The 88,668-nt window shown below is 35.8% G+C and carries 72 protein-coding genes, 1 other RNA gene, 1 riboswitch and 1 other annotated feature; of the genes, 6 read left to right on the top strand and 67 right to left on the bottom strand.

Translation table 11 applies throughout. The annotated features are described in order from the left end of the window. From Q5O86_RS07330 to Q5O86_RS07255, 16 genes are all read right to left on the bottom strand, one after another. On the bottom strand, positions 1-1,094 hold a 1,094-nt coding region (locus Q5O86_RS07330; RefSeq protein ID WP_302626489.1), incomplete at its 3' end, for a discoidin domain-containing protein. Between the two features lie 378 nt (positions 1,095-1,472). Further along, complete coding sequence (locus tag Q5O86_RS07325) at positions 1,473-2,375, bottom strand: glycosyl hydrolase family 17 protein (RefSeq protein WP_302626488.1); 903 nt, start codon at positions 2,373-2,375, stop codon at positions 1,473-1,475. Positions 2,376-2,431: 56 nt separating this feature from the next. After that, a complete protein-coding gene (locus Q5O86_RS07320; RefSeq protein WP_302626487.1) occupies positions 2,432-5,128 on the bottom strand; it encodes a cellobiose phosphorylase in 2,697 nt (898 codons plus the stop codon). Positions 5,129-5,288: 160 nt separating this feature from the next. Next, positions 5,289-8,468, bottom strand: a complete 3,180-nt coding sequence (locus Q5O86_RS07315) for a cellobiose phosphorylase (protein WP_302626486.1) — start codon at positions 8,466-8,468, stop codon at positions 5,289-5,291. Positions 8,469-8,500: 32 nt separating this feature from the next. After that, entirely contained in the window at positions 8,501-9,502 is a 1,002-nt protein-coding gene (locus tag Q5O86_RS07310; protein ID WP_302626485.1) for a LacI family DNA-binding transcriptional regulator, read from the bottom strand. Positions 9,503-9,605: 103 nt separating this feature from the next. Continuing rightward, a complete protein-coding gene (locus Q5O86_RS07305; RefSeq protein WP_302626484.1) occupies positions 9,606-11,012 on the bottom strand; it encodes a family 16 glycosylhydrolase in 1,407 nt (468 codons plus the stop codon). 94 nt (positions 11,013-11,106) lie between these two features. Then, the gene (locus Q5O86_RS07300) at positions 11,107-12,495 is read right to left on the bottom strand and encodes a family 16 glycosylhydrolase (protein WP_302626483.1); all 1,389 of its coding nucleotides are present in this window, start codon (positions 12,493-12,495) and stop codon (positions 11,107-11,109) included. 71 nt (positions 12,496-12,566) lie between these two features. Next, positions 12,567-13,523 carry a carbohydrate ABC transporter permease gene (locus Q5O86_RS07295; protein ID WP_302626482.1) on the bottom strand — a complete coding sequence of 319 codons (957 nt, stop codon included), beginning with the start codon at positions 13,521-13,523 and terminating at the stop codon, positions 12,567-12,569. Next, positions 13,513-14,616, bottom strand: a complete 1,104-nt coding sequence (locus Q5O86_RS07290) for a carbohydrate ABC transporter permease (protein ID WP_302626481.1) — start codon at positions 14,614-14,616, stop codon at positions 13,513-13,515. The genes Q5O86_RS07295 and Q5O86_RS07290 overlap by 11 nt, the downstream gene beginning before the upstream one ends. Further along, entirely contained in the window at positions 14,616-17,135 is a 2,520-nt protein-coding gene (locus Q5O86_RS07285; protein WP_302626480.1) for a DUF5696 domain-containing protein, read from the bottom strand. The genes Q5O86_RS07290 and Q5O86_RS07285 overlap by 1 nt, the downstream gene beginning before the upstream one ends. Beyond that, complete coding sequence (locus Q5O86_RS07280; RefSeq protein WP_302626479.1) at positions 17,119-19,185, bottom strand: YIP1 family protein; 2,067 nt, start codon at positions 19,183-19,185, stop codon at positions 17,119-17,121. The genes Q5O86_RS07285 and Q5O86_RS07280 overlap by 17 nt, the downstream gene beginning before the upstream one ends. A 12-nt stretch (positions 19,186-19,197) precedes the next feature. Then, positions 19,198-20,067, bottom strand: coding sequence for a carbohydrate ABC transporter permease (locus Q5O86_RS07275; protein WP_302626478.1), 870 nt, complete (start codon positions 20,065-20,067; stop codon positions 19,198-19,200). A 16-nt stretch (positions 20,068-20,083) separates the two neighbouring features. Continuing rightward, positions 20,084-21,031: a carbohydrate ABC transporter permease gene (locus tag Q5O86_RS07270; RefSeq protein WP_302626477.1), complete on the bottom strand. Its 948-nt coding sequence runs from the start codon at positions 21,029-21,031 to the stop codon at positions 20,084-20,086. After that, positions 21,024-24,152, bottom strand: coding sequence for an extracellular solute-binding protein (locus Q5O86_RS07265; RefSeq protein WP_302626476.1), 3,129 nt, complete (start codon positions 24,150-24,152; stop codon positions 21,024-21,026). Before Q5O86_RS07265 ends, Q5O86_RS07270 begins: the two co-directional genes overlap by 8 nt. Before the next feature lie 83 nt (positions 24,153-24,235). After that, on the bottom strand, positions 24,236-25,912 hold the full coding sequence (locus Q5O86_RS07260; protein ID WP_302626475.1) for an ABC transporter substrate-binding protein: 1,677 nt from the start codon (positions 25,910-25,912) through the stop codon (positions 24,236-24,238). A gap of 333 nt (positions 25,913-26,245) precedes the next feature. Then, on the bottom strand, positions 26,246-27,010 hold the full coding sequence (locus Q5O86_RS07255) for a hypothetical protein (protein ID WP_302626474.1): 765 nt from the start codon (positions 27,008-27,010) through the stop codon (positions 26,246-26,248). Positions 27,011-27,348: 338 nt separating this feature from the next. On the opposite strand from Q5O86_RS07255, the gene Q5O86_RS07250 reads away from it, so the two are divergent. Together Q5O86_RS07250 and Q5O86_RS07245 are read left to right on the top strand one after the other, a co-directional pair. Next, entirely contained in the window at positions 27,349-28,059 is a 711-nt protein-coding gene (locus Q5O86_RS07250; RefSeq protein WP_302626473.1) for a 1-acyl-sn-glycerol-3-phosphate acyltransferase, read from the top strand. Between the two features lie 93 nt (positions 28,060-28,152). Further along, positions 28,153-28,620: a hypothetical protein gene (locus Q5O86_RS07245; protein ID WP_302626472.1), complete on the top strand. Its 468-nt coding sequence runs from the start codon at positions 28,153-28,155 to the stop codon at positions 28,618-28,620. An 89-nt stretch (positions 28,621-28,709) separates the two neighbouring features. Here Q5O86_RS07245 and Q5O86_RS07240 read toward each other — a convergent pair whose 3' ends face one another. The 9 genes from Q5O86_RS07240 to murI form a co-directional block, all read right to left on the bottom strand. Further along, entirely contained in the window at positions 28,710-29,798 is a 1,089-nt protein-coding gene (locus Q5O86_RS07240) for a hypothetical protein (RefSeq protein WP_302626471.1), read from the bottom strand. 5 nt (positions 29,799-29,803) lie between these two features. Next, positions 29,804-30,571 (bottom strand): InlB B-repeat-containing protein, encoded by a 768-nt coding sequence (locus Q5O86_RS07235; protein WP_302626470.1) that lies wholly within the window; start codon positions 30,569-30,571, stop codon positions 29,804-29,806. A 9-nt stretch (positions 30,572-30,580) separates the two neighbouring features. Further along, positions 30,581-30,997 carry a hypothetical protein gene (locus tag Q5O86_RS07230; RefSeq protein WP_302626469.1) on the bottom strand — a complete coding sequence of 139 codons (417 nt, stop codon included), beginning with the start codon at positions 30,995-30,997 and terminating at the stop codon, positions 30,581-30,583. Between the two features lie 54 nt (positions 30,998-31,051). Continuing rightward, a complete protein-coding gene (locus tag Q5O86_RS07225) occupies positions 31,052-31,582 on the bottom strand; it encodes an accessory gene regulator B family protein (RefSeq protein WP_302626468.1) in 531 nt (176 codons plus the stop codon). 28 nt (positions 31,583-31,610) lie between these two features. Further along, entirely contained in the window at positions 31,611-31,766 is a 156-nt protein-coding gene (locus tag Q5O86_RS07220; RefSeq protein WP_302626467.1) for a cyclic lactone autoinducer peptide, read from the bottom strand. Between the two features lie 196 nt (positions 31,767-31,962). Then, positions 31,963-33,237: a sensor histidine kinase gene (locus tag Q5O86_RS07215; RefSeq protein ID WP_302626466.1), complete on the bottom strand. Its 1,275-nt coding sequence runs from the start codon at positions 33,235-33,237 to the stop codon at positions 31,963-31,965. Further along, positions 33,230-33,952, bottom strand: a complete 723-nt coding sequence (locus Q5O86_RS07210; protein WP_302626465.1) for a LytTR family DNA-binding domain-containing protein — start codon at positions 33,950-33,952, stop codon at positions 33,230-33,232. Before Q5O86_RS07210 ends, Q5O86_RS07215 begins: the two co-directional genes overlap by 8 nt. Before the next feature lie 14 nt (positions 33,953-33,966). Then, the gene (locus tag Q5O86_RS07205) at positions 33,967-34,395 is read right to left on the bottom strand and encodes a DUF1934 domain-containing protein (RefSeq protein WP_302626464.1); all 429 of its coding nucleotides are present in this window, start codon (positions 34,393-34,395) and stop codon (positions 33,967-33,969) included. 1 nt (position 34,396) lies between these two features. Then, positions 34,397-35,215, bottom strand: a complete 819-nt coding sequence (gene murI / locus Q5O86_RS07200; RefSeq protein WP_302626463.1) for a glutamate racemase — start codon at positions 35,213-35,215, stop codon at positions 34,397-34,399. Positions 35,216-35,340: 125 nt separating this feature from the next. On the opposite strand from murI, the gene spoIIR reads away from it, so the two are divergent. Continuing rightward, entirely contained in the window at positions 35,341-35,949 is a 609-nt protein-coding gene (gene spoIIR / locus Q5O86_RS07195; protein WP_302626462.1) for a stage II sporulation protein R, read from the top strand. Between the two features lie 6 nt (positions 35,950-35,955). Here the strand turns inward: spoIIR and ispE are convergent, their stop codons facing one another. From ispE to Q5O86_RS07160, 7 genes are all read right to left on the bottom strand, one after another. Further along, complete coding sequence (gene ispE / locus Q5O86_RS07190) at positions 35,956-36,825, bottom strand: 4-(cytidine 5'-diphospho)-2-C-methyl-D-erythritol kinase (RefSeq protein WP_302626461.1); 870 nt, start codon at positions 36,823-36,825, stop codon at positions 35,956-35,958. 52 nt (positions 36,826-36,877) lie between these two features. Further along, positions 36,878-38,431 (bottom strand): SPOCS domain-containing protein, encoded by a 1,554-nt coding sequence (locus tag Q5O86_RS07185; RefSeq protein ID WP_302626460.1) that lies wholly within the window; start codon positions 38,429-38,431, stop codon positions 36,878-36,880. A gap of 77 nt (positions 38,432-38,508) precedes the next feature. Then, a complete protein-coding gene (locus tag Q5O86_RS07180; RefSeq protein WP_302626459.1) occupies positions 38,509-38,922 on the bottom strand; it encodes a protease complex subunit PrcB family protein in 414 nt (137 codons plus the stop codon). A 63-nt stretch (positions 38,923-38,985) separates the two neighbouring features. After that, on the bottom strand, positions 38,986-40,719 hold the full coding sequence (locus tag Q5O86_RS07175; RefSeq protein WP_302626458.1) for a phospho-sugar mutase: 1,734 nt from the start codon (positions 40,717-40,719) through the stop codon (positions 38,986-38,988). An 88-nt stretch (positions 40,720-40,807) separates the two neighbouring features. After that, entirely contained in the window at positions 40,808-41,791 is a 984-nt protein-coding gene (locus Q5O86_RS07170) for a hypothetical protein (protein WP_302626457.1), read from the bottom strand. Between the two features lie 112 nt (positions 41,792-41,903). After that, complete coding sequence (locus Q5O86_RS07165; RefSeq protein WP_302626456.1) at positions 41,904-43,274, bottom strand: CCA tRNA nucleotidyltransferase; 1,371 nt, start codon at positions 43,272-43,274, stop codon at positions 41,904-41,906. A gap of 15 nt (positions 43,275-43,289) precedes the next feature. After that, positions 43,290-44,681 carry a PLP-dependent aminotransferase family protein gene (locus Q5O86_RS07160; RefSeq protein WP_302626455.1) on the bottom strand — a complete coding sequence of 464 codons (1,392 nt, stop codon included), beginning with the start codon at positions 44,679-44,681 and terminating at the stop codon, positions 43,290-43,292. 157 nt (positions 44,682-44,838) lie between these two features. Between Q5O86_RS07160 and Q5O86_RS07155 the strand changes: the two genes are divergently transcribed. Continuing rightward, entirely contained in the window at positions 44,839-45,684 is an 846-nt protein-coding gene (locus Q5O86_RS07155; RefSeq protein ID WP_302626454.1) for a pyridoxamine kinase, read from the top strand. 524 nt (positions 45,685-46,208) lie between these two features. Here Q5O86_RS07155 and metK read toward each other — a convergent pair. The 10 genes from metK to Q5O86_RS07105 all read right to left on the bottom strand — a co-directional run bounded on the left by metK (position 46,209) and on the right by Q5O86_RS07105 (position 57,979). After that, positions 46,209-47,399, bottom strand: a complete 1,191-nt coding sequence (gene metK, locus Q5O86_RS07150) for a methionine adenosyltransferase (protein WP_302626453.1) — start codon at positions 47,397-47,399, stop codon at positions 46,209-46,211. Between the two features lie 199 nt (positions 47,400-47,598). Further along, positions 47,599-47,704, bottom strand: a riboswitch (SAM riboswitch). A gap of 102 nt (positions 47,705-47,806) precedes the next feature. Next, positions 47,807-48,727 carry a hypothetical protein gene (locus Q5O86_RS07145; protein ID WP_302626452.1) on the bottom strand — a complete coding sequence of 307 codons (921 nt, stop codon included), beginning with the start codon at positions 48,725-48,727 and terminating at the stop codon, positions 47,807-47,809. Positions 48,728-48,827: 100 nt separating this feature from the next. Beyond that, complete coding sequence (locus Q5O86_RS07140; protein WP_302626451.1) at positions 48,828-50,822, bottom strand: 2-isopropylmalate synthase; 1,995 nt, start codon at positions 50,820-50,822, stop codon at positions 48,828-48,830. Positions 50,823-50,928: 106 nt separating this feature from the next. After that, positions 50,929-51,163, bottom strand: a binding site (T-box leader). 87 nt (positions 51,164-51,250) lie between these two features. After that, entirely contained in the window at positions 51,251-52,543 is a 1,293-nt protein-coding gene (locus Q5O86_RS07135; protein WP_302626450.1) for a UDP-N-acetylglucosamine 1-carboxyvinyltransferase, read from the bottom strand. 251 nt (positions 52,544-52,794) lie between these two features. Continuing rightward, positions 52,795-53,367, bottom strand: a complete 573-nt coding sequence (locus Q5O86_RS07130; protein ID WP_302626449.1) for a M23 family metallopeptidase — start codon at positions 53,365-53,367, stop codon at positions 52,795-52,797. 64 nt (positions 53,368-53,431) lie between these two features. Next, the gene (locus Q5O86_RS07125) at positions 53,432-53,950 is read right to left on the bottom strand and encodes a shikimate kinase (RefSeq protein WP_302626448.1); all 519 of its coding nucleotides are present in this window, start codon (positions 53,948-53,950) and stop codon (positions 53,432-53,434) included. 29 nt (positions 53,951-53,979) lie between these two features. After that, a complete protein-coding gene (locus Q5O86_RS07120; RefSeq protein WP_302626447.1) occupies positions 53,980-55,230 on the bottom strand; it encodes a DNA polymerase IV in 1,251 nt (416 codons plus the stop codon). 1 nt (position 55,231) lies between these two features. Beyond that, complete coding sequence (locus Q5O86_RS07115) at positions 55,232-56,206, bottom strand: Gfo/Idh/MocA family protein (protein WP_302626446.1); 975 nt, start codon at positions 56,204-56,206, stop codon at positions 55,232-55,234. A 28-nt stretch (positions 56,207-56,234) separates the two neighbouring features. After that, positions 56,235-56,810, bottom strand: a complete 576-nt coding sequence (locus tag Q5O86_RS07110) for a flavin reductase family protein (protein ID WP_302626445.1) — start codon at positions 56,808-56,810, stop codon at positions 56,235-56,237. A 20-nt stretch (positions 56,811-56,830) separates the two neighbouring features. Then, positions 56,831-57,979, bottom strand: coding sequence for a hypothetical protein (locus tag Q5O86_RS07105; protein WP_302626444.1), 1,149 nt, complete (start codon positions 57,977-57,979; stop codon positions 56,831-56,833). 134 nt (positions 57,980-58,113) lie between these two features. Between Q5O86_RS07105 and Q5O86_RS07100 the strand changes: the two genes are divergently transcribed. Further along, positions 58,114-59,052, top strand: a complete 939-nt coding sequence (locus Q5O86_RS07100; RefSeq protein ID WP_302626443.1) for a sigma-70 family RNA polymerase sigma factor — start codon at positions 58,114-58,116, stop codon at positions 59,050-59,052. A 76-nt stretch (positions 59,053-59,128) separates the two neighbouring features. Here Q5O86_RS07100 and Q5O86_RS07095 read toward each other — a convergent pair whose 3' ends face one another. The 16 genes from Q5O86_RS07095 to Q5O86_RS07020 all read right to left on the bottom strand — a co-directional run bounded on the left by Q5O86_RS07095 (position 59,129) and on the right by Q5O86_RS07020 (position 75,801). Beyond that, positions 59,129-59,734, bottom strand: a complete 606-nt coding sequence (locus tag Q5O86_RS07095) for a hypothetical protein (RefSeq protein WP_302626442.1) — start codon at positions 59,732-59,734, stop codon at positions 59,129-59,131. A 51-nt stretch (positions 59,735-59,785) separates the two neighbouring features. Beyond that, entirely contained in the window at positions 59,786-61,162 is a 1,377-nt protein-coding gene (locus tag Q5O86_RS07090) for an MATE family efflux transporter (protein WP_368074754.1), read from the bottom strand. A gap of 183 nt (positions 61,163-61,345) precedes the next feature. Continuing rightward, positions 61,346-63,076, bottom strand: a complete 1,731-nt coding sequence (locus Q5O86_RS07085) for an ammonium transporter (RefSeq protein WP_302626441.1) — start codon at positions 63,074-63,076, stop codon at positions 61,346-61,348. 254 nt (positions 63,077-63,330) lie between these two features. Continuing rightward, entirely contained in the window at positions 63,331-64,269 is a 939-nt protein-coding gene (locus tag Q5O86_RS07080) for a transketolase family protein (protein ID WP_302626440.1), read from the bottom strand. Next, a complete protein-coding gene (locus Q5O86_RS07075; RefSeq protein ID WP_302626439.1) occupies positions 64,257-65,093 on the bottom strand; it encodes a transketolase in 837 nt (278 codons plus the stop codon). The genes Q5O86_RS07080 and Q5O86_RS07075 overlap by 13 nt, the downstream gene beginning before the upstream one ends. A gap of 17 nt (positions 65,094-65,110) precedes the next feature. After that, the gene (locus Q5O86_RS07070) at positions 65,111-67,648 is read right to left on the bottom strand and encodes a lipopolysaccharide assembly protein LapB (RefSeq protein ID WP_302626438.1); all 2,538 of its coding nucleotides are present in this window, start codon (positions 67,646-67,648) and stop codon (positions 65,111-65,113) included. 68 nt (positions 67,649-67,716) lie between these two features. Beyond that, entirely contained in the window at positions 67,717-68,313 is a 597-nt protein-coding gene (gene recR / locus Q5O86_RS07065) for a recombination mediator RecR (protein WP_302626437.1), read from the bottom strand. Between the two features lie 33 nt (positions 68,314-68,346). After that, the gene (locus Q5O86_RS07060; RefSeq protein WP_302626436.1) at positions 68,347-68,685 is read right to left on the bottom strand and encodes a YbaB/EbfC family nucleoid-associated protein; all 339 of its coding nucleotides are present in this window, start codon (positions 68,683-68,685) and stop codon (positions 68,347-68,349) included. Position 68,686: 1 nt separating this feature from the next. Continuing rightward, positions 68,687-70,249, bottom strand: coding sequence for a DNA polymerase III subunit gamma/tau (gene dnaX / locus Q5O86_RS07055; protein ID WP_302626435.1), 1,563 nt, complete (start codon positions 70,247-70,249; stop codon positions 68,687-68,689). A 208-nt stretch (positions 70,250-70,457) separates the two neighbouring features. Further along, complete coding sequence (locus Q5O86_RS07050) at positions 70,458-71,030, bottom strand: hypothetical protein (RefSeq protein WP_302626434.1); 573 nt, start codon at positions 71,028-71,030, stop codon at positions 70,458-70,460. A 15-nt stretch (positions 71,031-71,045) separates the two neighbouring features. Further along, a complete protein-coding gene (locus tag Q5O86_RS07045; RefSeq protein ID WP_302626433.1) occupies positions 71,046-71,384 on the bottom strand; it encodes a hypothetical protein in 339 nt (112 codons plus the stop codon). Between the two features lie 437 nt (positions 71,385-71,821). After that, the gene (locus Q5O86_RS07040) at positions 71,822-72,241 is read right to left on the bottom strand and encodes an immunoglobulin-like domain-containing protein (protein ID WP_302626432.1); all 420 of its coding nucleotides are present in this window, start codon (positions 72,239-72,241) and stop codon (positions 71,822-71,824) included. 451 nt (positions 72,242-72,692) lie between these two features. Beyond that, positions 72,693-72,953, bottom strand: an RNA gene (gene ffs / locus Q5O86_RS07035) — signal recognition particle sRNA large type. 59 nt (positions 72,954-73,012) lie between these two features. Beyond that, entirely contained in the window at positions 73,013-73,465 is a 453-nt protein-coding gene (gene tadA / locus Q5O86_RS07030) for a tRNA adenosine(34) deaminase TadA (RefSeq protein WP_302626431.1), read from the bottom strand. Between the two features lie 39 nt (positions 73,466-73,504). Then, a complete protein-coding gene (locus Q5O86_RS07025) occupies positions 73,505-73,891 on the bottom strand; it encodes a hypothetical protein (RefSeq protein ID WP_302626430.1) in 387 nt (128 codons plus the stop codon). Positions 73,892-74,025: 134 nt separating this feature from the next. Next, the gene (locus Q5O86_RS07020; RefSeq protein ID WP_302626429.1) at positions 74,026-75,801 is read right to left on the bottom strand and encodes a glycosyl hydrolase family 18 protein; all 1,776 of its coding nucleotides are present in this window, start codon (positions 75,799-75,801) and stop codon (positions 74,026-74,028) included. 471 nt (positions 75,802-76,272) lie between these two features. Here Q5O86_RS07020 and Q5O86_RS07015 point away from each other — a divergent pair, with 471 nt between their 5' ends. After that, positions 76,273-77,010 (top strand): adaptor protein MecA, encoded by a 738-nt coding sequence (locus Q5O86_RS07015; protein ID WP_302626428.1) that lies wholly within the window; start codon positions 76,273-76,275, stop codon positions 77,008-77,010. Positions 77,011-77,094: 84 nt separating this feature from the next. On the opposite strand, the gene rlmB is transcribed toward Q5O86_RS07015, so the two are convergent. The 9 genes from rlmB to uvrC all read right to left on the bottom strand — a co-directional run. After that, a complete protein-coding gene (rlmB, locus tag Q5O86_RS07010; RefSeq protein ID WP_368074753.1) occupies positions 77,095-77,865 on the bottom strand; it encodes a 23S rRNA (guanosine(2251)-2'-O)-methyltransferase RlmB in 771 nt (256 codons plus the stop codon). Between the two features lie 46 nt (positions 77,866-77,911). Next, positions 77,912-81,397 carry a DNA polymerase III subunit alpha gene (locus tag Q5O86_RS07005; protein ID WP_302626427.1) on the bottom strand — a complete coding sequence of 1,162 codons (3,486 nt, stop codon included), beginning with the start codon at positions 81,395-81,397 and terminating at the stop codon, positions 77,912-77,914. A gap of 519 nt (positions 81,398-81,916) precedes the next feature. Beyond that, positions 81,917-82,171: an HPr family phosphocarrier protein gene (locus Q5O86_RS07000; RefSeq protein ID WP_302626426.1), complete on the bottom strand. Its 255-nt coding sequence runs from the start codon at positions 82,169-82,171 to the stop codon at positions 81,917-81,919. A gap of 22 nt (positions 82,172-82,193) precedes the next feature. Then, complete coding sequence (gene whiA / locus Q5O86_RS06995; RefSeq protein ID WP_302626425.1) at positions 82,194-83,138, bottom strand: DNA-binding protein WhiA; 945 nt, start codon at positions 83,136-83,138, stop codon at positions 82,194-82,196. Between the two features lie 28 nt (positions 83,139-83,166). Then, the gene (gene rapZ, locus Q5O86_RS06990; protein WP_302626424.1) at positions 83,167-84,027 is read right to left on the bottom strand and encodes an RNase adapter RapZ; all 861 of its coding nucleotides are present in this window, start codon (positions 84,025-84,027) and stop codon (positions 83,167-83,169) included. 31 nt (positions 84,028-84,058) lie between these two features. Beyond that, positions 84,059-84,949 carry a UDP-N-acetylmuramate dehydrogenase gene (gene murB, locus Q5O86_RS06985; protein WP_302626423.1) on the bottom strand — a complete coding sequence of 297 codons (891 nt, stop codon included), beginning with the start codon at positions 84,947-84,949 and terminating at the stop codon, positions 84,059-84,061. 42 nt (positions 84,950-84,991) lie between these two features. Further along, positions 84,992-85,936 (bottom strand): ROK family glucokinase, encoded by a 945-nt coding sequence (locus Q5O86_RS06980; RefSeq protein WP_302626422.1) that lies wholly within the window; start codon positions 85,934-85,936, stop codon positions 84,992-84,994. Positions 85,937-85,963: 27 nt separating this feature from the next. Further along, entirely contained in the window at positions 85,964-86,905 is a 942-nt protein-coding gene (hprK, locus tag Q5O86_RS06975; protein WP_302626421.1) for an HPr(Ser) kinase/phosphatase, read from the bottom strand. A gap of 85 nt (positions 86,906-86,990) precedes the next feature. Continuing rightward, positions 86,991-88,668, bottom strand: a 1,678-nt coding sequence (uvrC, locus tag Q5O86_RS06970; RefSeq protein ID WP_302626420.1) for an excinuclease ABC subunit UvrC, incomplete at its 5' end; no start/stop codon positions are given.

Below are 88,668 nucleotides of genomic sequence, written 5' to 3'. Positions count from 1 at the left end.
TCCCAGTTTCCATTTGTATACCACTTACTGTCTGCAACCGCATCTGTCCATACCAATTCAGATGTAGCTGCTGTCGTTGTATCTTCTGTCGATGGCTCCGGTGTTGTCGTCTCATCTTCGATTGTTCCTTCATATACACCCATTTCAAAAGGTGATACCCCATAACCCTTTGAATTTCCTGATGCCTTTGTCTGAACGACTTTTACATATCTTGCCTCAACTGCCTTAAATGACGTTTTAATAATAAGGTTCTTTGTATCATTCATTACAGCGGAAGCTGCTTTTGTGTATTCTTCTCCGTCTGTTGATGTATAAATATCATATTCTTCTGCGTAGGAAGCTTCCCATTTAATCACAACTCTTCGAATTGTTTTTACTTCACCTAAGTCAACACCAAAATAATCATCATCGCCCTTCACTGTCGACTGTGCTCTGGTTCCTAGATTTCCATCCGTCAACTCTGGAATTGCATCTGCCCAGTTACAGAAAGTATCTTTGCCTAATGCTAAATTGCTGTCTGTTGTAAGTGAGTTTTCCATATCTTTAATTGCCAGTTCCTCATCTGTGAATGTAGGAAGTTCAGACGGAATTGTTACCTCTGTCTCAATAGAATCTACTTTTGTAAATGTATCTTCCTCGAGAGTTGCGCCCGGTGTTCTCTCATATGCAACAACAATAATTTTATGTGTTTCACCTAAGCCAAGAACCTGCCCATTTGCTGTCTTACAAACATTGTCAAATATATGGCGTCCTGCAACCATTCCATACTTTGGTGTTCCATCTTCATTCGTTCCCGGATATGAATATTTTTCTGCCCACCAGTTCCAATCATTTGACGCTATGCCCAAATGCTCATCATCCACCTGGTCAATATAAACCGCATACCAATAATTATCTGGTTCTGCTTCATTACATGCGTTATATTCAACAGTTACTAAATACTGTGTCTTGGCCTCATTTGCAACAACCTGTGTCGATGTAAATGTCCAATCTGCTGCCTTTGTTGGTTTTGTGCTGATTGTAATGGATGTTATTACAAGTGCCAAACTTAAAACGCAAGCTAAAACTTTTTTAATTGATTTGTTGAGTTCCATAAATTATATCCTCCTTTTAATTTTTCTACTCGATGTATGATTTTCTCATCAATCAATGATATTCTTATATTATCATACTGCATTGTGCATTTCAACTAATTCTATAATATAAAAACCTTTTTATTTATGCAATTTTTACAAAGTTTTCTCTGTTTTTTTACCATAAAAACAACACTTTTTTCTCAAATAAATTTAAAATTTTGAAATAATTTTATTAAAATATGTGTAAACAATATATTATTTGACCTGTTTCCGCCTAATTTATCGATTACAATAAAAACAGTTCAAATACATTACCAGCTATGATAAAAATGGTCCAATGACTATTTTGTCATCAGACCATTTTCATTCAAAAATATAAATATTTAATAACTTATCTTACTGCAGTACCAGTTTCGGTGTCCTATCCACCTTGAATATTCCCCAGTTTTTTTCAGCTTCCTGCGGATTGTTTCCGCCTTTCCATGGCTCATCAAATGCCTCAAACATGTACGCAATAATCTTTTCTTCATCTGCCCATGCCCAGAACTCATCATAATACTGCTTTTGCTTTTCTTCTGTAGTTTCACCCTCTTTCATATTGGTAAAATCCACACAACTTGTAGCCCAGCCTACTTCTGAAAATACAACTTCTTTATCCGGATACATTTCTTTCACTTTTTGGTACCACTCTTTATTTTCATCTAATGCCTCTTCTATAGACTGTCCATGCCATAATGGATACGAATGGACGCTAATCACATCAAGGTACTGCGCTAACTCCTGAAGATGCATCCACTCATAAGCTCCCTCATTAAAGGTCACAGGTTTACCCGTTTCTTTTTTTAATTTTTTCGCAAAACCAATTAATCTGTCTATCGGAACATTGTTTGCTCCCCAGTCAGGCGTATGCTCATTCCCAATAGAGACAACATTAATAACTTCCGGATGCTTATTGGCAATTTTAATTAAATTTTCAACTCTCTGGTCATTAAATTTTGCGCGTTCTTTCAATTCCTTCTCTGAGAAATTTGTCTTAAGCCATGGACATCCCGGATTGTTTACCTCTGATTGAAGTCCCGGTCCTAACATAAGTTTCATATCCAATCCCAAATCTTTAATTACCTGACATGTCATTTCAGCGTAACTTACCGCATCGTACATTCTAATATACTTAATACCCAAATCACTTAATATTTTTAAATCCTCTACAATCTGCTCATAGGTAGGATATACACATGTAAGCGGACTCTGATTCTCTCTATATCCCGAATAACAAATTGCTCTGCCCCATTCAAACATAAATTTATCTCCCTTCATCTTCGTAAAATATTTTTTATATGAAAACACTTCCTCGTTTATCCAAGTATTGCCGTAATCTGACTTTTATCTCCTAATTTATCGACATCTTCTTTTGCAATCACATCTCCATCACAATACTTCTGACCGTCTATATAAATTTCCTTTACTGTATATGCGCCTGCTTCCATCCCGAAAGGATTTTGATATGTAACGGTAATATTCACCCCTCTAAACATACAGGTTGCACTTGCCATTCCATTAGAAAACTGCTTAGCAAGAAGTTTTGGCTGTAATCTGAGCGCTCCAAACTCACCTTTAATTCCGTACATTTCATTCAATACTGTCAGTAAAAGCCAGCTGGCTGAACCTGTAAGATAGTGATACATTCCCTGCCCTCTCTGATTTACATACTCAGGTACGCCAGGATAAATACTGCTCAAATTATAATCTTTACAATGTTTGTATAACGTATTGATTACCTTAAATCCTTCTTTTGCAAATCCTCTCGTGTAAAGGGAGTTTGCATACATCACTGCCATATGTGCAAATACCGCACCATTCTCTTTATGTCCAAACGCAAATCCAAACATTCTTCCAAGGTCTGTCTTAACTTCATTAAAGTTTGTATTTAATCTGTAACCGCCAATTGCCTCATCATAAAGGTATTTATCCGCTGCTTTAACAATTTCCTGAACCTGCTTATCCGTAGCCACTTCTGACATAATAGAGAAAACCTGACCTGTAAGCATCATTCTCACACCACTCTCAAAATCTCCCTCTACAGCCTTTCCACTATTATCATAATAACCATTAAACCAGGAATAGCCTTCTTTATCCGTCGTCCACTCAGTCTCTCTGATATGTTTTGAAATCCAATCAGACATTGTATTTAATACGGAACATAACTTATCACATTCCACTTCAACCTTTTCACCGCTGATAATATGGCGAACCGCCTGACAATATTCATCTAAAATACCATTCTTTCCACCAACATTGTCATACACTGAACTATCCGCATCCAGTAGGATAAGTAATTCCTTTGCTAGGGTAACTGTATCTTTTCCGGTTTTATCTGAATATGCCTTAATATCCTTTGCAAGATTTTTTAAATTTCCACCATACAGCGCTGTAAACGCAACACTCTCTCCGCGCTCATCTGCCATATCCAATCCATCATTCCAATCAGCGCCACGAAGCCTGATATGATTATGCTCACCCACATCAAAGAATGATGTAAGATGCTGTACTAACAAATGCTCTAAAACAGTACCCCTGTAAGGCTCTGCATCTGTAGTCATTTGTTTATTTCCCCTTGCATCATTCCATCTTGTATCTTTATCCTCTCCCCTACAGATTTGTGAATCTTTAAAGTATGTATTTTCTTCCCTCAAAAATTCAATATCGCCTGTCTGCTGTATATAAAGACTTGTAGTAAGATACGGCCACGCACCATGGTCCATCCATACACGCACGATATTGTTTCTATCAGCTATAAATTCGCCCTGTTTAGAACCGATAATCGTAGCATTTGTTCCGTCAAATCTCACACCACCGAAATTGTCAATCAACATCTGTCTCACCTGCTCAGGTTCCATGATTAAGAGTGCAAGACAATCCTGCCATAAATCTCTCCATCCTCTTCCGCCTTTTCCGTAATCATGATGAGGAAGGAATGAACATCCATATATACGGCGAAGCATTGGCTGAAAATTAACCCAATGCATCCAGTTATCAAAGTCATTATCCGCTGAATTGTAACTAACGTTTATTTTATTCTGCCAATACTCTTTTGTTTCTTCCAAACTCTTGTCAAAATGCTTTGTGATAAGATATTTTTTTCCTATTTCTGTAATATCCGCCTCAGACTCTCCATATCCGAGCGCCACAATATACGTCTTTGTTTCACCAGGCGCTAAAATAACATCCCGAAATCTGATTGCAGCAATTGTCTCAAATCCATCTACCTGTTCCCCGGCTTTATATGGCAATGGTACATTTTTCATAATCATATATGGATTCTCAAAACTTCCACCGTGTCCGATAAATTCCTCTGATACAGGACAAAAACTAATAGGTGAAACCATTTCTCCGTTTTCTTCTTCCTTTGCAAGGGCACCATAAAAAACAGTATTTTTATTATGTCCCCTCTCATCAAATGTCAGTGTTGGATAAATGATAATTCCATTTTTCACTGTATATGTTCTGTGAAGAAGCGATGTAACATGTCGATGGTCTCTTATATTCGAAGCCGAACGGGCATATAACGGAATTGCCACTGTAGATGTAATTTCCAATGGCTCGTCTGTGGTATTTGTTATTTCAAACTTTGTGAGTTCCACTTTATCTTCTGATTGCGGTACAAATGTGGTAATCGCAGACTTTAAACCCATTTCCTCCGATTCTCTCTCCACTTTATGCCACATAATACCTGCTGTAAGCTTCACCTGCTCTTTGTCTTCTTCAAACAACTTTGCCTGTTGCTTTGCAGAGCGGCCTGTAGCAGACCACGCACCCCTTCCTTTTACATAAACCCAAAAATTTCTGCTGGATTTATTATTATGTAAATTTTCACTACTCACAGGCTCCAGTAAAAATGTGTTCTGGTCCAGCTTAATATCACCACCCAAATCCGGTGTGATAGAACTCATCATTCCTGCCTCATTTGCCAACGGAAAATACAAATAACTGGTAAGGTCAGGATTATCGAGTGTAAAAGTCCCCCTCTTATCTAAGTATTTTAAATCGCCCATTTTTATCTCCTTTTATTGCAATAAAATCTTAATTTCATTCTGCTATAAAATCGTTTCATTGTCAATAAATAAAAGCATTTTTATTGCACATACAAAAAGGTGACATGTTTTAAAACAAGTCACCTTATCAGACATTTACAAATGTCAATGAAATTTTATTTTATTCAAAGAAAACAGTTATCTTATCGATTTCTCCGTTTCTTACTGCCTCAGCCAAATCTCCTACAAGTTTTCCTTCTGTTGCAACTGTCTCTCCATTAATTTCAATCTTAGAAACCTTTGCTCCATCTTCACCATATGTGTTCTTTCCTGTATTGTTTACATATGTGACATCACATGTAGAAAGTAATCTGAATGTTGCCTTTCCATCTTCAAAAAGCCAATTAGCAAGTTTTGGTTCAAAATTAAGAACTAGCTTTCCATCTTCATATGTAAATACTTTTGAACCTACGAACATTTCAATCCACATGGAAATCATTTCTGTAGTTGAACCGGAAAGTCTTGCCACAAATCCTCTTCCATGAATATCTTCATTTGGATTTACACTGGAAGCAAGGAACGATGAATTTTCAAGCGTACTTCTTCCATACATATTTGGGTCTAAGAATGGTATTAACGCTCTTGTAATTGTCTCATAATATTCATCATAAAGTCCTGCTTTCAACATTGCAAGAATATATTTATATTCCATATGAAGGAATACATTTTCTCTCTCCTGCCAGCCAGGTGTAAATGCACGACAACGTCCATTTTCCATAGAACATTCTTCAATCGATGCGGATGTTTTATACATAGCCAATTTCTGGTCATAAAGTCCTGTTTCTTTTACTTTATTGAACATTTCTCTTGCTGTGTCTGTATCCACATAGCCCATCATTCTCGCCGGTCCTTCCAGGAAGTATGGAAGTGGAACTGTCTTGAATGCCTTTACTTTTACTTTCTGTAATCCATAATGGCTGATAACCGGCTCACCATTTTCATCCACTACAGGCTCAAAATCTGTCGCCTCATGTGTAAGATATGTTGGAACCAATCCATTTCCAAGCTCAATTGCCTTTTCGATACCTTTTTCAATCTTCGTTTCAAATGCACTAAAGATTTCATTTACATGTGCTTTTGATACAGAAATCTCATCACCACTAATGCTCAGCTTAACTGTTTCCCTATAAGCTTCTCTAATGGATGCAACCTTATCCCAGTATGCAAAATCATTTAACTTTCCTGCATTATATTCGTCCAGTGCTGCCTTAACATCTTCCATGTATTTTGCAATCTCAACAGGAATGGCAATCTCTTCTTCTCCATTGAAATTGTCTGTAATAAATTTAACAAGTCTCTTTAACTCAAATGTTTCCGGTACTCCTGAACCGAACAATCCTGGCAAACCGTTCATAGCATCATTCCATCCCGGCTTTCCACCTTCCATTTCGACACCAATACCGTCCACATCTAACTGGGCAAATTTGCTCAGCGCTAAAATAATCATTTTCACAGCGAGAGATGTATGATAAATCTTTTCCTCTGTAGTCTTTAACCAGTTTGTTGCCCACTTGTTAAATCCTTCCCTTGCAAGTTTATCTTCATCTTCCACTTCCATGCCATACTGACGTACAGCTCCTTTATTGTTAATTACATACTTCTCATCTCTTGGCACTACAAATGCGACACTGTCATAGAATTTGTATGTTTTATCCTCAAATAAAAATTCATTGATTTTATCAGGGAATACAGATAAATAATTATCCACTAAATCCATATTGTAATCCCAGTGGTCACTCCAATATCCCTCGCCAAAACCAGCCTCAATATTCTGGTCACAATTATCAAGAATGTGAGCAATAAAATCTCCATCGTCTACTTTTAAGTCTAGCTGTAATCTGGCAATTGTGTTTGAAATCTGTCCCGGTGTAAACTTACCGTCTACAATTTTTTGAATTGCAGATGCATCACCGTTAATACTTTCCTGTACATATGTCTTTACGTCTTCCTCTCTGCCTGACTTAACATTAAAAAGACTTGGTCTTACTTCTAACGGATTATAACCATCTGCCTGCACAAGACTAAAGAATGTCTTTACATTAAAATCTCCTACATCTTTGTTAAAGAACACGTCATTTCTTCTATTCTGAGATACATCACGGAAGTTACCATTACCCTGTGAATAATACTCAGCTGCGATGGAAAAGAAATTATAATCTCTCTCAGGGTCTCCATGCTTACGGCTAAATAAGTGGATAATTGACTTATTTCCATCTTTGTTCAGAACATATGGATAACCACCTCTCAGGAAATTGTCCAAATAACACTGCTCAATATACTGGTCAAACTTTCCTGCTGATGTATGTGTCTTGACATCTGAGGTAAAGCTGTCTGCCAATTCTTCTGCCTCAACAAACTTATCCTCAAGATATCCCGGCTTGCAGAATGTATCTAATTTGGCATTAATCTGTTCCACGGAACCGGCAAACCCCATCATCGTATTAAAGGAAATTTCTGCTCCGGCAGCTACTGTTTCCTTGAACGGAGTAAATCCACAAGGAACTTTATTTGCAAAGCACTGTTTTTTCGCCAGTACGTTTTCTATGCCACCTTCAATAAATCTCGCCGGTGTCATTAATGATAAATCATATCCAAAAACAGTATCTACATCATAAATTACATCCTGTAACTTACCATCTCTTATTGTAAGGTAATAATAACCACCCTCAATATCAGACACTTCCGCTGAGTCATTTTTAGAAGCTCTCAATGTATAATATGGAACCTTATGCTCAATATTTTTTATATACGCCCAACTCTTAAATAAGTTTGACATCTCCTTAAATTCACCATTGGCAATGCCATATGTAATAATTTTTGGAAGTCCGTCAATTACTTCTATCTCTTTCGCTTTTCCACTTATGTTTTTTACAGTAACTTGTCTCACAAGAGCTCCGATACTCTCATTTGGCAATACATAATAATTCACTGTAACTTCTATTCCATATTTTTCATTCTTTTCAATAACTTTAAAGCTATTTTTGTTCATTCTAATTTGACGTTTTGCCTCATCCTCATATTTGAAAAATGGCTCGTAATACTCACCGTCAATTTTTAAGAATGTTCTAAAGCCCTTGACTGTTGTATTTTCAAAAGCTGTATTTGCTGAATTAAACTCCATAATGGCATTTCCTTTATTGTCAATACCAAAACTGTTCATTCCCTGACCTCTGTTCGTGTAAAAAGTCCACATCGGAATACCCTTCACACCTGCGAGACCCGGAAGGAAACTGGAGAAAGCCGGCAACCTGTCATAATCATCTATTACAAACGTTTTCCCCTCAAGTCTATAATTTTCCATTGTCATCTCCTTTTATGAATATTATAAATTCGTTAATTTTTTCTTTTTCCACAAGAACTTCTATAAACCATTTTCGGAGAAAGCTTTGTAACTGTACCACTCTTATCTCCTTCATCATTTAGCAGTCTAAAAAGCTCATTTGCGCTGGCGCTGCCCATCTCTGTAATTGGGTTGTGTACTGTTGTAAGCGGCACGCCATAATATGCACTCAATGTACTGTCATCATATCCGATAACACTTACCTGTTCCGGTACTTTAATTCCAACATCCTGTAATGCCTGAATACATCCCCAGGCCATTTCATCATTTGCACAGAACATAGCATCCGGAATCTCTACTCCACCGGAAAGCATCGAACGCATTTCACTATATGCCAATGATTCTTCATAATAACCTCTTAAAACAATGTCCTCATCGATAGGAAGATTATTCTTCTGCATCATATCCACAAATCCCTGAAAACGATGCTTGTCATCTCCGGAATCATTTCCATGCATATAACCAATTCTCTTATGTCCAAGTTTTATCAGATGGTCTACTGCCATAGTCGCACCTAACTTGTCATCTGCCAATACACCTGAAATGTTTTTTCCTTTGCTATTTCTATCAAGAAATACCATTGGAATATTAACTGTGGCTATTCGTTTTACATAATCACCTGTCAAATCTTCATGATAAATAATGGCTCCCGCCACGCCTGATGCAATAATCATTCTGTATATTTCATCAGGTGAATTATCATTACTGACATATATATTTAAGAGATAATTATTTAATTTGCATTGCAAATGAATCGCCTGTGTTAATACTTTATAAAAGTCTCCCTGTAAACTTGTTAAAAAGAGGCCTATTGTATTTTTTCTGTTTGACTTCAATAATTTCGCATTCATATTCGGAATATAATGAAGCTTTTCTACTGCAGCTAAAACTCTCTGTTTTGTTTCTTCACTTACAATATCAGCATTATTAAAAACGTTTGATACTGTTGAAATTGCCACTCCTGCCTCTCTGGCAACATCCTTGATTGTAACCATACAATAACCTCCCAATTGTATGTACAAAGAATGAAAGGCGAATCAAAAACAGGTTACTTCTCTTCATAATTCACTTTTCATCTTTCACTATTTGTTCTTTACCCTACTGATATACTCTTACATAATCCACATACATGTAATCCTGGTAAATCTCACTGATTACACCTGTATCACTTAACTTTTCATCAATCTTAGTCCAGTATGTCGGTGTGACGTCTCCTCCAAGTGTTCCGCCTACTGCACAGTTCAGAATCAAGTAAAATGGCTTATTAAACGGCCAGATATTTACATTACTTGTTCCCTTTCCTGTTGCCACATACTTATTCGGGTCATATGTCCATGTCTCTTTTCCATCGATTGTAAAAGTGATGGATGTGGACGTCCAGATAATACCATATGTATGATACTCACTTGTGGCTGTATTTACAGTCGTGTGCTTATATTTATTTCCAGGACTTGTAGGCATTCCGTTGAACTTATTACAGTGAATTGACTGTGGGATAATTGTCTTTGTTAAATCACTTGTTGTCTCTAACACATCAATCTCACCGCACATAGGCCATTTACCATGATTGGAATCATTTCCCAACATCCATGCTGCCGCCCATGTCCCCTGACCTTTTGGTAATTTTGCTCTAAACTCTACTTTTCCATAGGTAAAAGAAAATTGATTCTTTGTCCAGAGTTTTGTGGAATACACTTTTGTTGTTTCCGGTCTCTTGATACCCACTATTTTCTTAGTCTTCGGATCCCATTCAAATTGCGGTTTGATAATAAGGCTGCCCTCTTTTACTTCACAATAATCTATCTCATAATCCTGTAATTCCTTGTTACCATAGCCGCCCCGGCCCGTCGCACCTTTATTATTCCACTTTTTCATATCTAACTTTGTACCGTTAAACTCATCATTCCATACCATTTTATAAACTCTTACACTCTTTACTGTAGAAAAAGCTGAACCGGTATAGGTTTTCTTTCCTACCTTTGCAAAAGCCTTCACCTTAAAATAATATGTTTGACCCATTGAAAGATTTTTAATTGTTGTACTTTTCGTATTGGCACCATTTACGGCTACCTGTTTGAATCCGGTCTTACTGTTTGTGGAATAATAAACGTAATAGCCTGTAGCGCCTTTTACCTTACCCCAGTTTACTTTTACACTGTTTACAGACGCAAGACTTGCTGATGATAATGTTGTCTTTGCCAAACCAACTTTTACGGGTACCTTCTTTTTGCTCTTTCCAACCTTAACTGTAATCTTACATGTTCCCGGTTTTTTCGCAGTCACTTTGCCTTTTTTACTTACTGTTGCAACTTTTTTATTACTTGATGTAAACTTTGCACCTTTTTCTTTTACCTTAATTGTTTTGCTTTTTCCAACTGTGAGAGTAATCTTTTTTCCAGACTTAATTGTAACCTTTGCACTTGTCTGTGCAGGGTTCACTGTAATAAGTGTGGCTGCCATCGCCAATGCTAAAACAATTGAAGTAACCTTTTTTAACATCTTCATATTCTCTCCCTTTCTTTCATATGTTGTGTCGGGAAACGGTCACCACGCAATGACCATATCCCAGTTACTTTCATTATTTTACCTTTTACGCACTCTATTGATATACTCTTACATAATCCACATACATATAATCCTGGTAAATCTCATTGACTGCACCTGAATCATATTTCTTTTCACCAATCTTAGTCCAATATGTCGGTGTAATATTTCCGCCCAATGTTCCACCTACTGCACAGTTCAGAATCAAATAAAATGGTTTATTAAACGGCCAGATATTTGCATTATTTGTTCCTTTTCCTGTTGCTACATACATATCCGGGTCATATGTCCACGTTACTTTACCATCAATCGTAAAAGTAATGGATGTGGATGTCCAGATAATACCATATGTATGATATGCACTTGTCGCATCACTCACTTTTGTATGCTTATATTTATTTCCCGGACTTGTAGGCATTCCGTTGAACTTATCACAATGAATTGACTGTGGAATAATTGTCTTTGTAATATCACTCGTGGTCTCTAATACATCAATTTCACCACATTTTGGCCATGAACCATAATTGGACTGATTACCTAACATCCATGCTGCAGCCCATGTTCCCTGACCTTTCGGTAATTTTGCTCTAAACTCTACTTTTCCATAGGTAAAGGAATACATATCTTTTGTCCAAAGTTTTGTTGAAAAAATCTGATTATCAATTACTTTTTTTGTTCTTGGATTATATTCAAACTGTGGCTTAATTATAAGGTTTCCATCCTTTACCTCATGGTAATCTATCTGATAATTTTGTTTTTCCTGATTACCATATCCGCCGGCACCGGTAGCACCATTATTATTCCACTTTGTCGTGTCTAACTTTGTACCGCTAAATTCATCATTCCATACCATCTTGTATACTCTAACACTCTTTACTGCCGAGAAAGCTGAACTGGTATAGGTTTTCTTTCCTACCTTTGCAAAAGCTTTCACCTTAAAATAATATGTTTGACCCATTGCAAGATTTTTAATTGTTGTACTTTTCGTATTGGCACCATTTACGGCTACCTGTTTAAATCCGGTCTTACTGTTTGTGGAATAATAAACGTAATAGCCTGTAGCTCCTTTTACCTTACCCCAGTTTACTTTTACACTGTTTACAGATGCAAGACTCGCTGATGATAATGCTGCCTTTGCCAATCCAACCTTTACGGATACTTTCTTTTTGCTCTTTCCAACTTTAACCGTAATCTTACATGTTCCCGGTTTCTTTGCTGTCACTTTGCCTTTTTTGCTTACTGTCGCAACCTTCTTGCTGCTCGAAGTAAACTTAGCGCCTTTTTCTTTTACCTTAATTGTTTTACTCTTTCCAACTGTAAGAGTAATCTTCTTTCCAGACTTGATTGTGACCTTCGCACTTGTCTGTGTAGGGTTCACTGTAGTAAGCGTGGCTGCCATCGCCAATGCTAAAACAATTGAAGCAACTTTCTTTAACATCTTCATATTTTTACCCTTTCATTCATATGCTTTGTCTCAGGAAACAATCATTTTGAAATGACTGTTTCCCAGTTACTTTATTCTCCGGTAATACCGGTGTTCTCAATACCCTCAATAAACTGTTTCTGTACCAGGGCATATAAAACTAACAATGGAGCTATTGCCATCAGAGTGGCGGCCATACGGTTTGCTTCATTTACTACATTTCCTGAGCCGCTGGCAGCACCGTTGTCAAACAATGCCAGTTTACCAGGAAGTAATTCCAAAGCGTCACCTAACATAATATTAGTTGTGTATGTCTCATTCCAGTTAAATACAAATGAGAACAAAAATACAACAAGAATTGTTGAGATTGATAATCTAATTGCTACATGATAGAACACTTTGATAGAACCTGCACCATCAATCATAGCTGCTTCATCTAATGATTTTGGAATCATATTAAAGAAGTTATAGAATATCAATATTAACATTGTTGAATATGTACCCTGTCCCAATAAAGCCATTAAAAACTGTGGTACTACAGAATTAATTAATTTAATTCCAATGATATTTTCTAATGTTCCAAATAACATAATTCTTGGAACTGTCAAAAGAGGAATTGGGAGTATAAATGCCAATATAAGCATTACAAACCATAAATTATGTCCTCTAAACGTATAACGGGATAATGCAAATCCGGTCATAGCAGAAACTGCTGTCTGTGCAATTGCAAGCAATGCTGAAAACCAAATGGAATTTATCAATGATGATGGAATATTCAGTGTTGATGTAGCATTTTTAAAGTTTTCTAATGTCGCATGCTTTGCAATCCATGTAATTGACGGGTCAATCAAATCCTTTGCCGTCATAATGGATTTAGAAATCATTTCAAAAATCGGCTCTAAAAATATAAATCCTATACAAATAAGTACAAAATAAATTGCTATCTTTGAAACAATTGCAACACCTTTTAATTTCTTTAACTTGGCAAAGTTAATTTTCTTTATCGCTGACAAATCAATTTTCTTTGCACTTGTATTTTTATTTGCCATATAACTTTGCCTCCTTTGCCTGATGTCTCTTCTGTGCAGCTAATCTTCTCTTCTGCTGCTTTTCTAATTTCTTTAATTTCTTTTCCTGTTTCTGTCTTGCCTTGATATCCTTCGGTTTTCTGTCTTTGAATAATAGGAATACAAATCCTACAATCAACAATACTATTACCGTATATATCCAGGCATATGTTGCCGCAAATCCAAGTCCGCTTCCGGTCTCACCGGTCTTTTCTTCAATTAATTCGTAAACCGGATTGATTGAGTTAAACATACCTAACTGTATTACTGTAAATACTGTAATAATTAATCCAATCTGCTTCAACATTGGAATCGTAATCTTCCACATAATCTGCCATGCATTTGCAGAATCAATTCTCGCCGCTTCGTAGATGCTTACATTAATTTTCTGTAAACCGTTGATAAACAATACAATCGGAATACCTGTAAACCAGAGAATAATAGACAACTGGTCAAATATTCCCGCAAGCCCTGAAGCAAGTGCCGGCGAATAGCTGTGAATAATCTGCATAATAAAAATATTTGAATATGCATTTGCTTTTTCTGCGGCTGCATTAATTTTATCAGCTGCTGTTTCTGCGGCACTCTGTACCTGCATAATCTGTGTCATAACCGGACCCGACATAATTACTACAGGAAGGAAATAAATTGTTCTTAGGATTCCTTTTCCTGTCTTAATCTTGCAGAGCAGATATGCAATAATAAATGATAATACAACTACAATAAATGTATAAGGTATAATCATCTGTAAATACTTCAAAAGTGCCGGTAAAAACTCTGTACTGCCCACAAATGCTTTCACATAGTTGTTAACGCCTGTAAAATCAATTTGATATCCCAATGTCGTTTTCTTTACATTTGTAAAGCTCAAATATATTGTCGCTACAAAAGGGAATAATGTAAATGCTGCAAAACCAATAATCCAAGGTGCCATAAACATGTAACCTGTTCTATCCTGTCTCTGCTGATATGTACGCATTTTTTTCTGTTTCTTTGGCTTTGCTGTCTTTGTTTCTTTTACAGCCTTCTTCGTTTGTTCAGGAGCTGTTGTCTTTTTAATGTTTTCTTCTGCCATTATTTAACACCTCCCTCTATAACTTTTGCACTCATTGCTGTAACTGTTGTACCGTTTACTGTCACATCTTCGTCTGTATAGTTAATAATAATACTCTTTTGACTTCCGTCTTTCACATATTTGTTTGCAATAACACCATCCTGTAAAACTTTTCTTCCATCCCACTGATATCCGATAACCTGTGACAATGGCTCATTTACAACTTTATATATCTTCTGAACCAATTCCTCATACTGTTCAAACTCTGTTGAATAGTAATCTGAAGAAGTTGTCGAAGCCAATAAATAGGATGGCTCCTGTGTCAATACAAATGATGGCGAAATATTATAGTCTATCATTCTTAACTGGTCCGTCGCTGAGTAGAATGAGAAGTTTGCATACGGTGCGTAAACTTCCATTGTACCATGAAGAACCATCTGTAAAAACGGAACTGTATCTGTCTCATACACATACTGTGATGTTCCGACAGGTGACTGTAAATACCTTCCTGCATATTTCCATAAATAAAGGTTTGGATTTACAAGATTAATCTTTGTTCCATTTTTATTTATTTTTTCGAGTGCATCCTGATATAACTTAATTGCCTGAGTAACTGTTGTATCGGCTCCGTCACTGCTATATGTACTTAATAATACGTTAGATGCTCCATCGATTGTAAATGAAGGGCTTAAACTTCCCAAGTCTTCATATAAATCTTCTATCCACTGCGCTGTCTTCTTTGGTGCAGCATATCCGTATTCCGTTACCGGAACATTTTTCGGAAGTACGCCTGACTTGTCGAGTTCTAAATACTGTGTATTCATATGCTTTGCTGCATTATTATAGTAGCTCACCATATCTTCGTTAATCGTTGTAAAATCCCTTGAAAATGAAATATCAACATTCTTCTTTTTAAAATCGGACATTAAATCTTCAAAATCTCCCTCTTTTCCTATGGAGCCTGAAAAACTTGTGCTGTTTGGTTTTGACAATGTCTGACCACCACTCTGCCATCCAATCAAACCTGAATTAATATTGCTGATTCCATCCTCTAACAATTTGTCAAGAATATTTCTGACATCCTTTGTCGATGTAACTGCAACTTCCTGTGTTGAGAAAACACCCTTTTTCGAATCTGACATAAGGAAATCTATTCTGATAGGAATATCACTTCCCTCTGCCGTCATTTCTGTCAATATACCATTATCAATCAAATGCTGTCTGTAGGCTTTTGCCATTCCGGCATAATCTGCCGATGGTTTTCCATCCTTTCCATCTCCACTCAGGAACTGATATGTCATAGAAATATCAAATTTATTTGGCTCATCCTGAATCTTTCTGTATGATTCGCCTGCCTGATTGATAACCTGATAAAATTCTGAGTTAAATTTGAAAGAAGGATATGCATATGTATATCTTACTTCACCCTCCTCTGTGGATGACGGTGCTGCATTAATTGACATAAACGCATCACCCTTATCTGCATAAGCAACAAATGCCGCCTGAGTTCCGTCACCGTGTGAAATACCAAATACAGGCATTGTTGGATTTTTGACCGGAACAGCATCTCCTAATGAATCATAGTATGTAAGCTGTATCGACGGATCTTCTCCATAAACTTTACCTTTATATTCACTAAACTTAGCCTTATTATCAGAAAATCTTACCAATGCACCACTTCCGTCAGGAATCAATGCATATCCCGGTGTAATTTCTTTTCCCTTTAAAGTAACCCAGTCTTCCTGATTCTTATCATATGCTAAAGTTGCACCACCACTTGTTCCAAGGAAAGGTGTGATAATAATATTAGCAATTTTTGAAACTGCATCACCTGTAATCTCTTCATATGGAATATCATAAGTGATATTTCCATCTTCACCGAATGTAATATGTACATTCACGCCTAATTCTTCTTTTTCAATACCGAACAGGCACTCTAAAACATATTCTCCATTTGCCTTGTTTACTTCTTTCAGACCGGATGTTCCATCATGTCTGTCATATGCAGCTGATGAAACTCTTGTTGTCTTCATTGATTTTCCTTCACCTGTATAATACTCTACGGTAATAAGGGAATTGGCAAACGCAGCATACTGGTCATTTGTAAAAGATGAATCCTTTGGTGTATTGGCAATCTCTTTTACCTGAGCTACCGTCAAATCAAACTCTTCTGCATAATCTTTGATTTCTGAAGGGTCTTTATCTTCCTTCGCACTGTTCACTACATCCAAAGCCTCCTCAATCTGCGTAGGGAGCGCAATGTCAACACCTGTTTTCCAAATGTAACCTGTCTTTGTATTTTCCACTAAGATAATGTCTCTGTCATCTCTGAAATAATATTTGTAATCTCCTCTTTCACATAGGAGTTCATAAGCATTTGTCTTCTCAAGACCTGATGTCACCTTATCCGGCGCCGGTCTTGTATCTCTATTTGTATTCAGGAACGCTGCTGCGACAGCGGCTCCCAGAGAAAGGACACATAAGAGACATACAACAAGTGCTGTTATTTTTAACTTTTTATATTTAGCTGCCTGTAACATTTCTTATAATCTCCTTTCCTACCGTTAATAAGAAGTCATATAACTGTTCCCACATGATAATAACCACCAGAACAACAATGGCTGCAATGAGCATAAATACCACTGTTATAATTAAACTAACTACTGTATTCTTAAAATCATAATCATGTACTGTTGAAAGTCCTTCAAAAATAACTGCAATACTCCAACCTAATCCGATTATCATAATTACTGTAAGAATAAATGACTCATTATATGTCAACACATATGACATTCCTGTTGTGATTAACATACATATCATAACCGGCATTAATCCGTATGCAGGAATCATATAGACCTGTTTTAATGTTCCATCACCATCTGTAATAGATGTCACAAGATAATTACATATGATAAAGAGTATAAGTATTGCAAAGAAACCTACAACAACAGCTCCCATATCCATGTCCTCTACCTTTGTATACTGGTAAATAAATCCTTTTCCTGTCTGATACAACATATATACGCCAAAGAATACAATATAAATAATTGTTGCCGCTGCCACAGAGCCATTCTTATGTACCCTGATATCATAGTATCTGTCAATCGGATGTTTCGCACACTTAAATGCATATCCAATTTCACCAATGACCGGTATATTCTTTAATTTCTGTCCTAATGCACGTTTTTTCTTTTTAATTACCTTATTTTTATCAACAAATCCAATAATAATTCTAATCGCTACAAGTATGATAAGAATAATAAGCACTGTTCCAAGCCATTTCTGTATCGACTTATTTCTTACCTCCCAGAAAGCGTCGGAATAACCGTCTCTATTTCCGGCAATTTCAAAATGTTCCATTGCCTTATCATATTCTTCATCATTATAATAAGCCTTTGCAACACCATTGTGTGCTAACACGGACATCTGATTCAGTCTTAATACATAACTCCAATCTTCCAATGCTTCTTTGTAATCACCGTTCTCGTATTCTTTCAAAGCTCTGAATATTGTTGTCGCATATTCTGTCGGTGTAAACGACTGCAAATAGCCTTTCTTGCCATCCGCTGTCCAGATATTTCCGTTGTTATCAATTGCAATTGTTGTCAATGATGAAAACAAACCGGAAACGTCCGTATCATTTGCCTGCTCACCAAGTGAAAAAATCACTTCTCCGGAACTTGTATATACCCATATATATCCCTTAGAATCACTGGCATAAATAATGCCATTATCATCTGCTGTTACATCTGTAAACGCATCACTGGCAATAACTCCGTTATTAAACATATTTTTACCATTTGTACTATGTTTCTTTAACAAGTCATTACCTGTACCCATACATACAGAGTAAGCTGTACCTTCTCTGTCTACAAACACATTCGAGAATGTAGATGGAAGTGTGTTCAATGCTGCTGATTTCTTTTCCTGTTCTTTAGTGTAAATCAACTTTAAGAACATCTGCTGTGGTGTGAGTTTCGATTTATTGGATGTAAAATAACCTAAAAACTCACCTGTATTGGCCAACTGAATAATTCCGGCATACACACCCTCAGATACAATATATAAGTTGTTTCCACTGTCAACAGCAATTTTGCTCGGCTCATAGTTTGTGCCTGCAAAAATTGGAGCTGTCGGTTCATCATATCTTCTCACATATTCAAAATTTTTCGAAAATCTGAATACCGTCTTTGCTCCACCATCTGCAACATAAATCTCTCCTGCATTGGTTCTAAAAATACCTTTTGGAGTATCAAACCCTGCAAAATCCTTAGAAGCAATTGTTTTCTTATTTAAAATCTTAACGACTTTTTCTGTATTTAAATCATAAATTACAATTCTCTTGTTTCCGGTGTCAACGATATATGCCTGATTATTTTCGTCAATAATCATATCTTCCGGGTCAGAGAGACCTAATTCTGTGATTGTTCTGTCTGGCAAGTACGCATCCTGTGTTCTCACGAGTTCATCCTGGTCATCCATTGTATAGGTATAACTTGTTGCCTGAGATGCCGCAACCGGAAGAACAGTCATTGCAGCGAAAATCAAAGCCAGAAACAGAACCAATGATTTTTTCCATAATCTTCTCATTTTTCTGCCTCCTTACTTGATACCTGAACTTGCCATTGTGTTCATAACCTTTGACTGCATACATATGAATATTATAAGGTTTGGAAGAAACAGAATCAAAGATGATGCTGCCACCATACCTGCCGCTGCCACTGCGTTATTTACACCAATCGAGGTACAATAGTATGTTAAAGTTCTTAAGGTTTCGTTTGTTATATAGTTATTAGATGTCTCTACATTCTGCCATACCTGCTGGAATGTAAGAACAACAGATGTCGCTAATGCCGGTTTTGTAAGAGGGATAATTACCTTTCTAAGAATAGTTATATCACCTGCGCCATCTACTACTGCCGCCTCAATCAAGGCATCCGGTATACCGTCTACGAACTGTTTTACTAAGAACAATCCAACCGGCATTGCAATCAGCGGAAGTATATGTGCAAACCAAGTATTATATGCACCTATATTTACAATAATCAAATATCTTGGAATTGCTACCGCTGTGGCTACGAACATAAGAGCCATCTGGTTTACTTCCCATAAAGCACCTTTTATCTTAAATTTTTTCTTTGAAAATACATAGGCTGCCATAATTGTAATAAGCAAGTTCAATACGACAGTAAGTATTGTGACAATCATCGAATTTAAGAAATATCTTGACATTGGAATACCTGTAGAACCCGCTAAGTTCATAAGGTTTTTAAAGTTATCCAATGTTGGGTTATGTACCAAAATCGTCGGTGGAAATTTGAACAACTCACCAAGCGGTTTAAACGCATTGCATATCGTAAATATTACAGGAATTATCATGATTATTGATAAAGGAAATGCAATAGCGTGGAACTTTAACTGTCCTTTAGAAAATCTTGAAGGATTAATTCTATTACCTTGAAAATTTGCCATTTATTTACACTCCTTTCTAATATTCATCTTTTTCTGTAAACAATACGTTTGCTACCTTACTGCACACCCATACCAGACAGAGAAGAGCAACAGAAACTGCCGCTGCATAACCCATCTCATATCGCACAAATGCGAAATCCTCAATATGGTTCGCAATTAACTGTCCTGAATAACCCGGTGTTGGGTTTGCACCTGCAAGCGCTACACCAATCCAGCCCATGTTAAATGCATTTACGATGGACATAACTGCACCGAATAACATCTGCGGTTTCATGGATGGAACAGTAATATATATTATTTCCTGTGCTCTATTCTTAATTCCATCTACATATGCCGCCTCATACAACTCCTGGTCGATATTCATAATACCCGAAAGCATGGACAAAAATCCAATACCCATAGATGACCACAATGATATAAATATCATAATAACCATAAAGTAATCGGAGGATATCAACCACTGTATCGGTTGATTAATAAATCCCATTCTTTGCAAGAATGAATTTGCAAGACCGGACTGGTCACCCGAAAAGATAGTCTTCCAAACAACCTGAATCATAACCTGGCCTGCCATAGAAGGGGTATACATCGCCAGCGCATATAAGGTTCTCGCTCTCGGTGTCACCTGTGCAAGAATCCACGCCATAATAAATGATAATATATATCCGCCTACACCTACTACCAAAGCGTAGAGAACAGTGTTTGGAAGTACATACTTCATAAACACTTCGTCACCGGTAATAAGCGTAATATAGTTTGTCATTCCCGCAAATGATGGTGTATTAATAACATCAAAATAGGTAAAGGACAATCCTATCGCAATTACAATAGGTAATAAAATAAACGTAAAAAACAACAATCCATACGGAAGTAAAAGCATAAATGAATGAAATCCTTCAGTTTGTGTAAACTTTTTACTGCTTTTATTTTTTGCCGCCTTTGTTGCCACAGCTGCACTACTCATTCGCATTTACCTCCTCTTCCGGATTCGCTTTCGCATTTTCCTGATTTTCTTTAATCCAATCGTATCCTCGAAGCTTGAACTTTTTAACCATCTTTCCATCTTCATCATAATATCCAAGTTCCTGCATTTTACGAACAATTTCTTTATTAACCTCATTCTTCGCTTCATCAACTGCAACCTGACCTACAGTACCATCAAATACCATTGTAGTCCAGATGTTTGAGATTGTTCTCTCAAGCAGATACTGACCAGGTGTTCTTGTGACGTCTGTCACATAATCAATCTGCTCTGTAATAATCTTCTTATCCGCTTCGTCCATAGGATTATTATCTAAAGCTGCCCTGTTTGCTGATAACCAGAAAAATGTCTTTCCATAGGTAGAACGAAGTGTATATGTGTATTCCGTCTGGACTTTTTTACTCGTCCACCATTTCAAAAACTCCCAAGCTTCATCTTTCTTATCGGAATCCTTGAAAATAACTCCACCTGTACCATTGGCTACGAAAGTTCTGTTAACAGTTCCATCTTCCTGCTCCGTTCCGAGGTATTTTGAGATTGCCCACTTACCATCCAATTCTTTTGCACCGTTTTTAATGAGCGTATAATCTTCCATACCGATAATACCAATAGGATTTACTGAATATCTAAAAGAGTTAAAGAAGGTCTGTACGGATGTTTCAAGGGAATATTTTGTAAATAAATCTCCGAGTAATGAGAGTCCTTTTACGGCCTGCTTTGAATCAATACCTGTTTTTACAAGGCCATTTTCATCCTGTACATATAATTCTCCACCATTCTGTAAAGCCATCGGTGATGTCTGATAGAACCACTTGTATCCTGTCTGTCCATTGGCAATATTGTGATAGAAATTCATTCCGTATCTCTGAAGCGTTGGAAGAATATCAATCAAATCCTGCCATGTATCAGGAACTTTTAACCCTAAATTATCAAAAATGTCCGTTCTGTAGACAACTGCATTAAAATCTGTTGTCTCAGGTATCGCATACATTCCTTCATTATATACATACGATACAAAAGAACCTGTCGGGAATCTTCTTGCTACCGTCCAGAAATCGTCGAACTTGCTCAAATCATACAAAGCTCCACGACTTGACAGGTCGAATGGTACATATGACATAAGACCCAACGCAATATCCGGTGTTTCATCTGCCGCAATCGCTAAAGTCAGCTTATTAACATCCGGCATTGTTGAAACTTTTACTTTAATATCTTTTCCTGTCTTTTCTTTATAATAAGGAACAAACTCTGTATCCGCCATCTTCTGAAGTAAATCAACATGTGTGATTGCCCTGTTTACCCAAATCGTAAGTGTACCTTCATCCTGTTGCGCACCTGTCGCATATTTTTCGGATGTAAACGTATTTACCAGGGTTCTGACAGATGTCCACATCGAGCTTGCCAAAGAAGGATTTGCCTTTTGCAACTGCTCCTCATCACCGTAAATATAAATTCTATCTAATATAAACTCATTAGATGTAATTTCTGTAGTAAAATTACTGAGTGATACCAGAATAGAGTTGTCTGCTCCCGTCAAATCCGCTGTGTGAAGTGCGATTTCATCCGGATATTTTTTCATATCCTTAATAAACTGCTGTGCTTCATCAAGATATGCTAAGATAGCGCCTGAATTACCATTCGGTGAATAATCCTGCAATAAAAATCTGATATGCTGAATCATTGTCTCATAAGCTTCTAAATAGTCAGGTATTTCCGGAATATATCTTGTCATTTTCCAGTTTCTTTCCGTATCTACATCACTACCTGTAATCTTAGTAATCTCTAACTGAAAATCTGTTATATGCTGCTGTAAAAGAAGTGCATTTCTGTATGCTTCCATTACAGGCTCGTTTTCCTGCTTAATGGAAATCGTATGCTTACCTTCTGTCAGGTAGAAATTAAAATTATTTCCATCTTTGTCAGCCAGGGTCATGTTTTCATAACCTGATGATACCGGTTCAAACGCATAGTTATATAACTCTGCAAACGGAACCTCTCCATCTATTTTTATAGTTTCAAACGACTGGAACTCTTTTTTTCCGTTATCGTAATGGAATGCTATATTATAATTGCCGGTTTTCTTTACTTCAAATGTATATAAAATCTCAATACCCGCTGCATTCCACTGTAATGTATTTAACTTTTCATGATCTATGTTGAATCTTGTAAGTGAAGTTTTTGTTTCCGTACCATATACGGCATCTGTTGAATTTTTCTGTGTATAATAAACTGCATCTATCTCCAACGCATCCTCTTTATCGGTGACAAGCTTTGCATCTTTATGTTGTGCGGCATATTCTTCATACGACGCTACATTTGTCTTTGCTTCTCTGGCTTCTAATTTTCCAAGTGCCAAACCGCCTGAAGATACATTCTTAACAGATATCGTATTCACACCTTTTTCTAAATAAAAACATAATGGTTTACTCGATACATATGTATTATCAAACAAATATGTATTCGTCCATTCCTGAATCCTGTTCTGACTTGGAGCCATCTCATCTCCATAACTGTCTAACGGAAATTCTTTCTTTTGCTTGCTTCCCACATATGTATTTTTATCCTCATCAGCCCACAAAATAGGAAGTGCAATTGTATTCATCTCTGAATACTGCTGCTTTCCGTTAACCATAAGGCTCACCGTGTAATCCGACAAGGACTCTCCAACGGATATGTAATCAATATTTAGATAATACAATCCTGCTTTTTCTACATTTACTTTATATTCTGCCGATTCTGTATATCCCAACTCAATAATATTTGAATCGTAATCTTTTACAGATTCAGGTGTAGTGTCATTTGCATCCTCTTTTTTCTTCCTGTCAAAATAAGTATTCACATCACCGCCGTTTTTTAAAACTGCCTGATGATTTCCCTCTCCGATATCTGTATTATTTTTAATGAAATCGGTATAATAAGTCTCCGGTTTTTCTCCATCATCGAGATAGGCGTTTGCCAGCAAATCATATGCCTTTTCTAATTTTTGACTATCTGCATCTTTAATATGTGTTACTTCTGTCTTAAAAACAAACTGATTAAGACACACAGCCGCAACAATGACACACACTATAGCGATTACAATAGTAATAATTTTTCTTTTCATTGTTGTCCTTTCCCTTGTTATAAAAGCGGAACTACTATTTGGGTAGTTCCGCAATTACTTATGTGATTGATTATAAGTTACGATTATTTAAAGTCTGCGTCCTTAAATCCATAATATTCTTTTAAAGCGTCTTTCAACTGTGACTGTGCAGTATCGATACGTTTGTTGCATGTCTCATTCCAGTCTGCCAATCTTGACTTAACATTATCTGCCCAGTCCTTATCAGTAAACCATGCGCCTGCAACTTCTTCCTGACCACAGTTAACCCATTCGTAAAGTGTATTGGTTGTATCTCCGTTTTCTGAAATTGTACTCGTCCAGCACTTGTCAATGTAATCCCATGTCTTTCCATCCTGCCAAATCTTAAGCACTTCCTGGAAACCTTCTTTGTCTTTATATACCTTATGAGCGTCAAGGCTGTTCCAGATTTCCATCTGTGCGTCATAATCATCTCCGGATACCACTGGGAATGAATCTCCTGCTGCTGATTTCAACTGTCCATTATCTGACCACTGCTGGTCGAATACTGCCTTTCTTGCAGCTGTACTTGCTGTCCAGAATGAAGCAAATGTGTATGTAACATCGAGTTTAGCCTTTTCTTCATCACTCCACTCAGCATTCTTATCGTCTAATGCATAATTATGAAGACAAATTGGATCCATAATTAATTTAATAGTATTCTCACAGTAATCTGTTGATGGATATGGGTAAATATCCCAATCAGATGATTTGATGTATGCATCGCTATCCTTTGCTGATTCATCAGCACCTGCTGTAAGGAACCAAGGGTCTTCAAAGTTAACCAATGCTCTGTTGTTTGTGAAATAGTACCAGCTATATGCTGAACATTCTTTTACAATATCCTTTGTAATATTTCCTGCGCCTGCTGCTACGTCAATTGATTTTTCAGCCCACTTAGGGAAATATTTCAAAAGTGATTTTACTTCGTCACTGTTCAAATCAACCTTATTATTTTCTGTAATCATTTTGTTAATTGTGTTCGTACCAAGGTTAACAATATTTACAGGAGTACCTTTGGAACCCCAGAATGACTTTCCATCAGCCTTTGATACAAAACGTGTATATTCGTCAATTGTCCAGTCAGCCTTTGGAACGTTAATATTATTGTCCTCAGCTAACGCTTTATTAATCCAGATACCACCCGGAATCGTATATGATGGAAGACCTGCCTGAAATCCATAATAATTAAGATTATTCATGAGTGACTGATTATATTTCTTGTATGTTTCGTCGTCTTTATAAACAGACAAATCGGCAACTAAGCCTTTTTTAATATCGTTTGTCACATTTGTTGAACCCCAGATATCCGGATACTTTCCGTACTTAGCCTGGAAGTTTTCCATTTCCTGCTCCCAAGGTGATGTGTTGTACTGGTCAGGGTCACCGACTTTTGACCAAAGATTAATTTTAATGTTCGGATATGACTCGTGGAATTTCTGTGCCACTGCATAAACCTGTGCTACATTACTTGCAACAATCTTCTTAGGGTCCGATAACTTCTTACCTGCCGCGCTGTCAGGATTTCCGATATCCTCATAATATTCTCCATCACCAGACCATACCATAATAGATACTTCTCCAGTTGTATCTTTTGCTAATCCTGTTGTAATTCCTAAATCGTCTCCGCTCTTCTTATCTGAGCCTTTCTTATCGGAATCACCACATCCTGTTAATACCATTGACGCACCAAGTGTCAATGATAAGGTTAAAGCTAATGCTTTACGGCCTAATTTTTTCATTCTAACATCCTCCTTCATTTTGAAAAAATTTATTCACCTACATTAGAATCCACATAGTGATATTCTTAAAACGATTTTATCACAAGCATATGTACAAATCAACTGTTAAAAACGATTTTAGTCTATTTTTTCTTGTTATATTTTAACAATGTGTAATGCATGGCTGTCATATAATTTTACTATTTTTCACAAGCTTTTTTTGTATACTTATTCATAATCACAATATTTTGTGAAACGTTTTTATTACAAATACATGATATTGGGAATATGATAAAAGGGGACAAAAAAAAGAACCTACAACTAGGTTCTTTTTTTCTACATTTCTATTTAGAATTATTCAGCATCTCTTTTTCTTGCGAAAACAACGATAACTGCACCTGCAATAATTGCTGCTGCTGCACATGCAATTGGTTCAAAATCACCTGTAGCAACTGTAGATGAGTTATTGTTTGCCGGTGTTGTTGTGCTTGTACCTGCATTTGTAGCCGGCTCATTATTCGTTGCACCTGCTGCTGCTAATGAATAATCACTACATGTCACAACTGTAGATTTTCCAGCTGCGTCTCCATCTCCATCACTGATAGATTTCTGTCCGCCTTCAGCCCATTTATAGAGTTCTTTTTCGTCATCTCTATCACCAAAGTCTCCACCTAAACCGAAGTAGATTGAATTTGCGTCGCATTTTGCTGTAAATGTTTCATCTACAGTAACGCTGCTTCCTTTCTTTACTTTAACCCATTTAGCAAAAGCAATGTTATCCTTTGTTGCAATCTTAATAACAACCCATTTATCTAACTTACTTGACTTTAATGTACATTTCAGTGTATACTGCTCACCTTTTTTAATGCTGACCTTTGAGTCGCCATCCTGGAATACCTGATATCCCCAAACGCCGCCCCAGCCGATTGTATCCATCGTAGCTGTCCAGCCTGTTGCTGAGTTTTCTTTAAAGGAACCTTCTGATGCCTCATACCAGACATTTCCTTCAGAGAAACCTATGTAATGTCCCCATGTGCCTGCTGCAAAACAGTTTGCACTCATACCAACTGTAAGTGCTACTGTAGCTGCTAATGCGGCAATTCTTTTTAATACCTTCATTTTATTTCCTCCTCTTATATGCGAACTTTTATCGTTCAATATATAAAATGAGTATAGCACGAAGACTATATTTGTTCAATAAATAAAAACATTTTTATTATCCTTTCTAACAATTTTTACAATATGTTTCGTGACATTCTGTACACTTTTAACAAACATAATATTCAAATATTTACAATAATATGTTAAGATACACCTTATGTAGTTAAATTTTCCAGAAAGTCCGGTAATCCGGTGACTGTGGTAAATTTAACAATCACAGCAATTACCAAAGTAAAACAAACTTGATACTAATTTGTATTTTCTGGGAACAAAAGACTTATTTTAGGGAGGTTATTATGATTCGTCTTATTATTCTTGTTATATTTCTTATTATTTATTTTTTAATTTCATTGCCGATTCAATTAGCAGAACTAATTATAGAAAAGTTTAATATGGATTTAAGAAATAAAAGCAGTCTTTCATTTGTAAATTTTGGTCTCAAATGTGTCTGTATTATATCGGGTGTCAAATTAGAAGTGAATGGATATGATAATATTCCAAAAGACCAGGCTGTCCTGTTTGTGGGAAACCATAACAGCTTATATGATATAATAGTAACTTATCCGCTGATGAAACGCCCTACCGGATTCATTGCAAAGAAAGAAATTAAAAAAATACCATTCCTAAGTTGGTGGATGTATTTTGTAAACTGTATATTTTTAGATAGAGATGACCCGAGAAAAGGACTTAAGTCTGTTTTGGATGCTGCTGATTTGATAAAAAACGGAGTATCTATTTTTCTTTTTCCTGAGGGAACCCGCTCTAAAGATGGAAAGCTACACGAATTTAAAGACGGGGGATTTAAAATTGCCACAAAATCAAAATGTCCGATTATCCCTGTCGGCATAACCGGTTCTTCAGATATCTTCGAAAGACAGTTTCCACGCATAAAATCGGCAAAAGTAACTGTCACTTTCGGAACACCTATATATACCTCCGATTTATCAAGAGATGAACTTAGGAATATTTCTGACCATGTGCATAAAGAAATATCAGATATTATATAAGAAAAAGTGATTTTTACTTCCAATATTTTATTGTAAATTCAACTATTAAATGATAAAATATCACAAGATTACTAAAAAATATGGAGGTACATAATGAATATTTTAAATAATGTTGCACCACTTGTGGCACTTAGTGGATTGACTATCACTCTGATTGTCATTGCCGCAGTTTTATTGATTGCCGTTATTGTTCTTTATTTTTTCGGAAAAAAAGCAGAAAAAAAACAAGCGGAACAAGAGCAGGTCATGAAAGAAAACGCACAGACTATCAGCCTGTTTGTTATTGATAAGAAAAAACTTCGACTGAAAGATTCCGGTCTCCCAAGTATTGTCTTAGAACAGACACCTAAATATGCCAGACGTGCAAAATTACCAATTGTAAAAGTAAAAGCCGGTGCCAGAGTAATGAATCTAATCGCTGATGCCAAAATCTATGAACAGATTCTACCAAAGCAGGAAATTAAGGCTACTGTTAGTGGTATCTACATTACTTCTTTTAAAAGAATCCGTGGTCCTGTATATGAACCACCAAAGAAGAAAAAAAGATTTAGAAGAAAATAAGATGTATATAAAAAATCTCCGATAATAAAACGACTGTTTATCATCGGAGGTTTTTTATATACGACTATTCTGTTAAGTTTATTAAACTTTTATTTTTTCCCAAAAAACTGTTTTGCTATCCAATGTGGTGCTATTTTCAATGGTGAATCTTCACAAGTATCCCATTTTGAATATGTAACTTCACAATATGAATTGCCACTTGCATCATAATTCATTCTAAATCTCACCCCTTGGTCTGAATAGTAGATTTTCATCACCAGCGGAAATTCTGTTAAAAGCTTATCAATATCATCTTTTATTGTTGAAATGTTTTCTATTTGTGGCATTCCATTAATGTTGCCATTTTCTTCACACTTTATTATTCCACTTGTTTTCGCTTTCGCATATTTGGTAAAATACGTTGCAATGTTACAAATCTGCTCTCGATAATTCATAAGTAAATCATTAATATAAACATTATTTCCCTTATAATTCGGAAAACTTTTCGGATTTGCATAATTTATTATATTTATTTTTACTTTTTTCATTTTTCCATTATGTGCTATTACAAAAAGATAGCATTTTCCTTCTTTCCCAAAAGAACTTATTCTACCATCTTTATTTACACGCAATAATGACTTATCGCTGCTTTTCCATCTAACTCTTTTGGAAAAAGGACGTGCCTTTTTATTTTTTACATTTTTATCTGCAAGTATTATAGTTTCTATTTTTGTTGTACTACAAATCCCCACACAAATTGGATTGTTTTCAACAATATCAATCTGTTCCGCATTGACTAATTTACTTTTATCTCCATAAGTTCTAGCGCTTACCCAATAAGACTTTTTACTTATTTTTTTCCTGCCATTATATATTTTAAAAGATGCTACCCTATATTTATAAACCTTATGTAGTTTTAATTTTTTATCTGTCCAATTAGTTTTTCGATTACTATATATTGTTTTTATATTTACATACTTTCTTTTTTTATTATTATACCTATAAACTCTATAACCATCAGCTCCTTTGACCTTACTCCATTTAATTTTTAATTCTCTATTTTGATGCCTAACTACAGTCACATTTCTTGGTGATTCTTTTTTTATAGTTTTAGCAGAAGTGACTATGTTAAAGCTTAGACAAGTTATTGCCATAAATAATATACTAAAACAACACAATATTCCTTTTCTGAAACTCATTTTTCTTACTCCTTTTTCTTAATTTTATAAGTTGCTGTTCCAGTACCACATAACCCTAAAAAGAATATAACTATTACTTTTTTAAAATCATACCCTGTTTTAGGTGAAATATAATAACTTGAATTAGATTTTATTTTTTTCCAGTGTGCATATAAAGTTAATTGACTGTATGCTTCATCTTTTTTGAAATCCCATTTTTTTCCTTCCTTAACCTTTGTATACCATCCAATAAAAATATACCCCCTCTTTTCAGGGTTAACCGGTTCATTAATTTTCTTTGTATCAATCCACAAAGTTAGGGCTGGTTTACCATTTTGAGAATCAAATATTACTTTTTTTTGTGCAATATTTTTCTCTATAGGCTCATCTACAACTGCATAAACAGCATATAATTTTATATCATTTGTTATTAAAAGAGTAAAGTCATACTTTGTTAATTTTCCATCTTTTTTTATCGCCCAATAAACAAATTTCTGCTTTTTCTTTCCTTTATATTTTATTTCATCTTGACTAACACTTAATTTTTCTACCACTCTGTTATGTTGAACATTTACAACATTTGTAGTATTACGCTCTTTATCTATAAACGTTACTTTATGTAAAAGATGCTCAATTGTCTCATCCTCTCGATTCTGTTCATCATTCTGAATCATTGTAGTTTCTTCACTTATTGACACTGCCTCAGTTATATTATCTCCCCCATCAGCTAACACATTTTTTGAACCAAATGGTAAACATGCTATGAAACATAATAAAATAAAATATCTTTTCATTTTTCTTCCCTACTTTTTTCTATCCATATTATTTCCAATTCTCGTATAAACCGATATAAATAATTTCTCTGTGTAAGTTATCCCCTCTTTTGTCTTTACTGTAAGTATAACCAATCCACTGCCTTCTGCCAATGCCTCTACAATACATTTTCCCTCTGTAGTGTTTTTAATTTTAAAACATGACGGATTACTGCTTATATAACTGCTGCTTTTTGCACTTCCCTCTTTTAAAACAAAACGTAACTCTTCCGTCTCCTCCCCCAGAGCAACGGCTTTGTGATGTCTGGCTGTATTACTATCTCCCATACAGATTTTCAAAGTATTATCTGCAGCAAACACTTTAACCCCTGATATTTTATTTCCTGGTACCCCTAACAATATTAACGCCATCAGCACCGCTACTATTTTTTTCAATTTGTTCATCATATTTCCCTTCTCTGTTCGTTTATTCCTGTCCAACCTATTATGTAGATTTAACTCTTATTTTCTCTCTGTCACTTTCCCAACAACAAGCGCGACTGCAATGACTGCATGAGCCATCATAATACATTCACTTAAGTTTTCCGTTCTAATAATTATGCATATGATGGCTGCAATCAATTCGATTCCCCATATAGAAACTACTTTTTTCTTATAAATACGTTTTTCCATGTCATCAAGCGGTTTATTTTTCGCCGCAACAGGCGATAATATCCAAATAATAACCCCCGATAATATAAATAAACCCGATAGAACAGAAAAGCTAAAATTAACATTTCCTATTACTGAAAGCACTATCGTAATCATAAGTAACGTACTTATATAGCATTTTATGGGTGTAGAAGCATGACATCCCCCTGTATATTGTCTTAATGGTATAAACATTAAAATAAAAACCAGACATTCTATCACTTCATTGAAAAGTATCCCTATCAACATCATAGATATAAAATCAATGCATCCTGTCAGCAGTAAATTGATACCGTAGAAATATATTTCCCATTTATCACACTCTACAATTTTTTTATTCACTAACCCTATAATGACTATTTTTGATATTTTATTTAACATCCGTATTTTTAAGTTTTTTCAATTCCCCTGGTAATTCCGGTTGGTGGAAAAACCATGCGCATACTCCGTTTACATTTTTTCTTGCAGTTGTATATGCAACATCTGCTACAAACTTATCAAACATGTTTTTTTCTTTTTTCATCATCATTTCCTCCTTCTCTTAAGTCTTTCAGCAGATAAACAATATCACATTTTATTCTCCAATAATCATACTTGTAATATTTTATATATACTTTTGTAATAACTTACAGTTTCTACTGCAAAAAAATGTCAATTTATTGTTTTTTCCTCGTCGCTTAAACAAAAAGAAGCTCTTGAAAATAATTCAAAAGCTTCCCTAACTAATTATTGTATATTATAATAGTAACATCAAATTTTACATCATTATATGATACATCCATGACACCTTCGTATTTTTCAACAACACTCTCCACACTTTTTAACCCTATACCATGCATTTTCTTGTCTTCTTTTGTGGTTGTCAGTTTCCCTTTCTCTTTATTAAAGTTATTACTATGGCTATTTTCTACATTAATATAAATACTATTTTTATTTAACTTTAACTGAAAACATATATATCCTTTTTCACTCGTTTTGACCGCTGCTTCTATTGCGTTATCCAACAAATTTCCGATAATAATTACGATATCATCATTCTCAATTATAATATCCGGCGGAATTGATATATCTGTTCTTATGTCAATTCCCTTTTCATGGGCAAAACTCAGTTTATAATTCACAATACTGTCTACAGCAACATTTCCACTCTGACAATAGGTATCTGTCTTACCTATTTTCCCTGACAAATCACTTATATATTCATTTAATTCTTCTATTCTATTTTTCTCTAATAACTGCTTTATTACAATAATCTTATTATTTAAATCATGTCTGAATTTTCTTAAATCACCATAGTTCTTCTGTAACAGCTCTGACTGATTATGATAATAAGTTCTCTCCCTCTTAATTAACTCACTTTTCGTTCTCTCGTCAAACAGCCTTGTAATCGAATCATATAGATACACAATTATAAAATTCGATATCAATACACACGATAAGGAAATCATAGAAAATACATAATTAACGTTCTTCTGACGAAAGACCATTGTGAGTAAAATTACAGATGTTAACAAAACCAATACAATAGCTACCGTAAACAATTTTGGTATTTTAATATCCGATGATAGATTAATAAATCTCTCCACAACTAATAACAGAACACCAAATACAATCACATTCATCACAGGTATTGCCACATCAATATTATCCACAGCTTTTTCTGTCACACTATAATTAGATAAACCAACAATAAATGCTACAACTGCCTCCGAAAGAAATAGGAATATATAGCATAAAATTGAGACAATTATTTTCTTAGACACAGTCGCATTATAACACATCGTGATTAGTAAAAACAAAATAAAGCACGATAGCAAATTTATAATCGGATACGATACAAATAACATTACAATAGATGTTAGAAAATATCCCAAACCATATAGTATAACTGCATTTCTTCTCTTAACACATACTTTTCCCCACACCGTTCCCAAAAATTTATATATTATGTATATCTCAAACGCATTTGTCATCAATATAATAAGATTATCAAACACCTTTTTCCTCTCTCTTCCTTAGTATAGCAAATTTCTTTCTTATTTCTTTTCTTCTTGACTGGCTTATGGAAAACTCTTTCCCATCCATCATTATCAGGCTCTCATATTTCATCCGGGAAATATAATTATAATTTACAATAACCGATTTATGAATAAATAGAAATTCTTTACCGTCTAATTGCTCATATACCTTCTCCATACGTCCGTAAAAAATATCCTCTTTATCTTTTGTTGTAATTTTTATCCTTCTCCCGTCCTTTTCAAAATACAATATTTTTGAAAATTCAACCTTATAAAAATCGCAGCCTTTTTTATATGAAAAAGTAAAATGCTTTTGAGAGTTTACAGTTAAACACTTATTTATAACTTTCTCTATGCTTTCTTTTGATATCGGTTTCACCAGAAAATTAATTGGTCTATAATCAAACAATTCCATTGCATATTCCTTTTTAGAAGAAATATAAGCTATTTGAACTGCTTCATTCCTCAAATTCTCTCGAATAAATTTCCCCACTTTCACTCCGTCCAAATCCGGCAATTCAATATCTAAAAAAATCAAATCGTAGTTTGTTTCTTTTAATTCCTTACATAATGCTTTTCCTGAATCAAATATATCAATATCATAAATGATTCCTTTATCTTCTGTATTTTTAGTCAACAAATCTTCAAGCTCTATACAGATATTTTTCTCATCATCACATATAGCTATCTTCATCTGTATCTTTCCCTTTACTCTGTTACTTTGTTTATATCAATTTCAATTTTGCTATCTGACACCTTGCTGTTATTCGCATATAACTCATAATCAATTTTCAGATTTACATTTTCTTCCTCCTCCATAAGATTAATGTCCTTTGTGAGAACCTCCACCAATAAATCCCCAAAAGGCGTACTATATAACGACTGATTGTTTTCCCCTTTAGCAAATTTCAATCTTCCATTTACAATACCTTTTCTGAGAACTTCTGCACATGTATCGTTAAACTTTATTGTATTTTTCGTCTTTGAGCCACTCTCCTCATCAATATCATCATAAATTACATAATGTTTATTATTTCTCATATAATATTTTCCCGGCGCCATCATCTCTACACTATCCCCGGTATTTTCTACAACCTGTAACCCCGAAATTTTTACAATCACATTGTTATTTGTCATTTTAATATTCCTCTATATTTATCTGATTTGTCATATCCACATCAAAAGGCATAATAGAATCTGCAAAACTCTGAAATTTATCCGCCGCATCACTGACAAAAAATTCATAAGTCGGATTTGCGTTAATACTTGCCCTTATATTATTTCGCGTTAATAATTCTCCCAAACTAATTGCCGTCTCATATGCAGGATTCACGAGATTAACATCAGGTCCCATAATTTTACCAATTGTACTCCTAAGCAGCGGGTAATGTGTACACCCAAGAATCAAACTGTCTATGCTCTGTTCCTTTAATTCATCCAGATATCTCCTGGCAATCTCATCTGTCACCTCATCGTGCAGCATACCCTCTTCTACAAGCGGACAAAAAAGCGGACATGCCTTTCCTATCACAATAATTTCCGGGTCTATCCCCCTGATATATTCGGTGTATAATTTACTTTTAATGGTTCCTTCTGTGCCTATAATTCCTATACGCTTATTTTTTGTATTTTCGATAGCAGATTTTGCACCGGGCTTTACAACACCAATCACCGGTATATCAAGCTCCCGCTCTATCGTATCCAAAGCAAACGCACTTGCGGTATTACACGCTACAACAATCGCTTTTACATCTTTCGTTTTCAGGAAGCGTACTATTTGTCTCGCATATCTTATGATTGTATCCTTTGATTTACTGCCATAGGGTACTCTCGCAGTATCTCCAAAATATACAATACTCTCGTTGGGAAGCTGCCTTGTTATCTCTCTCGCAACCGTTAATCCTCCCACACCCGAATCAAAAACTCCCACGGGGGCATTATTATTCACCACATGCATAATACATCTTCCTCCTTTTACTTAGGCTTTATTTTACCTTTATTACCCTCATATTTCAATAGAATTGTATAAAAAGATTTTTAGCGGTAATAATCTAAATACAACACAATCAAAGGAGATTTAAAATGAAATATAAAAAAATGATACTTATTTTGGGAGTTTTTATAACAGGTATTTCCGGATTTATTTCTTATAAAAATTTAGAAAAAACTGCCGCTGTGAATAATTTGTCTAAAAGTGCCATCCGCTTTCATGTATTAGCAAACAGTGATACAAATGAGGACCAAAACTTAAAAATGAAAGTAAAGGAAACAGTCGTTGATTACATATACAAAAGCACAGGCGATTTTGACTCTGTAGAAGAAACCAAAACCTTTATCACAGCAAATGACAGCAAAATAAAAAAGCTGGCTACTGATACCATCCATTCACTCGGATATGATTATTCAGTAAATTCCAGCTTTGGCAAACAAAATTTTCCTGTGAAAAGCTATGGAGATATAGAGTTTCCGAAAGGAGAATATACTTCATATACTCTATCTATCGGAGAAGGTAAGGGACATAATTGGTGGTGTGTACTCTATCCTCCACTCTGTTTTGTAGACGCTTCTACAGGTGTTGTTCCAGACTCTTCCAAAGAATTGCTTAAAGACTCTATGACAAATCAAGAATATGGAACTATCGTAAAATACCGCTTTAAATATTTGACATTTCTAAATAAATATTTAGATTAAGATAAACTAATTTACAAACTCAGTAAGATATAATTGTTCTGTCAATTTATTATCTTCTAATTGTTTTATAACCAATTTTGCACTATGAAAATCATCAAATAGCCCAAATACGGTAGGACCGCTGCCGCTCATAATCGAGTTAAGCGCTCCTCCCTCCAGCATTACATCCTTTATTTCCTGAATAATAGGATACTCCGGAACTGTCACATCCTCCATTACATTATTTAACAGTTGTGACAGTTTCGGTAAATCCTGTTTTCTTATTGATTCCGCCATTTTTTCTATATCAGGTCTTTTCTTTATACTGTCCGGTTTTATACGTCCATATACATAAGCAGTAGACACTGACACCGGTGGCTTTGCAATAATCACATGACATTTCGGCGGTGCCGGCAGAGGTGTAAGCTTTTCTCCTATCCCCCTTGCTATGGCAGTACCTCCCATAACACAATACGGAACATCTGCACCTAACTTCACTCCACGCTCCATTAACTCTTTTTGCGTAAGTCCCAATGCAAACATCTGATTAATTCCTTTTAATGTGGCTGCACAGTCAGCACTGCCTCCTGCCATTCCCCCTGCAATAGGAATGCGTTTGTTTATTCTAATCTCAACTCCCTGTGTAATTGCGAACTCGTCAAACAGCATTTTCGCTGCCATATATGCCAGATTATCTTTTCCGTTTGACAGCACCTCTTTATCTGTTACAACCCTGATTTCATTACTGCTTTCTGTCTTAGTAATTATAATATCATCATAGACATTGACTGTCTGCATAATCATATCAAGGTCATGGTATCCGTCCTCTCTTTTTCTTATAACATCCAACCCCAAATTTATTTTTCCATATGCTTTTAATTGTATTTTATTTTGCACGCTATTTCTCCTCAAATACCAGACTTCCTCTAAAGTATACTTTCTTTCATCTCTATTGACAAGATTTAATCAAAAGAAGTCTGTCTCCCTTTTTAATCTGCTGCGACTGTAGTTCATTTACCTCAACTATTTTATCAATAGTTGTATAATTTTCTTTTGCCAGCTTCCACAGTGTGTCTCCCGACTGTACAACATAACCTTTCAGTACCGGAGCGGCATTGACTTTTTCCATGTCAATTGGTTCCTCGTTGATTTCCGAAATAAACGCACGTTTCTCTTCTTTAAACACAATAACCTCAAGAGCTACAACCGATTTAATCTCCACTTCATCCGTACTTAGCATGTTAGCGCTGACCTGCTCCACACGCCAATTAATGTAATACTTATCATCATTTGTAATTCCCTCTGCATCAATACGATGCTCAAAATCAACCTCTTTGCATTCACAGCATACAGGATTACTATCTTCCGAAGATATATACATAATACATGCCTTTATTTTTCCTACCGCCTTAAGACCATTATCACTGACAATAATATTTTCTATTTTAACGTCCGCACTGCTATTGCAAATCTGTAAAATATGCCCTTTCTCCTGAGCTATATTTAACTTCACAGTATTTTTTGTTCTAGATGCATTTTTTACCAGAAGTTTTTCAAACGTTCTCTCTCCCATAATTGGCACAAGATTCATATCCGGTGCATAAACATCTTCTAACACATCCAGTTGTTTCTCCTCATATGCTTTCATATTTAATTTAAGCAAGGCATTAATATTAATATTACGAATCTCATTATCCTGATTCATCTCTGCGTCAACCGTTACGTTATGAAGCTCCGAACTAATATAGGAAATCAAATCTTCTCTTGCTTCTCCCATCTCTACTGTCCCGCCAAAGTTTATGCTGGTATCCAGCCACTGTAAAGGAGCATTCTCCTCTTCCGGACTATACATAAGAAATACATTCAATTCACCATTTATATGTATTACACCATCTAACATTTTTGTATTAATATTTTTTACTCTGATATCTTTCCATACAATCTTATCGATTGGCGGTTTTCCGGACGGGACAGAAAGCTGTTCATGAATGCGAAATGTATCTGTCTTATCAGCTACAACAGATATTCCTTCCAATTGATTATATCGTGTCATCATATTATCTCTTGTAGCTCCCGTTACAGTTTCCAAATCTTCTAACCTTTCTACTGTAACATAAGCCATAATCTGTATTTTATATATGTAATTTCTTGAATCAATTAATTTCACGGAAGATGACATTACAACAAGTCTCACATCTGCATTACAGTCTTCCTCAAGCCCTGCAATTTTAATACTTTCTTCAAAAGGTATCTCTCCCTCAATACCATTAATCTGCTCCGGATTATCTGTATAATATAACAAACCATACGATACTGTTCCATTCATAATAATCTGATTATTTCTCACAGATACATTGTCCGCAGTTACCGTCTCATTTTGATTAATAATACTGCTTATTTCCGGATTTGCCTCTGTTATCCGTTCCTCATGGTTAACATAAAATGTTTTGACTTCACTTTTAATAATTTTACTCATATGAATATTACTTTTTATTAATTCCATACTAATCCCCCTAAATTCTAATTTCCTTCTAGTAAAACCTAAATATCTATTATAACATATGAACTATGTCCACTGTTTTATTCACCAAAAATAACATTCTTATCATTGTATTCCATTTTTATAACAATTACCGGATATGTTTCAACCTCGGTGTTCGTGTATTCTTTTGGTCCCTGAAATTCAGTTTTTACAAATATCGCATTTTTTGTCTCATACAGATTTTTAACCGTAATACTATATCCGTCGTGTTTTTGTTTTCCATACCCGATAACTATATATGTATACTGCTCATCTGAGTATGTTACTTTAAACTCTCCTTCCTTTCTCTCTTCTATAATCTGCTGTATCTCCTGTGGTATTTCATTTTCTGCCACCACAGTAAAATCTATATCATTTGTTTTTTTATTATTAATCTTTTCAATTCCACACGCAGATGTGATGGCGATACAAACCATTAAAGTTATTATCAGCTTTGTTCTATTTTTCTGCATAAAAAACACCATAATATATCCTTATTAAAATATATTATGGTGTATTATTTTTATTCCACTATTTTATAGCATAGAATTTACCATGTGAATCATATATTCGCCAAGTTCTTTTTCTTTTGTCTCTGCATCTGCAAAATCTTTGCCCTTAACGCCATAGTAAAACTTGAGTTTCGGTTCCGTTCCGGAAGGTCTGATACAAACCCATGCACCATCGCTCAAATCATAATAGAGAACATTTGATTTTGGAAGTCCTGTGGACGTAACCTCTCCTGTCTCCATATTTTTAATTGTATCTAATTTATAATCTCTTGCCGAAAGAACCTTATATCCTGCAACTTCTGTAGGAACATTTTTGCGAAGCTTCTCAATGGTATTCTGTATCTTTTCAATTCCCTCTTTCCCTTTTAATGTAATAGACTGAACACCATCTCTCCAATATCCATATCTCTCATACATTTCAATCATCTTATCCCAGAGAGACATTCCTTTTGTCTTATAGTAGGCAACAGCTTCACAAAGTGCCATTGTAGCAACAACCGCATCCTTATCTCTGGCATGCGTTCCAATCAGGCAGCCATAGCTCTCTTCAAATCCAAAAGCATAATGACCTTTTCCAGTAGTCTCAAAGCCCAAAATTTTCTCGCCAATATATTTAAACCCTGTAAGAACTTCAATCAGTTCTACATTATAATAATCTGCGATATCATTTGCAAGATTTGTTGTAACAATCGTCTTAATCAATGCTGAATCTTCCGGGAGCTGTCCTGCTTCTTTCATTTGACTGATTTCGTATTCCGCCAAAAGACATCCTGACATATTTCCAGTAAGCACATGATAGTCCCCTGTCTTTTCATCCTTCACATATACACCCAATCTATCCGCATCCGGGTCTGTGGCAAGAAGAATATCTGCTTCCACTTCATTTCCAAGCTTCATAGCAAGCGCAAACGCTTCCTCTGCTTCAGGGTTTGGATAGCTGACCGTAGGAAATGCCCCATCAGGAAGTTCCTGCTCTTTTACTACATAAACGTTTTCAAAACCTAATTCTTTTAATACCCTTCTAACCGGAATATTACCTGTTCCGTGAAGAGGTGTATAGACAATTTTTATATCTTTCTGTACTGCGTCAATTGCATCCTGATGCTTTACCTGCGACTTTAAAGCTTCAATATATTTATCATCAATTTCTTTGCCAATCTGAACATATAGTCCTTTTTCCAAAGCCTCTGCTTTATCCATAGTTTTTACTTCACTGTAATCATGAATCGCTGAAACGGCGCTCATAATTCCGGTGTCATGCGGAGGCGTAATCTGTGCGCCATCCTCCCAATATACTTTATATCCGTTATATTCTGCCGGATTATGGCTCGCTGTCACATTAATACCTGCAATACATCCCAATTCTCTTACTGCAAATGACAACTCCGGTGTTGGACGAAGTGAGTCAAAAACATATGTCTTAATTCCATTTGCATTCAAACAAAGTGCTGCCTCATCTGCAAACTCAGGAGACATATGTCTGGAGTCATAAGCTATAGCCACTCCTCTGTCCTGCCCATTCATTTTTACTATATAATTCGCAAGTCCCTGTGTTGCTTTTCTAACAGTATAAATATTCATTCTATTTGTACCTGCTCCTATAACACCACGAAGTCCCGCTGTACCAAATTCTAATTCTGTATAAAATCTGTCTTCGATTTCTTTTTCATCATCTTTAATTGCCCTTAATTCAGTCTTTGTTTCGTCATCGAAATATGAACTTTCAAGCCAGTCATTATATAACTCCTTGTAACTCATAACAAACCTCCATTCAATTTTTATGCTATTGGTATTTTAATACAAACCAAAGGCAATGAAAAGACTAAAAACAAATTTTTGTAATTTTTTACAAGTTTTTTATAAAATTCCATCTGAGATTTTCCTGTTTACTAAACTTAATCAGTTTGTCTTCGTTCTTCTCAGAGTACCATGCCTTATTAGAATTATAATAATAATTAATTATTTTCCAAAACTTTTCCGGATAACTCAACATAATCTTTAAGATATTATATTCACTGTCTGTTATACTTCTACAGCCATCATATGCCTCTATAATCTTCTTACCAAGCTCTACATCCCAATCATTTTTCTCCATTGCCTTTCTCAGCCAATCATATAAATCCTGTATTTGTGGAGCATAATTTACTTTTAACATATTAATCATAATAACTTTTTCCCTATCGAATAAAATATTATGATAATTATAATAACCATGATTCAGTGTTTTGCTTTCTACTGCTCCGGCATACTTCTGAGCATAATCTGACTTTTTCAATTTATTGGCTGCCTCTTGTGCCTGTAGGTCATATTGTTCAATAATATTATGCAATGACATTTCAAAATAATTCTTATTTTTTCTCTTTTTTATATAATTTCTAATTGTAATTATTTCCTTATTGTGCCGCTCGAATACATCCTGCATATTTTTTCCCGGATGAAATGCCCTGTATTCTTCCAGCAATTCCCTATTGTTTTCCAAACAACAATGAAACCTTCCAAGATTTTTTGCTCCGGCTAACAAATGACTTTCATTTCCCACATTACATTCCTCTGCGTGAAACCACCTTTTTAATATGTAGGTATAGCCATCCTCGCTCACGGAAACAAAATTTCCATCCTTATTGGGAACAACATAATCTGTAGTAAATCCATTCTTTTTTAAATGATTATACAACACTTTCATTGCAGCCATTTTTTCATTACTGTTATTGTATTCCTGTAAGATATACCTCCCACTATCCGTGTCACATCCATAGTTCCCTTTAATTCTGTATGTTCCATTTATCTTTAAATCATACTGCTCTAATACTGTTAACGATTTTTCATTCATTAGAAAAGCCCCCTATCTCTTGCCAGAGTCCTAATGGCAATTTTAATTCTTTATGCGTAACTATGCGAAATATTTCGCTTAATCATTTAAAGATATGAGGCTTTTTTATTGATTAGAACATGTTTCTTGCAATCTCAATCAGTCTTTGTCTCTCGTTTAACTCGGGATTCTGTATCACACGTTTCAACAGTTCATCTAATATATCTCCAATTATCTGTCCTTTCGGTACACCAATCTCAATCAAATCCTTTCCTGAAATTTCCATCTCTTTCTTTGAGGTACATATGTTATTATCCAAAATATATTGAAACTGTTCACATGTATAGAGATATCTGTCAAACCCTTTCTGCTTTCCATATTCACTTTTTCCTTGAAAATCGGCATATGCCAATTGAAGATACTCTTTATAAATATCTTTTCCGATACGATTTACACTTTTCCTAACGGAAACAGGCTTCATTTCCCCTGAAGCAGTTCTATCATCGTGACACTCGACAAGACGCTTTACAAACTTAATCGTTTTATTGTCCATTTTTAGTCGTTTCATAATCCCGGGAACCATTTCGCTTCCTTTTTTAGCATGTCCATAAAAATGCATTCTCTCCGGTTCGCTCTTATCGTAAGTAATAGAATCCGGTTTCCCAACATCATGAAAAAGTGCCGCCCATCTCATATCCTTTGTATTTGGTACATTCTCCATTACCTTTATAGTATGCTCTCCCACATTATATTTATGATAGGGAGTGTTTTGCGGACATTCCATCATCCTGTCGAACTCAGGCAGAATTACCTTCGTTATTCCGGCATAATAAGCTGTAATCAGCTTGTCAGGGTGATTTGATATGATTAGCTTTTCCAATTCCACTCTGATACGCTCTGCACTAATATTCTCCAGCGTATTTGCTAATTTTCTAATTGCTTTCATTGTCCATTCTTCAATTTCAAAACCAAGCTGAGCGGAAAATCTGACAGCTCTCAAAATCCTAAGAGCATCTTCACCAAAACGCTCCTCCGGCTTTCCCACACATCTTATTATTTTTCTTTCAATATCTCCAAGCCCGTCAAATGCATCCACCAAACCAACAGTAGGATTATATGCCATTGCATTAATCGTAAAATCTCTTCTTCTCAAATCTTCAATAAGGTTTGAAGTAAACTCCACGCTGTCAGGATGACGGCTGTCATTATATTCCCCGTCAATTCTATATGTGGTTACTTCATATCCCACACGGCTCATCATTACAGTTACAGTTCCATGTTCTATCCCTGTATCTATTGTTTTATGAAATAACTCCTTCACCTGACATGGCAGTGCAGACGTGGTAATATCCCAATCCTGCGGCTTACGTCCAAGTATTGTATCCCGGATACACCCACCAACCGCAAATGCCTCATGACCATTTTTCTCCAATATACTAATTATCATCTTTACATTTTTGGGAATACTTATGTGAAATTCTTTATTACCTTTATAATCATTCATATGAACCCTCTAACTCTATAATGCTTTATTCATTATATCCAATGCTTTTTTTAATTTGTCTTCTGCCACCGCAGAATAATTAATAATAAATTTGTGATAAAATTCTTCTAACTCATTATAACAATAATCCGAAACACTTGATATATTTATATTATTATCCCTCAATATTTTTATAAACTTTTCATCATCTATCTCTTTCTTTATTCCCAAAATAAAATGTAAACCAGCATTTTCTTCCTCAATTGTCACTTTAGAGTAAATTTCTGACTGTTTAATTGCTCCGATAATTCTATTTCTGTAATCTCTATAATAATTTCTCATCCTATTGATATGTCTCTCATAATACCCTCTTGCAATAAAATTTGCTAAAGTATATTGTTCAAAACTGGATACCGTCCCAGAATAAAACCCCAATTTTTTATGATATATCTCCATCAATACATCCGGCAAAACCATATAGGCTATCCTTATAGATGGGGCAAGCGTTTTTGAAAATGTATTTGTATAAATTACATGCCTGTTATCCATTCCCATCATTGTCGGAATTGGTTTTCCTGAAAATCGAAATTCACTGTCATAATCATCTTCAATAATAAAAGCATTATTTTCCGCTGCCCATTTCAACAAAAACTGTCTTCTTGGTACCGGCATTACCCGGCCTGTCGGAAAATGATGTGATGGAGAGATATGTACTGCCCTTGCGTTACTGCCCACTAAATCTTTAGGGTGAATCCCCATTTTATCTATTTTTAAATGAAGACACTTTACACCATTACTTTCATAAACCTTTCCAATTTTCTTGTAACCCGGGTCTTCCAGCGCAATAATGCTATCCCGCCCTAATAACTGTACAATAATACTATAAAGATATTCTGTTCCGGCACCGACAATAATATTATCAGGATTTACTTCTATTCCCCGAAAATGTTCTAAATGGTCTGCAATTGCATGTCGCAATTCATAAACACCATTCGGCGCAGGACTCGTCAAAAACGAATTTTCTCTGTCTAATAATGTTTGTCGCATAATTTTTGACCATGTAGCAAATGGAAAACTGTCATACATAATATGATTTGAATTAAAATTTACCAGCCACTTTTCTGTTTCTTTTCTTTTTGGCACTTTCTCTTTTTTTTGTCTCTTTTCTTCACCGGAATAACCGACACTAATTTCACTGGCAAAATAGCCTTTTTTCTCTAATGTATAAATATACCCCTCAACAATCAACTGTGCGTACGCATTTTCTACAGTAATTACACTGATATTATGATTTTTTGCCATTTCGCGTTTAGATGGCAATTTCTCTCCTGCTTTTATTTTTCCCAATAAAATATCATTTTTAATACACTTATATAAGTATTCATAAAGAGAAGTTTTCCCTCTGTTTTCAAAATTGTATGTAAGCATCTTTACTTCCATCTCCTATACATTTCTGGTATTATAAAATAAATGTGATATGATAATAGTAATAATACCATGAAAAATTATACTGGAAATAAATTTAATTGTAAATAACAACTAAGATTATAAATGTCACAATTCTTGTGACGGAATGGAGTTTATAATGAAACGAATTATGAGTATTCAGGATATTTCCTGTCTTGGAAAATGTTCGCTAACTGCTGCACTTCCTATTATATCTGCAATGGGTATTGAGACATCTATTGTTCCCACTGCCGTTTTATCCACACATACCCAATTTAATAATTTTACTTTTCATGATTTAACGGATGACTTAATTCCAATCAAAGAACATTGGGTCAGGGAAAATTTTTCGTTTGATGCAATATATACCGGATATCTTGGCTCCGAAAGACAAATAAATATTGTTTCAGATTACTTTAATACGTTTAAAAACGATAAGAATTATATTATTGTAGACCCTGCAATGGCAGACAATGGTAAGATGTATACCAGTTTTGAACCGGATTTTGCTTTGAAAATGGCTTCTCTCTGTAAAAAGGCAGATATTATTCTCCCAAATATCACTGAGGCATGTTTTATGTTACAGGCAAAGTATCCGGGGGAAAATGCCTGCATAGATGAAATCAAGAATCTACTGATGGGGCTTGCAGAATTTGGCTCAAAGATTGTAGTAATTACCGGTGTTAAGACGGCACCCGGTCATTTTGGTTTTATTGGTTATGATACCCGCTCTAAAAACTTTTTCAGCTATGGAACAAAAGAAGTTCCTATGAAATCCCATGGCACCGGAGATGTCTTTGCCAGTACATTTACCGGGGCGCTAATGAACGATTTTCCTATATTTGATGCATTAAAAATTGCTGCTGATTTTACCTATGCATGTATTAAAAATACTTATCAGGACAAGACATCTGTAAATTATGCTGTTAACTTTGAGGCAGAAATTCCCTTACTCCTAAAATTGATTCACAAATCGATTGGTTAAAGTATTTAGAACAGATTTTCCGATATCCTTTAACATTTGACTTATTAAAAGCAATTTGATAATATAAAATTGAAAAAGGTACTACCAATAGACGGTTAGTCCAATTTTATGTAATTACTTAAAAAGTAATCGCCACAAATTTTTGCACTGATTATGGCGGTTACTTTTTTAGTGTCTTGATATACTCTATTAAAATTGCAACTATGATTGAAATAACCATAAATACAATAGAAAGGATTTCAAAATCGCTCATTAAGTCAAGTCCCCCTTTCCCATATTTCCTTTCACAAGGATTTCTATGTAATCAGAGGATTCAGTTCCTCTGCCAGAGGACTAACCGCCTACCGTTTGGGGTAGTACCCAAAAATAATTCTAACAAATTACTCCTTAAAACACAAGTTCATATCTATATTTATTTTATATTTTCATTTTCAAACAGTATATTTCCTTGTTTTGATAAATTACTATCCTATATGAGTAATTTTTGTCTTCACATATATTCTCTCCATTACACAATAACATAATTATGCCATATAAGATAATAATGTCTCCACCTTATCCGTTTTCTCCCAAGGTAAGTCCAAATCATTTCTTCCAAAATGCCCATATGCAGCCGTCTGCTTATAAATTGGTCTGCGTAAATCTAACATCCTGATAATTCCGGCAGGTCTCAAATCAAAGTTATTGCGAATAATTTCAACCAATTTCTCATCACTGACTTTTCCTGTTCCAAATGTGTCTACCATGATAGATGTAGGATGTGCTACACCAATAGCGTAAGACAGTTGAATTTCACATTTATCCGCCAAACCTGCTGCCACGATATTTTTTGCCACATATCGCGCTGCATATGCAGCCGAACGGTCTACCTTCGTGCAATCTTTTCCCGAAAATGCACCACCTCCATGGCGTGCATATCCACCATAAGTATCTACAATAATCTTGCGCCCTGTCAAACCACTATCACCATTCGGACCACCGATTACAAATCTTCCTGTTGGATTGATGAAAAACTTTGTTTTTTCATCAACCATGCTTTCAGGTAAAATTTCATCAAAAACATACTTTTTAATATCCGAATGAATCTGTTCCTGTGTTACTTCCGGATCATGCTGAGTAGATAGAACTACAGCCTCTAATCTTACCGGATTTCCCTCCTCATCATATTCTACTGTAACCTGTGTCTTTCCATCCGGTCTGAGGTAAGGCAAAGTACCATTTTTTCTAACCTCAGTTAATTTGAGAGCTAACTTGTGTGCTAACGCAATAGGATAAGGCATCAATTCTTCTGTTTCATTTGTTGCATATCCAAACATCATGCCCTGATCCCCTGCACCGATTGCATCAATATCTGAGTCGGACATTTTATTCTCCTTTGCTTCGAGAGCCTTGTCCACACCCATTGCAATATCGGCTGACTGCTCATCTAATGCGGTAATAACCCCACAGGTATCACAATCAAATCCATATTTTGCTCTATCATATCCGATTTCCCTGATTGTCTCTCTGACAACCTTCTGGATATCCACATATCCCTTTGTCGTAATTTCTCCCATTACAAGAACAAGACCTGTCGTAATGCTTGTCTCACAAGCCACACGGCTCATAGGGTCCTGTGTCATTAATTCATCTAATATAGCATCCGATATCTGATCACAGATTTTATCCGGATGTCCTTCAGTTACTGATTCTGATGTAAATAGTCTCTTTTCCATCTTTGTACTCCTTTACTATTATAATAAATAGTTCGCTCGCGAACTCTCCCGCGAGGCGCGGGTTCGCATGAACAACTACCTTTTCGCGCCTCTGCGCTCCTGCGGAGCATTTTTATTATATAGGAAATTCGAAAGAATTTCCTATATAATAAAAAATCCGCTGAACAATCAGCGGACTTGAAATTCAAAGTATCAAATCCTCTTATTGCTCAAACTTATGCGTCTGCTCAGGTTGGCACCTTCCATACTTGTCGGGGTTGCCGTGGTTTCACCGGTCCTTGTACCTCCACCACTCTGAATAAGAGAAAATATTTATTCTTTTACCTATACTACTATTATAAATACCATATGTCAAGAAAAAACGGATTTCCGGTTATAAACTATGAAAATCCGTTTTTATATGTTAATTATTTTTTCGTCTTAATTGATTTTTTCCTGGAGTATTTGCTATATACCCCTTCCCCTCTGTCATCCTTCTTGATAGCGTATACTCTTACATAATATTTCTTATTCTTTTTTAACTTTTTCAAAGTAACCGTGGTCTTCTTTGTGTATATTTCATCAGAATTTGAAAACTTTTTGCTTGTTGCATACTCTACTACATACTCTTTAGCTCCTTTTACTTTTTGAATTTTTACAGTAATAGTAGCCTTTTTCCCTTTTACTTTGTTTGCTTTCAGTTTCTTAATCTTTGGTGCCTTAATAGTTCTGGCTTTTTTTACAATCTTTTTAACGGTACCTATTGTCTGTCCCTGCTTTGTTGTGGCAAATATCGTATTATTCTTTTTACCCACAACTATGGTAAATACTGCTTTATTTGGATTCTGGCTGTCAATTTTACCATTTGTATTTACTATTTTATTAGGAAAAACAATAGAATACGTTATTTTTAAACCATTCAATGATGCGCTTGTAACTCCAAACTGTGAATATTCCTCCAACATTTCCTTATTGACTGACGTATCTAAAATATCATAATAAGTATCATTGGTAGCATATCCATTCTGATAATCTGAAAGAGCCTCATATGCCAACTCTTTCTTCGTATATTTTTCTGTATCGGTCAACTGATAAAATTCTTTCCCATTTACATTTATTTTCTTAGCTCCCATCGCAATAGCCTGTGTATTAACAAATGTTTCTGCTTCACCTTTCGTATAACCTCTTGCGACAAGTGCTGCTACCACTGTATCTTTCTCTATCGTTGCTACTGTTTTCAAAATCCCTGTACCGTTTGATTGAATCGTCAATGTATTATCAAGCGTTGCACATCCTGTCAATACCATAACAAGCACAAGCATTAACGAAATAATTTTAATTTTCTTCATTTAGTTCCTCCTCTTCTTCATTGAAACACATGTATTCTTTCATAATGTCATTATAATACAATCACATTAATATCACAATATTCCATAAAGATTATTATCTTTACTGATTTTTTGAATTTCTAAACTGAACCGGTGTCATTCCATATTTTTTCTTAAAAAGCCGGTTAAAATGTTCCACATTCTGATATCCCACTTTCTCAGCCACGGTCTCTACCGTCATATTGCCACCTTTTAAAAGCGTTCTTGCCTTTTTCATTCTAACATTCTTAACCAGCTCTCCAAAGGTTTTTCCTGATTTCTCCTTAATATATTTGGATAAATAAGGTTTGGATAAGTGAAACTGCTCTGATAATTCATCTAATGTTACTGTCAGATAATTTGTATGAATATAATTCATAATTTCTGTGAGCCTCTCGTCCTGACACTTTTTCCCACCTAAAGAATGTACAAGCTGGTTTACAGCCACTGTCAGAGCATGAATAGAGGACTTAATAATATCTTCGTCAAGACCCACACCCCAATACATTGTCCCATCACAGCTAATGCCAACATAAGAGACAGCTTTGGAGGATGAACCTCTCGATAAAGAGTGCTCCTCATACACAGACAGTTCATAACTTACATTAAAATATTGTTTAAATGCATTACTTACAGCATCTAACCTTCCATTTCCTGTACTCTTGACGATACGGACACCATCATTTTGTGCGATTGTGACCTCAGCCATAATACCATTCTTCTGCTGGAAATGTGCTTCCGGTACAGAAAATGCACTGTTATCATTAATATATTTATCTTCAAATATCTGATAAATCCATGCAGGGGATAATTCTTTATGTTTTACATCCGAAACATGTTTTATGGAATATCCAACCTCTTCTCTCATCTTATCAGGAAGGTCTAATCCAAAATTCTGTTTTAAAATATAACTTACGCCACCCTTACCTGACTGGCTGTTAATTCGAATCACATCTGAGTCATATGTTCTTCCAATGTCCACAGGGTCAATCGGAATATAAGGTACATTCCATTCGTCAGACTCACTTTCTGCCCTGCATGCCATTCCCTTGGCAATCGCATCCTGATGAGAACCTGAAAATGCAGTAAACACTAAATCTCCTGCATATGGCTGACGTGGACTTACCTGCATTCTTGTAAGCCTCTCATAAACCTTACATATCTCAGCCATATTGCTGAAATCTAACTCCGGATTCACTCCATGAGAAAACATATTCATTGCAAGCGTTATAATATCCACATTACCTGTTCTCTCACCATTTCCAAATAATGTTCCTTCTATTCGGTCAGCGCCTGCTAAAATACTCAGTTCCGCTGTCGCTACACCACATCCCCTGTCATTGTGTGGATGAACGGAGATTGTCACGGCATCACGGTACTTCATATTCTTATGCATATATTCTATCTGTGTAGCAAATACATGAGGCATCGCATTCTCTACGGTAGCCGGAAGATTTATAATTACCTTATTTTCCTTCTTTGGCTTCCATACATCCAAAACTGCATTACAAACCTCTAACGCATAATCCATTTCTGTTCCGGAAAAACTCTCCGGACTATATTCAAAAGAAAAATTGCCATCTACCTCATCTGCTAATTCCTGTAATAATTTTGCTCCGTCAACAGCTATCTGCTTAATTTCTTCTTTACTCTTCTTAAATACCTGCTCACGCTGCGCTACCGATGTAGAATTGTACAAATGAATCACTGCATGCTTTGCACCTTCTACGGCTTCAAACGTCTTCTTAATAATATGTTCTCTCGCCTGTGTCAGAACCTGCACCGTCACATCATCCGGTATCATATCCTTTTCAATCAAAGCACGCATAAAATTATACTCAGTCTCTGACGCAGCCGGAAATCCTACTTCTATTTCTTTAAATCCGATATCCACAAGCATTTGAAAAAATTCCAATTTTTCATCAAGACTCATTGGCTCAATCAAAGCCTGATTTCCATCCCTAAGGTCGACGCTGCACCAAATAGGTGCCTTATCAATATACTCTTTTTTCACCCAATCCATCGTCGGCGTAGGTGGCATAAAATACTGTCTCTTATACTTCTTGTAGTCCATCATAATAAAAATCTCCTTTATTTATTTTAACAAGTTTCTAATAACTCTCCGATTTCTACGGAGTGTTTTCACTATATAACTAAAAACGTCTCTGTGCTTCCATCGGAAGCACAGAGACGTAAGCTTTACTTGCGCGGTACCACTCTGTTTCATGTAATAAATACACACTCTTTGAGGATGCATATACATCCCTCCTTTTTAACGGTAGGCACCGTCCTGACCTACTTGCCGTTTTCAGCCGGAAGCTCCGAGGCGAGTTCATTAATTTACATCTGATATCTCACACCAACCGATATCTCTCTGGAATCTGCTCCTCAACTACTATTCCTCTTCATAGCCTTTAATTATTTTTAGGATGAACATATATTATCATATGCATTTTTACTTTGCTAGTGACAAAATTAATCAGTTTAATTGATTTTTTTTATCTCTTAGCTTACTTTTAATATAAATTTTCTTTCTTCTTTTTCAGAATCCACTTTTGCAATCGTAGCCCCAAGTCCTGTAAGCTTTTCTTCGAATTTTTCATATCCACGCTGGATATACATAATATCATCTACTACTGTAAATCCCTCTGCCGCAAGACCTGCAATCACAAGAGCTGCGCCGGCTCTCAAATCGGGTGCTTTTACCTTTGTTCCCTGAAGGCTTCCAACACCGGAAATAATCGCCGTTCTACCTTCAACTTTAGTAATTGCTCCCATTCTACTTAATTCTGCTACATATTTAAATCTATTTTCAAAAATACTTTCCGTAACCGTACTCGTTCCATTTGACAATGTCAAAACTGCTGCCATCTGCGGCTGCATATCTGTTGGGAATCCGGGATATGGAAGTGTCTTAATATTGGCACACCGAATAAAATCTCCCGCCTTAACTCTTACAGAATCATCATACTCTATCACCGTACATCCCATTTCCATTAATTTAGAAGAAATACATTCCAAATGTTTCGGAATAACATTTTTAATCAATATCTCCCCACCTGTTGCCGCAGCTGCGCACATAAATGTTCCCGCTTCAATCTGGTCCGGAATCGTAGAATATACTGTACCATGCAGGTTATTTACGCCGGTAATTCTAATCTTATCCGTACCCGCTCCTCTTATATCCGCACCCATACTGTTAAGCATGTTTGCCACATCAACCACATGAGGTTCTTTTGCCGCATTTTCTATTACTGTCCTTCCCTCCGCCATGACTGCTGCAAGCATAACGTTAATCGTTGCTCCAACAGAAGAAACGTCAAAGAAAATATGACTACCCGTTAACATATCCGCCTGTGCGTTGAGCATACCGTGGTCCTGAACCACATCTGCTCCCAGCGCTCTGAATCCTTTTAAATGCTGGTCAATTGGTCTCTCACCAATTACACAACCACCCGGCAATGCAACTTCTGCTTTTCCAAACTTTCCAAGTAAAGCGCCGAGAAGATAATAAGATGCTCTTATTTTTCTCATCTGTTCTTCTTCCACAACGCAGGAATTTATTGTTTTACCATTTATTACTACACAATGTCTGTCTATTCTGTTTATTTTTGCCCCAATAGTTTCAATTGCATCTATTAACTGATTAATGTCACTGACATCAGGTAAATTTTCTATCGTTACATCCTCGTCTGCCATAATTGCCGCCGCTATCAGTGCCAATGCTGCATTTTTTGCTCCGCTGATTTCGACTTCACCATTCAGTGCTGTTCCACCTTTTATAATATATTTCTCCATTATCCACCTCGGGTTATATGTAAATTCAAAAAACTTATATTCAATCAAATCACCGGAAACGGCACAACCGCATTCCGGAAATATTTTTAAGCATACTTTTATTAATTATAACACAATATCTGCCTTTGTAAACAGAGGAAAGCACAATAACAAGAATCTTTTATTTTAATTGGACAACGAAACCATTGTGTCTATTTTATAGTAGTATTCTATGAAAGTATTCTGATATTGTTACCTTTCCTCAAAAATTCCTATTTTTTAAGTATCTTCAGCGGATTTATGCGCACGCCATTTTTTACGGCTTCAAAATGCAGATGTGGTCCTGTACTATCCCCGGTATTGCCACTAAGTCCTATAATTTGTCTTTGAGACACCCACTCTCCTGTTTCTACCTTTAATTTCGACAGATGTGCATATCTTGTCTCAATACCGTTTCCATGGTCAATTAAGACATTATATCCATAGCTCTCACTGTAATATGCCTTTTCCACAACTCCGTCCGCTGCTGCCTTCACCTTCGTTCCAAGCGGTACCGCCCAATCATGACCCAAATGAGTTGAAGTTCTTGAAACGGTATCACCAAAAAGTGATGTGGTTATCCCATTTTTCACAGGCAAAATAAAAGAAGCCTCTGATGTCTTCTTCCCACACTTTTCAGTCGAAACCGTTTTTTTCATTTCTGCCTTTGTAAGCACTTTCTCATCCTGTATTTTTTGTGTAAGATATTCATCTGTAGCTTCTAAATGATTTATATTTTGTGCAGCAATAAAACTATATGCATATATTTCCATTGCCATCTGCGAAAAAATTACAATCACCATCATTAGTATAATTAATACTCCAAGGACGAAAATATATCTTTTCCGTCCTATTAAGTGATGTATCATTTTAGTTCTCTGTCTCCTCCAGTTTTTCAATTATTTTTTGCACCGTTTTGGGAATCGTACTATGGTGCTCACTTACTATTATATCCGCATATTTCTGATATAACGGTATTCTTTCATTATATAGGCTTTTCAATGTCTGCCCTTCTTTTAAAACCACTCCACGCTTTTCCAGACTGCCAAGCCTTTTAGAAAGCGCAGCAAGTTCTAATTCTAAATAGACAACTGTGCCTATTTGGGACAAATGCTCCATTGCTTCTTTTCCATATACGACACTTCCTCCTGTTGCAATAATTGCCCTATGTATATTCAAAGACTTATTCACATCATTTTCAATCTGAACAAACTTATCAATTCCTTCCTCCGCTATAATATCTTTCAGCAGTCTGCCTGTCTGCTCCTGTATTACCAAATCCGAGTCAACAAACTGATATCCCATAACCTTTGCCAGCACTACTCCTATAGTGCTTTTTCCCACTCCCGGCATTCCTATTAAAATAATATTATCTTTGTTTCCTTTCATAAATTTCAGTCCTCCTATGTCAATTTACCTTACTTGTCATCCTTTAAAAATCGCGCCCTATATACTGCATCCTCGCCATATTTACCTTTTATCGCATCCAATGCTTCCTCCAATTTTTTCATCTTTTCTCTTGTAATTCTATCCTGCCCTGAACTATAATCCGACTTCGTCTTATTGTCAATACTCTGCATCATGTCCATAATAGATAACTGTTCAGGTTCACCGGGTTCCACCAGATTGGTCGTTCGAACCCCCAACAATCGAAATGGCTGGCCTGTCCATAACTCTGTGAACAATATTTTAGATATATTATAAATATCGGTTCCCGAATCCGTAGCTCTGTCAAAGGTCGTCTGTCTGGAAACTTTTCGAAAATCATTATATTTTATCTCAACAACAACCGTTTTTGCAAGCTGATTTCCCTTTCTAAGTCTGCCTCCCACTTTTTCTGCCAACCACAATAATATTTTTTCTGCCTCATCCATATTATCGATATCTTTGGACAAAGTGGTAGAGTTTCCAACACCCTTAGATTCTTCCTTTTCCGTATTTACTATGCTGCTATCTATTCCATTAGCGTACTCCCACAAAATTTTTCCATGACTTTTTAAATGAGATTCTATAATGCCAACGGGGCTTTTTGCCAACTGACCAATTGTAAAAATACCTAATTTATGTAATGTCATTACACTGGATTTTCCCGCCATAAACAAGTCCTCAACAGGCAGTCCCCACATTTTCGTCTGAATCTCATCTCTATACAATGTATGTACCCTGTCAGGTTTCATAAAATCCGATGCCATTTTTGCTAAGACTTTCACATCTGATATTCCAATATTCACTGTAAACCCCAGCTGTTTTTTTATTTTATCTTTGATATCAACTGCTGCTTCTATCGGAGAAGTAAATTGATTACTAATTCCCGAATAATCCATATAACACTCATCTACACTCACCTGTTCTAAATCAGGCGTGTAAGTCCTAAGCACACGAATAAATCTATCACTCTGTACATGATAGTAATCATGCTCCGGGGGAACCATCTCCAATCCCGGACATTTTTTTAATGCATTTACGACCGGTTCTCCGGTAACAATTCCATATCTCTTTGCCGGAATTGATTTCGCAAGAACAATCCCGTGCCTGCTCTGTTTATCCCCGCCGACGATACATGGAATCTCCCTTATATCTTTTCCGTAACCCTCCTCCAGCATTTTTACAGCCGTCCAGCTGAGATATGCCGAGTTTACATCAATATGAAAAATTAAATTATGATTCATTCTAATTCTCTTCCGGATAATACATGCCCCACTCACGCCTAATCTGAGTCATAATATCCATAACATCCTTTGTATATTCCAGAAAAATACCACTCCTATCACCATTTATGGCATTTTCCATATCTTCCATTTCATATTTAAGAGCTTGTGCGTTGTCACCTGCTTCTATTTTTTCCGTCTTTCCATCTTCCGTATAAGTAATCACAGCTTCCCACGCCCTCGGATATTCCATAATTTCTATATACCCCTTGTCACAAGAAACCATACCACGTTTTGGCTGTTTCGAATGAAGTGTCAATGCGACAGTTGCCATCTGCTTTTTATCATTTTGTAAAAGAATTGTAGCCTGCTCGTCCACCCCTGTAGGTGCATATTTTACCTGCGATATTATCTCCGTAGGCTTCTCTTCCATAAACCACCTTACAAAAGATATTGCATAAACACCGATATCAAGCATTGCTCCTCCGGCTAAATTCCTATTAAAAAACCGGTTGTTCATATCGTATTCCTTATAACTGCCAAAATTCATTGTAATCATATTGACTTTTCCAAGCTTACCACTATCTATAATTTCTTTTAGTTTTCTATAAACAGGCATATGGAAAATTGTCATCGCCTCAGCTAAAATCACATCATTTTCTTCTGCCAATCTAATTGCATCATTTAACTCATCACTATTTAAGGTAATTGATTTTTCGGTAAGAAGATGCTTACCATTTTTTAATGCCTCCCGCATAAAATCTATGTGTGTATTGTGAGGCGTAGTGATATATATAACATCCACAGCCGGGTCTGCAAACATTTCATGAAAGTCGTCATAAACTTTTTTTATTCCATATTTCTCTGCAAAATCTACTGCTTTAGACTGTGTTCTGTTTCCCACAGAATAGATTTCTTTTCCGGCACTCGTGAGCGCCGCCGCCATTTCATTTGCAACAACTCCGGTTCCTAAAATTGCCCAGTTTATTTTCTTCATAAATACCTCCAAGATAACAAAATTAACTCTATCGTCTCTTTTTCTTTTTCCGAACAGAATATCCAAACCTTCCTATCTTCTTCCCGGTTCCATAATATTGTCCATGAGAATATACCAAGGGATGTGCTTTGGACAAATCAAACTTGCCCTTATTATCCATATATTTTTTATCAGCATGTACACACAATACTTTCGCTAAAAACATATCATGCGTTCCAAAATGGGTAATCTCAACCACTTTACATTCTATATTGACCGGGCTTTCCTGAATCAGAGGCGCCTCCACATATTTTGCCTCCTCTTTTGTTAAGTTCATAGATTTAAATTTATCTTCATCCCTGCCGGATTTTACTCCACAGTAATCTGTAGCAAATGCCAATTCTTCTGTGGTCAGATTTATCACAAATTCCCCGGTATCCTTTATCATATCGTATGAGTGTCTCGACGGTCTCACAGAAATATAAACCATTGCCGGGTCAGAACATACCGTCCCCGTCCATGCTACTGTAAACACATTATCATTTCCCTTTCCATCTGTAGCAGTAACCAGAACTGCCGGAAGTGGATACAACATATTTCCCGGTTTCCATATATCTTTTGCCATAATGCACTCCTATCTAACTTTTATTCCTGATTCTTTATATTTTTATTTTTTAATTTAATATCCGTCAGCGATATATCATCGCCCTTTCGTGAATAACTTAAAGTCATTTCACACTTACACTTTCCGGAAATGCGATACATATAACTTGTATACAGTGCTGTCTCCGTAGATGCCACATAATCATAATTATATGTATATTTTAAAGTATAAACTTTTCTCTTAGCGTTATACGCTAAGTTATGCTTCAACCCCTTTATATTCATATCAATGACTTTATAATTGTCAATATTCTTTGTTTCCGGCCAATAGACAATTTCTTCTGATTGTTCTACGAGACTCTGCACCTTTTTGCGCAGCTTTTTATTATTTTCAAAGCATGTGAGAAGCTTCGAGCGTTTCGGCTCCCTCCCCCGCACAGCTTTATAGAACTGCCCGATAACCTTATTTCCATGACCTGTGATTTTGCTGGAATATTCATCGCTTGCCGTATATGATATCTTTGTCATATCGATTTCAACTCCGGACTTTTTCAGACTTATATTATCATTCATGGCATAATACTTATTTGTTGCCGAAACTTTATAATTACCAAACAATAGGCCTTCAAACTTATATACTTTTGTATCATTTTCACCGGCACTGACATCAACCATATCTTCTTTAATTATTTCACTATTTAATTCCAGTCTGTTTCCATTTGGAATAATTACCGAAAATTTTTTTACAATCATGCTGTCAATATTGACGGAATATTCAGGAATAATATTGACTCCATTTCTCACACTATCAACATAAACAATAAAATCCCGATTTTCATTTGTGCCGGAGTTTTTGCATTTTATAGTAATATATTGCTTACCTCTTTCCTCGTCCACATCCAAAATTTCATAAGAGTCAATCACATACTCCTGACGCATTTTTTTCATGCTGTCTATATACATTTTTTTGCTAATATAATACCCTTCCTTTTTCGTAAGGCAATCGTACATTGTATCGTAATCCTGTTGAACAAATGCCCTAAAATACTGTACAGCTACCTCCGTAGGGTCTGATTCATGGTCTATGTATGCAAACGCAGCGCCAATGCCCATACATATAGCAATAAACACTAATATAAATATAAATGACACAATTCTGCTGCTCCGAATTTTTTTGAGTTTCTCTTTCATGCCAACTCCTTTCCCGCTGATTTACATAGTAATAGTTCAGGCTAAACTGTTACCTCATGTATTTAAATGTTACCTATTATCCTTGATTTTTGCAAGGCTTTTATGTATCATTTATTTATTAATCGAAAGGAATAATGTCGGATTTTTTTACCCGGCAATTGATAGTTATGGACAATAAAACCCGATTTAATCATGCACTCACTGCTCTTGTAGCATTTTCCGCCACAAAAGGCAACGAGATTACAATGGAAGATGTCAAAATGCACTTTAAAGATATTATAGAAGACGACAGCCAATATCAATTTATATACGATTATCTTTCTATCAACAAAATTAGAGTAAAAGGATTCACTCCTACTTTATTTTTTGATGATACCTTGGAAGATGTTTCTTCTAATGTACGGTTATCGGACAAAGAATTTTCCAATACTCCACATAAACTTAACGAATCAGAAGAAGAACTTTCTTTTATTGAAATGTATAAGTCTGATATGAAAAATATTATTCCACTATCTGTTGATGAAAAATTGGAATTAACCGAAGCTCTTTTATCGGGAGATACATCCGTAACAGAACGTCTGATTGAAGGGAACTTATCTGTAGTAGCACAAATTGCGGAAAACTATCGTGGACAGGGGGTTACATTCGGAGACTTAATTCAGGAGGGAAATATTGGTCTCATGCTGGCTATATCAGAGTTTCATAACAACTCCGGTGACTTTGATACTTTTATCCGTAAAAAAATCAGCATAGCAATCGAAAATACAATTAATGAACAAATTAATTCAGACCGGGTGGGACAACATCTGGCAGATAAACTAAATATATTAGACAAAACTACAAACGAATTAAGCGAAAAACTTGGACGTGTCCCTGATATTGAAGAATTGTCAGAGGCAATGGGAATTGAGCAGGAAGAAGTATCGCTGTTATTGAAAACATCATTGGATACATTATCCATTCATGAAGATACAAATATTACCCATAATGAAACTTCGGATAATTCTACTCCTGATTTAACAACTCCTTCCAGTGGCACAGACCCACTTGTTTGGAGACATGGAAAAAATTAGCATTATATAATGGCAACTAAAAAACTTCCCATCTCTCATTTTTAAAAGATGGGAAGTTTTTACACTATTATATATATTACTTTAACATATCAAAAGTACCAATTGCATACTTCTTTTTTCCGGCATACTCGCTATACTTTAAACCTTTCTGGGCAGTTCTGTCATGTAAATATATTTTACCATTAAACAATATTCCATCATCGGAACCAAATTCAAAATAAATATACATCGCATCTTTTACTTGAATTGCCTTAATTTTCTGAGAAGACGTGGCTGATTTAACACCCTCTTTTATCCTCTCTCCTTCTACATCTCCAGAAAAGAAGTATCTAATATCCTCTTGTCCAAAATTAAGAAGACTTTCAGCATTTCCGCCTCTTGTCTCTAATTCTCTCATATCATAATCTGGATTCGTAACTTTGATGCGCAGACAGCCTGTTGTCATATCTTCCTTAAAATAATACTGGTCCATTATCATTGTATAACCATTTATCTCAATCTTCTGCTCTCCAATTTTATAATCTTTTATTCCAAACTGTTCATCCAAATTTAGGATATCGGGAAAATATCTGCTTTTCACATAATTATACATAGGGTTCTTTCCATATATATAGGTGATAACATTCAATACTACAATTGCAATAATAATGATTCCAAATGTTAAAAATCTTTTCTTTTTCATCCTGTATTTTCTCCATTATTTAAAAAATAATTATAACTTTTTCTTCGTTTATCAATTCAACTGATTGCTCATCTTATTTTTTTGAATCCTTCTCTTTTTCATGATATATATTCCGACCATATCTGCTAATAGCCATCCAATCGGTATCGCCCACCATATCCCATAAACTCCAATTACATCAACAGCCGCTAATACATAAGCCAACACGACTCTTGTTCCAAGGGATATCATAGTTAAAACAAATGAAACCATCGGTCGATTGACGCCTCGAAAATATCCATATAACAAAAACAAAACTCCGATTCCAATATAACAGGCACCTTCAATTTTCAGATAACTGTTTCCTATATTGATAATATCAGCTTCTGCACCACTCACAAATATTGCCATAAGAGATTTTGCAAATATAAAAACAAAAATTGATAACAATGCACAAAATGACACGGACATAACAAATGCACTCTTTGTTCCTCTCTTTATTCTCTTCAATTTACCCGCTCCGAAATTTTGTGAGATAAACATCGAGTACGCATTTCCAAATTCCTGTGCCGGCATATACGCCAATGTATCTATTTTTACTGCTGCTGCAAAAGCCGCCATAACAGAAGTCCCAAAGCTGTTTACCAAACCCTGAATCATCAAAATTCCAAAATTCATTACTGATTGCTGTCCACAGGTAACCATAGAAAACTGTATTATTTCTTTCAAAGGTTTTTCTTTTCCTATAAAACTCTTTATAGAAAATCGCAAATCTGCTCTCTTTATGTATGTATAAATCCCCAAACCTATTCCCGAAAATGCCTGAGCAGTCACTGTAGCTATGGCAGCTCCCTTTAAATCCCATTTCAACCCTAAAACAAACCATAAATCTAATACAATATTCAACAGGGACGCTATTGCCAAAAATATAAGAGGAACTACTGAATTTCCAATAGACCGCAATACATATGCATAATAATTGAATAAGAATATAAAGAAAATGCCTACGCAAATAATTTCCAGATAATTTCCTGTCATCTTTTGCAGTTCACCCGGAATATTTAAGAGTCGGATTATCAACGGTAGACATAGTCTTACAACTATTGTAAGTATCAATGTTATTCCACCAATAAATACAAATGCCGTGTCCATACAATTTTTCATTTTATTTAAATCTTTCTGTCCAAAATAGTAGGCAAATATAGCCCCGCTCCCCATGCATAATCCAATAAAGACCGAATTTAAAAAGGTCATTAATGTATATGAAGCTCCCACAGACGCTAATGCCTGTGCCCCAATATATTTTCCAACAACCCAAGTATCTATTATATTATAAAACTGTTGTAATAGATTTCCTAAAATCATTGGCATTGAAAAGAAAAACAGTGTCTTTGCTATATTATTACTATTTGTCAAATCAGTTGACATAACTTTTCTTTCTGACTTCACTTAAGCACTCCTCACCTTTCTTTGTTTTCTATTCATACTATATCATAAATAACTTATCTTTTGTTGCTGTCACATAATAAACAAGTCAAAAAGACTGGTGTTACCACCAGCCTTTTTTTCATGAGATTAAGTAAATATATATTTAAGAACAAAGTTCTAAATATCACTTTCAATTACCTTGTATTATTTTTCTGTTGTTAATGCTCCATACCCCATTTCTCCGGTACGAACTCTCATAACGTCTTCTACATCTGTTACAAAAATCTTTCCTGAACCTCTGTGTTCTGTTCCAACTGCCTTTCTGGCTGCCGCAACGACAAGTCCCGGGTCTACTGTTGATACTACAATATCAACCTGTACCTTTGGATAAAGATTCATGCTTGTTGGCACACCTTTGTATCTTCCAAGATGTCCTCTCTCAACACCACAACCCATTACCTGACTTACCGTCATACCAGTAACACCGATAGCTGCCATAGTATCACGAAGTACACCAAACTTGTCTTCCGGACAGATAACTGTGACTTTTGTAAACTTACCTTCTGCCTTTGCACCGAGTGCCAACTTAACCGGCTTAATATCTGATACATCCACTGCATCTGCAACCTCTCCATTGTAAGAAGGTGTTGTTGACATAAAGTCTGCATATGCTGATGATAAACCATGCTCTGAGATATCCATACCGAGTATTTCATCCTCCGCTGAAGCTCTCAGTCCAATTGTATGCTTAATAATCTGGAACACAATTGTCATCATTACTGTCGCATAACATACAATAGTAATCATGCCAAGCGCCTGAATACCAAGAAGTTTCAAACCTCCTCCATAAAATAAACCTGCATAATAAGAACCGTCTACAAATGCTCCCTCGCCTTTACCTGTTGCAAATAAACCAACTGCTAAAGTACCCCAGATACCATTTGCCATATGAACACCAACAGCTCCTACCGGGTCATCTATATGTAACTTTTTATCTAATAATTCTACAACTAAATCCACAAGAATACCTGCAACCAGACCAATCACTAAAGCTCCGCCTGCATCTACGGATGCACAAGGCGCCGTGATTGCAACCAAACCTGCGAGAGATGCATTCAGACACATACCAACATCAGGCTTTCCATCTTTTATCCATGTAAAAATCATACAAGCAAACGTTGCTGCTGCCGCTGCAATTGTCGTTGTAAGGAATACAGAACCTAAACTTTCAACCGTCGTTGTAGCCGCTCCGTTAAATCCATACCAACCAAACCAAAGAATAAATACGCCTAAGGCTCCAAGTGTTAATGAATGTCCCGGTATTGCATTTGATTTTGTCTTTCCTTCTTTTGTCTTACTATATTTTCCAATACGCGGTCCAACTATAATAGCACCAATTAGAGCTGCAGTACCGCCTACCATATGAATTACTGTAGAACCTGCAAAATCTACAAAATGTAACTGAGCAAGCCATCCCTGTGAATTCCAAACCCATCCTGCTTCAATTGGGTATACAACTGCGCTGATTGCAGCAGAATAAATACAATAAGCGCTAAACTTTGTTCTCTCTGCCATTGCACCGGAAACGATTGTTGCCGCTGTCGCACAAAATACTAACTGGAATACAAAACTGGAATAATCAAAATTAGAATAATTTGTAAATATTCCCAGATTTGGGAGACCAATTATTCCTGCCACATAATCTTCAGACATCATAAGTCCAAATCCTAAAATAATAAATACGACAGTACCTATACAAAAGTCCATTAAGTTTTTCATAATAATGTTACCTGCACTCTTTGCTCTGGTAAACCCTGTCTCTACCATTGCAAATCCACACTGCATAAAGAATACCAGTGCTGCACCAATCAAAAACCATATGGCGAAAGGCACACTTGCTGCACTCTCAATTGCGCTTGTTAATTCCTCTGTCATAATTTTTTCCTCCATTCTTTCAGTCCTAATTAATTTTTGAAATACAAAAAGGGAGTCAGACTATAACGTCTGCTCCCTTGCATTTCGTTCAACAAAGATTAGTATAGCATTTAAATTATGAATTGCAATAACTCCTTCTTGTTTACTAAAAATATTAACCTTAAAATTAATTTACTTAATCTTAAGGTTAATATAATAAATCATTTTATTTAAATAATTCGTTTTATGTTATATTTGAATTATTTCAATAACATTTACTTCATAATATTTTTAACCTGGGTATAAATACCCTCTCCATCCAGCCCAAATTCCTTTAACAGTTCTAATGCCGGACCGGAATGTCCAAACACATCCTGTACGCCAATTTTCGTAACAGATGTCGGGCACTTTTCACATAGACAATCACATACTGCACTTCCAAGACCACCGATAACAGAATGTTCTTCTACCGTAACCACTTTTCCCGTTTTATTTGCTGAATGTACAATAATATCTTCATCTAAAGGTTTGATTGTATGTATGTTAATCACTTCTGCATCAATACCATCTAAAGCCAACTTCTCGGCTGCTTCCAGTGCAAAAGAAACCATAAGACCTGTAGCTGCAATTGTAACGTCATTGCCTTCCCGCATCAATTCTCCTTTTCCGATTTCAAACTGATAGTCTTCTTTATGTATAACCGGTGCAGCCAAACGTCCAAATCTCAGATATACCGGTCCCTCCATCTCATACGCAGCCTTTACCGCTGCCTTAGCCTCAATATCATCACAAGGATTAATAATCGTCATTCCCGGTATTGTTCTCATCAGTGCCAAATCCTCATTACACTGATGGGTTGCTCCATCCTCTCCCACGGAAATACCGGCATGAGTTGCTCCAATCTTTACATTGAGATGTGGATAACCGATTGTATTTCTAATCTGTTCAAAAGCTCTTCCCGCCGCAAACATTGCAAAGGTACTGGCAAAAGGTATCTTACCACATGTGGATAAACCTGCGGCAATTCCCATCATATTGGCCTCTGCAATACCACAGTCGATATGTCTTTGTGGAAATTCTTTTTTGAAAATGCCTGTTTTTGTAGCTGCTGCAAGGTCAGCGTCAAGCACAACCAAATCATCATGTTCTCTCGCAAGTTCCACGAGAGCATTTCCATAACTCTCTCTTGTCGCAATCTTCTTTACTTCTGACATAATGCTTCACCTGCTTTCTCTAATTCTTTTATTGCTATGGCAAACTGCTCGTCATTCGGTGCTGCACCGTGCCAGTTCACCTGATTTTCCATAAATGATACACCTTTTCCTTTGGTAGTATTCATAATGATTGCAGTAGGCTTTCCTTTTACAGCTTTTGCACAGTTTAATGCATTCCTGATTTCATCAAAATTATGTCCATTGATGACCACAACGTTAAAATTAAATGCCTCAAATTTCTTATCAATAGGATATGGAGAGCAAACTTCTTCTATCGTTCCATCAATTTGCAAATTGTTATTATCTACTATCACTACAAGATTATCCAACTGTCTGTGACCTGCAAACATAGCTGCTTCCCAGACCTGTCCTTCCTCAATTTCACCATCTCCAACCATTGTGTAAACTCTATATTCTTTATTGTCCAGCTTTCCTGCAAGAGCCATTCCCACTGCTGTAGAAATTCCCTGTCCTAAAGAACCGGCCGACATATCCACACCCGGTGTATGTTTCATATCCGGATGTCCCTGAAGATATGAATCGGGTTTGCGGAGCGTAGTAATATCTTCCTTTGGAATATACCCTTTTTCTGCAAGTACACTATAGAGAACCGGTGCTGCATGCCCCTTTGACAATACAAATCTGTCTCTGTTCGGATTCTTTGGATTTTTCGGGTCAATATTCATCTCTTCAAAGTAAAGATAAGTCACCATATCTGCTGCTGATAGAGAACCGCCCGGATGTCCGGACTTTGCACTATGAAGTCCTGTGACAATATCTTTTCTTACTTCATTTGCAATTTTCGCAAGCTGTAAATTTTCCATTGCTTCTTCCTTTCCTGTTAAACATTAAAATCTGATTCCATCAATATGTCATAACCTTCATCATCCTTCTTTGATGAGAAGATGCCTGTCAATTTTCTTCCCAGACGCCCTGATTTGGCAATTGCTTCATCGACAATAGACTCGACATCATTTCTGCCAATACCTTTGTTCGTGCCAAAGAAATCATCAATCGCCTTATAAAATGCCAGATTTGCCAATTCATCTAAACGATATCCTTTTTGACCTGCATAATTCTTTCCGTATTCAACCCACTCCTTAATATCATATTCTCTAATTCTAACAACATGATTGAACACCTGTGAAACTCGTGGAGATTCTTGTAATATTCTTTCCATTCCATCTGTCTCACCCTCTAATATAATCAACATATCATCTGTAAACATACCTGATACGTCAATAATTTCACTTAAAGTCATGGCTCCCAGTTTTTCAGCATTTTCAATAATTAAATCACTTCCAAGCAGCTTATTTAATGCATTTCGAAAACCTCTTCGATTCAAAGCTTCCGCATTTATTTTTGCCAGTTTTCTGTTTCTCCTGCCTCTCTTACTATTTACCAGTTTAATTATTTCAATCGCAAGCGTTGTCTTTCCTGTCTTTTCATTCCCCATAATGATGATATTCCCCTCTGAGGATTTTCCATTTGGGGTATAGTTTGTAATTAATTCCTGAAGAACATCTTTAATATTAGATTCAAAACCTTCTACATTTAAATAGTTTTTAAAAGTTGTCAATTCTTCGTCTGTCAGCACAATTCTCGGCTCGATATCCAATCCCTCTTCATTTAGGTCTTCTTTTGTATCTGCAAAACTATTTTCCTCTAATTTTTGTTTCAGAGATACAACTTCATGAACAGCAGGTTGTTTTTGCTCCGGTAAATTACTTTCTTTATTTTCTTCTATCGCAACATCCTCTTTTAACTCTTGCTGACTTTCAGTTTTTTCTTCCAGTTTTCCTTCTTCAACAATTCCGGCTCCGGCAATAATCTCAATCTTTGCAGAAGGATTATCCTTTACTTTTAAATTCGAACTTATAACAATATTTTCCCCGACTTCATGATTCACAGCAGATTCAAAAGACAAATCAAACACTGGAACTTCAGAATCTTCTGTTTTATCTTTCTCCTCTGTTATGCCTACAGAAGGCTGCTCCTCATTATCTTTCCTGTCATCCACAAACGTTTTTGGAATCTCAAACCTCTGTGTGACATTTATCTCTTCATCTAAAGAAATTTCTTCCTTTAACTCAACCGGTGTCTCATTGATTTCCTCATTTGTTTCATCTTTCAAACTTTTCTCTTCGTCACTAATTTCTGCAACAGACTCCGGTTCTTCATTTTCTTTTTCTTTTAATGTCTCATTTATCTTTGTACCATGTTCCGGCTCTTCTTTCCCCCCACTTGCTTCATCTATAATATTTACCGCCTGCTCTACAGTCTCTGCTTTTAATATTCCCCGTGACTGCAATTGTCTCAAAATATCGGCAACTCCGCCAATATCATTTATTTTCTCTGCAAATTCTTCTTCTTTCTCATTTTCCAACTGTTCCGGTAAGATTTCAACCTCTTCTTCCTCTATCACTTCTAACGGAACCTCCGTTTCAATCACCTCTTGCTCCTCACTCTCGTCCGGCTGGAAAATAATTTCTTCCATTTCACCGGCATTGTTTCCAAAAATCTTCGTTTCACCAAAGTTTTCGTCTGCTTTTTCTGTCGGCTTTTCATCTATTTTCTCTAATTCTTCTGCGACATCTTCGTTTTCCTCAAATATTTCTTTCATCCCATCCGCTACTACTGCCTGAATATCCTCGTCAGCAATCTGTGGTTCAATTTTCACTTCCGGAATATCCTGAATCATATCAAGATTTACTTCAAACGGAGTTCTCTTTTTTTCTTTTTTACCTTCTTTTTCCGCTTTTACTTTTCTTTTATTTTCATCGTATTTTTCCTGCTGTACAGGAGTAAGAGGACTATATTTCTTCTTTAAATCCATTGCTCTAAATACATATTTTCCCTCAGAAAACCACAGACTAATCTCATCACAAATATCGACACACTTTTCTTTATCTTCTACTTCATCGTAGAGTTTAGCCAACTCATATGCCCATTTTTCTTCCATATCGAGATTCACATATTCTTCCAGAATAGTAATCAATTCTTCTATAGGTTTTCCCTGTGCTTTTGCCATTCTATATTTCAGAACATATCTAGATGTATCTCTCGGCGCCATCTCAATAAAATCCTCATAATAATCCCTTGCAAGCGCAAACTCCTTTGTCTTAATTGACAAAAGACAGAGTTTATACGCAATATGACGTCCGGTATTTGTATTCTCATATGCAGCCAAAAGAACCTTCTTCGCCGAATCATAATCATGATTCACTTCGTACGCATCTGCCATAAGACATAAAAAATTATTATCTTTAATTTTTTTTAAATCTAACGCCTCTGCAATTTCCACAGCCTTGTCAAAATCCTTATCGTGCATCGCTCTTTTTAATTCTTCAATTTTTAGCTTCTGCTCATTTTTATCCATTTATATTCCTCTTAATAATTCAACAACCTATTTATATTTCTAAATTCCCAATTGTACTTTTTTCACTGTTATACCGTAACTCTTCCCTGCAATGCTCTCAGCAGGGTTACGTTATCGATACATTCTAAATCCCCACCTACCGGAACTCCACTGGCAATCCTAGTGACCTTAATACCAAGAGGTTTCACAACCTTGCTAATATACATCGCCGTTGCTTCACCCTCCACGCTGGAATTTGTCGCAATAATTACCTCGTCCACATCCTCCTTTAATCTCTCAAACAACTCCTTCAGACGAATATCATTCTGACCGATTCCTGCCATCGGGTTAATAGCTCCATGAAGTACATGGTATACACCATTGTATTCACCAACTTTTTCATATGCCGCCATATCTTTTGTCGTCTCAACAACCATAATCGTTTTATGGTCGCGCTGACTGCTGCTGCAAATAGGACATTCCTCCTGATCTGTAAGTGTACAGCACGTCTTACAATATTTTACATTTTCTTTTGCATTCATCATTGCATCCGCAATATCCTGCACCTGTTCCTTTGGCATATCCAATATATGAAACGCCAGTCTTCCCGCTGTCTTTGCACCAACTCCGGGAAGAGATGACAATTCTTCAATTAACTTTGTAATATATCCACTGTAATAATCCAACGTCCTACCCTCTCTTAATCAAGATAAAACCTTTTAGAACAGTCCTCCCATTCCTCCGGTAATTTTAGACATCTTCTGTGTTGACATTTCTTCCATTTTTCGAATTGCCTCATTAACTGCCGCCATGACAAGGTCTTCTAACATTTCAATGTCATCCGGGTCAACAACTTCCGGGTCTAATTTTATTTTTGTTATTTCTTTTGTGCCGGCGATTGTCACTTCGACCGCTCCGCCGCCTGCTGTAGCAGTATATTCCGATGCCTCAAGCTCTGCCTGTGCTTCCTCCATCTGCTTCTGCATCTTCTGTGCCTGCTTCATTATATTGTTCATATTACCAGGCATACCTCCTGGAAATCCACCTCTCTTTGCCATTTTAAAAATCCTCCTGTACTACTTCCATATTTATTTTTTTAAGGACAACTTCCTGAAAATAATCTCCAAAATTCTGATTCCCCTCAAGCATTGTCATCTCAACTTTTACCTGTTTATTTATCTCTTCGCTAATGATGTTATTCAGCATTTCTATAATTTCAGGCTTATTACACCTCTCATAGCTGATATCACCGGCATTAAAGACCATAAGCAAAGTATCATTGCCCTTAACGCTAAATCTCGCATTATCCAAAAATGTTTTGTATGGGCTTGATATATGTCTTTTTACTGTTCCCCAGTTATCTACTACATATTGAATATCCGCCGGTACCGGTTTATCAAATACCTTCTTCGGCTTTTCAGATACTGCCTCCTCCTTCTTGGCAACCGTCCCTTTTGCAATAATGGCTCCACTCTCAATTTTTTTCTCAAGAATAGAGATTCTATTCATTAACGAGCCGGAATCGTTTTCCATTGCCGGTTTATTTAATTTAATCAGGGCTATCTCAATCAAAACTCTCTTTTGTGATGAATATTTTATCTGTCCAGCCAATTCAGAGAAGACTCTGATGTATCGCATAATAACATCTGTCTCAACCATCATGGCTTCCTGTTTTAATGCTACAATCCGTTCTGCCGAAGCATCAATTACATCCATTGCTCCATCAGAAGTTTTTATCAACATTAAATTTCTTAAGTACCATATAAAGTCATTAACAAACTGCCCCAGCTCTCTTCCCTGCATTACCATCTCATCTAATATGTGAATACAGGAAACAACATCTCCATCTATTACACTTCTTGTCAATCTGCTGAACACTTCATTGTCTACCGCACCCAGCACTTCGAGAACATTTTCGTATGTCAATTTCTGCCCCAAATAAAATGCAATACACTGGTCTAAAAGACTTAACGCATCACGCATAGAACCATCGGCTGCCTTCGCCACATATCTTATGGCTTTTTCTTCTACCTCAATACCTTCTTTATCCATTAATTCTGAGAGTCTCGCAGCAATTGTATCAATTGTGATTCTCTTAAAATCGTACCGCTGACATCTGGACAATATGGTTATCGGTATTTTATGAGGCTCCGTTGTCGCTAAAATAAACAATACATAGGACGGCGGCTCTTCCAGCGTCTTCAGTAATGCATTAAAAGCGCCAATGGACAACATATGCACCTCATCAATAATATATACGGTATATTTTCCATTCGCGGGTGAATATTGAATTTCATCTCTAATCTGACGGATATTATCGACACCGTTATTAGATGCTGCATCAATTTCTACTACATTCATAGCTCCGCCTGAGTTTATAGCCCGGCATGTATCACATTCATTGCAGGGGCTTCCGTCAACGGGGTGTTCACAATTAACCGCCTTTGCAAATATCTTTGCCACACTGGTTTTACCTGTACCGCGCGTTCCGCAAAAAAGATAAGCATGTCCTATTCTGTTTGCATTAATCTGATTTTTTAACGTCTGTACAATGTGGTCCTGACCTTTTACCTGTTCAAAAGTCGAAGGTCTGAACTTTCTATATAATGCTGTATAAGACATGACCTCTCCTTTCATTCACTGAAAACACAATAAAAAGCACAATTCTAAACGTTTTTATGCTCATTTGGGCGCACTTCACCCTTTTGCACCTTTGGATTTATTATAAACAAAAAAAGTTTTCCACGCAAGGTGTTGGAAAACTTTTCTAATTTTTTCTATATTTATATCAAAACACAACATTTATTTCATCGTCTTGTTTATGCAGTAACTATTTTAATCCTCCATTGCTTGTCGGAACATAATAACCTACATATTTCATCCAAACACCTCCAATTTTATGGGTGTTTTTACCTTTTTTCCCTGAATAAATTAAAATTCTTCTCAACCTACCTGTAGAACAAGCATTAACAATAACCCAAGAAAGCCCTTTACTTGATTTAGAACTAGCCAACTGTCTACCTAAATAATTATTTTGAATATCCATCTTAGTATCATCGTTCTGTTCATCAAAATTATATCCTGTTCCTAACCCTTCATGGGCTAAGCCCGCTCTCCATGCAAAATCTTTATCAATTTTTTTGGTCATAAGAGCCGACCAATATGCATGACGATATGCATCACCATTACCTAGCCAACGAACACATTCTTTGTACTTTTTTTTAGTTGATTCCAAAGCATCATTAGCACACTCTTTCGCTTTTAAAGCTTTCATCGGATGGGCTGTATATAACTTAATTTCTTCTGTAGTTAATGATTCTGCCTGTACACTACATACACAACACATACTTATAATAGATGATACAATTAAGCAGATTATATATGAAGTTGTTTTTGTTTTCATTCGTCTTCCCCCTTATTATTCTTCACTCTCGTGAAACGCTTTCTCTTGCTCCTTTATATTTTTTTCTTTCTGTTTATTATTAACCTTACTATATATTTTTTTACAAATTTGTTCATACTCTTCCTGACTTATTTTTCCTGCCTCTATATCATTCATCGCCTGAATCAATTCATTATTTAATTCTACATATTCATTTTCTTGCTCACATGTAATTGTTTCATTAGGCACAATTTCTTGTTGATAAATTTCTTTTAATTCTTTGGAGTTGTTTGCTGAAATTTTAGTGGCAATTCCCGCTATAGTAAATCCAGCCACTAAAACAATAAGACTTGCTAAAACTATTTTTTTCTTCACTCCATTTCCCCCCTTTAAAAATAATATTAATGTATATATTAACATGATTATTTGAATATGTCAAATATACATCGTAAAACCATATATACAAATATGATATATTATTTATGTCAATTATCTCATTATTATCTGATTCCGTCTCTATTTGGGGTATTTTCTTCATTTTATCTCACTGACTTAATCCATATTTTCCTATTACTACTATTGAATGCCTACTAGAATTCACATAATTAATCGGACTTTCATCACAATATATGCAAGTTCCATGTGTCACAAACATTCTGTTTCTCCTTGTAACTGTTCTGTATGATAAATGATACACTCCCCAGATTATAATATCTCACATTAAGATAGTAAAAACCCATCAACTCACCATACACTCCCGATGAATAGCACACCTCATTATAGAGATACCTTTTACCATTTTACTGCTAAACTTACTTAATTCTAAATCTTACAGTCTTAACATATTTTAGTTTATATTTTCCTTTAGACAGATTATGACCTAAAAACCTTTTCCATTTCACTTTCTCTATACTCTTACTTTTTTTCCACACTATCTTAGCAGTAAGAGTCCTAATAACATCTTTTTTCCATTTTACTTTTTTCCATTTATTATTAACACGTTTTTTTAAAATGAAATCTTCAGTAAAAGTAAAATCTTTACGCCCACTATTTATAAACCTAAGTTTAATTTGCTTTTTCGATACAGATTTTATCTCTACTTTTATATTCTTTTTATTCGTTGTTAACGAAACATCATCTGCCTTTCCGTAGACATATTTAATAGCGCTATTCGTAAATACCAAACCACTAAATAAACAGATGATTAATACTATACTTAAAACTTTTTTCATTTCCTTCTTTGATAACATATTATATAATGTGTTATACTCTCCTTTTTTCTCTTTTGGCTTCTTCCTTAGAAACTTTTATATACAAAAAAACTTGCCCTGAAAAATCTACTATATATCATCATTTTTAATATATGACAGATTTTCCGGTCAAGTTATAAAGTTCTTTGTGATAATTATAGTTAAATCTATCATACCATTTCCCCTTTTATACATTTTACCAGTTAATATATAAAAATACAATCTTTTCCACGTTTAGTATTTCCCCATTTTGAATTTGTCCCGACTTTACATTGACAATGAACCTTGTGTATCTGGATGTCACTCCTACTCATCTCAACCGCAGACCTCGCCTTATTTGTATAAAAAGAAAAAGATTCGCATATTTGTGTTTGCACAAAAATATGCGAATCTTTTTCTTTTTATACATGACTCATTGTCATTGTTTATTAATCCGTGCGGTTTGCTTTGTGAATATCCCATAAGCGTTACCTCTACAGTTAACTCGGTCTAGGCGCCCTCATGTCACACGAAGCGGTCTGCTTAGTGCTGCTTCATTCCTGACCTGACACGGTTCACAGGACTCCGTTGCATAAGACCCAGACGTCAACATCACTTATAAAGGGCTGCCCTACAAGATAAACCCGAGGCAAACCATCACCCCTGCTATAGCGGATTGCAGGTACAGGGCGCCGCTACCTCCCCGGCTACACGGAAGTGTTATAACATATTTATTTGTCAGAAATAAAGTATACCCCAACGGCTTTTTCTTTGTCAACCATGATTTCTAAGTTTTTTAAAAAAGTCTTTTAACAGAGCGCTGCATTCTTCCTCTAAAATCCCCTTTTCAATTTCTACCTGATGATTAAATTTATCAACCTGCAAAAGATTCATAATGGAGCCTGCACATCCCGCCTTTGGATTCATGCACCCTATGTATACTTTCTTAATTCTTGCCTGAACAATAGCCCCCGCACACATTTGGCACGGTTCGGTTGTCACATACATCTCACAATCATCCAAACGCCAGTCATCCAGTTTTTTACTCGCTTTTTTTATTGCATTTAATTCTGCATGACTCAGAGTATTCTTGTCAGCCATTCGCCGGTTGTACCCTCTTCCAATAATTTTATCCTTATAGACAATAACACATCCAATAGGTACTTCTCCTATATCCCATGCTTTTTTTGCCTGTTTTATTGCCTCTTTCATATATTTTTCTTTCATCTTTTTGCTCTTCTTCAACCTTAATTTTTATATATTTACTCAAACATACTGAACCCTGTATTTTGCCTGTCTTTCTTCTTCCGCGTCAGCCCTAAATTCACATCCTGCATATTCATTGCTAAATATGTATATTCCGGCAATTTCCTCCATCGAAAACCCATTCTCCTCCAATTCTGTTTTATTAACAGTCACACTGTATCTGCAATTCTCCACCAGAGGATTTACTGTTCCGATTTTATATCCTTTTTTACTTCCATATCTATATAAATAAATATTTATATATTCTGCCAGATAACCATTTGGGATTTTCAATGTCAGATTAAATTTACATTTATCCTCTTTCACTTTACATTCTACAAATCCAACATTTCTAACTTTTCTTCCGTTTACATAATAATAAATATACAATAACTTTCTATTACTCAATCTTGCCTCCTAATGAACTCTACAAACATAGTTTCATGTCTATTTAGCCCATAAATTCAAGGTTGAAAGATTATCTTTCAACCTCGCTAACTCCTTCTCTGAATTATATGAGACAATATAACAATTTATTACTATTATTTAAAATATTTTGAAATAGTCTTCCAAATGCTATCCTTTTCCTGTCCCAGCGCCCAATAAGCCGCACCACCCAATTTATATTTATTCATCAGTTCCAGTCTTGCAGCAACAGATGTTTCATCCTCTAACCATATCATATAAGTGGAGCTTCCTTTTGCATAAGTTACAAAATTCTGACCTGTTGTCTCATCGTAAGCAGGTTTAACGCCGGCATCTTTGTATTCATTTTCTGCTTTTGCCATACCTACCGCAGAACTCGAAAGATAATAATTTCCATTGACAGCATCCTCTATCAATTTCCCGGAACCGTCATCTTCCTCAGTCTCACTTTTCATTTCCCATATTCTTGTATAAAAAGGCATGCCGTTTATAATCCTTTCGGCGTCTCCGGTTTCCTCAATCGTATCTTTAATAGACTTTTCTGCATAGGATAAGGACGATACGGAACCTGCCTCATCACTGCCTACTGTATGCTCATCATAGTTCATTATAATAATATAATCAGCTATTTTTAACTGCTGTTTTCTGTCGTAATATTTGCTCCACTCTGCCGGTGCATAATTATCAATAGAAAGCACTTTTTTCGCCTTTCTGCACTCAATCGATAATTCTCTCAAAAACTGAAGATAATCATCTGCTATTTCTTCTGTAATATACTCAAAATCAATGTTTACTCCATCTAACTCATAACTGTTTAAATAGTACATAATGTTATTCACTAATTTTTTTCTCAACGCTGTAGAGGTTAACACTTTCTTTGTCAACTTTTTGTCTGCAAAATCATTTACCAGCGCCCAAACCTGCATCCCCTTTTTATGTGCATTCTCTACATAATTAAAATCTGCAAGTGTAGATAAATTGCCGTTTTTGTCTGCCAATGAGAACCATGTCGGCGAAATAACATTGATTCCCTTTGTATTGGCCACTAATTCATCCAGATTGTTATTTGCAGTCTGATTATATATCTGATTCCACGCAAGGCTTACCTTTGTATCTAAAGTTACATGTGTATAAGTGTCATCATCATTTTTAAAATTTATTTCTTCCTTACTCTCACCATCTAATTTTTTTACAGGTACATATCCGATATAACCATTTTCTGTCCTTACTTTATTCCAGTTTTTGCTCGTCTCAATTACTGTTACTTTCGTATCTTCCGGAATTTCAGTAACAATCAAATTTTGATAATCACCCTTTGTCCTCATTTCTATATCGTCATTAGTTGACATAATATTTCTCTCGCCACTTCGATAACGAATACTCAGTAACGCCGGTTTGTCATCCTCAGCCTTACTCAACTTATAGTCAATATCGATAAACTTTTTAACCAACTGTATATTAATATAACACTGCTTGTTATCCTTAATACATGTCGTATATTCAATATTATCATCATTTACAACATTTTCATTTAAAGGCATTTCATAAATCGTTGTAGCATTTGTAAATAAAAGCTTTTCACTCTTAGCGTCAAAATAAAATCTATCATCTATATTATCTTTTATTGTGTCAATATTAACAAACACATCTACATCCTTCATAATCGCAAATTTGTCACTATACTTATCCTCTAATGCCACAGCAACAACTCTATCACCACTTTTGACTGTATATTCAACGTCCTCGCCATTTTCATTTTCATATGTGAGTCCCATATACCACTTCAAATCTACTTTACCGTCATTCGTTTTCTTAAAGAAATCACATCCGGTTGTAAAAAAAGCAGCAGCGACTAAAATCGTTAAAGTCAAAATTCTTATGTTTTTTCTCACTTAGTCTTCCTCCTAAACATACTAATATTAGTATCATAACACAAAAAAAAGACTCCTGCACCATCAAAATAATGGTACAGAAGTCCACACTCATGGGGAAACCATAATAAATATATGAATTTCGTGATATATTGAAATCCAGTTATTGTAATGCTCATGTTTCCCGCATTATTCTTTTTTCCCAAACAAATTATAACATATTGTTTTTATTTCATCAACAATTAATAATATATTATTTATTGTATCCCACATAAACAGAATATCTTTTCATAAAAAAATTATGTAAACCAGCGTACTTATACTTTTTAAAATTATGTAATATTTTGTACATTTTTTCCGTATATATATTATACTTGTAAGATATTACTAACTTAAAAACTTTACACTTTGAAATTTATTGGATATACTAATATAAGAAATAGCTTTTAAGCTATTACTATAACGAATCTATTTGAATGAGAGGTGATTTTTATGAAAATTGAAAAAATCAATGAAAATCAGATTCGCTGTACCTTAACCAAAGAAGACCTTGAAGACCGTGATATAAAAATAAGCGAATTAGCTTATGGAACCGGTAAGACAAGGGAACTTTTTCAGGATATGATGCGTCAGGCTAATGACGACTTTGGATTTGAAGTAAATGATATTCCATTAATGGTCGAAGCGATTCCTGTCTCTCCCGAAAGTATTATTTTAGTTATTACTAAAGTAGATAATCCGGAGGACACGGAAGAACATCTTTCTAAATTTTTCTCAAAAGAAATGAAAGATGAAATAAAAGAAAAATTTAAAGACAGTATCCTTTCACATTTTGATGACTCTGAACTTGAAATTGAAGACTTTGAGAATATCAACGAACAATTTAAAGAGAATGACAAGACTTCAAACTCTGATGCCGGTCAACAGGAAGACTCTTTATTATATAGTATTTATGCATTTAACAATTTAAATGACATTATTTCTGTAGCAAGAATGATTGCCCCATTCTACAAAGGTGACAGTTCAATTTATAAATCTCCATTTGATAATAAATATTATCTTTCCCTTTGTATGGAGATTGAAGAAGAGAAAAACCTGAACCGAATTTGTGGTATTTTAACCGAAAACGGAATAAGGGAAACACCTACCTATGTAAAAGAGTTGTTTTTTATGGAACATTATGACGAAATCATAGCCGATAAGGCAATTGAAAAATTAGGTACACTATAATAAGTGAACTCAAAAATAAACCAATATACATATATTGGTTTATTTTACAATACAGAGCAGGCATATAAAAAGCCCTGCTCTGTTTCATTCTCTTTTTATTTCATACATTAATATGGCTGTCGCAACTGCAGCATTTAGTGACTCAACTTTCCCTTCCATTGGAATTTTAATTAATCTATCCGCTTTTTGAGAAATCTCCTGACTCAATCCCCTTGCTTCATTTCCAATCAACAAGGCACAATCCTGCTCAAATATTCCTTTATTATACTCTTTTCCTTTTAAATGTGCGGCATATGTGGTAATTCCGCAAGCTTTCAATTTGTCTACTGCATCCGGAAGGTTATCCGTAACAGCAAAGGGAACCCTAAAAATCGACCCCATTGTTGAACGTATCACTTTAGGATTGTAAATATCCGCACTATCATTACTTAAAATAATACCGGAAATACCTGCTCCCTCTCCGGTTCTAACAATCGTTCCAAGATTTCCCGGGTCTTGCAGCCTATCAAGAACAACAATACAGCTTTTGTTCTTTTTTCGATTATTAATAATATAATCTACCGTATAGTTTTTTTGTCTGACTACCGCCAATATTCCCTGTGGTGTCACAGTATCAGAAATTTTCTTAAAAACATTATCACTAACAACCTTATAATCTATATTTTTTAAAATATTTTTATTTTGTTTTTGAAAACTTTCCGAGACATACACATCTGCCAAGTCTTTCTTTGGTACTTCCGAAAACATTTTAATGCCTTCTACCGTAAATAATTTATTGGTCTTTCTTACCTTGGATTTCTCTTTTAAAGCGATAATACTCTTTATCTGCTCATTGGCCGCTGATGTAATTATCATTTATGTTATAACCTTTCCTTTACATTATGTAAACTATTTCTAATTATTATTGACGAAGTTTAACATAATCCTTTCCATAAACTTCTTTTAATCGTTCCACAAAAGCCTGTGTCGCATCCACTCTATATTGAACCGGCATGACTTTACTCTGTCTCTCTTTTGCAAGAGCAATCATTACTTTGTCGTTACCTTTATTCTCAGACAAAATTTGCAGTAATTGCGGCTCTCCTGCAATATAAGCGTCTTTATCCGGGAATGCAATCCAAAGTTCTGAAAAAACCTGTGAAAATTCTGTTATCTCATTTGCGACAACTTTTCCTGCCGCATTCTCTTCCACATTCGCCTCACCTTTTACAAAAATCTTTTTGCCCTCAACAATCTGCTCCCTGTATCTGTTAAACTGTCTTGGAAAAACGACAACTTCCACTGTTCCCACAAGGTCTTCCAGTGTCAAAAATGCCATCTGGTCCCCTTTTCGCGTAAATTTTCTTGTAATAGCCGTAACAATTCCACCTACTTTAACCTGGCTTTTATCTCTTACTTTTGGCACTTCTCCCTCTTCCGGAATACCAAAATCAATCGTCATATTTGTAATGACACGTCTCCATTTTTCTTCCATATCCTGCAACGGATGTCCACTGGCATATATTCCAATAACCTCTTTTTCAAATTCTAATTTCTGGTCACTGTCATACTCTCCCACATCAGGCATCTGTACTTTATAAGTCTGCTTATCTTCTTCATCTGCAAAATCAAACAACGAAATCTGTCCCGCCATTGCATCTTTCTTTTCCTGATTTACACTATCAATAATTTGAATATAAACCATCATCATCTGTTTTCTCGTTGCTCCAAAAGAATCAAAAGCTCCCGCTTTGATAAAATTTTCTATTGCCCGTTTATTTACCCCAAGAGAAGCAGTTCTCGTAATAAAATCCTCCAAATCCTTATATTGACCATGACTTTCACGCTCTGAAACGATATTGTCTATAATAGCCTTGCCTACATTTTTTATGGCAGTAAGACCATACCTTATACTATCTCCTTTTGCCGAGAAACCACTTTCACCCTCATTGATATCGGGTGGAAGAATTTTTATTCCCATGGAACGACAGGAATAAACATATTCTGCGATTTTACTTGTCATATCCATAACAGATGAAAGCATTGCAGCCATAAATTCAGCTGTATAATAATATTTCAAATATGCAGTCTGATATGTTACAACCGCATAAGCCGCAGCATGAGACTTGTTAAATGCATACTGTGCAAAATCCGTCATCTCATCATAAATCTTATTGGCAACCTGTTCACCAATTCCATTATGAATGCAGCCCTTAATTCCCTCTGACTCGTCACCATATACAAAGATTCGACGCTCTTTTGCCATTACATCTGCTTTTTTCTTAGACATTGCACGCCTTAGAAGGTCGCTTCTTCCGAGTGTAAAACCTGCCAAGTCGCGAACTATCTGCATTACCTGTTCCTGATAAACAATACATCCATAAGTTGGTTCGAGAATGTGTTCTAACTGCGGACAGTCATAAGTAACACTGTCGGCATTATTTTTTCCTTCCACATACTTTGGAATAAAATCCATTGGTCCCGGTCTGTAAAGAGAAATTCCCGCAATGATATCTTCAAGGCTTTGAGGTTTTAATTCCTTCATAAAGCTTTTCATTCCGGCGCTTTCTAACTGGAAAATCCCCTCCGTATTTCCGGTTCCGATATACTCCAACACTTTACTGTCTGAATAATCTATTTTATTTAAATCAATATCTTTACCTCTGTTCTTCTGTATAAATCTCAGAGTGTTCTGTATTACCGTCAGGTTTCTAAGACCCAAAAAGTCCATTTTGAGCAAACCTAACTCCTCAAGAGTTGTCATAATATACTGTGTGGTAATAGAACCGTCAGATGCTTTTGATAACGGAACATACTCGTCAACCGGCTTACCACATATAACAACACCTGCTGCATGCATAGAGGCATGTCTCGGCAAACCTTCCAGTCTCCTTGACATATCAATAAGATATTTGACTTCCTCGTCACTATCATACAAGTCTTTTAATTCCCTGTTTTGTCTCAATGCAATATCCAATGTCATATGTAAATCATTTGGTATCATCTTAGCAATGGAATCCGCCTGTGCATATGGCATGTCCAAAACTCTTGCCACATCACGGATAACTCCCTTTGCCTTCAAAGTACCAAAGGTAACAATCTGAGCCACATGGTCTTTTCCGTATTTTCTTCCCACATAATCTATAACTTCCTGTCTTCTCTCAATACAAAAATCCACGTCAATATCGGGCATAGACACACGCTCCGGATTCAAAAACCGCTCAAAAATAAGATTATATCTCATAGGCTCAATATCAGTAATTTCCAGACAGTAGGACACAAGGCTTCCCGCTGCGGAACCTCTTCCCGGTCCCACTGCAATTCCGTTCGATTTGGCATAATGGATAAAATCCCAAACAATCAGAAAATACTCTATATATCCCATATTTTTTATTGTATTTAATTCATAATCTAATCTCTCTTCTAATTCCCCGGCACTCAGTTTACAATATTCATCTTTCTCCCCACGAAAAACAGGATATCTATTATGTAAACCATTCACACACAATTCTTTCAGATATGTCCAAGGTGTATATCCATCAGGAACAGCATAATTTGGCAATTTTGTGACACCAAATTCAAACGTAACATTACACCTCTTTGCAATTTTTTCAGTATTGCTCAATGCCTCAGGAGCATATTTAAACAATTCCGCCATCTCTTGTGGAGATTTTAAATAGAACTGTCCGCCCTCATATCTCATTCTGTCTTCATCAGCTTTTTTCTTACCTGTCTGTATACATAACAATATATCATGGGCTTCCACATCATCAGCGTATGTATAATGAACATCATTTGTGCAGACGCAATCTAATTCTAATTCCCTGCTCAATCTTAAAAGCTGTTGATTCACAGTTTTCTGCTCCGGAATACCATGGTCCTGTAACTCTAAAAAATAATTTTCTTTTCCAAAAATATTTATATGCCTGATAGCTGCCTCTCGTCCTGCCTCATAATCTCCTCTGGCAAGGTATCTCTGAACTTCTCCGGCTAAGCAGGCACTCAATGCAATAATACCTTCATGAAATTGTTCAAGAACTTCATAATCTACTCTAGGCTTATAATAAAAACCGTCTACAAAACCCTTAGATACAATTTTGCATAAATTGGCATACCCCTTATTATTCTCTGCAAGCAAAATAAGATGATAATATCTATCATCACCTGCATTTGCCTCCTTATCAAACCTGGAACCGGGTGCAACATAAACCTCACATCCAATAATTGGCTTAATATCATTTGCCAGAGCTGCACGATAAAAATCAATTACCCCATACATTACTCCATGGTCAGTAATTGCAAGGCTATCCATCCCCAGTTCTTTCGCTCTTTTTGTTATCTCTTTAATTTTGCTGGAACCATCTAACAGACTATATTCTGTATGTACATGTAAATGTGTAAAACTCATATGAACCTACTTTCTTATAATATCTTAGTATAACACATTTATAAAATATTTGGTAAATAATCACCGGAAACGGCATTGACTGCATACAAAAACCCAGGTCATAAAAGACCCGGGGTTTTAAAAAATTATATAGAGAAAAACATTCAAAGATAGTTAATACGCTAATTTTTTATACTCATTTTAAGCACTTTCCAGCGCCGAGTTCTCTGTGAATAAGATTTCACGTTGTGGCATCCCCCCTTAACAGAAAATTCTTATTCTCTCCGTTCAAAGCTGCTACTCTTCCTTTTTGTCCTTGCTTTGTTAATATGATTATGTAATTTTTTCACTACTATTTCAAGTATTCATTTTTTTATCTATTCATTGATTTTTTAGTTTTACACCACAAAATACTATTTTCTTCTTAATTTTTCATTATACTTTTACAAGCACCTGAAGCGGTGTCGGCCACATACAAAAAAGAAAGGATAATCTCAACATCATCCTTTCTTCTTTTAAACACCTAAATCTGTTTCTCTACTATTTATTTCCTAAATATTTTTCAATACTTTCTATTGCCTGGACTTCATCTCCACCCTCAGCAGAAACCTTTACCGTCTGCCCTGGAACAATACCAAGTGCCATCATCCCCATAATACTTTTTGCATTCACTTTTTTGGTTTCATATTCAACGTAAATCTTGCTCTCAAACTGGCTGGCTACCTGTACACACTTTGCTACCGGACTCGTCTCAGTCCCCTGCTTGATTTCAATTGTAATGTCCTTTGTTGTCATTGTAATACTTCCTTTCCCGGGGTTATCCCCTTAAATCATCCGCAATTTGGCAAATTTTTCTTAAACGATGGTTAACCCCCGATTTTCCTAAAGGCGGCTCTAACATTTGCCCCAATTCCTGCAACGAAGCATCAGGATTATCAATCCTGACAATGGCGATATCCTGTAACTTTTCAGGCAGATAGGATAATCCTTTCTTTTCGATTATCATCTTAATATCTTCTATCTGTCTAAAAGATGTGGAAACAGTTTTCTTAATATTTGCAATTTCACAATTATTTTGTCGGTTGTAATAATTACTCATATCTTTCAAAATACGAATATTTTCCATTTCCATCAAGGCGACATGCGCTTCCATCACATTTAAGACGTCAACTATGCCTTCGCCTTCCTTGATATATACCACAAAATTACCTTTTCTTGCAACTGTTTTTGCATCAATCGCAAAACTTTTGAGTAAATTTATTATTTGCTCCGACTTTTTATCACTATTGCATTTTATTTCAAAATGATAAGATTTCTGTGGATTAGTTATGGACCCTGCCGCCATAAAAGCACCTCTGATAAATGCTCTTTTACAACAATCTTTCATTATTACAACGTTATTCGTTATAGAAAAATTTTCCTCAATATCTCCATTTTCATTTATTAATTTTGTTGCCTGTAAAACCTTTTTTGCTTTCTCATTATCCTTTATGCTTATAGTATATGTCTGCTGGTTTTTTGAATATGCATTGTTCCTGCAAACAATTTCTGTCTCAAAACGAAAAGTTTTCCATAAAAGTTTTTTTAACTTCTCGGCGGTCGCTCTTGTCTCTGTGCGAAACCTGACAGAATAATTATTATTTTCATCAATCGAAACACTTCCACACATAGATAATATAGCAGCAATCTCAGCTATTTTACAGTGCATCGCACTACTTATATGTATGGATAACTCATCTTTAACTTTCCCGGAAAAACTCATATTATTTCACTTTCTTCCAACCCAAACGTCATCTCAAAATATCCCTGTGGGAGATTCTAATTCCATAGACAGCATCACTATTGTTCAGCTGCTGATATAGTTCTTTTGCCACTGTAACCGACCTGTGATGTCCACCTGTACAGCCAATTCCAATTACCAGCTGATTTTTCCCTTCGTCAATATAATTTGGAATCAAAAACTTTATCATATCTGTAAGCTTAATTAAAAATTCCTGTGACACAGATGAATTTAATACAAAATCCTGAACTTCTTTCTGCTCTCCTGTCTTATGTTTTAACTCCGGAATATAATACGGATTTGGCAAAAACCTTACATCAAAAACCAAATCACAATCTGCCGGTACGCCAAACTTAAACCCAAATGACATGATTGTGACAAACAGGTTTCTATAATCCTGATTCATCACAAAAATTTTTTCAATTTCTGCTCTTAAATCTCTGACGAGAAGTTTACTCGTATCTATAATGAAATCAGCCTGATTTCTTAAAAAATCCAGTTTTCTGCGCTCTGCATTGATTTCATTCTCCACACTATCAGCATCCCCCATTGGATGGCTGCGTCTTGTTTCCTTAAATCGTTGAATCAATGTACTATTCATGCAATCTAAGAACAAAATTTCATAACCCTGTTCTTTTTTTCTCATACTTTCCAGGATTCTGTTCACCTTATCCAGATTGTCACCACTTCTTATATCTACGCCAATCGCAACTTTATTTTTTTCACTGGTCTGACTAAATAATAAATCAGCAAAGTTTTCTATTAAATCAATCGGCAGATTATCTACACAATAATATCCGTTATCTTCAAATATCTTCAGAGCGGTTATCTTTCCTGCTCCCGACATTCCTGTAACAATCACAAACCGCATTACACGTCTCCTCTACACTGCTGCCAGCAATTTACACTATTTTCACTTCCGGTTCCAATTTTACATCGAATTTTTCTTTTACTATTCTCTGCACATCTTTAATAAGCGTCAGGATATCCGTGGCTGTAGCATTTTCATAATTAATGACAAAACCACAGTGCTTTTCAGAAACCATTGCACCTCCAACACGATATCCTCTTAATCCTGCATCTTCAATCAATTTTCCTGCAAAATACCCCTCTGGTCTTTTAAATGTACTCCCTGCACTAGGATACTCCAACGGCTGTTTTGCCTTACGTTTCTGCATAAGCATTTGCATAATCATACTAATCTCGCCTGAGCTTCCCATAAATAAGGAAATGCACATCTGCAAAACAATCATTCCCTCTTTTGCAACCCTGCTCGTTCGGTATCCAAACTCTAATTCCGAGGCATCTATTTTTCTAATATTACCATCCCGGTCAAGAACTTTAACCCACTTGATAACATCCTTCATTTCTCCACCATAAGCGCCTGCATTCATTATCACGGCTCCACCTACATTTCCCGGTATTCCATGAGCAAATTCAAAACCGCCAAGGTCGTTCTCCATCGCTGCCATAGCCACCATAGACAACTTTGCGCCTGCATCTGCGACTATATCCTCGCCAATAACATCAATAGACGAAATTCTTGAGTTTACTTCAATAATTACTCCCTGATATCCCTCATCTCTGACTAAAATATTACTTCCATTTCCAATAACCATATATGGATATTCGTTTTGTCTGCATATTTGAATTACATCCACAAGCTCGCTGATAGAACCCGGTTCAACATAAAACTCAGCTTTTCCTCCACATCTGAAAGTACAGTGACCCGCCATAGATTCATTTGCCTTTATATAGTTTTCTCCTACAATTGCTTTTAATTTTTCAAACAAATCAAAATACCTCTTTCTTTTTCATTCCAACAATATTGATTTTTACTGCTTTACCACCAACGCTGCTGCTCCATACATTCCCGCATCATTTCCCAATTCCGCCAAATGCACAGCGGCATCACCACATGCAGAAAAGCAGGTTTCTCTATATGTATCTTTAATGGCGTCAATAAGAAACTGACCGGCCTTACTGACACCTCCACCAATAATAAATGCCTGTGGATTGATTGTAACCGCAACATGAGACATTGCTTTTCCAAGATAGTCTCCCATCTTCTCTGTTACCTTGACAGCTCCCCTGTCTCCATCCTTCGCCAAATCAAAAACATCTTTTGCTGTGATATTATCCCCAAAATCTCTCATCTTTGTGTTATCGTCATTTTCTGCCATATATCTTTTTGCCAATCTAACCACACCGGTCGCTGACGCATACTGTTCCAGACAACCATGTCTTCCACAATTACACTGTTCCGGCTCTCCATCCTGCATATGCATATGTCCGATTTCACCGGCGCCACCATTATATCCCGTAAGAATATTTCCATTGATAACAACTCCTCCACCTACGCCGGTACCAAGAGTAATCATTACAATATCATCATAGTCCTTTCCGCCGCCTTTCCAGGCTTCACCTAAGGCTGCAACATTTGCATCATTTCCCGCCTTCACTTTTATGCCGTGAAACATTTCAGAAAGCTTTTTCTCCACATTAAATGTTCCCCATCCTAAATTAACACACTGTAATACTGTTCCATCCGAAAGAACAGGGCCCGGAAGTCCGATTCCAATTCCCAAAATTTCATCTAATCCTATTTTCTCTTTTATCAATTTCGCTTCCAATGCTTCGCAAATATCTGCCAAAACATTTTCCCCAAAATTTTCTGTCCTTGTCTTGACTTCCCACTTATCAAGCAACTCCCCATTTATCTTAAAAAAGCCAATCTTAATCGTAGTTCCTCCTACATCAACTCCAAAACAATATTTCATCCTTCTATATAAACCTCCTATAGTATTTTACTCTTGCTCAAAGCCTTTCATCATATTTTTTTGCACACGGTTATATAATTCCTGTGCAGCATTGTAACCCATTCTCTTTTGTCTGTGATTTACCGCCGCCGATTCTACAATAACCGCAAGATTTCGACCCGGTCTGATAGGAATTGAATGACAGACTACTTTGTTCCCAAGAAATTCAATATAATTGTCATCAAGTCCCATTCTGTCATATTCCTTTTCTCTGTCCCACTCTTCTAATTTTATTACCATATCAATATTCGCAGTATCAAGAATACTTTCCACACCAAACAGCGCCTTTACATCTATAATCCCAATTCCCCGCAACTCAATAAAATGTTTTGTGATTTCCGGAGATGTGCCGATTAACGTTTCGTCGCTGACACGTCGTATTTCAACAACATCATCGGTAACAAGACGGTGTCCTCTCTTTATCAATTCAAGGGCAGCCTCGCTTTTTCCAATTCCGCTCTCTCCCATAATTAATACACCTTCGCCATAAACATCTACCAAAACACCATGTCTTGTAATGCAAGGCGCCAATTCCACATTCAACCATCTGGATAACTCTGCATTAAACCTTGATGTAGCAATATCTGTAGATAAAATAGGCACACCATTTTTTTCTCCTATTTCAATCATATCTTTATCCGGCTTATTGCCTCTACAAAGAATCAGACAAGGGATTCCACTGCTCATAAGTTTCTCATAAACCCACTGTCTGTTCTTTCTTACCATATTGTTTAAAAATGCACATTCAACATTTCCGATAATCTGTACACGTTCTTTGTCAAAATGTTCAAAAAATCCTGCCAGCTGCAATGCCGGTCTGTTCACTTCGGGAATTGTAATCATGATTTTATCTGTATCAATCCCTGGCGTATGATTTGTAAGACTATAATTTTCTACAATCTTTGTAAATTTGATGCTGATATCTGACATATCTTCTCCTTCCCATCACTTTTATTTCGATGCTCTCTTCTGTCTGATATAATATCATTTGCACTTTTCTTTGTATACATTAAATTTATGTCTTATGAAAAAATTCATATACCTTCTTTGCTACGTTCTCATTCATAGACGGTGCTGCTGCCAATTCCTCCACTGTAGCTTGTTTTATATTTTCAATGGTTTTGAACTGTTTCATCAACGCTTTTCTTCTGGCCGGTCCTACTCCGGATATATCGTCCAAAATAGAATGAACCTGCCCTTTATTTCTCAAACTTCTATGATACTCTATAGCAAACCTGTGCGTTTCGTCCTGTATTCTCGTAATCAGCTTGAATCCTTCCGAATGTGTATCTATTGGTATTTCTATATTATTAAAATACAATCCTCTTGTCCTGTGATTATCATCTTTCACCATTCCACAAACCGGAATATCAATACCAAGATTATCGAGTACACGAAGCGCCACATTTACCTGGCCTTTTCCACCATCCATCATAAGTATATCCGGAAACTTGCTAAAACTTCCAAGTTTATAATCACTATCTTCCATATCCAGTCTTTTGCGCTCCTCCAGTCCATGTTGAAAACGTCTCGTCAAAACCTCTTCCATACTGGCATAATCATCCGGTCCCGTCACAGATTTAATTTTAAACTTTCTATAATTATTGCGTTTTGGTTTTCCATCCTCATAAACAATCATAGATGCCACTGATTCATATCCATTTGTATTGGATATATCAAAAGATTCCATCCTGTGGATATTACTAATCCCAATTAATTCCTCAATTTCCCGAACTGCACCTATTGTACGTTTCTGCTCTCTTCTATATTTTTCTTTGTTCTGTTCTAATAAATTTCTGGCATTTTTTGCCGCTAACTCAACTAATTTTTCTTTATCTCCCTTTTTAGGATGTATAATTTTTACGGTATAATTCTGGTTTCTGCTCAATAATTCACTTAAAAGTTCCGGTTCCTCCACTTCTTCCTGAACCAATAACTGATGCGGAATAAATGGTGTTCCCACATAGTATTGCTTAATAAAACTCGTCAGAATATCCTTTCCCGTATCACCCACAGCTGTAGTGAGATAAAAATGCTCCCTTCCGATAAGTTTTCCATTTCTCACAAAAAATACCTGTACCACAGCGTCATTTCCTTCTTCTGCATACGCAATAATATCTCTGTTTTCGAATTGGTGAGATGTAATTTTTTGGTTTCCGACAACATGATTGATACTGTTAATTAAATCCCTGCATTCCATTGCCCTCTCAAAATCTAACTCCGCAGAAGCTTTCTGCATTTTTTCTTCCAACTCTTTTATGGTATCTTTATAGTTTCCCTCTAAAAATTTAATTGCTTTATTTATATTTTCTCGATAGTTCTCTTTTGTTATGTAACCCTGGCATGCTCCTTCACACTGCCCGATATGATAATACAGACAAGGTCTGCCGTTTATTTTCGGAGTTTCTTTCTCTTTATTTTCTATAATGTTTATTTCAGAAAAATCTAAAATTGACTTATTGCAATTTCTGATTTTGTACATTTTTTGAAGCAGCTCTATCGTATCTCTGACAGCTCCTCCACTGGTAAATGGTCCAAAATATTTATTATTATCTTTTTTCATTCTTCTGGCAAGAACAATTCTAGGATAGTCCTCACTGACAGTTACCATCACATACGGATAAGTCTTGTCATCCATCAACATGGTATTATATTTAGGTCTATACTCTTTGATTAAATTGCACTCTAAAATA

The organism is uncultured Eubacterium sp. (assembly GCF_937958975.1).
Lineage (GTDB): Bacteria > Bacillota > Clostridia > Lachnospirales > Lachnospiraceae > Eubacterium_G.
Note: the sequence above shows the minus strand (reverse complement) of the source record. Positions and strands in the feature narration are given on the sequence as shown.

What these genes read in the sequence shown, in the direction of transcription:
- Q5O86_RS07060 (WP_302626436.1), bottom strand. Translation starts at nt 68,685, where the DNA reads ATGGCAAAGAGAGGTGGATTTCCAGGAGGTATGCCTGGTAATATGAAC.
- Q5O86_RS07015 (WP_302626428.1), top strand. Translation starts at nt 76,273, where the DNA reads ATGAAAATTGAAAAAATCAATGAAAATCAGATTCGCTGTACCTTAACC.
- Q5O86_RS07130 (WP_302626449.1), bottom strand. Translation starts at nt 53,367, where the DNA reads ATGATGGTGATTGTAATTTTTTCGCAGATGGCAATGGAAATATATGCA.
- Q5O86_RS07100 (WP_302626443.1), top strand. Translation starts at nt 58,114, where the DNA reads ATGTCGGATTTTTTTACCCGGCAATTGATAGTTATGGACAATAAAACC.
- Q5O86_RS07265 (WP_302626476.1), bottom strand. Translation starts at nt 24,152, where the DNA reads ATGAAAAGAAAAATTATTACTATTGTAATCGCTATAGTGTGTGTCATT.
- Q5O86_RS07235 (WP_302626470.1), bottom strand. Translation starts at nt 30,571, where the DNA reads ATGAAAAGATATTTTATTTTATTATGTTTCATAGCATGTTTACCATTT.
- spoIIR (WP_302626462.1), top strand. Translation starts at nt 35,341, where the DNA reads ATGAAATATAAAAAAATGATACTTATTTTGGGAGTTTTTATAACAGGT.
- rlmB (WP_368074753.1), bottom strand. Translation starts at nt 77,865, where the DNA reads ATGATAATTACATCAGCGGCCAATGAGCAGATAAAGAGTATTATCGCT.
- whiA (WP_302626425.1), bottom strand. Translation starts at nt 83,138, where the DNA reads ATGAGTTTTTCCGGGAAAGTTAAAGATGAGTTATCCATACATATAAGT.
- Q5O86_RS07255 (WP_302626474.1), bottom strand. Translation starts at nt 27,010, where the DNA reads ATGAAGGTATTAAAAAGAATTGCCGCATTAGCAGCTACAGTAGCACTT.
- Q5O86_RS07290 (WP_302626481.1), bottom strand. Translation starts at nt 14,616, where the DNA reads ATGGCAGAAGAAAACATTAAAAAGACAACAGCTCCTGAACAAACGAAG.
- Q5O86_RS07120 (WP_302626447.1), bottom strand. Translation starts at nt 55,230, where the DNA reads ATGAATCATAATTTAATTTTTCATATTGATGTAAACTCGGCATATCTC.
- Q5O86_RS07260 (WP_302626475.1), bottom strand. Translation starts at nt 25,912, where the DNA reads ATGAAAAAATTAGGCCGTAAAGCATTAGCTTTAACCTTATCATTGACA.
- Q5O86_RS07185 (WP_302626460.1), bottom strand. Translation starts at nt 38,431, where the DNA reads ATGGAATTAATAAAAAGTAATATTCATATGAGTAAAATTATTAAAAGT.
- metK (WP_302626453.1), bottom strand. Translation starts at nt 47,399, where the DNA reads ATGGAAAAGAGACTATTTACATCAGAATCAGTAACTGAAGGACATCCG.
- Q5O86_RS07080 (WP_302626440.1), bottom strand. Translation starts at nt 64,269, where the DNA reads ATGTCAGAAGTAAAGAAGATTGCGACAAGAGAGAGTTATGGAAATGCT.
- Q5O86_RS07175 (WP_302626458.1), bottom strand. Translation starts at nt 40,719, where the DNA reads ATGAGTTACAAGGAGTTATATAATGACTGGCTTGAAAGTTCATATTTC.
- Q5O86_RS07110 (WP_302626445.1), bottom strand. Translation starts at nt 56,810, where the DNA reads ATGGCAAAAGATATATGGAAACCGGGAAATATGTTGTATCCACTTCCG.
- Q5O86_RS07070 (WP_302626438.1), bottom strand. Translation starts at nt 67,648, where the DNA reads ATGGATAAAAATGAGCAGAAGCTAAAAATTGAAGAATTAAAAAGAGCG.
- Q5O86_RS07155 (WP_302626454.1), top strand. Translation starts at nt 44,839, where the DNA reads ATGAAACGAATTATGAGTATTCAGGATATTTCCTGTCTTGGAAAATGT.
- Q5O86_RS07295 (WP_302626482.1), bottom strand. Translation starts at nt 13,523, where the DNA reads ATGGCAAATAAAAATACAAGTGCAAAGAAAATTGATTTGTCAGCGATA.
- Q5O86_RS07165 (WP_302626456.1), bottom strand. Translation starts at nt 43,274, where the DNA reads ATGAATGATTATAAAGGTAATAAAGAATTTCACATAAGTATTCCCAAA.
- Q5O86_RS07270 (WP_302626477.1), bottom strand. Translation starts at nt 21,031, where the DNA reads ATGAGTAGTGCAGCTGTGGCAACAAAGGCGGCAAAAAATAAAAGCAGT.
- tadA (WP_302626431.1), bottom strand. Translation starts at nt 73,465, where the DNA reads ATGAAAGAAAAATATATGAAAGAGGCAATAAAACAGGCAAAAAAAGCA.
- murI (WP_302626463.1), bottom strand. Translation starts at nt 35,215, where the DNA reads ATGCATGTGGTGAATAATAATGCCCCCGTGGGAGTTTTTGATTCGGGT.
- Q5O86_RS07285 (WP_302626480.1), bottom strand. Translation starts at nt 17,135, where the DNA reads ATGTTACAGGCAGCTAAATATAAAAAGTTAAAAATAACAGCACTTGTT.
- Q5O86_RS07140 (WP_302626451.1), bottom strand. Translation starts at nt 50,822, where the DNA reads ATGATGGACTACAAGAAGTATAAGAGACAGTATTTTATGCCACCTACG.
- Q5O86_RS07280 (WP_302626479.1), bottom strand. Translation starts at nt 19,185, where the DNA reads ATGAGAAGATTATGGAAAAAATCATTGGTTCTGTTTCTGGCTTTGATT.
- Q5O86_RS07220 (WP_302626467.1), bottom strand. Translation starts at nt 31,766, where the DNA reads ATGATGAAAAAAGAAAAAAACATGTTTGATAAGTTTGTAGCAGATGTT.
- Q5O86_RS07040 (WP_302626432.1), bottom strand. Translation starts at nt 72,241, where the DNA reads ATGAAAAAAGTTTTAAGTATAGTATTAATCATCTGTTTATTTAGTGGT.
- Q5O86_RS07085 (WP_302626441.1), bottom strand. Translation starts at nt 63,076, where the DNA reads ATGACAGAGGAATTAACAAGCGCAATTGAGAGTGCAGCAAGTGTGCCT.
- Q5O86_RS07105 (WP_302626444.1), bottom strand. Translation starts at nt 57,979, where the DNA reads ATGAAAGAGAAACTCAAAAAAATTCGGAGCAGCAGAATTGTGTCATTT.
- Q5O86_RS07005 (WP_302626427.1), bottom strand. Translation starts at nt 81,397, where the DNA reads ATGAGTTTTACACATTTACATGTACATACAGAATATAGTCTGTTAGAT.
- Q5O86_RS07325 (WP_302626488.1), bottom strand. Translation starts at nt 2,375, where the DNA reads ATGTTTGAATGGGGCAGAGCAATTTGTTATTCGGGATATAGAGAGAAT.
- Q5O86_RS07075 (WP_302626439.1), bottom strand. Translation starts at nt 65,093, where the DNA reads ATGGAAAATTTACAGCTTGCGAAAATTGCAAATGAAGTAAGAAAAGAT.
- Q5O86_RS07320 (WP_302626487.1), bottom strand. Translation starts at nt 5,128, where the DNA reads ATGGGCGATTTAAAATACTTAGATAAGAGGGGGACTTTTACACTCGAT.
- Q5O86_RS07305 (WP_302626484.1), bottom strand. Translation starts at nt 11,012, where the DNA reads ATGAAGATGTTAAAAAAGGTTACTTCAATTGTTTTAGCATTGGCGATG.
- Q5O86_RS07050 (WP_302626434.1), bottom strand. Translation starts at nt 71,030, where the DNA reads ATGAAAACAAAAACAACTTCATATATAATCTGCTTAATTGTATCATCT.
- Q5O86_RS07230 (WP_302626469.1), bottom strand. Translation starts at nt 30,997, where the DNA reads ATGATGAACAAATTGAAAAAAATAGTAGCGGTGCTGATGGCGTTAATA.
- Q5O86_RS07210 (WP_302626465.1), bottom strand. Translation starts at nt 33,952, where the DNA reads ATGAAGATAGCTATATGTGATGATGAGAAAAATATCTGTATAGAGCTT.
- Q5O86_RS07160 (WP_302626455.1), bottom strand. Translation starts at nt 44,681, where the DNA reads ATGCTTACATACAATTTTGAAAACAGAGGGAAAACTTCTCTTTATGAA.
- hprK (WP_302626421.1), bottom strand. Translation starts at nt 86,905, where the DNA reads ATGTCAGATATCAGCATCAAATTTACAAAGATTGTAGAAAATTATAGT.
- Q5O86_RS07095 (WP_302626442.1), bottom strand. Translation starts at nt 59,734, where the DNA reads ATGAAAAAGAAAAGATTTTTAACATTTGGAATCATTATTATTGCAATT.
- Q5O86_RS07275 (WP_302626478.1), bottom strand. Translation starts at nt 20,067, where the DNA reads ATGGCAAATTTTCAAGGTAATAGAATTAATCCTTCAAGATTTTCTAAA.
- Q5O86_RS07310 (WP_302626485.1), bottom strand. Translation starts at nt 9,502, where the DNA reads ATGGTTACAATCAAGGATGTTGCCAGAGAGGCAGGAGTGGCAATTTCA.
- Q5O86_RS07315 (WP_302626486.1), bottom strand. Translation starts at nt 8,468, where the DNA reads ATGGAAAATTATAGACTTGAGGGGAAAACGTTTGTAATAGATGATTAT.
- Q5O86_RS07180 (WP_302626459.1), bottom strand. Translation starts at nt 38,922, where the DNA reads ATGCAGAAAAATAGAACAAAGCTGATAATAACTTTAATGGTTTGTATC.
- Q5O86_RS07300 (WP_302626483.1), bottom strand. Translation starts at nt 12,495, where the DNA reads ATGAAGATGTTAAAGAAAGTTGCTTCAATTGTTTTAGCATTGGCGATG.
- Q5O86_RS07135 (WP_302626450.1), bottom strand. Translation starts at nt 52,543, where the DNA reads ATGGAGAAATATATTATAAAAGGTGGAACAGCACTGAATGGTGAAGTC.
- Q5O86_RS07000 (WP_302626426.1), bottom strand. Translation starts at nt 82,171, where the DNA reads ATGACAACAAAGGACATTACAATTGAAATCAAGCAGGGGACTGAGACG.
- Q5O86_RS07125 (WP_302626448.1), bottom strand. Translation starts at nt 53,950, where the DNA reads ATGAAAGGAAACAAAGATAATATTATTTTAATAGGAATGCCGGGAGTG.
- Q5O86_RS07170 (WP_302626457.1), bottom strand. Translation starts at nt 41,791, where the DNA reads ATGAATGAAAAATCGTTAACAGTATTAGAGCAGTATGATTTAAAGATA.
- Q5O86_RS07250 (WP_302626473.1), top strand. Translation starts at nt 27,349, where the DNA reads ATGATTCGTCTTATTATTCTTGTTATATTTCTTATTATTTATTTTTTA.
- rapZ (WP_302626424.1), bottom strand. Translation starts at nt 84,027, where the DNA reads ATGCGGTTTGTGATTGTTACAGGAATGTCGGGAGCAGGAAAGATAACC.
- Q5O86_RS07115 (WP_302626446.1), bottom strand. Translation starts at nt 56,206, where the DNA reads ATGAAGAAAATAAACTGGGCAATTTTAGGAACCGGAGTTGTTGCAAAT.
- Q5O86_RS07205 (WP_302626464.1), bottom strand. Translation starts at nt 34,395, where the DNA reads ATGACAAATAACAATGTGATTGTAAAAATTTCGGGGTTACAGGTTGTA.
- Q5O86_RS07245 (WP_302626472.1), top strand. Translation starts at nt 28,153, where the DNA reads ATGAATATTTTAAATAATGTTGCACCACTTGTGGCACTTAGTGGATTG.
- Q5O86_RS07240 (WP_302626471.1), bottom strand. Translation starts at nt 29,798, where the DNA reads ATGAGTTTCAGAAAAGGAATATTGTGTTGTTTTAGTATATTATTTATG.
- Q5O86_RS07145 (WP_302626452.1), bottom strand. Translation starts at nt 48,727, where the DNA reads ATGAAGAAAATTAAAATTATTTCGTTAATGCTTGTGCTTGTTATGGTA.
- dnaX (WP_302626435.1), bottom strand. Translation starts at nt 70,249, where the DNA reads ATGTCTTATACAGCATTATATAGAAAGTTCAGACCTTCGACTTTTGAA.
- Q5O86_RS06980 (WP_302626422.1), bottom strand. Translation starts at nt 85,936, where the DNA reads ATGAAATATTGTTTTGGAGTTGATGTAGGAGGAACTACGATTAAGATT.